The 115,343-nt window shown below is 34.3% G+C and carries 119 protein-coding genes and 6 pseudogenes (2 of these 125 running past the window's edge); 33 read left to right on the top strand and 92 right to left on the bottom strand.

Going from position 1 to position 115,343, the window contains the following annotated elements:
- The 3 genes from ACQKNI_RS16060 to exsG all read right to left on the bottom strand — a co-directional run.
- Positions 1 to 1,523, bottom strand: the 5' portion of a protein-coding gene (locus tag ACQKNI_RS16060; RefSeq protein WP_088230428.1) for an esterase/lipase family protein. Its footprint begins 82 nt before the window's first position; the window shows 1,523 of its 1,605 coding nt (coding positions 1-1,523); its start codon is at positions 1,521 to 1,523; its stop codon lies beyond the left edge, outside the window.
- A 223-nt stretch (positions 1,524 to 1,746) separates the two neighbouring features.
- Entirely contained in the window at positions 1,747 to 1,956 is a 210-nt protein-coding gene (locus ACQKNI_RS16055) for a hypothetical protein (RefSeq protein ID WP_140417336.1), read from the bottom strand.
- Positions 1,957 to 2,171: 215 nt separating this feature from the next.
- The gene (exsG, locus tag ACQKNI_RS16050; RefSeq protein WP_088230430.1) at positions 2,172 to 2,324 is read right to left on the bottom strand and encodes an exosporium protein ExsG; all 153 of its coding nucleotides are present in this window, start codon (positions 2,322 to 2,324) and stop codon (positions 2,172 to 2,174) included.
- A gap of 208 nt (positions 2,325 to 2,532) precedes the next feature.
- Here exsG and ACQKNI_RS16045 point away from each other — a divergent pair, with 208 nt between their 5' ends.
- The 7 genes from ACQKNI_RS16045 (at position 2,533) to ACQKNI_RS16015 (ending at position 9,879) form a co-directional block, all read left to right on the top strand.
- Positions 2,533 to 3,354 carry an excalibur calcium-binding domain-containing protein gene (locus ACQKNI_RS16045; RefSeq protein WP_144559794.1) on the top strand — a complete coding sequence of 274 codons (822 nt, stop codon included), beginning with the start codon at positions 2,533 to 2,535 and terminating at the stop codon, positions 3,352 to 3,354.
- 213 nt (positions 3,355 to 3,567) lie between these two features.
- Positions 3,568 to 4,275, top strand: a complete 708-nt coding sequence (gene ric / locus ACQKNI_RS16040) for an iron-sulfur cluster repair di-iron protein (RefSeq protein WP_098252307.1) — start codon at positions 3,568 to 3,570, stop codon at positions 4,273 to 4,275.
- Positions 4,276 to 4,483: 208 nt separating this feature from the next.
- Entirely contained in the window at positions 4,484 to 6,889 is a 2,406-nt protein-coding gene (gene nirB / locus ACQKNI_RS16035; RefSeq protein ID WP_098252306.1) for an NADPH-nitrite reductase large subunit, read from the top strand.
- Between the two features lie 15 nt (positions 6,890 to 6,904).
- Positions 6,905 to 7,222, top strand: coding sequence for a nitrite reductase small subunit NirD (nirD, locus tag ACQKNI_RS16030; protein ID WP_098252305.1), 318 nt, complete (start codon positions 6,905 to 6,907; stop codon positions 7,220 to 7,222).
- 59 nt (positions 7,223 to 7,281) lie between these two features.
- A complete protein-coding gene (locus ACQKNI_RS16025) occupies positions 7,282 to 8,706 on the top strand; it encodes a uroporphyrin-III C-methyltransferase (RefSeq protein ID WP_098252304.1) in 1,425 nt (474 codons plus the stop codon).
- The gene (locus ACQKNI_RS16020; protein ID WP_098356894.1) at positions 8,703 to 9,434 is read left to right on the top strand and encodes a sirohydrochlorin chelatase; all 732 of its coding nucleotides are present in this window, start codon (positions 8,703 to 8,705) and stop codon (positions 9,432 to 9,434) included. The genes ACQKNI_RS16025 and ACQKNI_RS16020 overlap by 4 nt, the downstream gene beginning before the upstream one ends.
- A complete protein-coding gene (locus ACQKNI_RS16015; protein WP_098252302.1) occupies positions 9,406 to 9,879 on the top strand; it encodes a precorrin-2 dehydrogenase in 474 nt (157 codons plus the stop codon). The genes ACQKNI_RS16020 and ACQKNI_RS16015 overlap by 29 nt, the downstream gene beginning before the upstream one ends.
- A gap of 191 nt (positions 9,880 to 10,070) precedes the next feature.
- Here ACQKNI_RS16015 and ACQKNI_RS16010 read toward each other — a convergent pair whose 3' ends face one another.
- The 8 genes from ACQKNI_RS16010 to moaA all read right to left on the bottom strand — a co-directional run bounded on the left by ACQKNI_RS16010 (position 10,071) and on the right by moaA (position 17,502).
- Positions 10,071 to 10,493, bottom strand: a complete 423-nt coding sequence (locus tag ACQKNI_RS16010; RefSeq protein WP_240522822.1) for an STAS/SEC14 domain-containing protein — start codon at positions 10,491 to 10,493, stop codon at positions 10,071 to 10,073.
- Positions 10,494 to 10,797: 304 nt separating this feature from the next.
- A complete protein-coding gene (locus ACQKNI_RS16005; protein ID WP_098252300.1) occupies positions 10,798 to 11,715 on the bottom strand; it encodes an AEC family transporter in 918 nt (305 codons plus the stop codon).
- Between the two features lie 416 nt (positions 11,716 to 12,131).
- Positions 12,132 to 13,301 (bottom strand): nitrate transporter NarK, encoded by a 1,170-nt coding sequence (gene narK, locus ACQKNI_RS16000; protein WP_098252299.1) that lies wholly within the window; start codon positions 13,299 to 13,301, stop codon positions 12,132 to 12,134.
- 80 nt (positions 13,302 to 13,381) lie between these two features.
- Entirely contained in the window at positions 13,382 to 13,615 is a 234-nt protein-coding gene (moaD, locus tag ACQKNI_RS15995) for a molybdopterin converting factor subunit 1 (RefSeq protein ID WP_098252298.1), read from the bottom strand.
- The gene (locus ACQKNI_RS15990; RefSeq protein WP_098252297.1) at positions 13,612 to 14,082 is read right to left on the bottom strand and encodes a molybdenum cofactor biosynthesis protein MoaE; all 471 of its coding nucleotides are present in this window, start codon (positions 14,080 to 14,082) and stop codon (positions 13,612 to 13,614) included. Before ACQKNI_RS15990 ends, moaD begins: the two co-directional genes overlap by 4 nt.
- Before the next feature lie 43 nt (positions 14,083 to 14,125).
- Positions 14,126 to 15,415 (bottom strand): molybdopterin molybdotransferase MoeA, encoded by a 1,290-nt coding sequence (locus ACQKNI_RS15985; protein WP_098252296.1) that lies wholly within the window; start codon positions 15,413 to 15,415, stop codon positions 14,126 to 14,128.
- Positions 15,416 to 15,457: 42 nt separating this feature from the next.
- Positions 15,458 to 16,471 carry a molybdopterin-synthase adenylyltransferase MoeB gene (locus ACQKNI_RS15980; protein WP_098252295.1) on the bottom strand — a complete coding sequence of 338 codons (1,014 nt, stop codon included), beginning with the start codon at positions 16,469 to 16,471 and terminating at the stop codon, positions 15,458 to 15,460.
- Positions 16,472 to 16,488: 17 nt separating this feature from the next.
- Positions 16,489 to 17,502 carry a GTP 3',8-cyclase MoaA gene (gene moaA, locus ACQKNI_RS15975; protein ID WP_098252294.1) on the bottom strand — a complete coding sequence of 338 codons (1,014 nt, stop codon included), beginning with the start codon at positions 17,500 to 17,502 and terminating at the stop codon, positions 16,489 to 16,491.
- A gap of 278 nt (positions 17,503 to 17,780) precedes the next feature.
- On the opposite strand from moaA, the gene ACQKNI_RS15970 reads away from it, so the two are divergent.
- A complete protein-coding gene (locus ACQKNI_RS15970) occupies positions 17,781 to 18,473 on the top strand; it encodes a Crp/Fnr family transcriptional regulator (RefSeq protein WP_098252311.1) in 693 nt (230 codons plus the stop codon).
- 93 nt (positions 18,474 to 18,566) lie between these two features.
- Here ACQKNI_RS15970 and narI read toward each other — a convergent pair whose 3' ends face one another.
- Genes narI through ACQKNI_RS15950 form a run of 4 tightly spaced genes read right to left on the bottom strand, consistent with a single transcriptional unit; the run spans position 18,567 to position 24,975 of the window.
- Entirely contained in the window at positions 18,567 to 19,256 is a 690-nt protein-coding gene (gene narI, locus ACQKNI_RS15965) for a respiratory nitrate reductase subunit gamma (RefSeq protein WP_098252293.1), read from the bottom strand.
- A gap of 17 nt (positions 19,257 to 19,273) precedes the next feature.
- Entirely contained in the window at positions 19,274 to 19,804 is a 531-nt protein-coding gene (narJ, locus tag ACQKNI_RS15960; protein ID WP_098252292.1) for a nitrate reductase molybdenum cofactor assembly chaperone, read from the bottom strand.
- Positions 19,805 to 19,823: 19 nt separating this feature from the next.
- Positions 19,824 to 21,299, bottom strand: a complete 1,476-nt coding sequence (narH, locus tag ACQKNI_RS15955; RefSeq protein WP_098252291.1) for a nitrate reductase subunit beta — start codon at positions 21,297 to 21,299, stop codon at positions 19,824 to 19,826.
- Positions 21,289 to 24,975 carry a nitrate reductase subunit alpha gene (locus ACQKNI_RS15950; protein ID WP_170952752.1) on the bottom strand — a complete coding sequence of 1,229 codons (3,687 nt, stop codon included), beginning with the start codon at positions 24,973 to 24,975 and terminating at the stop codon, positions 21,289 to 21,291. The genes narH and ACQKNI_RS15950 overlap by 11 nt, the downstream gene beginning before the upstream one ends.
- Before the next feature lie 479 nt (positions 24,976 to 25,454).
- On the opposite strand from ACQKNI_RS15950, the gene ACQKNI_RS15945 reads away from it, so the two are divergent.
- The 5 genes from ACQKNI_RS15945 (at position 25,455) to ACQKNI_RS15925 (ending at position 31,200) form a co-directional block, all read left to right on the top strand.
- Entirely contained in the window at positions 25,455 to 25,955 is a 501-nt protein-coding gene (locus ACQKNI_RS15945) for a hypothetical protein (RefSeq protein WP_098252289.1), read from the top strand.
- 116 nt (positions 25,956 to 26,071) lie between these two features.
- Positions 26,072 to 26,416, top strand: coding sequence for a hypothetical protein (locus ACQKNI_RS15940; RefSeq protein ID WP_098252288.1), 345 nt, complete (start codon positions 26,072 to 26,074; stop codon positions 26,414 to 26,416).
- A 382-nt stretch (positions 26,417 to 26,798) separates the two neighbouring features.
- Positions 26,799 to 27,761, top strand: a complete 963-nt coding sequence (locus ACQKNI_RS15935; RefSeq protein ID WP_098252287.1) for an AAA family ATPase — start codon at positions 26,799 to 26,801, stop codon at positions 27,759 to 27,761.
- A complete protein-coding gene (locus ACQKNI_RS15930; protein ID WP_098252286.1) occupies positions 27,761 to 28,975 on the top strand; it encodes a DUF58 domain-containing protein in 1,215 nt (404 codons plus the stop codon). The genes ACQKNI_RS15935 and ACQKNI_RS15930 overlap by 1 nt, the downstream gene beginning before the upstream one ends.
- Complete coding sequence (locus tag ACQKNI_RS15925) at positions 28,972 to 31,200, top strand: transglutaminase TgpA family protein (RefSeq protein WP_098252285.1); 2,229 nt, start codon at positions 28,972 to 28,974, stop codon at positions 31,198 to 31,200. The genes ACQKNI_RS15930 and ACQKNI_RS15925 overlap by 4 nt, the downstream gene beginning before the upstream one ends.
- Positions 31,201 to 31,283: 83 nt before the next feature.
- On the opposite strand, the gene bsaA is transcribed toward ACQKNI_RS15925, so the two are convergent.
- The 6 genes from bsaA to ACQKNI_RS15895 form a co-directional block, all read right to left on the bottom strand.
- Positions 31,284 to 31,766 carry a glutathione peroxidase gene (bsaA, locus tag ACQKNI_RS15920; RefSeq protein WP_088230439.1) on the bottom strand — a complete coding sequence of 161 codons (483 nt, stop codon included), beginning with the start codon at positions 31,764 to 31,766 and terminating at the stop codon, positions 31,284 to 31,286.
- A 626-nt stretch (positions 31,767 to 32,392) separates the two neighbouring features.
- Positions 32,393 to 34,219, bottom strand: coding sequence for an ATP-dependent helicase (locus tag ACQKNI_RS15915; protein ID WP_098356897.1), 1,827 nt, complete (start codon positions 34,217 to 34,219; stop codon positions 32,393 to 32,395).
- Complete coding sequence (locus ACQKNI_RS15910) at positions 34,200 to 35,978, bottom strand: ATP-dependent nuclease (protein ID WP_098356898.1); 1,779 nt, start codon at positions 35,976 to 35,978, stop codon at positions 34,200 to 34,202. The genes ACQKNI_RS15915 and ACQKNI_RS15910 overlap by 20 nt, the downstream gene beginning before the upstream one ends.
- Positions 35,979 to 36,457: 479 nt before the next feature.
- Positions 36,458 to 36,880, bottom strand: a complete 423-nt coding sequence (locus ACQKNI_RS15905) for a hypothetical protein (protein WP_176548495.1) — start codon at positions 36,878 to 36,880, stop codon at positions 36,458 to 36,460.
- Positions 36,881 to 37,202: 322 nt separating this feature from the next.
- Positions 37,203 to 38,678, bottom strand: coding sequence for a hypothetical protein (locus tag ACQKNI_RS15900; RefSeq protein ID WP_098356899.1), 1,476 nt, complete (start codon positions 38,676 to 38,678; stop codon positions 37,203 to 37,205).
- A gap of 61 nt (positions 38,679 to 38,739) precedes the next feature.
- Complete coding sequence (locus tag ACQKNI_RS15895) at positions 38,740 to 39,381, bottom strand: hypothetical protein (RefSeq protein ID WP_098356900.1); 642 nt, start codon at positions 39,379 to 39,381, stop codon at positions 38,740 to 38,742.
- Between the two features lie 499 nt (positions 39,382 to 39,880).
- Between ACQKNI_RS15895 and ACQKNI_RS15890 the strand changes: the two genes are divergently transcribed.
- The 3 genes from ACQKNI_RS15890 to ACQKNI_RS15880 all read left to right on the top strand — a co-directional run bounded on the left by ACQKNI_RS15890 (position 39,881) and on the right by ACQKNI_RS15880 (position 41,678).
- Positions 39,881 to 40,090: a DUF3925 domain-containing protein gene (locus ACQKNI_RS15890; protein WP_088230440.1), complete on the top strand. Its 210-nt coding sequence runs from the start codon at positions 39,881 to 39,883 to the stop codon at positions 40,088 to 40,090.
- A gap of 96 nt (positions 40,091 to 40,186) precedes the next feature.
- On the top strand, positions 40,187 to 41,158 hold the full coding sequence (locus tag ACQKNI_RS15885; RefSeq protein ID WP_427282492.1) for an MBL fold metallo-hydrolase: 972 nt from the start codon (positions 40,187 to 40,189) through the stop codon (positions 41,156 to 41,158).
- A gap of 85 nt (positions 41,159 to 41,243) precedes the next feature.
- On the top strand, positions 41,244 to 41,678 hold the full coding sequence (locus ACQKNI_RS15880; protein WP_141524733.1) for a hypothetical protein: 435 nt from the start codon (positions 41,244 to 41,246) through the stop codon (positions 41,676 to 41,678).
- A gap of 53 nt (positions 41,679 to 41,731) precedes the next feature.
- On the opposite strand, the gene ACQKNI_RS15875 is transcribed toward ACQKNI_RS15880, so the two are convergent.
- Both ACQKNI_RS15875 and ACQKNI_RS15870 read right to left on the bottom strand, forming a co-directional pair.
- The gene (locus ACQKNI_RS15875) at positions 41,732 to 42,412 is read right to left on the bottom strand and encodes a DUF3600 domain-containing protein (RefSeq protein WP_088230443.1); all 681 of its coding nucleotides are present in this window, start codon (positions 42,410 to 42,412) and stop codon (positions 41,732 to 41,734) included.
- Positions 42,409 to 42,987, bottom strand: a complete 579-nt coding sequence (locus tag ACQKNI_RS15870; protein WP_098252283.1) for a sigma-70 family RNA polymerase sigma factor — start codon at positions 42,985 to 42,987, stop codon at positions 42,409 to 42,411. Before ACQKNI_RS15870 ends, ACQKNI_RS15875 begins: the two co-directional genes overlap by 4 nt.
- Positions 42,988 to 43,195: 208 nt before the next feature.
- Between ACQKNI_RS15870 and ACQKNI_RS15865 the strand changes: the two genes are divergently transcribed.
- Positions 43,196 to 44,182: a quinone oxidoreductase family protein gene (locus ACQKNI_RS15865; protein ID WP_048656744.1), complete on the top strand. Its 987-nt coding sequence runs from the start codon at positions 43,196 to 43,198 to the stop codon at positions 44,180 to 44,182.
- A 29-nt stretch (positions 44,183 to 44,211) separates the two neighbouring features.
- Positions 44,212 to 44,850, top strand: a complete 639-nt coding sequence (locus ACQKNI_RS15860) for a zinc dependent phospholipase C family protein (RefSeq protein ID WP_048656743.1) — start codon at positions 44,212 to 44,214, stop codon at positions 44,848 to 44,850.
- Positions 44,851 to 44,895: 45 nt separating this feature from the next.
- On the opposite strand, the gene ACQKNI_RS15855 is transcribed toward ACQKNI_RS15860, so the two are convergent.
- From ACQKNI_RS15855 to ACQKNI_RS15830, 6 genes are all read right to left on the bottom strand, one after another.
- Complete coding sequence (locus tag ACQKNI_RS15855) at positions 44,896 to 45,279, bottom strand: VOC family protein (protein ID WP_000581467.1); 384 nt, start codon at positions 45,277 to 45,279, stop codon at positions 44,896 to 44,898.
- Positions 45,280 to 45,334: 55 nt separating this feature from the next.
- Entirely contained in the window at positions 45,335 to 46,144 is an 810-nt protein-coding gene (locus ACQKNI_RS15850; protein WP_071740306.1) for a sugar phosphate isomerase/epimerase family protein, read from the bottom strand.
- 217 nt (positions 46,145 to 46,361) lie between these two features.
- Positions 46,362 to 47,531 (bottom strand): DEAD/DEAH box helicase, encoded by a 1,170-nt coding sequence (locus ACQKNI_RS15845; RefSeq protein WP_098252282.1) that lies wholly within the window; start codon positions 47,529 to 47,531, stop codon positions 46,362 to 46,364.
- Between the two features lie 19 nt (positions 47,532 to 47,550).
- The gene (locus ACQKNI_RS15840; protein ID WP_141524732.1) at positions 47,551 to 48,078 is read right to left on the bottom strand and encodes a hypothetical protein; all 528 of its coding nucleotides are present in this window, start codon (positions 48,076 to 48,078) and stop codon (positions 47,551 to 47,553) included.
- A gap of 90 nt (positions 48,079 to 48,168) precedes the next feature.
- Positions 48,169 to 49,857, bottom strand: coding sequence for a formate--tetrahydrofolate ligase (locus ACQKNI_RS15835; RefSeq protein ID WP_088230624.1), 1,689 nt, complete (start codon positions 49,855 to 49,857; stop codon positions 48,169 to 48,171).
- 94 nt (positions 49,858 to 49,951) lie between these two features.
- Complete coding sequence (locus ACQKNI_RS15830) at positions 49,952 to 50,632, bottom strand: class I SAM-dependent methyltransferase (protein ID WP_098252280.1); 681 nt, start codon at positions 50,630 to 50,632, stop codon at positions 49,952 to 49,954.
- A gap of 204 nt (positions 50,633 to 50,836) precedes the next feature.
- Here ACQKNI_RS15830 and ACQKNI_RS15825 point away from each other — a divergent pair, with 204 nt between their 5' ends.
- Positions 50,837 to 51,175 (top strand): hypothetical protein, encoded by a 339-nt coding sequence (locus ACQKNI_RS15825; protein WP_001253194.1) that lies wholly within the window; start codon positions 50,837 to 50,839, stop codon positions 51,173 to 51,175.
- Positions 51,176 to 51,204: 29 nt separating this feature from the next.
- Here the strand turns inward: ACQKNI_RS15825 and ACQKNI_RS15820 are convergent, their stop codons facing one another.
- The 4 genes from ACQKNI_RS15820 to ytfJ all read right to left on the bottom strand — a co-directional run bounded on the left by ACQKNI_RS15820 (position 51,205) and on the right by ytfJ (position 53,221).
- On the bottom strand, positions 51,205 to 51,417 hold the full coding sequence (locus ACQKNI_RS15820) for a hypothetical protein (protein WP_000711202.1): 213 nt from the start codon (positions 51,415 to 51,417) through the stop codon (positions 51,205 to 51,207).
- Positions 51,418 to 51,486: 69 nt separating this feature from the next.
- Positions 51,487 to 51,807 (bottom strand): hypothetical protein, encoded by a 321-nt coding sequence (locus tag ACQKNI_RS15815; RefSeq protein WP_088230453.1) that lies wholly within the window; start codon positions 51,805 to 51,807, stop codon positions 51,487 to 51,489.
- A gap of 51 nt (positions 51,808 to 51,858) precedes the next feature.
- Positions 51,859 to 52,635 (bottom strand): oxalate:formate antiporter, encoded by a 777-nt coding sequence (locus tag ACQKNI_RS15810; protein ID WP_000014091.1) that lies wholly within the window; start codon positions 52,633 to 52,635, stop codon positions 51,859 to 51,861.
- 160 nt (positions 52,636 to 52,795) lie between these two features.
- Positions 52,796 to 53,221, bottom strand: a complete 426-nt coding sequence (gene ytfJ, locus ACQKNI_RS15805) for a GerW family sporulation protein (RefSeq protein WP_088230454.1) — start codon at positions 53,219 to 53,221, stop codon at positions 52,796 to 52,798.
- Positions 53,222 to 53,353: 132 nt separating this feature from the next.
- Between ytfJ and ACQKNI_RS15800 the strand changes: the two genes are divergently transcribed.
- Positions 53,354 to 54,139, top strand: coding sequence for a GNAT family N-acetyltransferase (locus ACQKNI_RS15800; RefSeq protein WP_088230455.1), 786 nt, complete (start codon positions 53,354 to 53,356; stop codon positions 54,137 to 54,139).
- A 288-nt stretch (positions 54,140 to 54,427) separates the two neighbouring features.
- On the opposite strand, the gene ACQKNI_RS15795 is transcribed toward ACQKNI_RS15800, so the two are convergent.
- The 26 genes and pseudogenes from ACQKNI_RS15795 to ACQKNI_RS15670 all read right to left on the bottom strand — a co-directional run bounded on the left by ACQKNI_RS15795 (position 54,428) and on the right by ACQKNI_RS15670 (position 76,559).
- Positions 54,428 to 55,222, bottom strand: coding sequence for a DUF3952 domain-containing protein (locus ACQKNI_RS15795; RefSeq protein WP_427282491.1), 795 nt, complete (start codon positions 55,220 to 55,222; stop codon positions 54,428 to 54,430).
- A gap of 176 nt (positions 55,223 to 55,398) precedes the next feature.
- Entirely contained in the window at positions 55,399 to 56,175 is a 777-nt protein-coding gene (locus tag ACQKNI_RS15790; RefSeq protein WP_098252278.1) for a hypothetical protein, read from the bottom strand.
- Between the two features lie 62 nt (positions 56,176 to 56,237).
- The gene (locus tag ACQKNI_RS15785) at positions 56,238 to 56,999 is read right to left on the bottom strand and encodes a hypothetical protein (RefSeq protein WP_098252277.1); all 762 of its coding nucleotides are present in this window, start codon (positions 56,997 to 56,999) and stop codon (positions 56,238 to 56,240) included.
- A 222-nt stretch (positions 57,000 to 57,221) separates the two neighbouring features.
- Positions 57,222 to 57,350 (bottom strand): annotated as a pseudogene (locus ACQKNI_RS15780) (DUF3952 domain-containing protein); the annotation flags it as partial.
- 182 nt (positions 57,351 to 57,532) lie between these two features.
- On the bottom strand, positions 57,533 to 58,171 hold the full coding sequence (locus ACQKNI_RS15775; RefSeq protein ID WP_071712836.1) for a hypothetical protein: 639 nt from the start codon (positions 58,169 to 58,171) through the stop codon (positions 57,533 to 57,535).
- Positions 58,172 to 58,183: 12 nt separating this feature from the next.
- Positions 58,184 to 58,444, bottom strand: a complete 261-nt coding sequence (locus ACQKNI_RS15770) for a hypothetical protein (protein WP_088230458.1) — start codon at positions 58,442 to 58,444, stop codon at positions 58,184 to 58,186.
- Positions 58,445 to 58,481: 37 nt separating this feature from the next.
- A pseudogene (locus ACQKNI_RS15765) lies at positions 58,482 to 58,634 on the bottom strand (lipase); the annotation flags it as partial.
- Positions 58,627 to 58,698: pseudogene (locus ACQKNI_RS15760) on the bottom strand (DUF3952 domain-containing protein); the annotation flags it as partial. The pseudogenes ACQKNI_RS15765 and ACQKNI_RS15760, both read right to left, overlap by 8 nt.
- Positions 58,699 to 58,719: 21 nt before the next feature.
- Complete coding sequence (locus ACQKNI_RS15755; RefSeq protein WP_088230459.1) at positions 58,720 to 58,965, bottom strand: hypothetical protein; 246 nt, start codon at positions 58,963 to 58,965, stop codon at positions 58,720 to 58,722.
- Between the two features lie 279 nt (positions 58,966 to 59,244).
- Complete coding sequence (locus ACQKNI_RS15750; RefSeq protein WP_088230460.1) at positions 59,245 to 59,691, bottom strand: DUF5085 family protein; 447 nt, start codon at positions 59,689 to 59,691, stop codon at positions 59,245 to 59,247.
- Entirely contained in the window at positions 59,688 to 60,149 is a 462-nt protein-coding gene (locus ACQKNI_RS15745) for a DUF5085 family protein (RefSeq protein WP_088230461.1), read from the bottom strand. Before ACQKNI_RS15745 ends, ACQKNI_RS15750 begins: the two co-directional genes overlap by 4 nt.
- Positions 60,150 to 60,284: 135 nt before the next feature.
- Entirely contained in the window at positions 60,285 to 61,058 is a 774-nt protein-coding gene (locus tag ACQKNI_RS15740) for a hypothetical protein (RefSeq protein WP_088230462.1), read from the bottom strand.
- Positions 61,059 to 61,079: 21 nt separating this feature from the next.
- Positions 61,080 to 62,588, bottom strand: a complete 1,509-nt coding sequence (locus ACQKNI_RS15735; RefSeq protein ID WP_098252275.1) for a T7SS effector LXG polymorphic toxin — start codon at positions 62,586 to 62,588, stop codon at positions 61,080 to 61,082.
- A 20-nt stretch (positions 62,589 to 62,608) separates the two neighbouring features.
- On the bottom strand, positions 62,609 to 62,905 hold the full coding sequence (locus tag ACQKNI_RS15730) for a TIGR04197 family type VII secretion effector (RefSeq protein ID WP_000503891.1): 297 nt from the start codon (positions 62,903 to 62,905) through the stop codon (positions 62,609 to 62,611).
- Between the two features lie 3 nt (positions 62,906 to 62,908).
- Positions 62,909 to 63,331, bottom strand: a complete 423-nt coding sequence (locus ACQKNI_RS15725) for a YwqH-like family protein (protein ID WP_088230464.1) — start codon at positions 63,329 to 63,331, stop codon at positions 62,909 to 62,911.
- A gap of 12 nt (positions 63,332 to 63,343) precedes the next feature.
- A complete protein-coding gene (essC, locus tag ACQKNI_RS15720) occupies positions 63,344 to 67,855 on the bottom strand; it encodes a type VII secretion protein EssC (protein WP_098252274.1) in 4,512 nt (1,503 codons plus the stop codon).
- A 43-nt stretch (positions 67,856 to 67,898) separates the two neighbouring features.
- Positions 67,899 to 69,098 carry a type VII secretion protein EssB gene (gene essB, locus ACQKNI_RS15715; protein WP_088230466.1) on the bottom strand — a complete coding sequence of 400 codons (1,200 nt, stop codon included), beginning with the start codon at positions 69,096 to 69,098 and terminating at the stop codon, positions 67,899 to 67,901.
- A gap of 77 nt (positions 69,099 to 69,175) precedes the next feature.
- On the bottom strand, positions 69,176 to 69,427 hold the full coding sequence (locus ACQKNI_RS15710; protein ID WP_001007572.1) for an EsaB/YukD family protein: 252 nt from the start codon (positions 69,425 to 69,427) through the stop codon (positions 69,176 to 69,178).
- A 4-nt stretch (positions 69,428 to 69,431) separates the two neighbouring features.
- A complete protein-coding gene (gene essA / locus ACQKNI_RS15705; protein WP_088230468.1) occupies positions 69,432 to 69,935 on the bottom strand; it encodes a type VII secretion protein EssA in 504 nt (167 codons plus the stop codon).
- On the bottom strand, positions 69,907 to 73,446 hold the full coding sequence (gene esaA, locus ACQKNI_RS15700; protein ID WP_427282490.1) for a type VII secretion protein EsaA: 3,540 nt from the start codon (positions 73,444 to 73,446) through the stop codon (positions 69,907 to 69,909). The genes essA and esaA overlap by 29 nt, the downstream gene beginning before the upstream one ends.
- A gap of 126 nt (positions 73,447 to 73,572) precedes the next feature.
- Positions 73,573 to 73,869: a WXG100 family type VII secretion target gene (locus ACQKNI_RS15695; RefSeq protein ID WP_000918601.1), complete on the bottom strand. Its 297-nt coding sequence runs from the start codon at positions 73,867 to 73,869 to the stop codon at positions 73,573 to 73,575.
- A 296-nt stretch (positions 73,870 to 74,165) separates the two neighbouring features.
- A complete protein-coding gene (locus ACQKNI_RS15690; protein ID WP_088230470.1) occupies positions 74,166 to 74,594 on the bottom strand; it encodes a GNAT family N-acetyltransferase in 429 nt (142 codons plus the stop codon).
- Positions 74,591 to 74,931: pseudogene (locus ACQKNI_RS15685) on the bottom strand (cupin). The gene ACQKNI_RS15690 and the pseudogene ACQKNI_RS15685 overlap by 4 nt, the downstream one beginning before the upstream one ends.
- 12 nt (positions 74,932 to 74,943) lie before the next feature.
- Positions 74,944 to 75,429 (bottom strand): GNAT family N-acetyltransferase, encoded by a 486-nt coding sequence (locus ACQKNI_RS15680; protein ID WP_098252270.1) that lies wholly within the window; start codon positions 75,427 to 75,429, stop codon positions 74,944 to 74,946.
- A complete protein-coding gene (locus tag ACQKNI_RS15675) occupies positions 75,426 to 75,986 on the bottom strand; it encodes a 2'-5' RNA ligase family protein (protein ID WP_098252269.1) in 561 nt (186 codons plus the stop codon). The genes ACQKNI_RS15680 and ACQKNI_RS15675 overlap by 4 nt, the downstream gene beginning before the upstream one ends.
- Positions 75,987 to 75,992: 6 nt before the next feature.
- On the bottom strand, positions 75,993 to 76,559 hold the full coding sequence (locus tag ACQKNI_RS15670) for a GNAT family N-acetyltransferase (protein WP_098252268.1): 567 nt from the start codon (positions 76,557 to 76,559) through the stop codon (positions 75,993 to 75,995).
- A gap of 136 nt (positions 76,560 to 76,695) precedes the next feature.
- On the opposite strand from ACQKNI_RS15670, the pseudogene ACQKNI_RS15665 reads away from it, so the two are divergent.
- Positions 76,696 to 77,322 (top strand): annotated as a pseudogene (locus ACQKNI_RS15665) (DUF1648 domain-containing protein).
- A 154-nt stretch (positions 77,323 to 77,476) separates the two neighbouring features.
- Here the strand turns inward: ACQKNI_RS15665 and ACQKNI_RS15660 are convergent.
- The gene (locus ACQKNI_RS15660) at positions 77,477 to 77,899 is read right to left on the bottom strand and encodes a GNAT family N-acetyltransferase (RefSeq protein WP_098252266.1); all 423 of its coding nucleotides are present in this window, start codon (positions 77,897 to 77,899) and stop codon (positions 77,477 to 77,479) included.
- Positions 77,900 to 78,029: 130 nt separating this feature from the next.
- Here ACQKNI_RS15660 and ACQKNI_RS15655 point away from each other — a divergent pair, with 130 nt between their 5' ends.
- Positions 78,030 to 79,430 (top strand): PLP-dependent aminotransferase family protein, encoded by a 1,401-nt coding sequence (locus ACQKNI_RS15655; protein ID WP_144559798.1) that lies wholly within the window; start codon positions 78,030 to 78,032, stop codon positions 79,428 to 79,430.
- A 77-nt stretch (positions 79,431 to 79,507) separates the two neighbouring features.
- Here the strand turns inward: ACQKNI_RS15655 and ACQKNI_RS15650 are convergent, their stop codons facing one another.
- On the bottom strand, positions 79,508 to 80,353 hold the full coding sequence (locus tag ACQKNI_RS15650) for a YitT family protein (protein ID WP_088230477.1): 846 nt from the start codon (positions 80,351 to 80,353) through the stop codon (positions 79,508 to 79,510).
- 228 nt (positions 80,354 to 80,581) lie between these two features.
- Between ACQKNI_RS15650 and ACQKNI_RS15645 the strand changes: the two are divergent.
- Together ACQKNI_RS15645 and ACQKNI_RS15640 are read left to right on the top strand one after the other, a co-directional pair.
- A pseudogene (locus tag ACQKNI_RS15645) lies at positions 80,582 to 80,704 on the top strand (nitrate reductase); the annotation flags it as partial.
- 47 nt (positions 80,705 to 80,751) lie between these two features.
- Positions 80,752 to 81,642: a GNAT family N-acetyltransferase gene (locus tag ACQKNI_RS15640; RefSeq protein WP_098252264.1), complete on the top strand. Its 891-nt coding sequence runs from the start codon at positions 80,752 to 80,754 to the stop codon at positions 81,640 to 81,642.
- A gap of 20 nt (positions 81,643 to 81,662) precedes the next feature.
- Here the strand turns inward: ACQKNI_RS15640 and alr are convergent, their stop codons facing one another.
- Entirely contained in the window at positions 81,663 to 82,838 is a 1,176-nt protein-coding gene (alr, locus tag ACQKNI_RS15635; RefSeq protein ID WP_088230479.1) for an alanine racemase, read from the bottom strand.
- Between the two features lie 171 nt (positions 82,839 to 83,009).
- Here alr and ACQKNI_RS15630 point away from each other — a divergent pair, with 171 nt between their 5' ends.
- Positions 83,010 to 83,471, top strand: coding sequence for a DinB family protein (locus ACQKNI_RS15630; protein ID WP_088230480.1), 462 nt, complete (start codon positions 83,010 to 83,012; stop codon positions 83,469 to 83,471).
- 7 nt (positions 83,472 to 83,478) lie between these two features.
- Here the strand turns inward: ACQKNI_RS15630 and ACQKNI_RS15625 are convergent, their stop codons facing one another.
- The 6 genes from ACQKNI_RS15625 to ACQKNI_RS15600 form a co-directional block, all read right to left on the bottom strand.
- Positions 83,479 to 84,255 carry a Cof-type HAD-IIB family hydrolase gene (locus ACQKNI_RS15625; RefSeq protein ID WP_088230481.1) on the bottom strand — a complete coding sequence of 259 codons (777 nt, stop codon included), beginning with the start codon at positions 84,253 to 84,255 and terminating at the stop codon, positions 83,479 to 83,481.
- Positions 84,256 to 84,261: 6 nt separating this feature from the next.
- Complete coding sequence (locus tag ACQKNI_RS15620) at positions 84,262 to 84,852, bottom strand: histidine phosphatase family protein (RefSeq protein WP_088230482.1); 591 nt, start codon at positions 84,850 to 84,852, stop codon at positions 84,262 to 84,264.
- 91 nt (positions 84,853 to 84,943) lie between these two features.
- A complete protein-coding gene (spoIIP, locus tag ACQKNI_RS15615; protein WP_098252263.1) occupies positions 84,944 to 86,098 on the bottom strand; it encodes a stage II sporulation protein P in 1,155 nt (384 codons plus the stop codon).
- A 119-nt stretch (positions 86,099 to 86,217) separates the two neighbouring features.
- Positions 86,218 to 86,538, bottom strand: coding sequence for a hypothetical protein (locus ACQKNI_RS15610; RefSeq protein ID WP_179884715.1), 321 nt, complete (start codon positions 86,536 to 86,538; stop codon positions 86,218 to 86,220).
- A gap of 920 nt (positions 86,539 to 87,458) precedes the next feature.
- Complete coding sequence (locus ACQKNI_RS15605; protein ID WP_098252262.1) at positions 87,459 to 88,427, bottom strand: SPFH domain-containing protein; 969 nt, start codon at positions 88,425 to 88,427, stop codon at positions 87,459 to 87,461.
- 2 nt (positions 88,428 to 88,429) lie between these two features.
- Positions 88,430 to 88,858: an NfeD family protein gene (locus ACQKNI_RS15600; protein ID WP_098252261.1), complete on the bottom strand. Its 429-nt coding sequence runs from the start codon at positions 88,856 to 88,858 to the stop codon at positions 88,430 to 88,432.
- 272 nt (positions 88,859 to 89,130) lie between these two features.
- On the opposite strand from ACQKNI_RS15600, the gene ACQKNI_RS15595 reads away from it, so the two are divergent.
- Positions 89,131 to 90,348, top strand: coding sequence for an MFS transporter (locus tag ACQKNI_RS15595; protein ID WP_098252260.1), 1,218 nt, complete (start codon positions 89,131 to 89,133; stop codon positions 90,346 to 90,348).
- A 49-nt stretch (positions 90,349 to 90,397) separates the two neighbouring features.
- Here the strand turns inward: ACQKNI_RS15595 and ACQKNI_RS15590 are convergent, their stop codons facing one another.
- The 5 genes from ACQKNI_RS15590 to spoIIP (ACQKNI_RS15570) form a co-directional block, all read right to left on the bottom strand.
- On the bottom strand, positions 90,398 to 91,873 hold the full coding sequence (locus ACQKNI_RS15590) for an amidase family protein (protein WP_427282489.1): 1,476 nt from the start codon (positions 91,871 to 91,873) through the stop codon (positions 90,398 to 90,400).
- 186 nt (positions 91,874 to 92,059) lie between these two features.
- Positions 92,060 to 92,506 carry an NUDIX hydrolase gene (locus tag ACQKNI_RS15585; protein WP_088230488.1) on the bottom strand — a complete coding sequence of 149 codons (447 nt, stop codon included), beginning with the start codon at positions 92,504 to 92,506 and terminating at the stop codon, positions 92,060 to 92,062.
- Between the two features lie 23 nt (positions 92,507 to 92,529).
- Positions 92,530 to 93,270 (bottom strand): M15 family metallopeptidase, encoded by a 741-nt coding sequence (locus tag ACQKNI_RS15580; protein ID WP_088230489.1) that lies wholly within the window; start codon positions 93,268 to 93,270, stop codon positions 92,530 to 92,532.
- Positions 93,271 to 93,281: 11 nt separating this feature from the next.
- Entirely contained in the window at positions 93,282 to 93,779 is a 498-nt protein-coding gene (locus ACQKNI_RS15575) for a GNAT family N-acetyltransferase (RefSeq protein WP_140417338.1), read from the bottom strand.
- Between the two features lie 222 nt (positions 93,780 to 94,001).
- A complete protein-coding gene (gene spoIIP, locus ACQKNI_RS15570) occupies positions 94,002 to 95,156 on the bottom strand; it encodes a stage II sporulation protein SpoIIP (RefSeq protein ID WP_088230491.1) in 1,155 nt (384 codons plus the stop codon).
- Positions 95,157 to 95,245: 89 nt separating this feature from the next.
- Between spoIIP (ACQKNI_RS15570) and ACQKNI_RS15565 the strand changes: the two genes are divergently transcribed.
- On the top strand, positions 95,246 to 95,542 hold the full coding sequence (locus tag ACQKNI_RS15565) for a hypothetical protein (protein ID WP_088230492.1): 297 nt from the start codon (positions 95,246 to 95,248) through the stop codon (positions 95,540 to 95,542).
- Positions 95,543 to 95,546: 4 nt separating this feature from the next.
- Positions 95,547 to 95,852 (top strand): permease, encoded by a 306-nt coding sequence (locus ACQKNI_RS15560; RefSeq protein ID WP_140417339.1) that lies wholly within the window; start codon positions 95,547 to 95,549, stop codon positions 95,850 to 95,852.
- On the opposite strand, the gene ACQKNI_RS15555 is transcribed toward ACQKNI_RS15560, so the two are convergent.
- The 4 genes from ACQKNI_RS15555 to cbpA all read right to left on the bottom strand — a co-directional run bounded on the left by ACQKNI_RS15555 (position 95,825) and on the right by cbpA (position 99,199).
- On the bottom strand, positions 95,825 to 96,352 hold the full coding sequence (locus ACQKNI_RS15555; RefSeq protein WP_088230494.1) for a DUF1572 domain-containing protein: 528 nt from the start codon (positions 96,350 to 96,352) through the stop codon (positions 95,825 to 95,827). The two genes, ACQKNI_RS15560 and ACQKNI_RS15555, sit on opposite strands and share 28 nt — an antisense overlap.
- A 17-nt stretch (positions 96,353 to 96,369) precedes the next feature.
- Positions 96,370 to 96,699 carry a chaperone CsaA gene (csaA, locus tag ACQKNI_RS15550; protein WP_088230495.1) on the bottom strand — a complete coding sequence of 110 codons (330 nt, stop codon included), beginning with the start codon at positions 96,697 to 96,699 and terminating at the stop codon, positions 96,370 to 96,372.
- A 66-nt stretch (positions 96,700 to 96,765) separates the two neighbouring features.
- Entirely contained in the window at positions 96,766 to 98,103 is a 1,338-nt protein-coding gene (gene brnQ4, locus ACQKNI_RS15545) for a branched-chain amino acid transport system II carrier protein BrnQ4 (RefSeq protein WP_098252310.1), read from the bottom strand.
- A 448-nt stretch (positions 98,104 to 98,551) separates the two neighbouring features.
- Positions 98,552 to 99,199, bottom strand: coding sequence for a cyclic di-AMP binding protein CbpA (gene cbpA / locus ACQKNI_RS15540; RefSeq protein ID WP_088230497.1), 648 nt, complete (start codon positions 99,197 to 99,199; stop codon positions 98,552 to 98,554).
- A gap of 256 nt (positions 99,200 to 99,455) precedes the next feature.
- Between cbpA and ACQKNI_RS15535 the strand changes: the two genes are divergently transcribed.
- From ACQKNI_RS15535 to ACQKNI_RS15525, 3 genes are all read left to right on the top strand, one after another.
- A complete protein-coding gene (locus ACQKNI_RS15535; RefSeq protein ID WP_088230498.1) occupies positions 99,456 to 100,325 on the top strand; it encodes a hypothetical protein in 870 nt (289 codons plus the stop codon).
- Between the two features lie 209 nt (positions 100,326 to 100,534).
- Positions 100,535 to 101,839 carry a hemolysin family protein gene (locus tag ACQKNI_RS15530; RefSeq protein WP_088230499.1) on the top strand — a complete coding sequence of 435 codons (1,305 nt, stop codon included), beginning with the start codon at positions 100,535 to 100,537 and terminating at the stop codon, positions 101,837 to 101,839.
- A 10-nt stretch (positions 101,840 to 101,849) separates the two neighbouring features.
- Positions 101,850 to 102,332, top strand: coding sequence for a DUF456 domain-containing protein (locus ACQKNI_RS15525; RefSeq protein WP_088230500.1), 483 nt, complete (start codon positions 101,850 to 101,852; stop codon positions 102,330 to 102,332).
- A 24-nt stretch (positions 102,333 to 102,356) separates the two neighbouring features.
- On the opposite strand, the gene ACQKNI_RS15520 is transcribed toward ACQKNI_RS15525, so the two are convergent.
- From ACQKNI_RS15520 to cls, 4 genes are all read right to left on the bottom strand, one after another.
- Positions 102,357 to 102,977, bottom strand: coding sequence for an NAD(P)-dependent oxidoreductase (locus ACQKNI_RS15520; protein WP_088230501.1), 621 nt, complete (start codon positions 102,975 to 102,977; stop codon positions 102,357 to 102,359).
- 102 nt (positions 102,978 to 103,079) lie between these two features.
- Entirely contained in the window at positions 103,080 to 103,223 is a 144-nt protein-coding gene (locus ACQKNI_RS15515) for a hypothetical protein (protein WP_088230502.1), read from the bottom strand.
- Positions 103,224 to 103,369: 146 nt separating this feature from the next.
- Positions 103,370 to 103,828: a spore coat protein gene (locus ACQKNI_RS15510; RefSeq protein WP_088230503.1), complete on the bottom strand. Its 459-nt coding sequence runs from the start codon at positions 103,826 to 103,828 to the stop codon at positions 103,370 to 103,372.
- 31 nt (positions 103,829 to 103,859) lie between these two features.
- On the bottom strand, positions 103,860 to 105,044 hold the full coding sequence (gene cls / locus ACQKNI_RS15505) for a cardiolipin synthase (protein WP_140417340.1): 1,185 nt from the start codon (positions 105,042 to 105,044) through the stop codon (positions 103,860 to 103,862).
- A 160-nt stretch (positions 105,045 to 105,204) separates the two neighbouring features.
- Here cls and ACQKNI_RS15500 point away from each other — a divergent pair, with 160 nt between their 5' ends.
- Positions 105,205 to 105,291: a YjcZ family sporulation protein gene (locus tag ACQKNI_RS15500; protein WP_000505094.1), complete on the top strand. Its 87-nt coding sequence runs from the start codon at positions 105,205 to 105,207 to the stop codon at positions 105,289 to 105,291.
- Between the two features lie 90 nt (positions 105,292 to 105,381).
- Here ACQKNI_RS15500 and ACQKNI_RS15495 read toward each other — a convergent pair whose 3' ends face one another.
- The 8 genes from ACQKNI_RS15495 to cotH form a co-directional block, all read right to left on the bottom strand.
- Positions 105,382 to 105,888, bottom strand: a complete 507-nt coding sequence (locus ACQKNI_RS15495) for an acyl-CoA thioesterase (protein WP_140417341.1) — start codon at positions 105,886 to 105,888, stop codon at positions 105,382 to 105,384.
- 108 nt (positions 105,889 to 105,996) lie between these two features.
- Positions 105,997 to 106,866, bottom strand: a complete 870-nt coding sequence (locus ACQKNI_RS15490; RefSeq protein ID WP_088230505.1) for a TIGR03943 family putative permease subunit — start codon at positions 106,864 to 106,866, stop codon at positions 105,997 to 105,999.
- A 3-nt stretch (positions 106,867 to 106,869) separates the two neighbouring features.
- A complete protein-coding gene (locus ACQKNI_RS15485; RefSeq protein WP_088230506.1) occupies positions 106,870 to 107,766 on the bottom strand; it encodes a permease in 897 nt (298 codons plus the stop codon).
- Between the two features lie 199 nt (positions 107,767 to 107,965).
- Entirely contained in the window at positions 107,966 to 108,907 is a 942-nt protein-coding gene (locus ACQKNI_RS15480; protein WP_088230507.1) for a magnesium transporter CorA family protein, read from the bottom strand.
- A gap of 184 nt (positions 108,908 to 109,091) precedes the next feature.
- On the bottom strand, positions 109,092 to 110,471 hold the full coding sequence (locus ACQKNI_RS15475; protein ID WP_088230508.1) for a putative polysaccharide biosynthesis protein: 1,380 nt from the start codon (positions 110,469 to 110,471) through the stop codon (positions 109,092 to 109,094).
- 96 nt (positions 110,472 to 110,567) lie between these two features.
- Entirely contained in the window at positions 110,568 to 111,170 is a 603-nt protein-coding gene (locus tag ACQKNI_RS15470) for a DedA family protein (RefSeq protein WP_088230509.1), read from the bottom strand.
- Positions 111,171 to 111,272: 102 nt separating this feature from the next.
- The gene (locus tag ACQKNI_RS15465) at positions 111,273 to 111,890 is read right to left on the bottom strand and encodes an NUDIX hydrolase N-terminal domain-containing protein (protein ID WP_088230510.1); all 618 of its coding nucleotides are present in this window, start codon (positions 111,888 to 111,890) and stop codon (positions 111,273 to 111,275) included.
- Between the two features lie 98 nt (positions 111,891 to 111,988).
- The gene (gene cotH / locus ACQKNI_RS15460) at positions 111,989 to 113,065 is read right to left on the bottom strand and encodes a spore coat protein CotH (RefSeq protein WP_088230511.1); all 1,077 of its coding nucleotides are present in this window, start codon (positions 113,063 to 113,065) and stop codon (positions 111,989 to 111,991) included.
- A gap of 181 nt (positions 113,066 to 113,246) precedes the next feature.
- Here cotH and exsB point away from each other — a divergent pair, with 181 nt between their 5' ends.
- The gene (gene exsB, locus ACQKNI_RS15455; protein ID WP_088230512.1) at positions 113,247 to 113,789 is read left to right on the top strand and encodes an exosporium protein ExsB; all 543 of its coding nucleotides are present in this window, start codon (positions 113,247 to 113,249) and stop codon (positions 113,787 to 113,789) included.
- A 41-nt stretch (positions 113,790 to 113,830) separates the two neighbouring features.
- Here exsB and ACQKNI_RS15450 read toward each other — a convergent pair whose 3' ends face one another.
- The 3 genes in view from ACQKNI_RS15450 to fosB are tightly spaced (at most 16 nt apart) and all read right to left on the bottom strand, a layout consistent with a single transcriptional unit that may run on beyond the window.
- Complete coding sequence (locus ACQKNI_RS15450; RefSeq protein ID WP_088230513.1) at positions 113,831 to 114,448, bottom strand: phosphoserine phosphatase 1; 618 nt, start codon at positions 114,446 to 114,448, stop codon at positions 113,831 to 113,833.
- A 16-nt stretch (positions 114,449 to 114,464) separates the two neighbouring features.
- Positions 114,465 to 115,007, bottom strand: coding sequence for a short-chain dehydrogenase (locus ACQKNI_RS15445; RefSeq protein ID WP_427282488.1), 543 nt, complete (start codon positions 115,005 to 115,007; stop codon positions 114,465 to 114,467).
- Between the two features lie 15 nt (positions 115,008 to 115,022).
- Positions 115,023 to 115,343, bottom strand: the 3' portion of a protein-coding gene (gene fosB / locus ACQKNI_RS15440; RefSeq protein ID WP_088230515.1) for a FosBx1 family fosfomycin resistance bacillithiol transferase. Its footprint extends 96 nt past the window's final position; 321 of the gene's 417 nt are visible here — the last part of the coding sequence; its start codon lies beyond the right edge, outside the window; it ends in the stop codon at positions 115,023 to 115,025.

The following is a 115,343-nucleotide window of genomic DNA, read 5'->3' as shown; positions in this document are numbered from 1 at the left end:
ACGTTATATACCCCTGGTTCCTTTATGTCTTTCAAAGCGCCTGTAAATGTATCTGTATTAACATTTTGTAATTCATTGCTTTCAGATACTAGCTTCCCTTCTTTATTTACGACTCTTACCGTTATTGAAAGATTACCTTTCATTTCAGGTGCTGTAGGAGATTTTTTAAGTTTATACTCTGATTTGTTTACTTTAACCTTTGATGGCATTTGAAGAACAAATGGCGCCCCATTCTTGTAATCGCTTACAATTAGGTAAGCATCTTTTGATTGCTTCGCCATCATTTTAACTTTCCATTCTCCTGCTTCCATTTTATCAAATTTAAATGTTCTAATTGTCGCCCCATTAAAGAAAGATTCACCTTCACCAGTAGTTATAACGCTATCTTTGTTTGTATATACTTTTCCTTTTGGAGACATCAGTTGTATTTCTACATGAGAAGAAGCAGTTAGTACAGAAACTATCCCTTCTGCCTTTTTATCAACCGCCACAGTTTGCTCTATCCACTGATTTTGCGGCAATTCCCCTCCTATAATATTTTGATTAGCAGTTGTGTTTAACTGTTCTACCTTCTCATCAGAACTATAATTCGGCGCTACTAAAGCTGGCACGCCTACATTTGCTGTACGTAAGTATGGTTCAATTCGTGAGAAAACAGCTGACCCTTTTCGTATATTGTCATGATCAAACTTTGAATCTGTAAATAAATGCGTTCCATATGGTAACTTAGCACTCCACTCATTCACTAATCCATCATTTGAACCGTACGATGACAAATACAAACCACCCATAGATAATGCAGAAAAGACGGGACCCCAGCTTGTACCAGTAGCTGTATAGTAACGGTTTAATTTAACTGCAGGATTATTATCTATTGTAGAACGAAATTTTGCCATTTCTCCTATTTGTAATGAGTACGTACCATCATCTTTTTGACCTAATATAGAAGCAAGCCAACCTGCCCACCAGCTATATGATAAATCTGCTAAATTCGATCCGTGATGCGGTGTAGCGAGTGTAATAACATTTCCAACAAATCGATTCGCTCCATATCCAACTAATGCAGCTTGTGTATCGATACCACCTTTACTATGCGCTACAATATTAACTTTTTTACCGAAATGATTATATATTTCTTCAAGTTTTTGCGCTAACAATTTTCCGTTGTCCCACTGACTAGCCGATCCTTTCCCCGCAGCATCATATAATTGTATAAATACGGTTTGATAACCTGCTTTCAAAGCATAATCATACATATCATTTATATCGTGATATACTGTCTTTCCATACCAACTATCCGCATTACCATTCCTTCCTTGGACAAAAAGGATTGGAGGCTTACTCTCATCATAATTAGTTGGCTTTTGACCTAAAAACCATTCTCCAGGTGTAAATACTTCTTGATCAGGAAATCCAGTTTTAAGCTCTTTTACTCCCTCCGCCTCTACTTTCGTACTAACAACCAATGGAGCCATAATAATAAATGCGAGAAATAGTATCATACACCTTTGCAAAATCCTCATTAACATTCCCCCTTTTTTGAAAGGAAGCACTAATTTTACTCTAGTTTATTTTTGTAGATAAAATAAATAGTAACTGTCCTTTCTTATGAAATGTTATTCTCTCATCATTTACTCATTCCTTTACTCAGTAAACGCATAAAAATTTTCTCAATACATTTCTCTACTATAAAAAGCTACGTATAAAAGGTCTCTTATTCATAACCCTTTATACGTAGCTTCTTTATTATAAATCAATGATATATTCATCATCATATTTATCGTATTGTAACCCTGCCCCTATTTGGGATTCCGTAACCTGATCTCTTAAAAACGGTGCATATTCCATTTTGCTAGTTGCAATTTCAATTCCATATTTTTTCGTTAAATGGGCTAATTCTATTAAAAACCACTCTCTTCGCAATACAACTGGAATATCAAATGTTCGTCTTTTCATATATAATAGCACCTCTTTTATTTTCATAACTTTAAAAAATTCACTCCATACATTTCTTAAGACTAGTGTTCATCAATTACAGCAAATGAAACATTATAGTATATGCATGTCCCTTTTAAACGTGCTATTACAAAAATAGTATCGTAGTTCACATAATATAATTATGTATAAGTAGAAAGAGGCTTGTCCTCCTCTTTCTACTATAGGGATTTAAATTAAGAACATCTTGGTACACCAAAAGCTAAAAATAATCCTGCAACTCCTGCTGTAATCGGTACTTTTAACGTAATAACATCGTCCACTTTCGTTACTAAAAAGTACGCATTACCTTCTTGTAATACACAATTTACTACCAATTGAAATTCCATTCAGCTCTCCTCCTTTCAATCGATATACTATAATTTATGAAACTTATTTCAAAAAGTAATAGTAATTATATCCATTTTTCTTAATATAAAAATTAATTGTTAATTATTCTGTTAAAAATATTAATTTTCTAAATTTATATAAAACGTGTAATATCCAATAAGTTCCTATATAATCAATAGTGAAAATCTTACAAATGGAGGTATAAAAATGGCTATTTTGAGTAATATTGGCGCAGCTTTATTTTTAATTGCTATCATTCTTTTAATCTTATGTATCATTTCATTCTTTAAGAAAAATGGAAAAGCAAAACAATATGGGCGTCCTACCGTTATTCTTTTTATGATTTCAATTGTATTAATAATTACTGGGGTAGAAACTTCTAATCACCCAATTGTTGAATTCTTTACTATATTAAGTTTTGTCTTATTTATTTTCTTCCTTGTTCTAGCACTTTTATCTGTAATTAAGAAAACCGGTGTAGCAAAAAAACAATTTATCATTACAGCAGTATTGTTTGTCATTTTTGTTGCGCTAACAAGTATTTCAACTCCTTCTTCTGAAAAAACAACAGCAACTAGCAAGAAAGTTGCCTCAAACAATGAAGAACAAAAAGATAACGAAAAGAAAAAAGAACTAGAAAAGAAAGAAGCGGACGAAAAAACTCGTAAGCAAGAAGATGAAAAACGCCAGGCTGATGAACTAGCTCGTAAACAACAAGAAGAACAAAAGCGTCTGGCTGATGAACAGGCTCGTAAACAGCAAGAAGAGCAAAAACGCCAAGCTGATGAACAGGCTCGTAAACAACAAGAGGAACAGAAACGCCAAGCTGATGAACTAGCTCGTAAACAACAAGAAGAACAGCAAAAAGCGCAGCAAGCCCAAGCGCAACCAGATGCAGGAAATACTAGTAATGTATCCTACGCAAATTGTGCCGCAGTTAGAGCTGCCGGGAAAGCTCCTTTATATAAAGGTCAACCAGGATATAGTCGTAAACTAGATAGAGAAGGCGATGGAGTCGCATGCGAATAATAATAAAAAAAGAAGCTTAATAGAAGCTTCTTTTTTTACTGTAACGTCTTATATTTAATATCTCTTCCCCTTTTTTCAGATGCGTCCTTAAATAAATTTCATATTATTATTCTCAAAAATGACACATATTAAGTGATTTATATCACCACACTCATTTTCGTATATTGCTATTCTTAGTTTAGTTATCACAATAAACTTTATGGAGGCATTCATATGGAACATACATTTACTGAAACTTCTATTGTCGGTGAGATTGTTACACAATTTCCGAAATCCAGTGATCTTTTTAAATCATATAGAATAGATTTTTGTTGTGGTGGTAATAAACCACTTATTGATGCAATTAATGAAAGAAATTTATCAGCTTCTGAAGTAATTTCAGAATTAAATACGCTTTATCATAAGACAAAACTATTAAACGAATCTGAAATTGATTGGAAAAATGCTTCTTATCGCGAATTGATTGATTATATAATTAATAAGCATCATCGCTATTTAAATGAAGAATTGCCACAGCTAAGTCCATATGTGACGAAAGTATTACGCGTTCACGGGGCAAGTCAGCCTCATTTAGCTCAAATTCATACGCTATTTCATGAACTTAAGATGGAACTAGAACAACATTTAATTAAAGAAGAAACGGAAGATTTCCCATTAATTTTAGAATTCGAACAAAATCCAACTGATGAAAACTATGCAAAGTTACGTAAAGTAGTAGATGAATTAGAAAATGAACATAATCACGCTGGAAATATTATAAAAGAACTTCGCAAAGTGACAAATGACTTTACTCCTCCAGAAGGAGCTTGTGGCACTTATCGCCTTGTTTACCAACGTCTTGAAGCGCTAGAGTCTGATTTATTTGAGCATATTCATTTAGAAAATAATATTTTATTTCCACGTGCCATTACGAGAGCATAAATTAAGTGCAGGACATGAGTTTACATACTTATGTCCTGCTTTTTCATTTTGCGAAAAATATCCACATCCCCCTCACACAAATCCGAATTTTAACAATTTGTGAATTATTATAAAGATGTGATAAATATCACATCTCCCCCTTTTTTGATTTTCTATAATAAAAATATAATCCTTTGTTCAATATTTCACATAAAAAGGGGAAACGAAAATGAAAAAACGTTTAGTTATGATCGGAAATGGTATGGCTGGCATACGTTGTATAGAAGAAATATTAAAACATGATAGTAATTTATATGAGATTACTATTTTTGGAGATGAACCGCATCCAAACTACAATCGCATTATGCTCTCTCATGTTTTACAAGGAAAAACAAATATGCAAGATATCATTATGAATGAATACAGTTGGTATGAGGAAAATGAGATAACCTTGTATACAGATGAAAGAGTTCAGAATATTAACCGAGAAGAAAAAATCATTATCACAGAAAAGAATCGTACTCTTACATATGACAAACTCATTGTCGCAACAGGTTCTAGCGCTTTTATTTTACCTGTTGAAGGTTCCACTCTTTCTGGTGTAACAGGATTTCGAACTATTGAAGATACACAGTTTATGATTGATACCGCTAAAGAAAAGAAAAAGGCCGTTGTCATTGGTGGTGGGTTACTTGGTTTAGAAGCCGCAAGAGGCCTTATTGACTTAGGAATGGACGTACATGTTGTTCATTTAATGCCTAGCTTAATGGAGCAACAACTAGATACGAAAGCAGCTTCTCTTCTGCGTGAAGATTTAGAAACACAAGGCATGAAGTTTCTAATGGAAAAGAAAACTGTAAAAATTCTTGGTACAGAACATGTTGAGGGCATTCAATTTGAAGATGGTGAAGTTGTAGATTGTGATTTAATCGTAATGGCTGTCGGAATACGCCCAAATACTCAAATAGCAAGAGATGCTGGTTTACTTGTCAATCGCGGCATTGTAGTCAATGACTATATGCTAACAAATGATGAATCCATTTATGCAGTTGGTGAATGTGCAGAACATGATGGTATCGCATATGGACTTGTTGCCCCTCTCTATGAACAAGGCACAATATTAGCGAAACATATAACGAATTTACAAACGAATGGATACACGGGCAGTATCGTTGGTACGCAATTAAAAGTCGCTGGTTGTGATTTATTCTCTGCTGGCCAAATTTATGAAGATGATCAAACGAAAGCAATATCAATCTTTGATGAATGTAAACGTTCCTATAAAAAAGTATTAATTCGTGACAATAAAGTCGTTGGTATCGTTTTATACGGGGATACTGCTGATGGTACACGACTCTTTAGCATGTTAAAGAAAGAAGAAGATATACAAGAATATACAACCGCTTCCCTTCTTCACAAAGCTGGTGAAGAAAGTGAACTTGACGTTGCTACAATGAGTGCGGATGACACGATTTGTGGATGTAATGGTGTTACGAAAGGTACAATCGTTCATGCCATTTTAGAGCAAGAATTAACTACTTTTGAAGAGGTAAAAGGATGCACGAAAGCCGCAGGATCTTGTGGTAAATGTCGTCCGCTTGTGGAACAAGTTTTATCTCATACACTCGGAGATGCCTTTGATGCTTCTGCGCAGTCTGCTGGTATGTGCGGATGTACAAGTTTATCACGAGATGAAGTCGTAACGGCCATTCACGAGAAAGGTTTAAAATCTCCAAAAGAAGTACGAAATGTTCTTGGTTTTGTACATGAAGATGGCTGTTCGAAATGTCGTCCTGCTTTGAACTACTATTTACGTATGGCGATTCCAGAAGAATATGAAGATGATAAAGCATCCCGTTTCGTTAATGAAAGAATGAATGGTAACATCCAGCACGATGGTACATTCTCTGTTATTCCACGTATGTACGGAGGCGTTACAACAGCAGATGATTTAATGAAAATTGCTGAAGTTGCGAAAAAGTACGATGTGCCTCTTGTGAAAATTACAGGTGCGAGCCGAATCGGCTTATATGGTGTTAAGAAACAAGATTTACCTAACGTATGGGCTGACTTAAATATGACTTCGGGATATGCGTATTCAAAATCGCTTCGTAATGTAAAATCATGTGTTGGTTCTCGCTTCTGCCGTTTCGGTACGAAAGATTCATTAGGACTTGGTATGTTACTTGAACAATCATTAGAAATGGTAGATACACCTCATAAAATGAAGATGGGTGTAACGGGCTGTCCGCGTAACTGTGCGGAAGTACTGACGAAAGATTTTGGCGTTGTTTGTGTCGAAAATGGATACCAACTTTATATTGGCGGAAATGGTGGTACAGAGGTACGTGAAGCTGATTTTGTAATGATTGTCCCTACTGAAGATGATGTCCTTCGCATCGCTACAGCTTACATGCAATATTATCGTGAAACTGGTATTTACGGAGAGCGTACTGCCTACTGGACAGAACGTTTAGGCTTCGATCACATAAAAGAAATACTACAAGATGCAAGTATGGTTACCACGCTAAATGCACGCTTCCAAACAGCCCGTAGCACTTATACCGAAGCATGGGGACAAGCATTAGAAACGAAGTCATTAAAAGCGATGTATGAAGTAGAAACTGTGAAATAAGGAGCTGTGATTTATATGATACAAACGAAAGAAAAAATAAAAGTTATGTGTGCAGAAGATCTTCCTGTTCAAATCGGTAAAGAGGTACAAATGAAAGGTATGTCTATCGCCCTATTCCGCCTTTCAAATGGCGATATTCGAGCTGTAGAAAATCGTTGTCCTCATAAAAACGGACCATTAGCCGAAGGAATTGTATCTGGTGAATTCGTCTTTTGTCCACTACATGATTGGAAAATTTCATTACTAACAGGTGAAGTTCAAAAACCTGATGACGGCTGTATTCAAACATATGAAATAGAAGTTATTGATGGTGACATTTATATATACATGTAATTTACAAAAGGAAGCCTCCCCCTGGCTTCCTTTTAAATAAAAATAGATGAGGTGCGATTATGAACGGATATGTATATTTAGTTGGTGCAGGACCAGGTGATGAAGGGCTTATTACAAAGAAAGCGATAGATTGTTTAAAGCGTGCAGATATCGTTTTATATGACCGTTTATTAAACCCTTTCTTTCTTAGTTATACAAAAGAAACATGTGAACTTATTTACTGCGGAAAAATGCCAAAGAATCATATTATGCGACAAGAAATGATTAACGCCCACCTTCTTCAATTTGCGAAAGAAGGAAAAATCGTTGTTCGATTAAAGGGCGGAGATCCATCTATTTTTGGCCGTGTTGGTGAAGAAGCAGAAACTTTAGCAACAGCGAATGTTCCATATGAAATCGTACCAGGTATTACATCTAGCATCGCCGCTAGTAGCTATGCAGGTATCCCCCTCACCCACCGTAACTACAGTAATAGCGTCACTTTACTAACTGGGCATGCAAAAGGTCCTTTAGCCGATCATGGAAAATATAATTCGTCCCATAATAGCGACACAATCGCCTACTACATGGGTATAAAAAACTTACCTACAATTTGCGAAAACTTACTACAAGCAGGAAAGAAAGAAGATACGCCAGTAGCAGTCATTGAATGGGGTACAACTGGTAAACAGCGCGTTGCCACTGGAACACTTGCAACCATTGTTCCTATCGTGAAAAACGAAAATATTTCTAATCCATCAATGACAATTGTTGGTGATGTCGTTTCCTTACGTAATCAAATCGCTTGGAAAGAACGTAAACCATTACATGGTAAAAAAGTTTTATTTGCATCCGCAACAAATAAAACAAGTTTAATGAAGCAAAAATTACAAGAATCCGGTGCAGAAATATATCAAATTCCAACTTTTAAAAAGGAAGAATACACATTAACACCTGAACAAATCAATGAAATTTTTAACGTTAATCGGCTTGTATTTTGTTCAGCTGAAAGTGTAGAAATCTTAATGCGATCATGCAGTAAATATCATAAAGATATTCGTACTTTACAGGCAGAACTGCAGCACATGAACGGTAACACTCAAGAAAAACTGATGCAATATGGACTATTAAGTCAACAAGCAACATTCTCTTCCGATACAACTGTTTATTTAGGTCGAAACATTAACCGCATTGCTTTTATTCAAGAAAAAATTGGTGCAGGATCCTACACGATGACTCATGAGTATACAATTGATCATCGCTTCGATGAAATTCATTCTCGTATGCTTTCTGAATTTTCATGGGATAGCATCGTATTTGAAGGACGTGCCTCAATTGATGCATTTTTATCAGAAATAAAACGACTTGGTTTTATCAATATTTTTACTCTCCCATTCTCGTATACCGACGTTTCAACTTTGCAATATGCAAATAAAGTCGGACTTCATAACGTAGATCATTCATTACAAGAAATTATTATGAAGAAAGACATGGTGAGACAATGAAAGGAATTATATATGTTGGACACGGGAGCCGGATCCAAGAAGGTAACAAACAATTCATTCACTTTATTCAATCTATGATGAAGGAACGTAACGAAAGAATTCAAAAAATAGCTTTTCTGGAACTAACAACACCTACTATTTCAGATGCAGTTACAGAAACAATACTAGAGGGCGCAACCGAAATAATGATTGTACCTGTTTTATTATTTGCAGCAGCTCACTATAAACGTGATATACCTTTTGAGATAGAGAAAATGCAAAAGAAATATCCACATATCACATTTTCAATTGTACCACCTTTTAGTACACATCCACATATGGTGGAACTTGTAGTGAAAAGAATACGTGAAGCTATGCCAATGCAAGAGAGTAGTATTTTACTCGTAGGACGAGGCAGTAGTGATCCACAGCCAATACATGAATTAAAACAAATCGGAGCAGCTGTCGAACGAAAACTTGGTATGTCAGTAAGTTGTTCCTTTTTAACGAAAGGAACGCCCTCTTTTACTACTGAACTCAAGACTATAACATCGACTGCTTCTCATGTATACGTCATGCCGTACCTTCTCTTTACCGGATTGTTACTTCAAAAAATTAAGTCGCATACAAAAAAATATGATCACGTTACGACTTGTAACTGCCTTCAGTTTGATACATATATGAAATTAACATTATTAGAGCGAATGGAGGAATGTGTGTATGTATATCATGTACCCTCTTATGTTTAATCTACATAATAAAGTGGTCGTTATCATTGGTGGAGGTAAAATCGCATATCGAAAAGCGTCTGGATTAAAAGATACAGGTGCTTTTATCACCGTTATTAGCCCAGAAATTTGCGGGGAAATGAAGGAACTTCCTTATATTAATTGGAAACAAAAAACTTTTTCTCATGATGATATTAAAGATGCTCACCTTATTTATGCAGCTACAAATCAACATGATGTAAATATGATGGTCAAACAGGCCTCCCATGATTTTCAATGGGTTAACGTTGTAAGTGATGGTACAGAATCATCGTTTCACACACCTGGTGTCATACGCAATGGTGAATATGTTGTAACGATTTCAACTTCAGGTAAGGATCCATCGTTTACGAAGCGTATGAAAAAGGAATTAACATCTATACTTCCTAAACTTATAAAAAAGCTTTCTCGTACTCACAAATTGTAATCTATCACTTAGCTAAAATAGTAATTACCTTTGGACAAACGTTTTTTAGAAACGTTTGTCCTTTTTATTTTGATATTGTTTTTTAAAGTTTCACAAGCAAATTACGAAGAAAATGAATGGTGCTGGCAACTTGTAAACTAATGAATTGTATGACAAATACAATATTACGAGCAACTGGTTCAATTCAGTTTTTACATTTGATATTCATCCAACCAAATTAACGCTTGTTCATAATCATCAAAAAATTTTACAGATTCTTTCGTATTAGATTGCTGTAAATAATTCAGTATCTCTCCTTTTTCAAGAAGAAATGCAATTGCCTTACTATGATTCAAAATAGTTTCATTGAAGAACTTCTCTTTCCATACTTTTTGAACAGAAAAATGATTTGGCGTGTATCCTTTTCTATCCACCAACAATTTGTATTTCCGCCCTTCGGAAATGAATTGCTGACAAACCTGCTCGAAACCATTAAACCATTCATACACATCCTCTGTTTTAATCTGGCCAATTAGATGGGTAACAATCAAATCTCCCGAAACTGTTGTGCTAATATTCTGTTCACTCAAATTAGAATCATCCCCCTTAATTACAATTATGAGGAAAAACCGCATAAAATCAATAAAGATAAAATTCTTACTTGACACTTTCACCCATTGCTATCATCCTAAGCTCATGTAACTTTACATGACAAGCGAGATTGTGTCTTTTTTCGCAAGTATATATGTAAATGCTTTAAAGATTTGCATACGAAATAACCCCTAATGAGTTTCCTTTTTTTGAATTAAGCCGCTTGATTATCAGACATTGTACAATTGTAAACGACACCCAATATATCAAAAACCGCTTTCTTCTCATATCGATGGGATTTCCGTCCATCATTTACCGCCTCAAATCTATTCATTTTTGCTCGTATATTCAAAACAAAATATATGAAAAATAAATAACGACAGTTACTGTAATAATGCTAAAAAGTGTTGAAAATAAAACGATTTGTGCATGTAATTCAGGCTCTATTTGATATTCCATAGCAATGGTCGATGTATTTCTTGAAGTAGGAAAAGAACTTGCAATAAATAATGATTGTGCAACAATACCATCGATGTTTAGTAGGTAGATCATGGCAAGTGCTAATAATGGTCCCATCAGTAACCTTCCAATTAAAGCCCATGTTATGACTCGATGGAAAAAATTAAGCTTAATGTTGGATAATTGTGCCCCTAACAATATGAGTGCTATTGCAACAAAACCATTCGCAAGCTGATTAAGAGGTAGCAAGATAGAATTAGGTAATTGAATTGTAAAAGATTGAAAGAGAACCCCTAATACGAGCGCATGAAATACAGGCAGTCTTAGAAATGATTGAATAATACCTCCGATTGTTTTTGTTGTTGATAGTAAGTTATATATCCCATATGAATAAGTTAAAAGATTCTGGAAAATAACAATAAAAATCTGAATGGAAACCCCCACTGGATTATGACTGAAAATCAATTGACTTACTGGTAACCCATAATTACCGGAATTCATTAACGAAATGCTATTTTTTAGGGCTGCACTTTCTCCTTTTTCTAACTTTAATATTTTTGAAATGAAATGACTTACTATGATCAGACTCAGACTATAAAGCATTAAATAGTACATTATCTGGAGCAACAAACCCGTTTCTATACGAATATCATATATATTCACAAATACAGCCGCTGGCATCAAGCAATAATTAATAAGTGTAGATAGCTGCTTTAAGTTAAATTGGAACTTTCTTTGTAAGATTGCACCAATTAGCATCAATAGTAATATTGGTAATATTACGTCTAATATAATAAAAACAAACATGTAAAACCTCATTCCAAATATATTATAGTTTCATTAAACCCTTTACTAAAATGGATGCAACTTTGGACAATTCTATTGCATCAATCTGATAATCTTCTACAACAAAGTTAGGCGGAAACACTCCTTAGTTATCAATAATTAGAAAATTAAAATCGATAATACGAAAATGTACATCTAATATTCTCATATCCCTCCCTTTTCTTTAACATAGCAAATATGACTCTTAAAGAAAATTATAGATTATTTATACAAATTCATAATTTTATCTTATCGACCTAAACTGTATTCTTTCGTTTAAGTGTACTATTTCACAATATCCATTAGCCTTACTAAAGAATTTGGTCATAAAAGAATGTGTTGAAGCCTATTACTAAAAGAACCATCCCAGAATACTTTGGGATGGTTCTTTTTCCTTATTAATGATTCTTTAACATCACTAACAGTTTCTCTTGGCTATACATCCACACAGTAATGATTAAACAAGCAAGTGCGACTTCTGATAATGCCATAAATCCAATTGCATAATGACCTGTTAGTTGGAATAGTAATGTTAAAATTAGCGGCGGGAAGAATCCTCCTAGTCCGCCTAAAGCTGAAACGAGTCCATTTACAATACCAGCTTGTTCTGAGAAATACATTGGAACGAGTTTGAAGATTGTACCATTTCCAATTCCTGCACAAAATGCGACTAGTAGACAACCAAATGTATACACGTTCATGCTAGGCATAAATGATAATATAATACCTGAAAGTGTTAATCCGATAAATACGAAGATTAATATTTTAAATGGATTAAACTTATCACCGAGCCAACCACCAATCGGACGCATAATTGTTGCGAGTACGATGAACCCGGCTGTCCGCATACCTGCATCTACTTTCTCTAATCCGAAGTGAGATACTAAAAAGTTTGGTAAGTATACTGTAAATGCGACAAATGATCCGAATGTTAAAAAGTAAAAGATACATAAAAACCAAAGCTTTTCATTTTTATATACACCTTTTATTTGTTCCATTAATGGTGTGTTCACCTTTTTCTCCTTACGATCGCCTAATAAAAAGTTCATAAGTGCAAACGCTGCAAGTAAAACTAAATAACACTGTACTGTCGTTCTCCAGCCAACTGATGTCGCAATTACAGGTGCTAAAAATGAAGTAATTGCTGTCCCCGCATTACCAACACCGTAAATACCATTTACAAAACCATGACTCTCTTTCGGAAAGTATTTCGGTAAAGAAGTTACCCCTACTGAGAATACCGCCCCACCGATTCCGACGAATAAACCACCAATAATTAAATCCATCATTGAATCGGCAACACTAATATAAAAGACAGGAAATAATAATAGAATAAAACTAATAAAGAATAATTTTCTTGCTCCGAAACGATTTGTCCAATAACCAATCGGAATGCGAAGAACAGAACCTAATATAACCGGTACTGCTGTTACCATAGAAATTTGTCCCGCAGTTAATGGGATATCCACTTTAATATAGGGCATTAATGATGATAAAATAACCCACACCATAAAACCGATAACTAGATTAGAAGTTTGTAAACTTAATTGAAAATTAGGACTTTTCATCCTGTTCCCTCCTATGTATGCATAGTTATATTCATTCCCTCCATCCTAATCACGTCCTTACATGATTAGGATGAAAAGAATCAACCACCACTTACTGGCGGAATCATTGCTACAATATCACCAGTTTGAATGATTTCATCCTCATTTGCATACTCTTCATTTATAGCGACCATTATCTCTCTTGAAATCGCTACGTTGTATTTCTTAATAAGAATTTCCTTTAGTTCAGCAACTGTAATATTTTCACAATCTATATGTAATGCTGGCTTACTTGCTTCTTCTTGTAAATGTGCAAATAATAGTACTTCAATCATATTCTCATCCCCTTTCCAGGCTCACCATTTGCATATGCTATTTTCTCTAACTGATCACCTATCCATGACTCACCATCTTCCCAAAATTCTTTCTTCCAAATCGGAACAACTTGTTTTATGCGTTCCATAATATACTCATTCGCTTCATAAGCTGCTTTCCGGTGTGGTGTAGAAACAGCGACAACAACAGCAAAATCAGAAATTTGTAATGTACCAATGCGATGTGTAATGGCGACATATGTCCCAGGCCACTTCTCTTCTACTTCGGTGCCAATTTTCTCAAGCTGTTTTTCTGCCATTGTTTTATATGCTACATACTCTAAATATAGTGTACGACGTCCTTTCGTAAATTCTCTTACAGTGCCAATGAAAGTAGTAACAGCACCACACTCACGACGAATTACTTTGTTTGTAACTTCTTCAATTGAAATAGGTGTATCAATTACTTCATAATACGTTTGTGTCATTTTGCACCTCTTATCTTTGTATAAGTTAGCAATCTATTTTCTATTATTTATATGATCGAAGCGGTTCATCCCACGGCCACTCACTTCCGGCGTTTGATTCTAATAACAGTACCGAAACAGTGATTCCTGCTTCAAACCCTCTCGTTCCTCCTGGCAAGACGATAAATGCATTTGCTTCTGCAAGTGAAGAAATTGCGCTAGATTTATCTAGACCAACTGGTATAACTTGTAATTGTCCATCTACAATTTCTACTCTCCCTCTTACAAAACGAGTAAACGGATTTGCTTTCGGAAAGTCTTGCTGTAAAATTGCTTCTGCACGATAAATATGTGGATCTTTCCTATGCAAATATATTTGAATGACTGGCCGAACATATAATTCACAACCTACATAACAAGCAGAAGGATTACCAGATAGACCAAATAATAGTTTTCCCTCTAACTCAGCTACAGTTGTCACACTTCCTGGTCGCATCGCAATTTTATTGAAAAGTACATTAGCTTGTAATCTCTCATAAATAGCAGGTAAATAGTCATAGTCTCCTACTGAAACGCCACCAGTTGTAATTAATATATCAACTTCTTTTATCGCTTTTTTTACAGTGTTATAACACGTCTCAAAATCGTCAGCGAATTGTCCGTAATATTGTACAACTCCTCCGGCTCGTTCAATTTGAGCAGCAATCATATAGGAGTTACTATTTCGAATTTTCCCTGGCTTTAAATGTTCATGTACCTCAAGCAGTTCACTTCCTGTCGTCACAATTCCAATAATCGGCTGTTTTACAACATGTACGGAACTATAACCAAACGTAGCAAGAAGTGCTGCAACTCCAGGATTAATGACAGTCCCTTTTTTCACAAGGGTGGTATTTCGTTTTACATCTTCTCCTTTAAAAGAAATGTTATCCCCGGAAGCAAAAGAGCGTTTTAATTTCATAAAAGTCTTTTCGTTTTCTTCAAATCCTTCCGTTAGTTCTAACATAACAACTGCATTACACCCTGCTGGAATTGCCGCACCTGTCATAATACGGACAGTTTGAAATGGTTTCACTTCTTCTGTAAAAACAAAACCTGCTCCGATTTCACCAATCACTTCAAACCGAATTGGGTTACGGCTACTCGCTTCTTTTGTATCTTCTGCTCGAATCGCAAATCCATCGTACGGAGAGCGATCAAAATGCGGGACATCATGATCTGCAACAACATCTTCTCCAAGGATTCTTCCGTAACTGTCTATAAGAGAAACTTTTTCCGTTTCACCCTGATGAGCATATTCCATTACACGTGCAACTGCTTCTGCCACTGGAATTGGTATACGTTTTTCTATCATTCTTTTTCACCTCGTTTTAATAAGGAGCAACTCTCTTTCTGTTCATCCTATATATTTTGCGTATAATCGTTTTGCTATTTTCACATCATTTGTCCCATGAATAAATGCCCTACCATCTGTAAATAAAACGAAACGATATTCATCAATTAGAAATGATAGTAAGTACGGCGTTTTTTGAACATGTACACTTTTTTGTAATCGTTTTTGAATTTCGTTTAAATTTAGAACTCCCTTTATTCCTGGACGGATTTGAACAGTATTCCGCCCGCATAACACTTCAGTTTTCATCTGCGCTTCAAATTTTAGACTTGGATATGTTCGTGATTTCCCACAAGATGGACATGTACTTTTTTTCTGTCTATTTACTTTTAATGAGAGATATTGATTGTTCCAAATATCAAATGATAACATTGTCCCTCTTAGCGACTGATAGTCATCCACCAATATTTTCATCGCCTCTGTTACTTGATGAGCAACAACCATCTGTACAGCTGGCTGAATAATTCCTGCTGTATCGCATGTTGCACCGTTCGTAGGATGATCCATTAGGCAGCGAAAACACGGTGTTTTCCCCGGAATAATTGTATACGTTACACCGTAACTTCCAATGCAACCACCGTATATCCAAGGTATATTTTCTTTTTGTGAAATGTCATTTATAAGTAGGCGCGTATCAAAGTTGTCAGTCGCATCTAATATGAGATCCACTTCTTTTGTTAACTCTTCCATTTCTTGCATTGTAACATCCTCTACAACAGGTACAATTTCTACTTCAGAATTTATCTTTCTTAAATGTTCTGCCGCTGCAATTGCTTTCGGTCTGCACTGCTTTGCATCTTCTTCTGTATATAACTGTTGCCGCTGTAAATTACTCCATTCGACGTAGTCACGATCGGCAATTATCAATTTCCCAATTCCCATCCTAACGAGCGCTTCTGCATTCGCAGCTCCTAGTGCACCCGCACCGATTAGTAGAACATGCTTTTCTCTTATTTTTCTTTGTCCCATTTCACCAATTTCAGAAAACAATATTTGCCTTGAATATCGATCTTGCATAGGGAGTCCTCCTTTCACTATCCTCCAATGTATGACATTTCAACTTTTGGACGCTTATTTGTACTTTCCGCCGTTCTTTCATCTGAATAACGATCTGTTCTATATCGCCATGTATGTTGTAAAATTTTTAATAGTGATGCGTCAGAAATATTTTCTCGAAGAAGCGTACGCAAATCCGCTCCTTTCGTTCCAAATAAGCACGTAAAAAATTTACCGTCTGCCGAAATACGAGCTCTCGTACATGAAGAACAAAATGACTCAGAAACAGAAGTAATAAATCCAACTTCTGCATTACTTCCTACATATCGATACACTTTCGCAACTTCTCCAAAGTAACGAGGCTTAACAGGCTCAATCGGATATACACGATTAATTTTCTCTATTAATTGTTCTTTCGTAATAACTTGTTCAAAATTCCATCCATTCGTACTGCCCACATCCATAAACTCGATAAAACGGAGCTGAATTTTTTGTTCTTTAAAATAACGAGCCATATGAAGTATTTGACTATCATTCATCCCTTTTTTTACGACCATATTTACTTTTACTTCTAATCCAGCAGCCTTTGCTGCTTCTATTCCTTTCAATACAGGTTTTGTACTTACGTTTCGTCCATTAATTTTTTGGAAGACATGATCCTCTATCGCATCTAAACTAATATTTACACGTTTTAATCCCGCTTCTTTTAATAGCTTAGCTTGTTTTGCTAAATGAATACCGTTTGTTGTGAGTCCAATATCCGTTAAACCGTCTAGCTTCGCAAGCCTTGCAATTAACTTCGGTAAATTTTTACGCAGCAAAGGTTCACCACCAGTAAGCCTAATTTTCCCCACTCCCATACTTATGAATAATCTCGCCAATCTTTCTATTTCATCGAACGTTAATAAACACTCTTCCTGTAAAAAAGCGTAATCAGTTCCGAACACTTCAGCAGGCATACAGTATGTGCACCTAAAATTACAACGGTCAATAACTGAAATACGTAAATCTTGAAGTGGCCGTTCTAACGAATCTCTCATCTTCTCGTGCATCTATATCCCTTCTTTTCTACTCAAATCCTTAGTAAGTTTTCAGTTTTGTTATTTGCCTTCATTATAAAAAAGTAGCTACATATTCAATGTGACTTTTCTCACATTACTTTCCCCATTCAAAAATTTTTCACAAATCCGTTCGAATTTTGTTCACATCTCCAGCCCTACTCCGTACGGTCATTGAAATTTCACTTTTTTCCAAAAATATCTCTTGCATTTTCATCATACTTACATTCAAAATAGGAGATATATTGCTTATTAGAAGAAAGGTGATTGCTGTGGCAAACAGTATGACATTATCTCAAGACTTAAAGGAATTACTTGCATCTGTTGAATATAAAATGCAGATTAAAAAAGGAAGTTTTATTTTTCAAGAAGGTATGGAAGCAAAAGAACTCTATATCATCCACTCAGGGAAAGTACAAATTAGTAAACTAAGTGCTGATGGGCAGGAATTAACACTCCGTATTTGTTCGGCATACGACATTATTGGCGAACTAACATTGTTCACGGACAATGCGAAGTATTTATTAAACTCAAAATGCCTTGAAGATGTTGAAGTAGGAGTAATAAAGCGTGAAACCTTAGAAAAAGCATTACTCCAAAAGCCCGCGCTTGTATTTGAATTTATGAAATGGATTAGTGAACATTTAAGAAGAATGCAAACGAAGTTCCGAGATTTAGTATTACACGGCAAAAAAGGTGCCCTGTATTCTACTCTCATTCGAATGACAAATAGTTATGGTGTACTAAAGGAAAATGGGATTCTCATCGATTTACCGTTAACGAATCAAGAACTTGCTAATTTTTGTGCAACTTCACGCGAAAGTGTAAATCGAATGTTAAATGAATTAAAAAAGCAAGGTACAATTTCTATTCATAAAGGAAAAATCACAATCCATGATTTACAATTTTTAAAATGTGAAATTGCTTGTGAAGATTGCTCTGCTTCTGTTTGTAGTATTGATTAGCATTTTATTTAAGTACTTATACCTATAAGGAAAGCCGAGATGTCCAATTAGATCTCGGCTTTTCTTATAAATTACTAAACATGTATAGCAAAACTATTTTTTCAATTCATTTGGAATACGTCTTCTGTAAATTACATAACTACGACTTAAGTATTTAATTGGGGCACTAAATACATGTACCAGTCTTGTAAATGGCCATACTGCGAAAAGCCCCAACCCTGCGAGAATATGAATTTTAAACCAAACTGGTACTTCCGTCATATATTCAACTTTTGGTTGGAAAATAAAGAGACTTCGGAACCAAGGGCCAATCGTTGTACGATAATCAAATCCTTTTGAGTCGATGTTTAAAAATGTTGAGGAAAGTCCTGCCAGCATAACGATAAGTAATAAAATAAGCGCAATATAATCTCCCTTTGTACTCGTTGCAATAATACGTTTTACTGTTACGCGGCGGTATGTTAATATAATTAAACCAACGATAGAAGCAACACCTGCCGGAAGTCCGAAACTAATTGCTACAATATGATACATATGCTCTGTAATACCTATTGAACGGTACACGGACTCTGGAATTAAAATCCCCATAACATGACCACCAATGACGAACATGATCCCAAAGTGGAATAATAGACTTCCGATTCGGAGCATTTTCTTCTCTAATAGTTCACTAGATTTTGATGTCCATCCAAATTGATCATAGTTGTATCTGAAAATATGTCCACCGATAAAAATTGCAAAAATGATATAGGGAAACAACACCCATAGAAATTGATCCATCATTTTGACAACTCTCCTTTCTAATTTGTCTGTACACCCCATGTATCGATAGCGAGGAGAACCGCTGCAAGAATTGGTTCATACATACTATTTGCGTCTTTTAATTGAACGTGTAATGCTTGTATATTTTCCTTGTATTTACTCATAATTGGTTCACTATCTTGCTCATTTGCATTTGCAAAAAACTCGAGTAATAGTGGTAAATAATCTGGTAGTTCTTTATCCGTTACTTCAAAACCAGATGTTTTATAATGCTGTTTTAACTCTAGTAATTCAATACCTCTTTCTCTTTGTTCACCGGTGTTCATATACGTTAAATACATATTAGTCTTTTTACCAAAATCAAATGTATATACGTAACTATCAATAAGTTGATCGTTCGTTTTATCTAGCGCTTGTTTTATAAATGCTGTAAGTGAAGTTTTAACTTCTTCCTGTTCAATCGCTTCAATCTCTTCTTGTAATTCTGTTACAGCTTCTCTCCACCCTAGTTCAGGGTAGGAGAGAAGAAAAGAAGAACAAGAAAAAGCAGTTTGTAAACTTTCTTTCATAATTTTCTGCCCCCTTTATTTAAGAAATCGTCATACAAGAGCCTGGACCACCTGTGAAGGAAAGGCCACAGCTTCCTTGTTCGTTATATAAATCTGCAACTTGTTCGCGGTGAGACGTCGGGATAACGAAGCGATCTTTATATTTTGCGATAGCAAGAAGACGATACATATCTTCTACATCCTGTTTCGTTAAACCAATTTCTTTTAATACTGCTTCATTTGGTTCTTTATTAATTTGCAGTGCTCTCATATGTGTTCGCATGACAGCCATTTTTTTCAATGTAAGACGAATGTGTGATTCATCTCCTGCAGTGAGTAAATTCGCTAAATATTGAATTGGAATACGCATATTATCGATAGCAGGGAAAATCTCTTCCGCTTGCCAGTTACTACCTTTCCCCTCCACCATGTTCATAATTGGGCTAAGCGGCGGGATATACCAAACCATTGGCATTGTACGATACTCTGGATGAAGAGGCAGAGCAATTTTCCAATCGATAATCATTTTATAGATTGGTGATTGTTGTGCCGCTTTAATCCATTCTTCAGGAATGCCTTGTTTTTTCGCTTCAGCCGCTACTTCTGGATCATTTGGATCTAGGAAAACAGTAAGCTGAGATTCATATAAATCTTTTTCATCTTCAGCAGAAGCTGCTTCTTTTACTTTGTCAGCGTCATATAGCATTACCCCAATATATCTGATACGTCCTACACATGTTTCTGAACAAATTGTTGGCATACCAGCTTCAATACGTGGGAAACACATTGTGCATTTTTCAGCTTTATTCGTTTGCCAGTTAAAATACACTTTTTTATATGGACAAGAAGATACGCAGAATCTCCATGCACGACATGCATTTTGATCTACAAGAACAATCCCATCTTCTTCACGTTTATACATCGCACCAGATGGACAAGAAGATACACAAGATGGATTCATACAATGTTCGCATATGCGTGGTAAATACATCATAAAGACATTTTCAAAATCCGTTTTAATTTCTTCTTCCATTTTCTTTACATTCGGATCTTGTAATCCTGTTATATGTCCACCAGCTAAATCATCTTCCCAGTTTGGACCCCATTCAATTTTGTCGATAAATTCGCCTGTAATTGCTGATTTCGGACGAGCAACTGGCTGATGCTTACGCTGCGGACTATTTGTTAACGTTTCATAATCATAGTTCCAAGGTTCAAAGTAATCATCAATTGTTGGTTGATCTGGATTGTGGAAAATATTCATAAGACGCTTCATTTTCGAACCGGATTTCAGCTGAATTTCACCATTTTTCAATTCCCAGCCGCCTTTATATTTCTCCTGATCTTCCCATTGCTTCGGATAACCGATACCAGGTTTCGTTTCTACGTTATTGAAGTACATATATTCAGCACCTGGACGATTTGTCCAGGTGTTTTTGCATGTTACGCTACAAGTATGGCAGCCGATGCATTTATCTAGGTTCATTACCATTCCGACTTGCGCTTTAATCTTCAAGCCAATCTACCTCCTTCAGTTTGCGAATTACAACGTTTAAGTCGCGCTGGTTCCCAGTTGGACCATAATAGTTAAATCCATAACTTAATTGACCATACCCACCAATCATATGTGTCGGTTTCACGTGAATTCGAGTTGGACTATTATGCGTTCCCCCGCGGTTACTTGTTAATTTCGTACCAGGTACGTTAATGTGACGATCTTGCGCATGGTGCATAAATGCCATTCCTCTCGGTATACGGTGCGTTACAACAGCACGTGCTACAACAACACCGTTACGGTTAAAGCACTCGATCCAATCATTATCTGCAACGCCAGCTTCTGCAGCGTCCTCTTTATTCATCCAAACAGTTGGACCACCTCTAAACAGCGTTAACATCGGTAATGAATCGAAATACATACTATGAATCGACCACTTATTATGCGGTGTTAAATAGTTTAGTGTAATCTCTTTCCCTTCTACTTCGGGCCGTGATTTACGGAACGGTTTATGTTGCAGAATTGGTTTAAATGTTGCCATCGTTTCACCAAATTCTTTCATCATGTCATGATCTAAGTAGAAAGATTGTCGACCAGTTATCGTTCTCCAAGGGATAAGACGTTCAACATTTGTTGTAAATGGTGAGTAACGGCGTCCACCTTTTTCAGAACCCGTAAAAGCAGGAGAAGTAATTACCGTTTTCGGCTGTGCGGTAATTTGTTCAAATGTGAAGCATTCTTCTTCACGTTCTTCTGCTAAATCACGTAGTTTTAAATCTGTTTGTTTTTCAAGTGCTTCCCATGCTTTTACAGCCATATGACCGTTAGTTGTAGAAGAAAGTGTTAATACCGCCTCAGCAGCATTAATTGCTTCTTTTATATCTGGGCACCCTTTCGCAATAGAATCCGTTCGTACAACTCCTAATCGACTCTTTAATTGCTCATATTCTTTTTCTGCAGACCAAGAAATCCCTTTCGTACCAATCGGTTGCTTTCCGGTATTTGGTCCTAGCGCAGTCATTTTGTCATAAATCGTTTTATAATCCCTTTCGACAACATGAATTTGTGGCATCGTTTTACCTGGGATTGGTTCACACTCGCCTTTGCTCCAATCTTTAATCTTGCCAAGTGGTTGTGCTAATTCTTGCGGTGTATCGTGAAGAAGTGGTGTTGCAACGACTTCTTTCATTGGCTCAAGATCGATTTTCTTCGCTAAATCTGACACAGCCTTAGAAAGAGCGGTGAAAATATCCCAGTCAGAGCGTGCTTCCCACGGTGAACCGATTGCTGGATTAAATGGATGCACAAATGGATGCATATCTGTACTACTTAAATCGTGCTTTTCATACCAAGTTGAAGCAGGTAAGACGATATCAGAATAAAGCGCTGTTCCAGCCATACGGAAATCTAAATTAATGAGTAAATCTAACTTCCCTTCTGGTGCTTCTTCATGCCACTTAATTTCTTCTGGTCGTAATGAATCACTATCATCATTCATTAATCCGTTTGTTGTACCTAATAAATATTTTAAAAAATATTCGTGACCTTTACCGGAACTTGAAATTAAATTTGCACGCCATACGAATAAGTTGCGTGGGAAGTTGTTTTTATTATCAGGATCTTCAATCGCAAATTTCAGTTCTTTTTCTTTTAATTTTTGTGCAACGTATTTTCCGATTTCTTCTTGCGTTGTTGCACCAGAAGCAACAGCCTCTTTATATAATTCAATTCCATTTTTCTCGAATGTTGGATATGAAGGCAACCAGCCAAGTCGTGCCGCCAATACATTGTAATCACCGTGATGTTGATAACGAGAGTTGCCCTCAATCGGTGATGCTAAATGCCCGACAGGTGTATCTTCATAGCGCCATTGATCTGTTACGAAATAGAAGAAAGATGTACCGTTTTGTAATTTTGGTGGCCCTTGCCAATCTTTTGCCATCGCGATTGTTTGCCAGCCTTCTGCTGGTCGTAATTTTTCTTGACCAACATAATGTGCCCAACCGCCGCCGTTTACACCTTGTGCTCCAACGAGAAGTACAAGATTTAATACTGCGCGATAAATCGTATCAGAGTTAAACCAGTGGTTAATACCGGCTCCGACAATAATCATCGAACGACCATTTGTATCAACAGCATTTTGTGCGAACTCACGAGCAATTTGAATAATAAGCTCTCGCTTCACTCCCGTCATTTTCTCTTGCCAGGCAGGTGTAAACGGTACGTCATCATTGAAATCTTTCGGTTCTTGTCCCCCGAGCCCTCGGTTCACGCCGTAATTTGCTAATGTTAAGTCGTATACAGTTGTAACGAACACTTCGCCTTCTTCTGTCATAACTTTTTTCACTGGAATTGTACGTTCTAATATTGTATTTCCATCATCAGAGAAATACGGAATTTGTACTGTTCCAACAGCATCTTCCATTCCAAGTAAAGAAAGACGTGGATCAATCTTTTCACCTGTTTGTTCATCTTCTAAACGTAAGTTCCATTTCTTTTCGTTATCCCAACGTGATCCCATTGTGCCGTGAGGTGTTGCAAAATCATTCGTGTTCTCGTTCCAAAGAACAGGCTTCCATTCTCCTAACTTCGTTTCGCGTCCGATATCAGAAGCATTTAAAAATCGATCCGCAACGAATTGATCTCCTTTTTGTTTCAATGTGACGAAGAAAGGAAAATCAGTATATTGCTTCGCATACTTTGTGAAATATTCCACTTGATTATCTACGTAAAATTCTTGTAAGATTACGTGCCCCATTGCCATCGCAAGTGCACCATCTGTACCTTGTTTCACACTAATCCATTCATCCGCAAACTTTGTAGATTCAGCGAAGTCAGGACTGACAGAAACGACTTTCGTTCCTTTATATCGAACCTCTGCTAAAAAGTGAGCATCTGGCGTTCTCGTCATCGGTACATTTGAACCCCACGTCATAATGTAACCAGAGTTATACCAATCACTACTTTCTGGTACATCTGTTTGATCGCCCCAAATTTGCGGCGAAGCTGGTGGTAAATCTGCGTACCAATCATAAAAACTAAGCATCGGTCCACCCATAAGTTGCATAAAGCGACTACCAGCTGCATGACTTAACATCGACATAGCTGGAATTGGTGAAAAACCAACATTTCGGTCTGGACCGTATTTCATTACTGTATAAAGTAATGAAGCAGAAACGAGTTGTAATACTTCATCCCAATTCGCACGAATGAATCCCCCTTTACCACGCGCCTGCTTATACTTACGTGCTTTTTCAGGGTTTTCCACAATGCTTTTCCAAGCATCTAATGGTGACTCATTATTTTGTAGTTCCTCTTGCCACATATTCCAAAGAACACCACGTACATACGGATATTTCACACGAAGCGGACTATAAATGTACCATGAAAAACTCGCTCCACGTGGACATCCTCGTGGTTCAAAATCAGGCATATCCGGACCTGTAGTCGGATAGTTCAGCTCCTGCCCTTCCCAAGTTACAATTCCATCTTTCACATATATATTCCAGCTACATGAACCAGTACAGTTCACACCATGTGTAGAACGAATTACTTTATCATGCTGCCAACGCTTTCTGTACACATTCTCCCATTCACGATCTTCATACGTTTCTTGTGTATGGTTATCGTTATAACGATCTATTGGTGAAAAATATTTTAAACGTCTCATTAGTGCTGAAGGTTTCTTCTTCATCATGTTCACTCCTTTAATACGTCTCTCTTTCATACCCTTACTATAAGAGAGGCTGTAAAATACAGATGTGACATTTCGCACAGTTCAAGAGATTGTCAAAAATTCTTGAGAAAATATGAAAATGTGAAAATCAAATCATTGTGGGGGTTCACATCCTTCACTGACTGTTAAATTCCTTCTTCTCTTCTACCAAAGTTTAAGATGAAATACAGATAACGATGAGCACGCAAAATATTTCTTATATAATAGAGGTATTAATTTAGAATTAGTTGTATTTGATATACCTAATTCGTTAAATGTATTTAAAAATGAAAATGCAATACTTTAAATCAAACTCACTAAACCAAGGGGAACTGTCCTGAGTATAGTTGAACCAAAAAACGCCAGTAAATTCTTATGAGTTGCCAGCACCTTGGATCGAATGAAGAGAAGAATACGCCAAGAATGGCAAGATTATAAGATAATATTAAAAGGAGGCTATTATGATATTAGAACCGCTTTATGCAGAAAACATTATAGTAGGTATCATATATACAAATGAGTTTAGATGGTATGTAACAGATAAAGAACTATGGTTTTTAGATTATGATAAATTAGATCATGCATATAAAAATTTAGGTGTAAGCATTGAAGATAATGAGGAAACGGAAGAAAGAAATGGAATACAAGTATTAAATAATGAAAATGTAGAAGTATTTTTACTAAGGATTAATCAATATAAAACAACTAAAGAGGAATTAAATTATTTACTACTTGAAAATATTAAAAGGAAAAATGCAGGAGAAGATCTATTAGATTTTAGTCCAGTCTTATTAATTAACTTTGATAATAAAATACTATATTCAATGTTTCCAGAACCGGCATCATACGAAAACTATGTACCAAAAGATTGGATTGGTACATATGAAGATTTCACTGAATTCATACCTACATCAAATAAATATTGGATAGATAAGTTTAATAATAATCTACTTTTACTATAATTCAAGTAGGACAAGAGTGATGATAATATAAGAACTTCTTACCTTAATAGAGCTTATGAGATTAATGGAGAAGTAAATAGAGTCCCTAAAGCCAGAAATAAAGGAGTAAAATAGTCATGAAATATCCATATAGTTTTGAAGTACTTAACAGTAGAGATTTAGTTATGAGACTTCCTCAAGAAATTAAACTTGTTGAAACTTTTTTAGGAATTGAAGTTTCAGCCTTTGGAGATTGGATTTTAGAAGAAATACATAGTGTTTTAAACGGAGAAAAAAATTATGTAGTAGTAAATGGCAATATTTGCGGTTTAGAAATTCGGAACGATTCAACTACTGTGTTAGACAATTTAGCCGAAGATGGTAAAGGAGAATATTGTGAGATTGAAACAATGGAATTGGTAGAATTAATTCATATTTGGTTAGATAAACGAAAAGAATATAAGAAAGATAAAGGATTTTAAATAGCTGGTCTCTTAATGAAGTCGACTTTATTTATTACTCATATAAATTTTAATCACAAGGCGTATGATATATGTTTCCAACTTTACGCGTAGGGTTCCCTACGCTATTTATTTTGCTCATCGAAGTCACTCCTTCCTTCCCCTCCTCTATGTTTTACCGACAATACTAGTCTATATCAAAACATATTTCACATAAAACTAGAAATCATTATTTACTGTATTGCCCTTAGTTATGGAAACAATTATACTAGATGTAATCGGAGTAAATAATCTGAATATTCTCAGAATTTAAGATAGGAGTTTGACTACTCGTAAATAGAAGGATGCATTCTATTTTCCACTAAATAGATTAGAAAATGATAATAAAATTAGGAGGATTACGATGCCCCAGTTTGACTCATTACATCCCACTGTAGAAAAAATAATCAACAATATTGAAAAATTAATGGTCGGAAAAAGAAAAGAAACGATTTTAGCTTTGACTGCGCTCTTAGCTGAAGGTCATGTACTATTAGAAGATGTTCCTGGTGTCGGGAAAACGATGCTAGTACGTGCTCTTTCTAAATCAATTGATGCTGATTACAAGCGAATTCAATTCACACCTGATTTACTACCGTCAGATGTAACAGGTGTTTCTATTTATAATCCAAAAGAGCTCCAATTTGAGTTCAAGCCTGGACCAATTATGGGGAATTTTGTACTTGCTGATGAAATTAATCGTACATCTCCAAAGACACAATCCGCCTTACTTGAAAGTATGGAAGAAGGCAATATCACAATAGATGGTACTACAAGACCGCTACCAAAACCGTTCTTTGTAATGGCTACACAAAATCCGGTCGAATATGAGGGAACATACCCTTTACCAGAAGCTCAGCTTGATCGTTTCTTGTTGAAGCTAAAAATGGGATACCCTACACCAGAAGAAGAATTTGAAATTTTAAACCGGATGGAAAAAACAAGTCCACTCTCCCATTTACAAGCTATTACTACAATTGAAGAATTACTTTATTTACAACAAAGCGTACGGGAAGTAAGCATGGACAAAGGGATCAAACATTACATTGTAAAGCTTGTTAATCAGACTCGTTCTTATAGTTCTATACAGCTAGGTGCAAGTCCACGCGGTTCAATTGCTTTAATGAAAGCTTCACAGGCTTATGCATTCATCCATGGCAGAAATTATGTTATTCCAGACGATGTTAAATTTTTAGCTCCTTACGTTTTAGCTCACAGACTCATTCTAAAAATGGAAGCAAAATTTGAAGGAATAACAGGAGAACAAGTTATTGCAAAAATCGTTGCACGAACTGCCGTGCCGAATCAAAGGACGATGAACCCCTGATGAAAAGGCTACTACGAGTACTCTATCACGTTACCAAGTTATTACTAATCCCTTTATTCCTAGTCTTAACATTTGTGTACGCCATGCTTCAAGGAGGGTTTGTAAGTTGGTTTTTGTTTTACAGTACGATTCCTATTGGTCTTTACTCACTGCTACTCCCCTTCTACGCTTTACGGGACGCTGAAGTAAAACGAATAACAAACAAAAACGAGTATGTAGCAGGAGAACCATTTTTAAGCACGATTACAATAAAAAGAAAATTTCCTTTTCCCATACTTTATTTAGTTATAGAAGATGAACTGCCTTCACAATTTACAAGTTGTAGACAAACAAAGACGAATAAGGTAATACTCTTTCCAGGATTGAAACGAAACATTTCGTTTCAGTATGTTATTGATACAATCCCTAGAGGAGAACACACTTTTTCAAGCGTACGTGTCAAAACTGGCGATCTATTCGGTATGATAGAGAAAGAAGTAACTTTTTCAGTTCCAGATATATTTTTAGTCTATCCCCAGTATATAGATATAACGTATCGACAATTGGAAAATCATTTCGAACAAGGAACCCTTTCAGCAAATATAAATTTAGCAAAAGACTCTACAATCTCTGTCGGTGTCAGAGAATATAAACCTGGTGACCGCTTTTCATGGATTGATTGGAAAGCAACTGCACGAACAAACAATATTATGACGAAAGAGTTTGAACAACAGCGCAGCCATAATATCATGATATTCATGGACAGAACTGAGTCCCCCCTATTCGAATCAGTCGTAACGTTTACTGCCTCTATTGTGAGGGCTGCTTTGAAGCAAAATTCACCAGCGTCATTCGTGTCTGTCGGAAAAGAACGAACTATTTTCCCTTTAGACAATGGAGATGCTCAGTTGCAACAAATCTTTTGTCATTTAGCGAAAGTACAAGCAGACAGTGTATTCCCGCTCTCTCAAAGTGTAGAAATAGAATTAAGAAAAATTTATGAACCAGTAACGATTATACTCGTGACAAGCGATCTTTCTCCCGATATTCAAAAGGCGGCTGATTGTGCCGCTACAAAAAATAGAAAATTAATGGTGTTTGTCGTGAAAGAAAAAGCGAACCAACTCTCACATCGAGAACTAAGTATACTAGAAACTCTACAAAAACGAAAAATATTTGTAAAAGCGGTTTATGAAAACCGGTATACAAACGTGTTTTTTGAGGTGAGCAAATGATAACATTACAAACAAAATACCAATGGGATATGAACAGATTCTTCATGCATGTATGTGTATTTCTTCTTTTACTAGAATGGCTAAGACCCCTTATAGGTATTACAAACGTAGGCAGATTAGATGTTTTTGTACTATTTATAGGACTTTGCTTCGCTCTCTCTTTTTTTCAAACAAGGTGGCAGATCCCAATAAAAATCATCACGATTTTATTCATCATTCATTCCTTATATTATAAAAAAGCTTTTATAAATCCATCTTGGCTATCAACATTTTTTTCTGATATGTCTCGAAATTCCTCCCTGTTTTTTCAGGGGAATTTACTAGATATTTCACCAGTTTTTCCAACAGTTTTATTTTTTCTATCATTTTGGTTTTTGAGTTCTTTCACCTCTTTTTGGATGATTCATAAAAAACGTGGGTTGTTATTTCTTGTATTAACTATTATTTATATCGTAACTTTTCATAACTTACATTTATACAATGCAAACTACGCTATCATTCGTACTGTTGTCATCGGCTTTTTTATGCTTAGTCTTCTTCAAATAGAACGAATAAAAGAGATGGAACACTTACAAAATTATGCTAGAGAAATCTCAAAATTACTTAAACCTCTTACACTATTTATTGTATTGTCAGCAACCATCGCATACTTTGCTCCAAAATTTGGTCCTCAATGGCCAAACCCAATGGATTTTTTAAAATTCAACACATCCGAAACAAGTAAAGAAAAAGAAGTTTCTACAGTTGGGTATGGTTTAGATGACTCGCAATTAGGTGGTCCCTTTAAGGCAGATAATACAATTGTTTTTACAGCACAAACGCAAAATAAACAATATTGGAGAGTAGAAACGAAAGATTTTTATACAGGAAAAGGCTGGGAAATTTCTGAAAATCCGAAGAGGGTTTCTTTTAAAAATAAAAACGACGTCGTGAGCTGGTACGAACAAAATACAAAAACAGAGACAACCGAAGCAACAATCACCATGCAAAAAAGTGCCCCTCACCTTACCTATCCAGCAGGATTAGTATCAGTTGAGGCTTCTTCTGATGTATCATACAACGTTGACCCATTTTCAGAAAAAATCTATACGATGCACGGAGACTCTTCTACTACTTTAAGTTCGTATAAAGTAACATATGAGATCCCGGAGTTTCCCATAGAAAACTTGAAAGCTGTAAAAACGAATGAAGGTCATGAAACAAGTTCTTATTTCATGACAAAGTACACACAACTTCCCGAATCGTTACCACAGCGAGTAAAAGACTTGGCTGCCAATCTTACAAATGATAAAGACAACCGGTATGATAAAGTATTAGCTATTGAAAAGTATTTTACAGACAACTCTTTTGTATATGAAACAACGAATGTCTTATTTCCTGCCAAAAACCAAGATTATGTAGATCAATTTCTTTTCGATACGAAAAGCGGCTACTGTAATAATTTTTCGACGTCTATGATTGTACTACTTCGTTCTGCCGGGATTCCCGCCCGCTGGGTAAAAGGATTTACAGAAGGAACTCCCGAGAATACAAGTGCTAGTGCTGAAGGTGAGAATGTTTATAAAATTGCGAACAATAACGCACATTCTTGGGTCGAAGTATATTTCCCGGGATACGGATGGATTCCATTCGAACCAACAAAAGGATTTACCAATCCCTATAATTTCACAAATAATACTCCTGCGCCTACTTTACAAACTAGCGAAGAAACTAATTCTCAAAACGCGCAAATGCAAGAGCGGAACAATGAAGCAAAGCTCAAAAATTTAATAGAAGATACTGAAGAAACCTCTACTAAAAAGATTACACATTCTAAAAATAGGTTTTCTTGGTGGTACGTCTTCCTCTCTACGATACCGATTAGTCTCATGGGATACATTCTCTTCATTACTAGAATGAAATGGATTACTTTTTTTATTATTCATTTCTATAAATACCGAAAAGATGATACTGTTTATCCAAAAGCTTACGGTGCTCTTTTAAAACAGTTTGCGAGAATCGGCATACCACGGGGTGAAAGTCAAACATTCCGAGAATACGCTCTCCACATCGATATACTTTACAACTCGGCCGATATGCAACAACTTACTTTCAGTTATGAGAACGCTATGTATCAAAAGGGCCAGGCCGCAGCCGAATGGAAGAAATCCGTACACTTATGGGAAGTGCTTATGAAAAAAGCAGCTTCTCCGCCTAAATCAAATGACTCCCATTCAGTGATTTAACCTTGCTAATATGAGTTGAAAGAAAACGCCTCAAAGAACTGCATTGTTCTTTGAGGCGTTTTTTAATAAAGTGAAACTCCTAGTTATTCTCCAAGTACCTTTTCAATCTCAACCTCTAAATCCACTGGCTTCGTCTGCGGTGCAAAACGCCCTACTACTTTCCCGTCTTTTCCAATTAAAAACTTCGTAAAGTTCCATTTTACTGCTTTCATACCGAGTAAACCTGGTGCTTGTTCTGTCATGTATGTATACAGAGGATGAGCCTTGTCACCTTTTACATCAATCTTAGCAAACATCGGGAAGTTTACACCGTAGTTTAACTCACAAAAACTAGTAATATCTGCTTCTGTACCTGGTTCTTGTCCTCCGAATTGATTACAAGGGAAACCGAGTATTTCTAATCCTTGGTCTTTATATTTATCATATACTTCTTGTAATCCTTTATATTGCGGTGTAAAACCACACTTGCTAGCTACATTTACAATAAGAAGTGCTTTTCCTTCGTAATCTTTTAACGATTTTTCTTCACCTGTAATTGTTTTAGCTGAAAAATCATAAATTGTCATTGTTCCTGCCCCTCTCTACACTATCATTCTATGTTTATACTATACTACATTCGTGAATATACGGCTCTTATTACGTATTTACACGCTAAAACGATAGCGTTTACATTTTTCATTAAATATAAAGAAACTGGGAATAAAGTATTTTACTGACATCTTGATTTATCAGGCTTTTTCTGTTTAATAAAAATTTGATAATATACTCTTATATATGTTTGATGATCAGAATGTGGTCAAAAGCTATTTTCTCACATAAAAAAGACCCTTTCCACCGAAGTGAAATGAGCCTTGAAACATAGATATACTAACGTTTTGAGAAATACGATTACAGTTTTTAAGCATAGCCAATCCATCTAGAGCCTGTTATATACACATTATTTAAATTTAAAAATGGATGTATTGGTCTGAAATAGGATAAAAATTGATATCATTTGAACCAACTTGAACCAAAATAATAGATGTTAGTTGAATACATTTTGCTATTACTTATGGAAGAGCCGACATAGAAGTGAGGAACGGAACTTTCAGCATCGTATCGATAAGTCATTAGTTGCTGAACCATTCTCTTTTAATTTTTTTAATGACGAATTGTAATATTAAGCGCAACGCCAAAAAGCAAGGTATTCTATTTACAAATTATTATCTACAAACTTTTTAAGTTCTAAGACAAATTTAGATGGCCCATAATTTTGATACCTGTCATAGTAATCATGATACCATCCTGAACATAATAAATGAATTTCATCTTTTGCTCTAGTTAGACCTACGTAAAATAATCTCCTCGACTCATTTATCTTATCTTCACGAGCATTCAACCAAGGTATCCTTCCATGCTCCAAACCAAACATAATGACATACTTAAACTCTAATCCCTTAGAACTATGCAATGTATATAAATTTAAATGACTTTCAGATCCTACTTGGCGAGATAAAGAGGATACTTTAAAGTCTTTTAGTTGTCCATCTTTTGCCGATTCAATTAATTTATCATATTCTTTTACTATATCTGGCTCTCCAGTAAAACAATCTGATAATTCAGAAACAACACTTTTATTAAATTCATCAAGCCAATCACTTAGTTTAAGTTCAACATCTCTGCTTCGAAATAAAAAATTAAATAGATTTAATTTCTTACTTTCTAGTTTTGCTTCTGACATATTTGAATTTTTAAAAAACGAACTGAAAGTACGCTCAATTTCAGAAAATTGGGGACTTCCCTTTAACCATCCTCCAGAACACCACATTGCACAGTTTTCTATCCACACAGTTAGCTGATTTTTATTGTAAGGAGCATTTCCATCCACTCGAATATATTGTAGACCTTCTTTTGCTACTTTCTCAGCAATTCGATCTCCATCATTTTTATCAATGTACAATACTCCAATATCCCCAAGCGTACTGGAAGGATCTAAAGTAAGAATTTTAGGGATTATTTCTTTGCAAATATAATCACATTGCGCATCTATACCATCCCTAATACCATAAAACTTAATACTTCCTTCTTCATCTCTGTTTGAAACAAAATCTCTTTCTTCTAATAACGAAGCAATTGATGCCTTAACAATATTCCCCTTTGATCTGTAATTCTTTTTTAGTCTAATTTTTAATACACCTGATTGTCGAGCAAGGTCATTTAATAAACTAGGTTGAGCTCCTGTAAACCCATATATTGATTGATCAGGATCCCCAACTGCTAGAAGACGAGTGTCATTTTCTATACAGAGAACCCTTATTATTCTATCCAATGATGCACCTAAATCTTGATACTCATCAACTGCAATAACAGGAAACTTAGCTTGAAGTAACCCTTGAATCCATTGATTCTCCTCAATCATCCACAACCCATGCAAAACCATATCATCATAATCAATTAACCCTTGATGTCTTAATGAGTTTTCGTAATTAAGAATCCATTCTGCTATATCGCTGTCGTTAGTTTTCCATTCGGATGATTTCCTATCTATAAACGTTCTTCTATAAACATTAAACGCTGTTGACCAGCTTGAAGTATATCGTTCATTCTGTCCAATAGTTAAGTTGAATGTTCGAAGCATTGTTTCCCTTACTTCCCTTGAAGTAGCAACTTTAATTTCTTTTGGTAAATTAGCGTTCACTAAATGTTTGTATGGTCTAATCACATGATTTAAACAAAAAGAATGTACAGTATCAATAAAAATTGTAGATGATTCAATGATTCCTAAATTGTATAGCTTCTCTTTTAGTTCTCTTGCACATTCTTTATTGTAAGTTAAGCAAGCAACTCCTTGAGGTGCTTCTATATCTTCATTCAAGATTCTTGCTAACTTTAATGTAAGAATTTTAGACTTTCCACTACCTGGACCCGCAAGAACGACACAATTCCCTGTAGAATCATAAACTTTTAGTTGTGCTTCATTATTTGATAAATCTTTAGAAGCTTCTCTATAAAGTAGCTTGTCAAACTTTAGCGATGACATAATCTAAGGCTCCCTTCACATACTCAGGAACAACTGATAAATTTGTAAGATTAGTCGATAATCTCTGAGCAAATCTTCCTTTACCAATACTTTCTATGTCGGAAAGATATCTTTTTTCATCTCCTTTAATACTACTTGCTAACTTCCAGTCTTGTGCTCTACTGATTGCCTTACTATTTGTTGTCAATTCAGTTAAAGTTTCTGTAATTTCATCAGGCATTGTATCAAATAGATCCACCTCTAAAGTATGGCTATTTGTAAAAATACCAAATTCTTTTCCATAGGTAATTAGACCTTCAGTTCCTACCTCGCCATACTCATATCCTTCATCTATAAAATTCAATAATTTTATTAAGCGATTATGAATTTGAGGTAACTTATCTCCTGGATCATAGTCGGTAAGAATTGCAAAAGGAATATCTAATCCTCCACTTCCCAGAAGCTTGATATATGGAAGAAAATTAGTGCCAGATACCGAGCATACAGTGATTCCATGTTTATCAAGATCAATTCCGTGCAATTCTGACAGTGAAGGTAACAGAAATTCTTCAGCGTCTCCTTCAACTAATATTACCCCTTTAGAAAAAAGAATTTCCCCTCTTGTGACATTAATGTAGCGCTCCAAATCTTTCACATCTTTATCATCTAAAGAAACTTTTGCGGTAGAGACTATTTTTGTAGATTTATCTTCTCCATGCGTTTCTTTTAATAAAACGATAGATTTTAATGGAGCAACACTTACAATATGCGGTGAATGAGTTGTTAAAATATTAGAAACACTATGGATTTTATGTTGCTCTTGAGAACCCTCAACTATTATCTTATCGTGATTCAACAAATATTTGTAAAGTAATCTTTGTAAATGAGGATGTAGATGTGCCTCTGGTTCTTCAATAGCTAAAAAAGTATGAGCTCGTTCATTTTCATCTACATATTGCTCTAGAGAGAGAAGCTTCAGCACTAAATAAAGCAAATTGGAAGATCCTAAGCTGGCCTCATTAATTCCTCTATTTCCATCATCAATAAACATCTTTATTGCACGGTAAAGTTTTGAAGCATCAGCAGGAGAAAAACCTAGGCTGGTTTCTATCGAATGTCTATCTCCTACAATATTTTCTAATTGAGTATTTATTCTTTCAGTTAATGATCCAATTTCGTCTAATTCTTTCAAAGAATCTGTTGAACGAGTAATTTCCTCAGCAACGTTCTCTAGTTCTTGCTTATCTGTCGTTTCGATTGCTCTTTCAATTAAAGGCCTTAAAGGAGATTTCCTCCAATTTGATAAATCACTCTCGGTGTCTCTTAACCCCGATAACACCTCAAGCGGTAACCATTTCCTTTGTTCATAACTAAAAATATTTTCTGTTTCTGTTCCATAAACTTTAAAATTATAAATTTTATTTCCGTTTTCATCTACAGGAAAAAATCTATACGTTAAGCCTACAGTTAATGGTGAAGCTTTCACTAAAAAATCAGAAAGGACAGATTTTAATTTATCATCTTGTTCAAACGCAGTGAGTTCAATATCTATTCTTATTTCTTCGTCATTTAATGGTCGAGTTAGACCATCCCAAAAGTCTGAAAGCTGTAATAAACGGCTTGATTCAGATAAAGTTGGATCTAAAACCAGTCTTAGCGCATGCATGAAGTTAGACTTTCCAACTTTATTTTCCCCAACAATAACCATTTGTTTTTCTAATTCTACTTCTGTTTCTTTAAAATTTCTAAAATTTCTTATTTTCACTTTGCTGATATACATAATCCTGGCTCCTCCTACACATTTTTCCAATGTAAAAACTTTCTTTATATTTAGTATATCGAGCATGAAATAATATATCTAGTGAATATATTATTGAGATATCTGTAAGGAAAAGCTGTAAAATCGAATTATCCACTTCTTATCCCTGTTCAAAGGCAATAAAAAAGATCTACAGCGACTAATAAACACATTAATCACAGTAGACTAGTGTTAGTAAATTACTATTAATTTTTGAATTAGTAAGTAAAATCCCCTATTAAAATTAGGATTTTAACAATTTTTATCTTCATATTTGTCATCTTATAAAATTCATTTTTCCCTTTAATTACTCTTTGTTTTCTAGTTTCAATTAATCAGAAAACTCTTTTAGATTCTCAGATAAAAATATTGACATAACAAATAATGAAAAAACATTTTCACCAAATAGTTCTATACTTTCAGGGAGCTTCTTAAAGGTTAAATAATCATAATCATTAAAATTAGTTACTAATTTTGAATCTAAAAGTTTTTTTCACAACCTTATCATTAAGTAATTGTATAAGGTATGGTTTTATAGAAGTCACAATGATGGCCCTTATTTTTTTTAACTGCTTTTCAGATGGCTCTCCTCTCATATTAAACATTTTTAAAATAAAATTATAATCATCATCTCCATTAAATTTATTGTACTTATTAGGTGTGAATGCTCCTTGATCAAAAATATATTTTAATATTTTTCTTGAGAAGTATTCAGAATTTAATGTGATAAATTCATTTGCTTTAATAGCATGAAATAATTTAAACAATTTTTCATTAACTAATGTAAGTTCATTTAAATCTTCTCGATCAAATTTCTTAATACAAGAACTTCCAATAGGAAACAGTTTGTTTTGATTATTAATATTCTTAAATGTTTGATACAATCATTCACATAATTATTTATACAACTTTTTTAATGTTATAAAATTTAGAACTACACATACATCTTGTTAACTTCGCCCCCTTACATCCTCTAGTTTAGGCGGTTCTGGTTATGGGTCTGTCTTCGAAGATTCATCTGGATTTTTATTTTTGAGAATTATACATAGGAAATTTAAAGAAATCATTTCCGTAAAAATGTCTCTATATCACCGTTGTTTTCTACCCACTGTTCTATGAAAATTGATAGGATTTGAACCGATTTGCCCCATTAACAAGATGCTAGTTGAATACAAATAGTTTTGACGTTTTTTTGACCGCTAAATATTAGGCTAAAATGACTTTTTGAGCTAGATCATTTAAAAAACTCTCTTGAGGTCTTTTGGTTCTTTCAAATAATTCTTCTTTCATTTTAGACAAAATAGAAATAAAATCTTTGTCCTGCATTGGTAGTATTAAGTTCTTGTTATCTCTGTAATAGTCAGCACATCTCTGAAAAAGTACTTCCTCGTTACTACAAGTACGGAATACCATAAAACCTACTTTCCCTCGATTTGGAGAAAATCTTCCGTTTAATTGATCCAATTCGGGATTAGCAACATCTTTCGTGTAATTTTTACATTCAACAAAAATGTATGCTGAAGGAATATTCTTAACCGTTTGTAAATTAAAGAAGAACCCTTCTTCTGCAGCATTGTTATAAGATAGGTCTATTCTCTTTCTTCCTTGGTTTATTTCTTTTTCCTTTACAGGATTTGTTAGACTTGGATAAAATAAAAAATTCATACAAGCAATAATGTGATCATGAAATTTGTTTGCCTCAGCTGTCCCTGGATTGATTTCAGAAAAATCCGCAATCAGTCTATCAATAATATCTAAGTAAAATTCATCACTATAATTCTCAAGTATTTCTTCGTTAGACAATGATGACAATTTTCTTTTTGCAGATGCCTTAAATGACTCAAAGAAAGCCGGATGCCGCTTAGTAAACTTTCTCAAATAATCTTTACTATAAGCATTATACTTTTTGGCAACTTCCTCTTTAACTACAGAAGTTTTGATTTTTCCACTTTTTAATTTTCTTCTTTTAACTAAACTGGTATTTCTTCGTAACTCTTCACTTACGAGAAAATTTAATACAAAGTGACGTGCATACTGCTCCGACTCATAATAGTAACCCCTTTTTCTGCACACAATAGACTTAGGTACCAGAAGTATGGGGGTATCATTTATTACTAGCATTTCTTCATAGCTTGCCGTCCATTCCAAATTTTCTGGATCCCAGTACTCCCTTGTTGCGATCCCTTTCTCTAACTTTATACCATATAGCTTACACTGGGTTTTAGTATATTCAATTAGATGTTTTCGGATTACATTTGTACATAAATCAGATATTTTATCATGTGAAATATTATCCACAAATATTTTAATTTCTTTAACACTGGAAATTAAACCATCTTCAAGCGCGTTACTATCCAAAATGTACTGAAATAGTTCTGAAGCATCATCGTCCCCTATACTTTTTCCTTTTACACCTATTTTCGATAACCCTAGGCATGTTTCATATGGCTCCGTAAATCTAAAATTCCTTCGAGCCTCCTCTATATCTCCATTTTTGAATTGCGCTAAAGTATATTGAAAGAAGTTTTCGAGAGTAGCATTTGCCTGTTGAGACCACCTATCTTCTCTAATAGATAGAAAATATGGATCTAGAAAAAGTGGCATATCATTTTCATAATCAATATCTACAAAATCTAATTCATTTTGTTTTCTATTCAGATTAAAGTATTCACTTATCTTCATCTATTACACTCCTAAACTGATAAAATAACATGTTCTAAAAAATTAATATACGAGGATAAAGCTACAGACCATTTATTAAATTTCTTATGTCCGGAGCATCTTTCCTTTTATCTTCAGTTGTCCATGCAACCGTACTGTTTGTTTCCTTTAAACGTTCTATAAAGTCCTCAATTATCTCTACCTCACTGTCCGTATAAAGATAAAGTTTTCGCAAAGTTTTATCTTGTGGTGTGCCGATTGATAAATGCTTTGTTCCAATAAGTATGATTTTATCATTCTCATCAATACCTAATTCACTAATTACACCTTTGTTAGCCCTTATCGTTGTTATTTTCTCTTCCTTAGGTATTGTATTAGGGATTTTATCGTTAAGTTGCTCAAGAAATGATTTGAAATCAAAAGTGGTACCATTCTTTTGTAGACCGAGTTCAGTAATGATATCCTCTTTTTCTTTCTCTTTTATCCAAACTTCAAAATTCCCCTTTAAATGATTTCCATATGTTTTAAGTTTGATAATTTTGTTAATGCGTCTCAAATGTATGTAAAGTTCATCTCTTCTGGCTGAATCCTCTTCAGAAAGAAACATCATAAAAACAAATCTGCCCTTATTAATATTAATCTCAAAAGCGGTCATTTTATCATCTGAATATAGTCCTTCCAAATATACTCCTAGAAGATTAGTAAAATTGAATTTAGTTGCCATTCTAATTATTCACTCCCATAATTTTTTAACCTGTTGTAATTCTATTTGTTCCATCATGGATAAATCCTCTTCAATACCTTTTAACATAATTTTACACCAAACGGCAAGTTAAGTCCAAATTATTCCAGTCTGACTATTTGCGTCGAGGAGATAACTTTTCAACCTATATATAAAGGCAGAGTGAATATATCCCTCTTGCCTCTACTCCTTTAAATGCTTTATCGACTTCTTCTAATCCTTTTCCTGATAACCAATTAATTACGGCATTAAAGTAAATTGAAGATATTGAGAGATTAGCTACCACTCCTCGTTTTTCTTCAACCTTCTATAGTAAGTTTCCTAACATTTCTGGGAAATCTATTATCAATTACTAATCAGTTTGAATTGATGCAAATTCCAGCAAACTACTAGACTTTTATGATGGAAAGTTTTACAATTAAATTGTGAACAAAATGTGACAGTTGATATTCCATTATAAAAGAAAAGGATGGTGTTCGTTATGAAAACTGCACAACATGAAACGATTTCAAATCGAGAGTTTTATTTCGTACTATATATGATGTTATTGTATGTTACTGGTTGGGTAATCGATGTGAATGGTTTATTCTTAAGCTCCTACTTTAATTTAGCAGGAGAGATTATGCTTCCATTAGTTGGCGGGCTTGTTGGACTGTTCGTAATGTCTATCAATAAAGAACAAACGAAATAACAACATTAGAAAAAAGGCAGAAGACGAGGTTCGTTTTCTGCCTTTTTTCTTTTTTAGCGTATAATAGAAACATGCAGTATATAAGGAGTGGTAAATATGAAAAAAGTAGAGCAATTATCTTCTCACCTATATCTTATTGATGATTTCGATTTACAACATAATGAACGAACTGGTACGTACGTTTTATTAGTTGATGATATTACTTTAATTGAAACTTGTGCAGCCCCTTCTCTTCCGTATATTTTAGACGGCTTACAACAATTACATATTGATTTAAACGATGTAAAAAACATTATCGTTACACATGTTCATTTAGATCACGCAGGGGCAGCTGGTTTAATGATGGAAAAGTGCCCAAATGCTACTTTATATGTGCATTCTCGTGGTGCTCGTCATATGATTGATCCAACAAAACTCATTTTAGGTGCAAAAGCTGTGTACAAAGAAGATTTCGATAAACTTTTCGATCCAATTCTTCCTATAGAAGAAGAACGTGTTCATATTGTACAAAATGGTGATACGTTAAAAATTGCAGAAGACCGCACCCTTACGTTTTATGATACGCCAGGACATGCGAAACACCATATTAGCATTCATGATTCATTAACAAACGGTATTTTCACTGGCGATACAATTGGAATTTACTATAGAGAGCTCGCAGACCTTGGTGTAGAGTTATATCTACCGTCAACGTCCCCTTCACAATTTCAGCCAGATGCAATGATTGCTTCTAAAAATCACATTCAAAGTATGAATGTAAACACTATTTATTTCGGCCATTACGGCGCTTCATCCAATGTTACAGAAGTATATAACCAGCTGGAACATTGGTTACCTATTTTCGTTCATACTGGTAAAGAGGTCTTTGAACAGTATAATGACTTCGATGAAGCGACTAAGGCTTTACAAACTGTATTAATGGATAACATCACTTCTCACCTTACAAAATTAAACGTCCCATCCAATCATTCCGTTTATAACATTTTACATCTAGATATAGAAATTAGCGCGATGGGCATTATTGATTATTTCACGAAACAAGAAAACGCAAACTCCACTATTAAATAACAGTAAAAGAAGAGACATACAACCGTAGTTATTGTATATCTCTTCTTTTTTTGAATATATTTTTAGTAAAGGATGGTGGAATGCAATGCAAAAAGTGATGCTATACCTCTGCTTTACATTATTTATCGTCTTACTATTATTTGTCGGGGTGAAAATTCAATTTTATTTAGATACAGATGCGCAAGTAAACTTTAACATTTACCCAAGGCTATTCTACTATACACTCTTTCCTCTTGTAGTCGGCATTTTATTACGTTTCCTTCAATCTATTAATCGCGAAACGAGTAAACAAAGCTGGAGCTTTCAACCGGATAAATTTATTGCGATTACAGTTCCTACAATTTTAATTTCCTTTTCTCCAGCACTACTCTTTTCACCAGTTGGCAAATACCTACCTTATTTAACTAATATTATTCTTGTGAATACAACTTTTGTTACGATAATTAGTTTAATAGCTGGTTATTCACTTTTAGATTGTTTTATACAAAAAGATTCTGCAACTATGAAAAAATATGATTAAATATTCTTGTTTCAATAGAGAAAGCTCAAAGCTAAAGCTATGAGCTTTCCTACTTATCGTACTTTTTCGTCTACATACTCCATAAACTGCTCCGCTTTAATAAATCTTTCTTTGTATTCCTCAGGTACTTCGTCTACTGTTATCCCACCACTTGATTTCGTTTTTACTAATACGGTTTGATATGACATTAATGCTTCCATATATTGTTCATATTCTTCAGGAGTTAATACTTCTTTACTAGATTTATGGCCATTTAATTTATCAAAATATGGCTGAAGCTCCATCTCTATTTTTTTCATTTCTTCTTTTTTAGCTGATGTTAATTGATCGTAATCAATATTACCGTTCGAATCTCCGTACTCAAGCTTAGCATTTGTTAATTTTTTTAGATGTTTGGTAAACTCTTCATATTCCTTTGCACCCATTTCATCTTTCGCTTCTGATAACTTCGCATTAAAACGCATATACGCTTCTAATGTCATCGCTCCAGCATGTTTTTTTAGGTTTTCAAAAGATCCGTATATACCATCTGCCATAATAGATTGATAAGCAAAACCGGTCGTAGGGATTAAAAATGCTGCTGCAAGCACTCCTGCGATAAGACGTTTCTTCACCTTACTTCCCCCGCGCTTCATTTTTATTTGAACGATTACTTTTTCTTTTAACTCCGGCGGGGCTACAATCCCCTTCGCTTCTTCTTGTATAGATTCTCTAACTCTACAATCTAAACTCATTTCACATTCCCTACCTCTCCTAAAAAGATTTCTTCTACTTGCTCTTTTTGACGTAGTTTCTTTAATGCCGCATGAATTCTAGACTTCACTGTACCGATTGGAATATGTAATATTTGTGCTACTTCTTCTTGTGAATAATCGTGTAAGTATCTTAAAATAATAACTTGTTTCAATTTATACGGTAATTTATGAATGAGTTCGATTAGTTTTTGGTTTGATATTTTACTTACAACATCGTTAGAAAAATCAATTTGCACTGGCTTTCTTTGCTCTTCTGCTTTTTTTACAATTCGTAGTCGCATCCACCTCTTTCTTCTATAAGAATGAATTTGTTTAATCGCAAGTCCAATTAACCAAGGGCGAAATGGCTTCTCGCTATCATACTTACGAAGCGATTCGTATAGCTGTATGTATATTTCTTGAACGACATCATCTACATCCGTTTTATCATCTATTAAGAAATGCGCTGTTTTATATACTTCTTGAATCGTTTTATCATACAATTCGCTATACGCTTCTTTATTGCCTGATAAAGTTAATTGAATTAAATGTGCGTAATCTATTTCACCCTTCATATTCCAGCCCTCCTTTGTCTTACACTATATATTGGCAGGTAATTCATATTTCGTTCGATTTTTCCGAAAAAGTTTTTTATATAAATTAATATAATGATCCACTGAGTTCATAAGCTTCACTTATAACCACACATAACTATTATATAATTTTCCAATTTCTGATAAAGATTTAAAATAATTTATATAGTCAAATTTAGGAGGACATATAATGAAAGCTATCGTTGTAACGTCGTTCGGTGGTCCTGAAGTGATGAAATATACAGATTTTGATATACCGGCTATTTCAGAAGATCAAGTTTTAATTCGCGTAGTTGCTACTAGTGTAAATTTCGCTGATATTAAATCACGTTATGGCAAAAAAGGAAATAAAGCACTACCTTTTATTCCAGGTATAGATGCCACTGGTATTGTAGAACGTGTCGGTTCTCATGTGAAAAATATTCACCCTGGACAACGTGTCATTGCTTTTCCTCAAAATGGATCTTACGCAGAATACGTTGTTGCAAATGAAAATCTTACTTTCGTTTTACCCCATGAAGTCGACTTTCAAACTGCAGCCGCTTGTCCGATCGTATCTTTTACAAGCTATAGTTTACTCGCAAATGTTGCAAGGATTCAAAAAGGTGAATCTGTACTCATTCATGCGGCTGCTGGCGGAATTGGCACTACTGCTATTCAACTTGCTAAACTATTAGAGGCTGGAACAGTTATAGGCACTGTCGGAAGTGAAGCAAAAAAAGAAATTGCTTTAGATGCTGGAGCTGATTATGTTATTTGTCATCAAGATGAAGATTTTGTAGAGAAAGTCAATGAACTGACAAATGGTGAAGGGGTTGATGTAATTTTAGACTCTATTTCTGGAACGGTTTCTGAAAGAAGTTTAAACTGCCTTGCTTATTACGGTCGCCTCGTTCATTTCGGTAATGCTAGCGGTGAAATTGGTAACTTTCAAACGAAAGATTTACATGCAAGTTGCCGTTCTATACTCGGTTTTAGCTTTGGAACCACACGAAAAAAGCGTCCTGAACTGCTCCAAGAAACTGCAAATGAAGTTTTCCGTTATTTGCGTGACGGACGTTTACAAATTAAGGCTACGAAATCTTTTCCACTTCAAAATGCAGGGAAAGCACATGAATGGGTCGAAAGTAGAAAAAGTACAGGGAAAGTAATACTAACTGTTCAGTCCTCTTCCTGAAATGAATACTGGAAACAGAGGTGGCATTCATGGGATCACGAATTATGCATGTTATTATCGCTAACGGTATTGCTGAGAAACTATCAATTCACGATAAGACTTCTTTCTTACTTGGAGCTGTAGCCCCTGATGCTGTTCATTCAAAAAAAGAAAAAGGAACCTCACATTTTTATGACGGTACAACGAAGAACTATACGAGAAGAATAGATTATGATTCATTTTTTCATAAATATGAATCACATATAGGTTCCCCATTTATTTTAGGCTACTATACCCACCTCATTGCCGATGATAATTGGCTAAGTGGATTTTTTCTACCTTGGCTAAAAAATAGAATAGAGAATGACGAAACTATCGCACCCCTGTACTATAACGATTTTAAATTGTTAAATGCAAAGTTGCTTCATCATTACGATCAAGAACAACAGCTTTTCTCTCTTCTCAATCAAGAGGCTCACATTGTGGATATTGAGGAGGTTTCTAAAGAAAACGTTTTAGAATTTCGAAAGTATCTTTTTGAAGATATGTTATATCCAAAGCAACATTTGCATGAAGACTTACAAGTATTTACGTTTGACCAAATTGTTGGCTATATTGAGACAGCTATTGAAAAAGGAGTATTTTTTATTAAACAACTCTCTAATGAAAAATCCACTTCAAAAATTTAATCCCCCTCAAATATATTTGAGGGGGATTTTCACATAGCAATATTATTATTGGTTCTTCTCCATAACCGCAAAATAATTCCCTTCGCTATCAGCAAAGTTAAACACTTTACCAGAAGGCATAGTTACCATTTCTCCAACAGTAACATTTTTATTTGTTAAATCTGTATATAGTTGATCAAGATTTTCTGAGAAGAACATTAAAGACGGTGTACCAAGATTCAATTCTGGGCTCATTTTCGAAATAACTTCTTTATTATGTAATATAATGCTCGTTTCCGCACCGCTTTTCGGAGCGATTTCAATCCATCTCATTCCTTGCTTATTATCTTCCTCTGCAACTACATGAAACCCTACCTTCTCCGTCCAAAAATTTACTGCCTCATCTTGATTATTTACATATAACATAATTTGTCCTACTTTATGGATCATTACATTTCCCCCTAATGGTTTTTATATTCTATGTAGCTTTCTACAAATACTATCGTTATTCCTTTTGAGTTGGTATGTACTTCTTTGCAAAATTTATCGACTGACTCATCCCATCCAGTTCATCAAAATAATCATTTCTTTCAATCATGTTATATCCGTCGAATCCAATTTTATCTAATACTTTGAAGAATATATCGAAATCTACTTCACCATTCCCTGCTGCGACTTCTATATACTTAGTTGAACGATCACTTTTCACTTCTTTACAATCTTTAATATGAGTTTGTACTATATAATCTTTTAATAGTAATAAACCTTCTCCCGGATTTTCATTTACATCACTTATTAAATTTGCTGGGTCAAAGTTAACAGCTAGTCCTTTCGAGTTTGCAGTTTCTAAAAATCGTTTTAATACTATTGCTTTTTCAGATCCCGTCTCAATGGCGAAGAATCCTCCAAATCTGAACGCTAAGTCCCCTATTTCATTACAAACACGTAGCATTTTATCATAGTACTCACTATTTTCATCATCAGGGATTTTCCCAATATGGGCTGTTACTACGTTAGCTCCTAACCCTAACCCTTTATCAGTAATATATTTAAAACTCTCTATTACACATTCAGCTTCAGTTCCTATTATTCCATTTTCTCCGAAGCTAATTGCTAATGACGGGACTTGAATCTCATTAAAAGATAAGTTTTCTTTTAAAGTGTTCCATTGTACCTTTGAAATGTTAGCTAAGTTGAAAGTCGGATTCATAGCATATAATTGAATATATTCTAAATCCCATTCCCTTGCTTTTTGTATTCCTTCGTTTACTTCAATATATTTTGTATTCAAAAACATTCCTAATTTCCTATCCATATGTGTACCTTCTTTTTATTATTTCGTGTCAGTTTAATATTCGACTTTTTTATATTATTTCCTCGTATAAACCAAATAAATAAACTACCCTTTTTTCGATACTCCCAGTAGAAGCATATATATGATAGGCACATTAAAAACACTAATACAATTCCCATTATCACTTGTTTACAAACAAAAAAGACGTAACTACAAATAGTTACGCCTTCTCCATCATTTATCTAGGCTTTTTCTTCCCAGTAAATGCTGGTTTCTTTTTCTTTGGTGCTTTCGGTTTCGTTTCTACAAATGATCCTTTGAACATTTCTTGCTTCGTAAATACGATGCCTAGTTTTTTCGCAAATTGCAGTAATTTGCGCTCTTCTTGTGGTGTTACAAGAGATACGACAGTTCCTTCTTTACCCATACGTCCAGTACGTCCTGAGCGGTGAATGTATTGGTCTACTGTGTCTGGTAATTCTAAGTGAATTACATGTGTTAAATCGTCAATATCGATTCCACGTGCTGCAATATCAGTAGCAAGTAGGATTTCTAATTTCCCTCCGCGGAATGCACGCATCGTTGCTTCACGCTCTTGTTTACTTGCTTCTGCATGAAGGGCTGCTGCTTTCATTTTGCGGAATTTCAATTTCTGAGTAATTTCATCTAAACGGAATGGATCGTTTAAGAAAGCAACTGCTTTTACATCACCCATATGCACAATTCTTCTTACATAATCATTTTTTTCGCGTCGCTCACAAATGATATATGTGTGCTCAACTAAGCTTTTTGACTCTTCACGTGTTACACGTGTTAATTGTGGTTCCACTGCTAAATCACGTGCTGCATCTTCTGCTGCTTTTGTCATTGTCGCTGAGAAGAATACTAATTGACGGTCGCGCATCGTTGATTTAATTACATCTTGTACAGCACCCATCATTTTTTGTTTTACAATTTGATCGAACTCATCAAATACAATTGTTTTCACTTCATGCATTTTTAGTTTTTTCATACGAATTAATTCTAAAATACGTCCTGGTGAACCGACAATTACTCTTGGGTGTTTCTTTAATTTTTCAACTTGGCGCTTAATATCTGCACCACCAATTAAAGATGCCCCTGAAATTTCAGTTCCTGCTGTAAACTTTTGAACCTCTTCATGAATTTGCATTACAAGTTCACGTGTTGGCGCTAAAACAACAACTTGTGGCTGTTTTACTTCAGGATTAATTTTATGTAAAAGGGGTAATAAGTACGCCAATGTTTTTCCTGTTCCAGTTGGAGATTCAGCTATAACGTCTTGTCCTTCTAAAATAGTTGGAATCGCTTGTTTTTGAATTTCAGTTAATTCTTTAAAACCAGCCTTCTCCCAAGCTTGTTGTAAAAATGGTTGCATATCTTTTATCATTTGTTTTTCTCCTTTATCTCTATTTTTGAAGAAAATGTTGTATTGTTCGCACCGTTTCTATCATGTGTGAAATAACAGCTATTAAATCATCAACATGGTCTTCTGTAATCGCTTTTTGAAATAGAACCTCTACCTTATTATGATATGAAATCGCTTGCTTATTATATTCGTATGAAAGTTTCTGCATAATCATTCTTTCTTTTCCCCATATAGAATGCATGAAAGTTTCAATTTCTTCGCACACTACCTCTGGCTTTTCTATCGGGAATGAAAATGCTAACTTCATTTCACAACCTGGTGTAAACTGTGGTACTTCTAATATTTCACCAGACAAGTTCTTTGCATCCACAGATAGTGAAAATGTAGCTTCTACTAACGGTTCGAATGGTTCTGTTAATTGAAATGAAATATGATATATACGACTTAATGAAGCAAGGTCCATCATATCCTTTCGATCTGTTACAAGAATGTCTCCGTGTAAATCAAAATCATAAACAGCACCTTCTACGATTACTTTTAAATTGTCAAAAGCAGTTGGATCAAACATAATTTCCTCCAAAAAACAGGCGCCTTTCGATGGAAAGGCGCCACTTGATGTATATATAGTTTACAGATAAACGAGATGAATTACAACCTTTTAGAATAAACCTACTGCTTTTCCATCTTCATTTACATCCATTTGTAGTGCTGCTGGTTGTTTTGGAAGACCTGGCATTGTTAACATTGTTCCTGTTAACGCAACGATAAACCCTGCACCGATAGATGGTTTTAGTTCACGAATTGTTACGATGAAGTCAGATGGACGCCCTAATTTCGCTGCATCGTCAGAAAGAGAGTATTGTGTTTTCGCCATACAAACTGGTAGGTTGCTCCAACCTTCTCCTTCATATTGAGCCAATTGCTTACGTGCTTTCGGAGCAAATTCAATATCTTTTGCGCCGTATACTTTTTGAGCAATTGTACGAATTTTTTCTTCTAATGGCAATTCTAATTCATAAAGTGGTGCGTAGTTGTTTTCACCTTTTTCGATTTCTTTTAATACTTTCTCAGCAAGGTCAACTCCGCCTTGGCCACCTTTCTCCCAAACTTCTGTTAAGGATACTGCATAGCCACGCTCATTACACCACTCTTGTAAGTAAGCAACTTCTGCATCTGTATCTGTAATGAATTTATTAATGGCAATTACGAAAGGCACACCGAAGCTTTGAATTGTTTCAACATGCTTCTGTAAATTTTCCATACCTTTTGCTAATGCATCTACATTTTCTTCTTTTAATTGATCTTTTGCTACGCCGCCATGCATTTTAAGCGCACGAATAGTCGCAACAATAACAACTGCTTCTGGTTTAATGCCAGCTGCACGAGCTTTAATATCTAAAAACTTCTCTGCACCTAAATCTGCGCCGAATCCAGCTTCTGTAATAACATAATCACCTAATTTTGCTGCCATTGTAGTAGCGATAACACTGTTACAACCGTGAGCGATATTCGCAAATGGTCCGCCATGAATGATAGCTGGTGTATTTTCTAACGTTTGTACTAAGTTCGGTTTTAATGCGTCTTTTAATAATAATGTTAACGCACCTTCTACACCTAAATCTTTAACCGTTACAGGTTGATTTGCAAAGTTATAAGCAACTACGATGCGAGATAGACGTGCTTTTAAATCTTGAATATCTGTTGCAAGGCAGAATACGGCCATAATTTCAGATGCTACTGTAATATCAAAACCGTCTTCACGTGGTACACCTTGAACTGGTCCACCAAGACCAATTACTACGTTACGAAGGGCACGATCATTTAAGTCAACACAGCGTTTCCAAACGATTTTACGCGTATCAATTCCAAGTGTGTTTCCTTGTTGGATATGATTATCAATAAACGCCGCTAACGCGTTATTGGCAGTTGTAATCGCATGAATATCTCCAGTAAAGTGAAGGTTAATATCTTCCATTGGTACGACTTGTGAAAAACCGCCACCTGCTGCTCCGCCCTTTAGTCCCATCGTTGGTCCAAGAGATGGTTCGCGAAGTGCAATTACTGTTTTCTTACCAATTTTATTAAAAGCTTGACCTAAACCAACTGTTACTGTTGATTTACCTTCTCCAGCTGGAGTTGGGTTAATTGCTGTTACTAAAACAACTTTACCGTCTTTCTCATCTTGTAAGCGCTTAAAAATATCAAGAGATAACTTACCTTTATAATGCCCGTATGGCTCTAATTCATCTTCTAAAATATTTAAATCAGCTGCAATTTCTTGAATTTTTTTCATACTTGCTTCTTGTGCGATTTCAATATCAGATTTAACTGTTGTAGTAGTTGTCATATACCCTAGTCCCCCTTTAATTGGTTCTGATGATATTGTATCAGTTTTTTGTATTTTCTGCACTTATTTACCTCCTAAAAATTCTTTCTTTTCTTTATACGTTTTTTAACATAAATACCCATAAGAATGTTAATGATTGTTGTAACTCTGTAGGTAGTTGATCTAACATCTTCTCATTTACTCCGCGCTTATACACACCGATGCCATCTACAACTTCAAAACCTTGTTCTTTCGCTAATTGTTCAAATTCCCAAGGCATCATCGTATTACAAACAACGTCTTTGCCGTATAAACGAGGATAACTGTTCTCTCGAGGCTTTGCTGTCGGTCCTAAAATCGCAATACATGCATAACCCTCTTTCTTTAAAACACGCTTTATTTCATTCAATGCTAGTAATGGATTCTCGGTCCATTCTAATGAGTTAATCGCCATAATCGCTTCAAATTGTTCATTTTCAAAAGGTAAGGAAGAAAGATCCCCTTTCACAAAAGATAAATTTGGGCCTTCTCCGCGTTCTTTACCTTTTTGAATCATTACTTCCGATAAATCTACTCCGACTGCCTTATAACCCGAGCCACTTAATTTATATGTACCATATCCATCACCACAACCAACATCGAGTACTTGAGCTTCTTTTTCCACGTACTGCTCAAAAAATGGAATAATTGTACTTCTGCTACCACTGTCCCACATTTCTTGACTATTTTGATTCCAAAACTCTGCGCTACTATCCCATTTCTTCTCCGCTGATTCGTGCCAATTAAATTTTGTCATACATTCCCCTACCTTCACGTATTATCATTCATTTCATTCTACATCATTTTCCAAAATTCCTGTTTATCTTCATAGGGAGCTGTACAAGCTAAAGTTAGAATCTTTATTCTCCAATTTTTGCTTTACTTGGGTTTAACTCATACTCATGTTCTTCTCCTGATGACAGATACTATAGGTACACCCAATTGAAAGAGAGGGATGTACATGCGAAGAAAGAGAAATCATCATTTTAAAAGTGGTGAAAAACACGAAGAGTATGCAGCTGAAATATCACCAGCTGGCATTCCAATTAGACATAAGCGGAAAGAAATTGCAAATGAAATAGAAGGTACAAATACCGGTGCAATGGTTGGCTATGTCGCTTTATTTCTTTCGTTATTCTCCATCGCTTTTTATCCTGTTACACTCGGTTCGCTTGCGATTTTAATTGGCTTATTAGCTGTCAATTTCGGAGCGAGAACACTCGGGTATACAGCAATTGGTTTTGGTAGTTTTTCTGTTTTATTTACTTTACTTTATCCGCTTGCTTTATCAGCGTTTTAAAAAAACACACCAAGTTATACTTGGTGTGTTCATTCATGATACAACATAATATGACCGCATCCACAACAATGCTTCGCTGTAATTTCTTGAAAGACTGGATAATTTTCTTCATCCCGATGCTCAATAAACACTTTTTCAAATCGATACATGTTAGGTGCATATGCCCAATCTTGTTTCGTACGTGCATATAACGTTGAAGAGAAAAACTCTTCTCCACCACAAACAATACATTCTTTTTTCATCGATATCCCTCCTATGCTTGTCTTACTCCATCTATATGAACATAAGCATAAAAAAAAGACCTTCTATTACTAGAAAGTCTTCTCTGAAACAAAAAGAAATGTACCAAACATTCCTACCCCGCTATATTCTTTCGTAACACCAGCTTCTGTTTTAAATGTTTGCTTTACAGTCATAAAGAAAACACCATTTCGTGTATCAATACCTTCAAACTGTAGTTTCTCTTTTTTTCCATCTACATTTTGCGTGCATTCAAAGCTACTCTCATCACATTTCAATGTATACTTATCTTCTAGATACAATTTGAAATCGGATTCTTTCGGACAAGTAATAAGTAATATTGCCACGAGAATAATACTTACAATACCCACAATTGTATAATATTTCTGCATTTGATCTCCTTTCAAATGACAAGAAAACTTGACTTCATGCGCCAAGTTTTCTTAGTCCACAACCCATTGCCACTCTTGTTCTTTCTTATCAAAAATGAGCCAACCTGTCTCTGTTGCTTCTTCTTTCAATTCATCAATATTATCTAGCACCTCATCCGTACTTTCATACGAACCAACTACATATACCGGAATTTCAAGACCTCTTCTTGACTCAATTTTCCCTGCCAGATCAATATAAAGACCATCTTCCATTAATGGAAGAAGCCCCATGATCACTTCTTTCGAAATTGCTGGGAAAATTTTTGATTTTTGGAAGAAAGAAAAACGTTTCTTACCGAAAGCACCGAGTTTATAAGGAATGACTTTACTTAACATTCCTACAAAATCAGCAATTCTACGATAGTACACTTTGTTGTACCACCCGTCATCATGTGAAAAATAAACAAATCTATTTTTCAATAGCGGAAAGAATGTTCTAGCAAGTGGTTCTTTTTTGTGAGCCAAATATAAAAGCTCTGCAATTTCTTTTGGCTCTAATTCATCTAAATCGCTTGCATCATCAAAATCTACCCAACAAAATTCATCAAATTCATCAATCTCTGCTTGAATTAACTTATGTATATTTTCTTCCTCAACATATTCAAATAAAGTATGATAATGAAAATCTGTCCATTCAAAGTTATGCTTCAAAAGCAATACTTGATGAAGCGGTGAAGGGATGTTACTTGCAAACTCTTTAAACGTAATTCCTGATGTAATAAAACAATGACCCCGACGATTACCATTAATATATATCATATTCTTTACTTGGTCAGATCCTCCAGACAAAGCACCTAGCCACCTTCGTTTTGTATGTTTCAATTCTATAGCATATTTTAACATGAAAAATTTTAGAAACATAGAAAAAACTTCAAAAACTATTTACAATTTCATGTGTTTTATTACATAGTGATTACAAGAAAAAACACCTGCTCATAAGCAGGTGTTTTTAAAGGATATCATCTGGGTTTTGAGGATGATGATTTCCCTCTTTCTTATCATCTTTTTGGAACATCGATTGAATTTTATCAATTGTTTGTGGAGCTAATTCAATCATTTTTTCTGCTAAATGTGTCGCATTTTGTAAATGAAGAATATTTACTCCATCTTTATTCACCACAAGAAATGCTACCGGTGTAATTGAAACACCACCCGCGCTCCCGCCGCCAAATGCAGGGTTACCATTCGCTCTTTGCCCATCATTCGTCTGGAAATCAGAACCTCCTGCTCCAAACCCGAACGCTACTTTAGAAACCGTTAACACTACACCACCGTCAGCCGTTTGAACAGGCTCTCCAACAATCGTATTAACATCGACCATTTCCTTCAAATTTTCCATTGCTGCTTTCATTAACCCTTGAATTGGATGATCCACCGTTCATAACCTCCTTTGTCATATCTTTCCTAGTTTTTCCGAAAGTTTGTGAACTAAACATAAAATTTTATATTGATTTCAAAAAACTTAAGTTGTAATATTTAGAAAAATAAAAAAAGAGGTCGATTCTTTATGATGAGAAAATTAACAAAGAAAGATCATGAACAAGTATTCGCTTACTTAAAAGAAGAAGCAGCCCTTAACTTGTTTATTATTGGGGATATTGAAGCTTTCGGTTATGATACAGACTTTCAAGAATTATGGGGCGTATTTAAAGAGAATGGAACATTAAAATCGATTTTACTTCGCTTCCATGATGCATTTATACCGTATAGCAAAGAAGAGTTTGTAGTAACTGACTATGAGCCATTTCTTTCCGCATATAAGCCGCTGAAACTCTCTGGCAAGTCAACTATTGTTGAACGATTTGAAACCGTTTCAAGTATACAGCTAGGTACGAAAAATGAAATGTATTTTTGTGAATGTCTAAATGGCAACAGCTTACCTGACACGCCTATCCATGAAACGATTAAACTTGCGTCACTAGATGATGTAGAGCGAATTATGCAATTAAGAAGTAGCATCGATGAATTCCCGACTGCTAATGAATCAGAAAAAATTTTAAGGCAAGCTATTGAAACAAATACAGGACGTACATATTATATTGAAAAAGACGGTGCAATCATCGCATCCGCCTCTACTTCCGCGGAAAATTCATTATCCGCTATGGTTGTGGGCGTATGTACACAACCGAACTACCGCGGAAATGGATATGCTTCACTCCTATTACAAAAAATGATTCAAGACTTTACGAAAGAAAGCCGAACACTTTGTTTATTTTATAACAATCCAGCTGCTGGACGAATTTATAAACGTCTAGGGTTTCAAGACATCGGGATGTGGACGATGTATCGATAATAAGAGGTACACTATAAGCGGAAATAATTGTAACTTAGCAATACAAGCAGATTATACAAAAACTTCGCACCGTTATTATGAAGATGGAGAAACTACTTGCGGAGCAATACTCTAACTAAAACATGTTATGTATTCAAGCTAAATTTAGACAGATTAATGGCCCCAATTGTTGCATTTACTCCAGCAATTGGGGCTACATATTTATACTCAAATTCTTTCCACTACAAATCGAAACATTTTTCACACTTATGTCGCTATTATCTTTACGTGCAAATGCCCTTCTTAATATTACTGCTTCTTATTATACTGTGCTTTAAAATCAATATATTCCTGTCTCGCATCTTGGTTATTATCCTGTTTCCTATTAAAATAAGTTATAATTTGGAACATATTTTCTACTAATTTTCCATCCTCATTCTTTTTCTTATAATCTATATCAATACTTAATTGTAATATCTGTTTTGGATTTTTTGCAGAGTCAAAAGTAAATGAAATTGTTGATCCATCATATTCATCATAGTTAATTTTTAACTTATGATTAATAATACTTTGGAATTCGGATTCAGTTAGTCGATATCCCACTGAATTAGGCTGATCAAACTTTTTTATATCATCCCCGGGCTTCATCTTTAGTTTCCCTATACCTTTTAAACGATCTACAATTAAGTTCACGTATGAAACATCTAGATTTGAATCCGGACTTTTCACCTGTCCATTTTCATACTTAACATGAGTACTATAAATAGTCTCTTTTTTATAATTTTCATTTGTCCTTTTCTCCTTTTCTTTTTCTATATCAGTCGCAACTGTTTGTATAGTCTCTCCATATAAACTTTTATCTTTTGTATTATATGCACCTTCCGTAGTTTGACGAATTGTTTTACTGTGTTCTCCATCTTCCTTTTGTTCAAATGTACTATATATAGCTCTTTGTTCCACAAAAGCATACCCATCATCACTCGAAGACATAACCTTTTTCATGTCACCTTCATCCAATGCCTTAATAAATGGCTCATACTCTACCTTTTCTTCAAAAAAACTACATGCTTGTAGTAGGCTGATTGTTATTATGATAGTAATCATTTTAGAAACCTTTTTTGTGTTCATTTCATCATCACACTACACTCTCTACATTTTCGATCAGATAATCTTCTAATCACTTTAATCACCTTACATAAGTGAATTTTCTTTTAGTAATTCAAATACTTTCCTATAAATTATTACTTTTTCACCACCAAAACTTACAATATGCACTTTCTTTATGCCTTACGTTTCGATTTACCTTTTTTATTTTTCTTTCGATATCTTGGAGTCTCCATTTTATGTTGCTCCCACGAAATGTTAAATGACGGAAATTTAAACCTGCAATATGCTAATAGCTGAAATTCAGCTGCACCGATTGCTATCGTATACATTAAAAAGGTCCCTACTACATACATAAATAAATCATCAAACCCATAATCGTTATGAAAATATATTAAAATAAGAATAGTTACTGCGTATAGTGTAGCCCACTTCATCATCTTTCCTTTTGTTTTACTAAAGAAAGAAGCAGACCTCTCATCCATACTAAACGCACCTTCACTCGCTTGTTTAAACGTATCAATTGTTGTCAAAACATGAAAAATTACTGCTCCTAAAAGCAATAAACCCGCATATAGTATTGTAATCCAATCAATTGAATTATTAGCCATTTTAGTAACAGTCAAAGCAATAGGAGCTATTGTTGCCAATTGGAATGAACATAATAATACGACAAGGGTTTGTAGTTTTTGAAATTTAAATTGAGCTATCGGAAATGAATAAATAACGAAAAGAATTATTTGTATAATATATAAGAATACTTCTAACTTAACAATTCCTATATTAAAGAGAAGCAAGCAGTAATCCCACCCAGCTGATAAAACAATAGAAAATATTGTTATTGAACTAAATAGTATTCCTCCAAACATAAACCCTGTAGCACCTTGAGGGTCTAAACGATTTCTACATGTCATCCGAAATGCTTCTAAATCTTCTTCTTTTATATCCCACACCCTCGCTCTTCACCTTCTATACGTTTCAATTATTTTTCGAACACTAAAATTCTATTAATATATTATTTATTTTTCGTTTTGAATTTCTTATTTTGTTTTCGAATTCTTCCACACTTTCTCTCATTCTCTTCCCACGTCATATTAAATGACTTGAATTTGAATCTACAGTACACTAAGAGTTGGAATTCTGCCGCTCCAATTGCAACCGCATACATTAAAACAGTTCCTACTCCATACATAACTAAAAAATCAATCGAATAATCATTTTGAAAATACATTAATATAAGAATTATTAGTGTATATATTGAAGCACCCTTTATCATAGTTCTTTTTGTTTTATTAAAAAACGAAGTGGATCTTTCATCACTACTAAACGCACCTTCACTTGCTTGTTTAAATGTATCTAGCGTTGCTACAATATGGATAATAACTGCTCCTACAAATAATAGCCCGGTATACATCCTACCAGTTGAATTATCAACCATTTCAGAAACAATCGAAACTACAAATAATATCGTTCCAAGTTGAAACGCATATAGTAATACGATTAGCGTTTGTAACTTTTGAAATTTAAAACATGCTTTCGGAAATAGATATATAATTAAAAATATAATTTGAATACTAAATAACACAATTTCAGTTTTAACAATAGTTCTATCAAAAAAATTGTTGTAGTAATTCAAATCCCCTACAAAAATAATAAACATAAATATCGAAATATAAAATATTGTTCCTAGCATAAATCCCGTCGCACCTTCAGGACTTAACCGTCTTCTGCATGTCATCCGAAATGCTTCTAAATCTTCTTCTTTTATGTTCCACATTCAGTTTTTCACCTTCTATACAGTTTAAATAATTTTCATTCACTAAAATCCCATTACATTCCTAACTTTTTAAATACATTCATCTTTGTGTAACTAAATTTAGATAATCTTTTCTGTATATCATCACTACATTAATTACCGTACATAATCAGAATGCTTTTGATAGTTCAAATAGCCTTCTTTCTCCTCAAAAGCTCTAAATATTCTTCTCTCTTTCACTTAAGCATATCCCTCATCACTTGCAGGCATAATCGTATTCATCTCCCCTTCATACAATACCTTTTCTAATTCCTCATACTCTATTTTCATTTCCCCGAAACTGCACTCACTTAGTAAAAACGTTACTGTCATCACAATTGTATCGAGATAATAAAGCTCTTTAATTTTATCTTCAGAAAGGTGATAACCTCCCATCAATAATATGTTAGGAGGTTATTAAAGTTATTTGAAATTTGTTTTTTATTTTAATGGATTCGATTTTTGCAAATAATAATGTTGTTTAATTCGAGAAGCGAATATTAAAAACATACTGCTTAATAACTCGTGATTAAGTCTTCACCCTCATATCTAGGGTCCTTCTCAACTTTACCATCTTTTGTTTTGATGACTTTTAGTCTACCTAACCACTCTGCTCCGTTATATGTCTCTTCACTTACCCATACATTATGCTTTTTACCGTCTACCTCAACTACTAATGTGGGGTGTGTAAACATGAATTCCTTCTCTACATGCCTACCTACAATTTCTGCATTTAATGATGTTCCTTCTTCAACTAGTTTACTATTCTGATACCCCTCAATAATAGGTAATCCAATAAATACAAAGAATATCAGTCCAAATACGATTACTTTCTTCTTTGTACTCCATTTATTCTTTTCTTTCAATTCTTTCTGCCTTGCTTCTCTTTCCTCTCGTTCATCCAAACTCTCATTTAAAGCGTCTTCCCATTCCTTGATTTCTGCTTCGATTTCTGCTTCGACTCTTGCTAGTTTTTCTAGTTGTTCATCGGTTGCTACCATCTCATATGAGTTATCTCCAACCACACGAATTTCAGCACCATTTCCTTTTACTTTTTGCAAGTCTTTTTCTGTACAATTAAACTCTCGAATGATTTCCCCTTGTGTGTTTACCAGTCTAACGTAAATGCTTTTTTTCTCCTTCTTCTTAAACATCTGAACTCCCCCTTATTTGTTTCCCATCATAGATAACCCTATTGTAATTAAGATAAAGAAAACGATAATAAGGAAAGTCTTCCCTTTGCTTACTTGTGTTGTAGAACCTTCCAAGACAGCCCATATAAAAATTGGGAAAAGAAGAATACCTAGGAGAATATCAACTAACTTGTTGCTACTCTTCTTTAGTGGTTTTTCTTCTACTATCGGTTTTTTCTTAACAGATTCTTTTCTTATTTGTTTCGGTTTCTTTTTCTTACGTCTATGATTCACCCAACATACTCCTTTTAGAATAACTTTTTCATAACTATAAAAATACCGAAATATCCCCAATTTCCATTTTATAAACCTGTCCAGGTATTATAAAATCTGCGGCTTTAATGGCGCCATACAAAGGATCATATTCATTTATAAGACTGCGGCAATTTTTCATATTGGTCCCGTATCCGTACTTAACCACATCCACTTAATAAACTTGATACTATTGACAGAACTATCATCATCTTAGCTTTTTTCTTTAACTTCATACTGATACCTCGTTGGTTCCTCTAGGCATTTTTACTTTTCTTAAAAAACACCAAATATGCAAATAATGACGAGATTAAGAGAAATATACCCGCTCCTATCCCCTCATATATTTTAAAATAAACAGCAGCGATTATTACAAATATGGACATTATTATTATTAGAATCATTGTATATTTCATTATAAATTCTAACGCTTTATAGATAGATACTATTGTCCTTTCAAAAAAACTTTTCTCTGTTTCCAAAACATTTCGATCCTTATTCAAATTAACAACCTCCTCTTTTTACAAATTAACTTTTGAATAAATTTACCCCTTCAAAATAGCAACAAAGTGAACTATAGAACGTAACTACTACCAATACAGAATGATTCAACTGAAAATCACATGTCGAAATATTAAGTTAATTATATGTAGATTTGAGAACGAAAAACCTCCTCATTCTAACGAGAAGAGAAGGTTTTATTTATGTTATTTCCCCAAATCCTATTCAAAACTATTTCTTTTATGATATTTCCATATTTTAAAAATCACAAGCTTAAAATATTATTCTTCATTAAATACAGCAATCTTCACTTCAACATACTGTAAAGACTCATCACCGCTAAACACATGATAAATTGGCGAGGCTAAATTCAGATTATTATCCTCCATATACTGAAGCATTTCACCATATACCTGCTCTGTTAATTTTTCATAATCTCCCGTATATCGTTTCATGAGCATCTCATCAACATAATAATAGCTCCTAAATTGAAGTGTTTCTGATGTTAGAATTTTATCTTCATTTACTGGCATGAATAATTCAACATACATATTTTCATCAGATGGTATATTTTTCAAAGCATAAAACATCGGACCTTTTACTGTTAAATTCGCTGTTGCAATTTCTGACATAAAATGTTCAATTGCTTCTTCCATATCTTTGTAATGAAAATAGTATTCTTTCGAAACAACATTTGTATACGCAATACTTTGTCCTTCTATTATCATTTTATTGTTTCACCTACTTCTATAATAGGAGCATAAATATCTAGCCACATGTCACCGTATACATCTAAACATACGTGATAAAAACCGTTTTCTAATTTAATATGATGCTGTTCTGCAAACTCATGTATTAAATTATAAGCCTCTTCAATATCACCATCTTCATCAGTAAATCGAACACTTAATGCCTCTTCAATAATTAATCCATCAACATACTCATATGCAGAATTCTCTCCTAATTTAACACGTTCATTTACTGGAACAGAATATGTATATTCGCCGTACTCTGGTTCATTTTCCAATGGCTGATATTTAAAAAGAACGGGACCTACAGCATATATTCCACTATGAACAACTTGATTTCTCAGTGCGATAGCAGGTAATAACCAATCTTCTTTTTTTACAATTTGAGTAATACTAATTAAATTTAAAAGTGATAATGCTTTATATTGAATTTTCATAATACCTACTCCTTTTACTATACTTTCTCTTGGCTATATTTTTTATGTTTCTTCAAATGTCACTTACGCTCTCCTTCATATTCCTTCCACATTATAGTAAATGACGAACATTTAAATCTACTATACTCATTTTCTTTACGCCTTACGTTTTGATTTACCTTTTTTATTTTTCTTTTGATATCTTGGAGTCTCTCTTTTATGTTGTTCCCATGATATGTTAAATGAAGGAAACTTAAATCTACAATAAGCCAATAATTGAAATTCTGCTGCACCAATGGCCACTGCATACATAACAACATTACATATAACATAACCAAACATTGTGTTTAATGAGTAATTATTATTTATATAAATCAAAACAAGAAGACTTAACACATAAATTACAGCACCTCGTATAACATGTCCCTTTGTTTTACTAAAGAACGAAGCTGATTTGTCCCCACTACTAAATGCACCTTCGCTTGCTTGTTTAAATGTATCAACTGTTGTCACAATATGAACAATTATTCCACCTAATACTAATAGACCTACATAAATACGTGTATGGAGATCAATTGAATGCTCAATCATTCCAGAAAGAACAAATAACGTGCATCCGATAGTTCCAAGTTGAAATGCATATAATAATATAACGAGCGTTTGTAATTTTTGAAATTTAAAACGCGCTTTAGGGAATAAATATAGAATTAAAAACATTACTTGCAAACCATATAACACTAATTCAACCCTAACAATTACTTTATCAAACACAGTGGTATAATAATCTATTCCCCCCAAAAAAATAATAATCATGAACAATGAAGTATAAAATATTGTTCCGAGCATAAATCCAGTGACACCTTCAGGATTTAAACGACTTCTACATGTCATTCTAAATTTCTCTAAATCCTCTTCTTTTATATTCCACATTACTTATATACACCTTTCTAATCACCAAAATATAGATTTTATTTTTTCCCCGATTTTAAATTTCCCATCTATCTTTTCAGTTACATTTTTAACTCCTTTTTTAGTAATATCAATTAGATTGTCTCCCCCAAGCTTTTCAAATTTATAATTCATCGCCCAGGTAGCAAATACTGCAGTACCAGCTCCAACCACAGTACCAAGCGGCGGAAGGAAAAACGATCCTGCTACAGCACCAGCTGCCATCGCTCCAGCATTTGCTCCAATATCTACAGCTGAATCTGTTGCTACATCAACTACATCTTTTAACTGCCAACCACCTTCTTTAGCATCAACAACATTACCTCCAACTGTAACAACCGCTCCAAAAATACCTGCTCCTTTCAAGAATCCGCCTGCTTTACCCAGGCCTTTAAACGCTTCTTTCCATTTCATAGGATTAATATCCTTTAAGCCGTCTGCCCAAGCAGCTTTAAATGAACTCAGTCCTCTTTTCCCAATTGCGGTAGGCAATCCTTTATTTGTCCTATCATTGTGGAAATCATGATAAGCTTGAAACTCTGGTAATTTATAAATATTTTTTTTTGCCTTTTTTATTTGTTCCTTTGTTGTTTTCAAACCCTCGAATTTAAATTCCAATTTATTCTGTAAATATTTGAATAACACGTCATCTTTATTATCCATTTTAAGTATTCTTTCTACTAAAACCATATCTTCTTTCTTAGAAGTCGATAATGTAAATGCCCCTTTACCTTTTCGGCCTTTAGGATCAAAAAGGACTTCAAAACCCAATTTTTTTGTAACGTAATGCATGCGTATGTAGGCATTTAAAGTAGCCTTAGCTCCCTTATTCCCAATATCAAACTTAGTCATGGCATCTGCCAATCCCTTAATGATATTTCCAATTGATGTATCAGCTAATAGCTTCCCTATTGAAGCGATAGACAAATTCCCATTATTCACTTTTATTTGTTTCATTCCCTCATCTATTTTACGCATTAATTCATCAAACTCTTGCAGGTCACTTTGCTTACTGTTATAAGTCTCTAATTTTTCTAATGTATCACTGATTTCTTTTTGGCTTTTTACAGCGCCTTCAGTGATGCTTGATGATGATGGATATTGAATTGCGACGATGTCACTAATCGTACCTACTGTTTTTTTCGCCGCTTCATTAGAGTGGCTAAATCCCTCACTATATCCATTAACTTTTTTCTTTACACCATCCAAATAACTTCCATGGATTTTTGCATCTGCATCGCTGTCAACCTCACTGTTAAACTCCTCTACTGCTTTTTGAAATTGACTTTTTAATACTTCGGCTGTAGCTGTAAATCCAGTGATAATAGTTCCATGAACTGTCGATAAATACTCCTTAATATCCGCAGCAGCTTTCCCTTGGAAAGAGTTAATTTGTGTAAAGTCCTCTATTTTTTGCTGCAATGTTTCCAAATGTTGATTTAACTCTTCAGCATTTGAATTAAAGCGATCTTGAAGCTCTTTTACTTCTTGTAACTCTATGATTTTGCTCATATTTTCTCCCCCCTCTCCCTTTACATAGCACGGTGCGCTGAACTGTCTTTCAAATCTTTTCCAAGCTTTTCATCTTGCTGAACCATTTCTTGTCCTGTTTGCTGAATTCTACTAATATCTTTTTGTAGTATTTGTTCATATTGCTGCACTTTTTTTGATAACTTTTCAATCGCTTCACAATATTTTTTCAGTTTACTTAAATTCGTACGATGTAACTGCATACCATTAAATTTAGTCTTACCTAAATCACTAGCACCACTTTTCAATTCACTTACTTTCGCATCAAATACCCCTTTATTTAATTTAATTTCCCCCATTTATCATTTCCCCGCCTTCTGTACTTCTACTTGAATACTAGCGTCAACCATTGAAACACTTCTACTTAAAGAAAGAATACTAGACTCACATGTAGCGATTTCTCTTTCAAGCCGCCGTATGGCTTGATCGATGTCTTCTTGAACTCTCCCTAGTTCTCCAATAAACTTCCCTAAATTCGAAACGACTTGTTGTTCATACGTTTCTTTAAAAGTAGTTGCTCTTTGCCCTTTCCAACTACTCTCGTTTATTTCTAAAGACTTAAACTGCTCTTGATTTTGTTTAATTGCTTCAAGATTATTTATAAATTTCCCCTTAGCAGTTATTAGCCTTCTTAGTTTCATTTGTAATTCAGCCAATTGCCCTTGTTGATGACCTATACTACTTAACAAACCAGATTTTTGACTATTTAATTCCTCTATCCCCATGCAAATCACCCCTTAAATAGTTGGCACTTTAATTCTAGTAGCAAAACGATTTTCAACAAAATACCCTTCAAATGGATTTAATTTTGTACTACTTAAATCTTTATTAGATACATCAAAGACCATTTGGCCTGATGATTTTCTAAGTAAAATAACATGAGATTGCGTTTTTATTGTTTTTGAAACTAAATCGTATCGACTGTCAATTGAATCAACATCACAGCCAATTACGAAGTGGATACCCATAAATGCACCATTTGTTATTAATTCCGCTAAACTATATATATCGCTATCTTCTAAATTACTTAAAATATCATTTACATCTGCAATTACGATTACAATCGGCTTAAATTTCTTAATAAATTCGGCTGGGTTCACTGTTTCACTTGATGCTTCCTGCTCCTCTTTAAACGCCGCTTCTCTTGATTTATAAGCATTTGTAACTTGTTTGATCGTTTTCTCAATCCCTGTTTTTTCAGCTACATATAAAGCAGCGCTCTCTCTATAGTTCGAGAAATTACGTGTTCTTGTATCGATTAAGCCTAAGTCAAAGTGTCCACTTTCAGCTAACTGTTGAAGGAATTGATGAACTACATTTTCAACTTCATCTTTCTTGATTCCCCCTACAACAATATTAGACGCTTCCGTTAAATCTAATTCAAGAGGTGTAACGCTTTCTGTTTCTACACCAAATGTTAGTTTGCCTGCTTCAATAATTTTTCTTGTTTCTGGCCATGCAATAAATTCTTTGTATTCCAGAACTTCAGGCACCATAGGAATTGCTTTCGGTCTTTCTCCATCCCAGAAGGAATCCATCTCTTTTCCTTCAGCTTGTATATTTTCAATTCGAGTAAGTACGTCTTCTCCACTGGTCGGTAAAGCTGTTTGGAAAATTGTTGGTTCGTCAATTTTAACTAAACCACGTCCTGCTAATTCTTCAATTTTCAAGTCCGTTCTTCCTACAATAGCTCTAGATTCTGCCTCATCTATCATATATAGAGCAATTTGTAGTTTAATATTTGTATTTACTTGTACTCTCAACGCATTTTGACGTGTAGCCGTAAGCATTAAATGAATTCCTACCGCTGCCCCTTCACGTACGATTTGTGCAACAATGCGTTCAAAGTCTTCGACAAATCCAGCTTCTCTAACAGAATCATAGTTATCTAACGTAATTAATACTGTTGGTAATACTTCTTTACTAGCTCTCTCATACATTTCAAGACTCGCAACGCCATATTTACTTAGCAATTGCTTTCTATCTTTTAATAGATCTTCTATGCGGCGAAGAAATTTCTCGCATTTTTCAACTTGGTCTAGTGTAATGATGTCTGCCACATGCGGTAAAGATTTTAATGGCATTAAACCGTTTGTTCCGAAGTCTAATAAATACACATGTAAATGCTCCGGACTATGCTGACGAGCTACATCCATAATGACTGATTGTAAGAATGTTGATTTTCCGTAACCTGGACTTGAGAATACTGCTACGTGTCCGTCTTTACTAATATCTAATGTTAATGGTGTTTGTGATTGTAATTCAGGCTGATCTAGTAGACCAACTGTTGCTTGTAATGGTTTCTTTTCTTTCGTCCATGCTTCTTTGAATTGAATAGCGTGTAAGTCTTGTAAATATACGCTCTCTGGAAGTGGTGGTAACCATGGTCTAGCTAGCGCTTCAATTTCATTTACTTCTGCGTAATCGTGAATGTAGTCAATGACAGCATCCAGTTCAGATGGTACGCTTATTACTTCTTTACTACTACCAAGTCCACTTAAGTCTTCACTTAATATTTCATATTGTCCTAGATCATTTATTGCATAGATTGTTGCGTCTAAATGTTCTTTATCCTCTTTATTTTCTACATAGTCTGCCCCGCTCCAAGCTGATTGGAATAGTTCATAAATTTCATTATTCCCAACTTGTAAGTAAGCACGTCCTGGTAATGTAATTTCAGCAGCATCTGGTGTTTTTAAAATTTCATTACTATCTGACGTATTTTGAACTTTCAATGCTAGTTTAAATTTCGAGTTACTCCAAATTTGATCATCTACAACACCGCTCGGTTTTTGTGTAGCTAATATTAAATGAATTCCGAGCGAACGACCGATACGCGCTGTTGAAACTAGCTCTTTCATAAATTCTGGTTGTTCTGACTTCAGTTCCGCGAATTCATCACTAATTAAAAATAAATGTGGCATCGGTTCACTTACTAAGCCTTCTTTATACAGTTTTTGATACTGATTAATATGGTTTACATCATTTTCACCAAATAATCGTTGTCTTTTTTGTAATTCAGCTTTAATTGATGCGAGCGCTCTCATGCTTTGTGCTCCATCTAAGTTCGTAATTGTTCCTAATAAATGCGGTAAGTTTTTGAATAAATTCGCCATACCGCCGCCTTTATAGTCAATTAGTAGAAATGCGACTTCGTAAGGATGGAAATTAACTGCTAGAGATAAAATATACGATTGTATAATTTCTGACTTACCTGAACCGGTTGTACCTGCTATTAATCCGTGAGGTCCGTGAGCTTTTTCGTGTAAGTTTAAGTTTACGATATCCTCTTTCCCACGTAGTCCAAGTGGTACAGCTAAAGATTTATGTGCCGCATTTTTCTGCCAGCGACTTGTGATATTCAGTTCTTTTACTTTTTCAACACCGTACATTTCTAAAAATGTTACGCTTTCTGGAATACTATTTTTTAAGTTTTGCAAATGATTTAACGGCGCTAATGCTCGTGAAACATCTTCTAAATTGAAATCTTTCGGTACGTGATTTAATTTAAATTGACGATTAACAAGCTCGCCTTGTTCCAAGATGATATTCCCATGTTTTGCATCTCTTATATCTATTACCGTTTTCACGTGTTCCGGTAAACTTTGCATAACATCTTGTACAAATACAAGTGATACACCTAATTGACTCGGATCATCATTAAAGAATTCCATCACAACATGGTCTAGTATTAGTTTTTCATCTGTAATGAGAACGACATAGTGCGGTGCAAAGTACATTTTTTCATTAGTTGAACTTTTTTCATCTAGTTTTAGTTTTCGTTCTTTCAATATTTGATACAAACTATTTAACACTTGATCACGGCTACGATCATGATATACAAATCCACGTACATTTATATCGCGAACACTTCCATGAGGTAACCAGCGCATCCAGTCCCACTTCTCCTTTTCTTCTTCCGGAAAAATAGTAATAAACTGCAAGTCATAATAACTATGGAATAACGCGGTTTGTACAACTAATAATTGTAATTGTTCTAACACTAAAGAGCGTTGTCCAATATAGCCAACTGGCCCATTTATCAAATCTGTTACAACAGGTACTTCTTCCAAAGTAAGATAACGCTGTCTTAGTTCACGTGCTATATCAATTAACTCATCTTTCGTTTGACTAAATTCTTCTTCATTAAATTGGATTTCAAAACTCGTATTAGCTTGTCCTGTCCCAACGCTAAATGTTAAGAAATCATGATGTAGCATTGTTTTTTCATATATACGTGGATTTACTTGCACAGCCATATTACGTATTACTTCAACATTCGGATTATGATAATGCAATGCATGACGCTGCTTTTCACTTTCTGCATGTAAATCTTTCGTTTTTTGTTTTATATACTCTCTATAACTTTTATCACGTTCCACAATGTCGATTTTATATTGCTTTAAATTTTTTATATAAGATGTGACAGAAACAATGATCGTTACTAATGTCATCGCAATCGAAGCAATAATAAACATTCCGTATTTCATAAAAATAGCAAGTAATACTGTTACGACAATCATGACAAGAGAAGGTGCAATGATTCTCGCCAAATGCTCCGTCGGTTTTGACGGCATACTTGAAGGTTTTGCAATTGTCATTTTCTCTTCTGGTTCACGGTAAATAATACGTGGTGAACGATGATAATCCGGATAACCACTTTGATAATTCGTTTCTGATTCTACTAAAATAGGTAATGTAGATTTCACGTTACCTTCTGAAGCGAGTACTTGAATATCTTCACTACAAATCTCCACTAAAACACCATCAAAATATAATTGGTCTCCCGCTTCTAACATAACGCTATCTTGTAGCTTCGTATAATTATGAAATACATCCCCGTCATATACATTCACTTTAAAAGAATCATACAACGTTTCACGAGATAGCATTAAATCTACACTAGTCCCGCTAATAGAAATATCATCATAGCTGTTTTGGCTCATTGTAAGAGAATGTTTCGTTCCGATATCAAACACTTTCGTTGTGCCAATAATAGATATAAAGATTTTCAAGCTCACATCTTTAGTTTTTCCAATCTCAAATTCCTTATTGAATTCGATCAATTGATTTTGTACCATCCAAGCGTTTACTTCATTATTCCACTTTAATTCTATTTCTTGTTCTAAACTAGGATTCGTAATATCATTTGTCCATTCTTTTCCAATCGACACTATTGATTGCTCATTTGGATGTAATGTGCACTTATATATTTTGTCTCCATAAGTCAATACTAATAGTTGCTCCATGCGTGTTCACTGCTCCTTTTCAACTGTCTCATCAAGTGCTTGCTTACTCTTTTGTCTCCGTGCTCGACGAGTCTTTATCGTTTGATGATTTGCCATATTTCTTTTGATATTCATCTAATTGTTGTTCATATGTTTTTAACTTTTGATCACGCTCTTCTCCTGATAGATCCGGATTATTTTTCAGCGATTCAATTTGTTTAACAAGGCCGTACATAATAAGTTGCGGATCATCAAGTGTCTTAGCTAAATCTAATGATTTATCAAAATTACCTTTTCCGTTATACATCCAATACAGCAAATATTTTTCATCACTTTTCAAACTAATATTTTTCATAATCATTTTTTTTTGATCTTCACCTAGTTTTTCAACTGTAATGTATGCAAATGCTAACTCATATTTAGATGCAATCGGTAATGATTCAAATTCCTCTTCATTTAATTGTGTAATTACTTTGTCATAATCAGTTGCTATGAAACTCGCATTTGCTTCTAATAATTTATTTTGATAAGGAAATTTTATAAAAGTGAAATATATTAAAGGAGCAGCTAAAATAACTGTCGCCGCTATGAAGGAAAAAGCTAAGTATTTAAACGATTTATAGCTTTTTTTAGGTACTAACTGCATATTTTTTTCTGTTTTTGTTTGTTCCTTCTCAAAGCTGTCATCAAGAAACTGCAGTAATGCATCTAAGTTTTCCATTTGAGCAACTGTTTGTTCAAATGTTGTTTCTTTTGCATCTTTTAGTAACCCAGCATATAAATCATCAAAATTGTGCTTTTCGGAGAATAAAGCAATAATTAGACACTTATATTGCGTTAAAAATTGCTCTTCTAACAACGGGGTTGGTGGAACAATATCTCGAATTCCTCTATGTATAATACTTGGCATTAAATTCGCATTAAAAACTAAATTGTCTGGATGTAAAAAAAACGTGATTCGTTTATTTAAATATTTACGAAACTGTGCAACATTTCGAAGCAGTCTTAATTTCTCATTTCTTCCAAAACGGCTAAGATCGTTCCACTTATTTAATTTTTTATCTACTTGAAATAGAAACGTAAACATATCATCCGTTTCTTCTATCGTTAATGGTACAAACTCAGATGACGCGCCCGTAATTATATCGAATTGACGGAAATCTTTTATACGTGTTTGAGATTTTGTCATCTCCAATTTCCAAATTTCTTTTTCTATTTGAAATTGATAGTTCATTGCATCAATTTGAATTGTTTTTTCCGTCATGTTTATCCTCTTCCCCTTTTCTTTATAACCCGTAATAACTTAACTTTTTTCAAATAACTAAAAGTAAAAAATATTCTTTATAGAACTTGTAATATATCTCCATCTGTTATTTGGTGATCAATTAAACGATCATTATCTGTTAAAACAATCGATTTATTTTTTACTTTCATTACAAAATGTGAACCTTCATGATTATCAATCTTTAGCGTATCTAATAAATTTTTTAATAAATATTTTATAGATTGATGATTCGGAATACGCAAGTCATATGTATTTCCATTCCACTTACTAAAATCTACTGTTACGTTAATATGCGTTTGTATCGCCATTACTTTACCTCCAACTTTTTCGAAGAACCGTATAAATACCGATGCAAATAAGTACAACGCTGCCTCCTAACAACAATATTATTGTTGTACTGATTGGCTTTTCATTCATTGTTTGATTACTCGCTACTTCATCAGCGCTTTTTCTCACAACATATTCACTACTAAACAAACTATTTTTCGTATCTTTCATACGATTTATTTCTTTTTGTTTTGTAAAAAGAGAATCTCGCAAAGATTCCATCTCTTTTTGTTCTTTCTTTTTCTTTTGCTGAATTTCTTCTTCTATTTCTTCGTTAAATAACTCAATCGATGCTTTATCTAATTCTGTTTCCTTATGTTCCTGTTTATTTTTTTCTTGGTCTTTATCTTCAAAGCGGTCCACTTTAAACTCAATTTTTCCATCATCACCAAGATAACTGTCAGCCGCGCCCCTTATCGGTAGCGCGACAAACAGTAAAAGGAAACAGATAAATGACAACTTAACCACTATGCTCCATTGTTTGATCATTTACTTCTTTTTCCTCCCATTTCTTATGCCATACAAATAGATTACTAACTAATCCTATAATGGCAATTACAAACAATACGATAAAAATAACTTTTCCAGTATCTTTACCGCTAATAAAATCATTTAGAAAACCTTCTATATATTGAAGCGGTGAAAATTGACGTATTTTTCCAACACCGGAAAGTTGATCTACTTTACTTCCAACTGCTTCAGTTAAAAATAGATACATACTTAAAAATACTAATAAGATAAACATCCCTACCATTTTCATTTGTCGCAGTAAGTATGTTGAAACTAATACAAACGCCATCATAATGATTGTGATAAACGCAATCCACAGTAAACTTTGATCCTGACCGAATTTTAAAAGACGCCCTGAAATGCTTCCTATGATTATCCCTTCTACAATCGAAATTCCGAATGCTACTACTGTAGTTGGTACATTCATATCAATTAAAGAAAATTTCTCTTCAAAATGATCTGATTGCGTTCGTTTCTTTTCTTGATTCGCAATTGCGTATGCTGTAAATAACGCAACAATAAAACAAGTTAACACGATTAAGTATGGTGTAAAAGCATTACCAGCTACAATTACCCCATCATTTTGTTTCTGAACTGGACTAGATAAAAACTCATATAGCATCTCATTTTGACGATCTCCAATACGACTATTCGCCAAAATCTTCGTAAAGTTTTTTGAGAATTCTTTATCATCTTCCATTTTCTTCGTAAAATCATTTAATAAAGAATCTGCTTTCGAAACAATTGTCGTTCCACTGTCTTGAATGTCTTTTGCTTGTCCATTAATTTGGTCAAATGTTTTATACACTTCATCTGACGTCGCTAAACTATGCTTCGAACTTTCCACTAATGACTGCGTTTGCATCGTTAAAGATTTAATACCAGAATCTAACGATAGTACAGCTGTTTGTTCACCAGCATTATTAGTCGTTAATACTTGTTGCTCTTCTACTAGCTTTAAACTACTCTCACGCCATGTTGCTAAACCTTTTAAATATTCTCCTAAATTTTGATTCATACTAGCTGCTTGCTGCGTCGTTTCATTTAATTTCTCCGCTAGCAGCATTGAATTTTGATCTGCACTAGTAATGAGTTGTTGGTAAGAGTCTATTTTTTGCTTTAAACCCATCATATCTTGCTTTACTTCACTAGTAATACTAGCTGAAACAAGGCTTGAAATTAAATCATTTACATTTTGTTTGTTTAACATATAGTACAGAGACTGCTCTGTTGCAATCGCATCTAAACTTCCCTCTTCAAGCTTAGGACTTACATCATTCGTTCTTAAATCAATTCCATAATACATTTGGTACAGACTCATTAAACCTTGATAACTTTGGACGGTCTCCACTGCTTCTTTAATTAATACATTAGATGTATTATCTGTTAGCTTCTCAGTTTTCTGATGTACAATATGATTATTTGTACGTTCAATTACTGTTGAGCCACCATCTTGGTTTTGGTTTCCACCGTTTCCATTATCTGTTCCCGTTCCGCCTCCTGGGTTTCCTCCGTTTCCGTTATCTGTCCCCGTTCCGCCTCCTGGGTTTCCTCCGTTTCCGTTATCTGTCCCCGTTCCGCCTTCTGGGTTTCCTCCGTTTCCGTTATCTGTCCCCGTTCCGCCTTCTGGGTTTCCTCCGTTTCCGTTATCTGTCCCCGTTCCGCCTTCTGGGTTTCCACCAGTGTCATTATTACTCTGTTCTGTTTTTTGAATGATAGGTTTTTTAGCAGTGTGTACTAGCGGCATTGTTCCATACTGCGTTTTATTAACTACATTTTCCACCTTGCTATTTTCTTTTTTTGTTCCTTCATTCTCTTTATTTGGTTCTTCTTTTTTAGGTTCTTCTTTTTTAGGTTCTTCTGTTCCAGAACCAGTTTCTTTTTCATTTTCCCCATCCAGTTTCCATTCCCACGTTACTGGAGAGAAAACATCTATTTTGACGCTTGGATCTATTAACTTCACATGAAGGCTAATTTTTAAATCTCCTTCATTACGCGCAGGTATTGCAACTGCTCCGTTTTGCAGAAATTCACTTGTACGGTCCACATCATCAATTAATAGTGCATCTGTACTTCCATATAGCTCAAAGCCGCTAGGAATACTTATATTCATAGTTTGCGAAGAATCCATTTTACTTACTTTCGCTGTATCACTGAATGTAATTCCATCTTTAAACAAACTTTCTTTTACTTCTTTAATTGAATTTCCTAAAGATATTTTATTTACAGGGTCATAATAAAAATTATTTTCTTTATTATATTTACTTGTAAATTGAATTACGTTGTTCAGTTGTAATTTCGTTACATCAGGTAAATCACTTTGAACGATTTCTTCCATGTTTAAACTAGGCAACTTTGTAATTAAATTTTCAATTTGTTGCTTGATTCGAATATCCGGTTGTTTCATTAATGAATTTATAACTACTTCGTGTTGTCCATCGTTTGAAATAGATTTTTGTAATCGTTTAAGGATTGTCGCTTGAATGTCGCTCTCTAACTTCCCTGCCAGTTCTGTATCATATTCTGACACTTGTTTTTTTACATCTGTTAAATATTTTTGAATCGCTGAAGCATCAGCTAAAATATTAGGATCTTTCTCTGAAAGCGTAAATTGATTTGCGATAATTTTATTGGCAGATTCCAGTGCGCTTAGCTGCTTTAAAACATCGCCTGTATTCATATCGCTCATATATTGATTAAATTGATTTGTAAAACTATTCGCTAACAGATTATTGTCAGTTTGCATTTTTTGAAAGTTATTAAATCCTTCTAAATACGTATTATTAGATTTATTCCCTTCATCTAAAGCTTGACCAAACCCTTTTAAAACATCCTGGAATCCTTTAAAGCTATTAACAGAAATACTAGTGTAATCTTGTACCGTTTTAAATTGGTTTGTGTAATTTGCCAACGGGCTATGTACATCTTTTTTATACATAGTCGTTTGAGTGGTCCCTTTTTCAATAATTTTACCTATATTATCTTGTGCACCTTGCAATTTACCGATAATACTTGCAAAATAAACGTCGATGATTTGCTTATTAAAATCTTCTAAAATAGCAGAAGCTGTATTTTCCGCCTCGGCTTTCAAATCTTTATTCCCAGTTGCATTTACTTTGTAATTTAACGTTAATTTCTCTGGAAGTTCTGAATCAATCGCAACGGCCTTTCTAGAAAAATCGTTAGGTATTACAATCATCATATTGTAATTATTATTTTTTAAACCACTTTCTGCTACCCCGCGACTAACTACGTACCATTCTTGTTTCGTATTTTTATTTACATTTTTAACAAATTGATCTCCAAACGCTATTTTATTACCTTCAAATACAGTACCTTGATCTTCATTCACCAACGCAACTGTCATTTTTGGTGTAGTATTCTCATTTGCTTTCTTAACATTTTGATTTAACGCTAAATAGGAGACTCCTGTTGAGAGTACAAGAGCTAAAATAATAAACAACAAGATGCTCCACTTGAACTTTTTCACTACCTATCACTCCTGCGACTGCAAGTCTATTAAGTTAAAGACTTCGTATCTTACTCTAGTTTTAAAGTAATTTAGCCATACAACGTATGGTTGCATGGCTAAATTATATAGTTCTTTTTATCTGTCTTATTGTAGACCGAAATTACGAGAAAGATCTTCGTCATGTCTAGCAACAGCTTCTGCAGTTTTATTAAGCTGCATATTAATTTCTTGTAATAGCTGTGCGAAGTTTTGTACTTTTGGTTTTAATTGATTGAATTGTTGATCAAAACCTTCGAAAGCACGACCTTCCCATTCTCCTCTTAATTCATTTTGTAAGTTTTGTAACTGACGTAAAATGTCCTCAATTTGATTTGCCCCTTGTCCATATCGAGTCGCTTTCGATTTAAGCTCCTCTGGTGACATACGAATTTGTCCTGCCATTATTAAATCCCCCTTAAAATTTAAAAATAGTAAAATTAACCCAAAATCAATTCTACAAATTGATTATATCAATAAATTAAAAAATTCTAAACAAAAAAATGATATTTTTCCAAAATTTCTCTTTTACTATAATAACAATATATTATATAATATTAATTTGTGTATTTTTTAATCACACGCTATACATTTATTTTCTGAAAAGCAATAAAACCTTCCATCAAACAATATGATAAAAGGTTATTAAAGTTGTTTAAAATATTTTTTTATTTTTCTCTTCTCCCACTCGCAATATTTTTTCACTTCAAACTCATAATCACTTGCCTTTCAACAAATCCAAAATCTTTATACATTTCTTTTGCAAAATTTTCAGCATATACATTCAAACGAATTTCTGAATACTTCTCCTTCAATTCCTTAATACCAGCTTCCATCAACTCTCGTGATAATCCTCTCCCGCGATATTCTGGAAAAACGTACAGTTCATATATAAACCCAAGTTTTTCACGAGAAAAATAGTCTACATTTTCCCCTATTAATATCCAACCTAGTACTTTATTTTCTTCTTTAATGACTAAATAATATGCTCCTTTTTCTAAAATCGGCTTTGTAATTTCAAGGGCTTTCTCTATACTTAGCTGACAATTCCCTCTCGTCCCTTCAAAAATTGACTGAGCTGCATATTTTAATATTTCATTGGTACCTTCTTGATTTGCCTTAACTATCACTTTTCACAACTCCCCTTGAATAATAGGCATAAGTATCATTTGTTCAAGATTCTCCGCTTCCATAACAATTGCCGTTAATCCATGTTCTGTACTTGTCTCATGAAGCTCTCCCCGCTCCCAAAACACAGCTTGTCCCGCATACATACCCTTCTCCATCCACAATAAGAAGCAGTTGTGATACAACCGCTTCATGATACCCGATAATTCCATTTGCTTGTAAATGCATAGCACCGATATGCATATTCCCTTGATAGTTTACTATTTTCGACATTATGAAATTAGACTGAAATACCGTTAAGTGTTTTCCTACTTTTTCACTAAAATTAAATATCTTCATTTCTAGTCCTCCTTATATGTATAAGACCATCCTTACCGTCTGCATTAAATGCCCCTCGAAGTCTTCTTCAAATTGCTCCAATTCCGCAAAACCTTTCGCTTCATAAAAACGCTTTCCTTTTTCATTTGCTGCTTCTACATGTATGTATAGTTTCCGAATCCCTTTTAATACCGTCAGCCCTTTTTGTAATAAATTACTACCTATTCCTTTTCCCTGCTGATCTGGCAATAAATAAATCGCCCCTAATTCCGCTTCGTTTTGTAGTCTAACAGGTGAGAAATTTGCAAAGCCAATCACTTTCCCCTCTTCTTCTGCAACAAATAAATGTGTATTTTTAAGACGGTATTTCATTTTTTCATCAGAATATGCCTCGTCTAAAAAACGATCTTGAATATCTCTCGGAATAATACCTTCGTACGTATCATGCCAAGCTATTTTCGCTACTGATTGTACAGCATGAATATCTTCTTGCTTCATTTCTCTAATTACATATGTCATCTCGATGTCTCCATTCTCTTTAAATTATATTCTGCTAATATACTAGAAGAAATGGCAGAACCATTTTCATAATTTACCTTAATTAATTTTAATTTCTCAATTGAAGCTGTTGCAAAATCAAATTTTTCATATACATATTCCATTACACTTAAAAACTGATTTGCATTTAACCTATTTGCAATCGTGCAATGCGGAATCCATTTTCCTGGTACGTAATACGAATTTAGATTATCATGAAACGTCTTGAAATAATCATGATAAGAATGATGAAATCTTAACATTTCATCGGTAGTAGTCGGCGCTAGAAAAATTGTTCCATTAGTAGGAAAAGTTCCGATAGAAGGAAAGTCTACTGTAGCCAAATTTTCTTGAGTAGCTACAAACTCCTTTAATTTTTCAATATATACAGTAACATCTAACTCATTATAATCGGCAAGTGTAATATGTGGTTCTACTCCAGCTAGTTGATTTGTTCCAATTATATTTGTTAATTCATTTTGCAATGCTCTAATTTTATTAGTAAATACATCATCAAATGTAGCAATCGTAGCGTACATACTTCCTCACCCCTTCTTTACACACAGCGCTTCCCATTCTTCACGAATCATTCCCATTCGAATAGAATCATAGTACGTTCCATTATAATATCGGCAGTTTCGCATTCTACCTTCTAATCTCATTCCTATTTTCTCTGCTACTTTCATCATTCGTTCATTACCAGACCAAGTCGTAAGCCCTACTCTACCAATCTCCATCTTTTCAAATAGTAAATCTCGATATAATATTAATGCTTCTGTACCATAACCACCATTCCAGTATGCTGGATTATAAATAACAATTCCCATCTCTAACCAACGCGTCGATTTATGCTCCCAATAAAATCCGACTGTTCCAATAATTTGGCCGTTATGTTCTATAATTAAATTTGAAAGCGGTTCTTCTTGTAAACGAACCTGCATCTTCTCTTTATAAGACGGATATTCTTGCATTGAAAACGGAAAATACGGGGCATCCCATTTTTTCCATTCTGGATTTTCTTCTTTAAATACGATATTCCATAATGTTTTTATATCTGATTCTTCTATTGTACGAATAGTAACTTTCTTCCCATTTAATTTAACGTTTTGCATAATTACCTCCTACATCCCTCTTCATTTCATATACAATTATAATATTTTTTCAGAAAAATCAAAACAAATATCATTGATTATATTGTATAATTTTGTTATAAGATACCAATTATTCATTTAGAAAGCTGGTGATTCAGTGAATAATCGATTTAATATTGCTTTATTTCTCACTATTATTACGACAAATATTGTTCTCTATTTCTTCTTACCATCAAGTATTGTTACAAAATAGGACTTCAATGGAACGCCTACATCAACAATGGATAAAAGCACTTTTGTGATCGTAAATATAATTATATGTTCCTTCGTATTCTTTCTATTTTTAGCTTTATCTAAAGCTGCAAGTAACCAGAAATTTCTCCTTTGGACTCGTAATACAATGTTACTATTCTTATTTTTTGTTGATATTGTCATTGCACTTATTGCACTTGGCTTCTCACTTCCTCTTGATCATTTAATATTTTTAGCATTAGGTTTATTATTTATATTAATAGGCTATTTCAGTTCCAAAATTGAAACGACTAAGTCAACAGTTTCATTAGAATGGAATGATAAGCACCTAAAAAAAAGAGCTTCAAATATTTGTAGTATTTCAATGATGATTGCAGGTGTTTTTTTAGCGATACTTCCGTTTATCGTTTCTGCTCCGTATAGAGGTTATGGCATACTAGCGATTATTTTAGGAATGACGATTATCATTTTACCGAGTACAATTTATTTACTTATTAAAGACAGCAAGCAATCTACTCTTTTAAAAAAGTAATTAAAAAAATAGGAGGTTACATCCCTCCTATTTCAGCTTAATGTTTTCTTTTTCTATCTCAACTAAAATCCCTTTCTCTATCCAGCCTTCTACTCCACCTCTTTTAACTAAATCATATCCTGAACAGCTTCCATCAATTAGAACCTATCCTCCTTTATAAATTTTTATAGAAAGAATAACTCACTTTATCATATCCTTCCCTTTCATAAAAACGGTGGGCGTCCAATCTAGGAAACGCTGATGTAAGAGCGATAGACTCACATCCGTATTCCTTTCCCCAGTTCTCTATATACGAAAGCAATACATTCCCATATCCTTTTGAACGATGTGCTTCCGCCGTTACTAAATCATATACAAATACATGTTTTTTGTTATAAAAATTCGTACAAATCGTTACACCAGCAAGGCTAACAACTTCTCCAATTTCATCGTATAAAGAGAATAATTTATAATTCTCTTCCTTCATTTTTCGAAATAAAAAGCTTGCTTCCTCTTTTGAAAGCTTCGTTCGTAATTGCTGTAAAACAGGTAATACTTCATCTAATTGTTCTTCTGTTACTACTTCTTTAACGTTCATTATAACTCTCCCCTAACTATTTATATAATTTTCTAAATGTTATATCATTAGTATAGAAAATAACTGCCTTCATCTTAAGTGACAGATTAATTCTTTTTTATAAGGCCAGTTTATAAAGGAGGGGGGAATAATGGACATTACTATCCCATTGAAATTAAAAAGCAAAATACCAATTTACTTACAAATTTACGAATATATGAAACGAGAAATCGCTCAAGGATCACTACCTGCCGGTACACGTCTTCCTTCTCACAGAAATTTAGCAGTACAACTTAACGTCAGTCGTATTACTGTTGAATCCGCTTATCAACAATTACTAGCTGAGGGTTATGTAGAAAGTAAACTGAAGCGTGGTATTTTTGTAGCGAACGTCGATATTGACGTTATTCCAAACAAAAAATTAGACGTGACAAAGGAAACGAGCAATTTCATAGACGAACAATTTGAATATGATTGTAGCCAAGGACTTATTGATCAAACCGCTTTTCCAATTACACACTGGAAAAGAGCATTACAAGAAGCGATACTAAAGTACGAAAATGCTTTATTTGCTAAAGAAGACCCACAAGGCGAGTTTGTTCTTCGAGATCATATTTCAACATATTTATATCATGCGCGCGGCGTACATGCCTCACCTGATCAAATTGTGATTGGCGCTGGGACTCAGCCACTTCTTTGGCTACTACTCCAACTACTTGGTCCCACAAAAGAATACGGGATTGAAAACCCTGGATTTCACCGTGTACATGCAATTGTTAAAAGTTGCAATCGTAAAATTCATCCCATTCCATTAGATGAAAAAGGAATTCATATTTCTAGCTTATACAATACAAAATCTAATGTCGCATACGTTACGCCATCACACCAATTTCCACTTGGGATGATTATGCCTTTATCCAGAAGATTGGAATTGTTAAAATGGGCCAATGATTGCAACGGATACATTATTGAAGATGATTATGACGGGGAGTTTCGCTACGCAGGTAAACCGATTCCTTCTTTACAAAGTCTTGATTCAAATGAACGTGTTATTTATATGGGGACTTTCTCAAAATCTTTTTTACCTTCTTTACGAATGGGATATGTTGTTTTACCACCACATCTTTTAAAAACATATCAGAATTTGCACGGTATTTTCAAACAAACAGTCTCTACTATGCAACAACTTGCTTTTGCTAACTTTATACAAAGTGGCGGTTGGCAGCGTCATATTAATCGAAGTCGTACGTTATACAAAAGAAAACATCACACGTTAGTAAAATCCATAAAAAAAGAAATGGAAACTAACGTTCAAATTCTCGGCGAACAATCAGGGCTTCATATTATTCTACACGTCCATAACAGTATGAATGAAGAAGAACTTATTGAATCTGCTAAGAAACAAAGTGTTAAATTATATCCACTTTCTCCATATGATTTTGTAACTGATTTACGCAAGGAATCATATATTTTAATCGGTTTTGGTAGTATTCCGGAAAATAAAATTGAAACGATAGTTACGTTATTGAAGAGCGCTTGGTTCCCTAGTTAAACTAGGAATACATTAACAATTCAACAAAATAAAAAGAAGGCTGTTCCAAAATAGCTTTTTGGACAACCTTCTTCTAGTTATTCACCTGACCGTGAAGCCCTTCCCGGACGCTTAACACCCGTTGTTTCTGTTGAATAGGAAGCTTCAATTATAGCAGTTGGATCTACAGAGAGAACGAGATCTTTCATTTTTGGATAAATGAAACGGTTTGTAATACAATAAATAATTCTCTTATGCTCTCCTAAAAAACCACCTTCTCCATGTAGATACGTAACGGATAATTGTAATTCTTTCATTAATAGATCGCCTATTTCTTTATTCTTACCAGAAATAATCATGACGCTCTTACCTTGATTAATACCATCTAATATGAAATCAATCATCTTCGTAACAATATAGAAAATTGCTAATGAAAACATCGCTTGTTCGATTGAAAATAAAATCGCTACAAATATGAAAATAACCGCATTTACAGCAAGTAAAAATGTACTAATCGGTACTTTAAAATGCTTGTTCATCCAAACTGCTAACATTTCTGATCCGTCAATTGCTCCGCCCATTTTTACAACGATCCCAACTCCAACTCCAAATAGAACTCCTCCATAAAGTACAATTAATAATTCCGAAGTCGTAATTGCTGGAAATGGTTTTAAATAAATCAATCCGAGTGTTGTAACAACATTTGCATAAGATGTACGAATAAAGAACTTCTTTCCCATTACCTTTGCAGTAAATAATAAAATTGGAATATTAATTCCTAAGAACACACCATAAAGCGGCAATCCAGCAACTTTATTCGCCATAATCGCAATAGCTGTTACTCCGCCATCTACTAATCCATTAGGTGCTAAAATAAGTTCTAATGAACCCGCTACAATAATGGAGCCAATTGTTAATAATACGTATTCAAATACTTTTCTCATTCATTACCCCCAAAACTTATATATTTTCTTAGTATTATCATAACTAATTTTTTTCGCAAATACAAAGAAATTGCTTTATATACACATATTTTTCACCTTTTTGGTAATTATTATGTAGAATCTCAAACTCTAATACAATATATACAGAAATATTAACTATCCTAATTTTCACTTCTTAATTACATTGTGTTATATAATCAATTTATAGAATTTACAGAAAAATGAACTCATGCTTTTAAACAAAGCTATGAGACTATTATGCCCATTCCTCATCTTGCAGAATGTAGACAGCCTTATCGATATTTGTATCGGTTATTATCCGTTCAAGGTAATGTAAAATTAGAAAAGTAGTTATGTCATTTATCCTATTTTTAATAACGATTGCGAGGGATTATGAAATGAGTATTAAAAAAAAGAAATCTATAACAACAAACGAAATGCAACAAATGAAAGATTTAGCTTATATTTGTGGGCAACACGACCAAATTGATTATTCGTCAGATTTACATGAAAACTTTTTAACTACTCGTAATAAAGAAGAAATAAATGATTTTTTATTTTATGATGATACTCAATTAATCGGTGCACTAAGTATGTATGACTTTGAAAGACCGACAAAACTAGAGCTAATAGGATTCGTTCATCCGAACTATAGAAAACAACAAATAGGCACTACTCTTTTACAAACCGCAATGAAAGAAATACAGAACAGAGAGGTAGATGAAGCCCTTCTTATTATTAATGGCGACTCCACTTCAGGAAAATCATTTGCAGATTACTTAAAATTACCTTATCTATATAGCGAGTATAGTATGAAGTTCAAATCAAAAAAAACACAAAACAAACTGGAGAATACTATACAACTTACCCTTGCACCTACAGCATCACTTCCTGATCTTATCGATGTCTCTAGTAAAGCTTTCGGCGACTCTGTAGAAAATACAGCTATATGGTTACAAAAAATGTTGCATTCCTCTTCTCATCAAGTATACAGTGCTCTTATCAATGACAACGTAATAGGAACAATTACAGTTACTCACCAAGAGCATTTTACTACATTATCAGGATTCGCTGTGCACCCTTTTCATCAAGGACGCGGTTACGGGAAAGATATCCTCACTAATATAGTTCATCGCCTCATTTCTGAAGGTGTTGCAACGATTATACTAGATGTTGAAACAAAAAATAATAATGCTTTGAAGCTTTATACACATTGTGGCTTTGAAATTATAATGAAGCATAATTACTATAACTTGTTACATAGCCCACTTTTCATTTACGACAAATAAAAAAACTGAATCGATATGATTCAGTTTTTTCTTAATATATTTACAACCGCAGTCGTTTCTTCATTTTCTTTATAAACACGTGGAATTCTTCTATCTAACATACACGTAACTTCATAGTTAATTGTACCTAACATATCTGCTATTTCTTCTACTGCAACCTCTTCTTCACCTTGTTTACCGTAAAATACAACTTCGTCTCCTACTTGTACTGGCATTGCTTTCGTAACATCAAGCATAAGCTGGTCCATACAAACACGGCCAATAACAGGTACTCGAACTCCATTGATTAATGCCTGTCCTTTATTAGACAACTGGCGATTATAGCCATCAGCATAACCAATCGGTACAGTTGCAATCCATTCTTCACCAGTTGTTACATACGTATTCCCATAACTTACACCGCGATCCTTCTTTGCATGTTTAATATGAGCTACTTTTGATTTTAACGACAACGCAGGCTGTAAAGAAACTACTGAATGATCCACCTCTTTTGAAGGATACATTCCATAAATTCCAATACCTACACGAACCATATTTTGAAATGTATTGCTAAGTTCCATTGATCCTGCACTATTTGAACTATGAATATATGGGATATGAATTCCTAATTCTTTTGCTATATTAACAGCTTTTTCAAATAAACTTGTTTGCATATTCGTATATGATTTATCAATTTCATCTGCCGTAGAGTAATGTGTAAACATACCTACTACCTCTACATACTCCATACGGTTTAATTCTTCTAAAAATGGTTTAACCTCTTCTTCTTGTAAACCGATACGACTCATTCCTGTATCAATTTTCACTTGAATGCGTGCTTTCTTTTGAAGACGGTTTGCGATTTCATTTATACCTTGTAAATCTTCTATTCTATAGACAGTCATCATAACGTCATATTGAATTGCCTCTTCCGTAGCTGCTACTGATGTATAGCCTAAAATTAAAATCGGCACGTTAATTCCAGCTTCTCTTAACTCTATCGCTTCATCTACAAATGCAACTGCAAGCTGGTTTATTCCTGCTTCAATAGCAGCTTTCGCAACTTCAATCGCCCCGTGGCCATACCCATTCGCTTTTACAGCAGCCATCATTGCAATATTTTCATCATTCACTCGTTTTTTAAATTCTTTTACATTATGTTTTACTGCATTTAAGTCAACTTCAACAATTGTATCTCTTCCATAGTTCAAACTCATTGGTCTAACTCCTAACTCAATAATTGCATTCCATTCTATTTCACGTTTCACATGACCTTTTACAATATAATACTTTTCAATATGCTAGTCAAACTACTAGAATTTTCGGAATTTTTAGTATGATATAATACCCTTAAGAAACTATTATATACGGAGATGAGGAGAATTACAATGTTTGTTCAATCTACATTACATCAACTTAAGGTTGCTGTTGATACTTCTATTCAAATGCTGAATCAATATACTGAAAGTGATTTGAAAATAAAGCCGATTGAATCAAAGCGGTCATTATTTGAAATGTGCACACATCTCGCACTTATTTGCCATGCAGATTTACTCATTTTAAATGGTATTACAGAAAAAGAGTTACATACCTTTTATATAGAACATACCCCTAAAACAATTGCTCATATACAGCAAACAATGCTCCAAGGATATGAGTTACTTTCTAAAACTTTTTTATCCTATTCGGATGAAGAATTAGCGGAAGTTAAGACTGCTTATTGGGGTATTTCTTATTCTCGATTCGAATGGTTGCTTGAAATTGTTGCACACTTTTATCATCATCGTGGACAGATTCATATTTTATTATGCGAGCACGTGAAAGATCTTAACATACCTTTATTTCAATAAAGGTATGTTAGACGACATGAAACTTCTCTAAGGCAAATAAAATGCCACCTTCACTTGATTTCTTCGTAACGTAATCCGCTTTTTTCTTTAACTCTTCATTGCCATTCTTCATCGCGATCCCTAATCCTACATACTGCAACATCTCGATATCATTTCCACCGTCACCAAAAGCAATTGCTTCTGATTTACAAATGTTTAAATGATCCAATACCTTTTGAATAGCAGTTAGTTTTGATACTTTATTATCTTCCAATACATTCATAACGTAACCATGAAAACGTTCAAACGTAAGCATTGGATATCTTTCAAGAAATTTTTGAGCTTCAATTTCATCCCCATACAGACATAAACAATAGACCTCTTCTGACAAATCCCTGCTTTTTTCAGGATACTTTGCTAAATTTAACGTCTCGTTAAGCGCTTGAATTACACGTTCATTATCCGAGGCTATTCCGTTCATTGCAAATTCTTCTGTAAAGTAAGAAACACTATGACCATGTAATTCAGCGAAATTTGAAATATCATGAACAATTTCACTTGAAAGTACCGATTTATGTATTACTTCATCCTCACACTTTATATGTGCACCATTTGCAGAAATAAACGTATTTATGCCCAGCTCTTTAAATTGTGAGCATAAGCTATATGGTCTCCCTGTTGTAACAACTACATGAATCCCTTTATCTATTAACCTTCTTATCGCTTCTTTTGTACTTTCGTGCATACTTCTATCAATCTCACTTAAAAGCGTACCGTCAACATCGAAAAATACAACTTTGTACATAAGTCTCTACATCCCGTCTAAATGATTCGTATCATTAATGAAATGTACCGTTTTTTGTTCATCCTCAATTTCAATTAAACTTATCCCCGTATCTCCCATTTTAAAATAATAGTCCATTGAAATTGGCATTTGGAAAAATGCACGTAATAGACTATTTATTACGCCACCGTGTGCAACGATTGCTATCCGATCATATGTATTCTCTGTCACGATTTTAGAAAAGATTCCTTCTATTCTCATTCGAAATTCGATAAATGATTCTCCATTTTCAAAACGGTCATGTAGAAACTTTGGTTCAGGATATTTCTTTGCTTCTTCAAAAGACAACCCAGCTTGTACTCCATTATTAAACTCCATTAATTCCTCTTCTAATTGAATTGGACATTCGATTGCCGCAGCTAATGTTTCAGCAGTTTCGCGAGCACGCTTTAATGTACTAGCCCAAATGAAATCTGGCGGAAAATCCTTTTTCACTTTCTGTACAAGTCTTTTCACTTGCTGCCTTCCCTTGTCTGTTAACTCAAAGTCAGCTCGTCCTTCATGCACATGTAAAATGTCAGCTTCTGATTCTCCGTGGCGTATTAGTAGTATTTGCATTTGTTCCCACTCCCTGATTCAATATTCGCAAAATTACATTATATCATAATTTTAACTTTCTATAACAAAAAAAGAAACGGTCTCCCGTTCCTCATCCATTTACCTTCTCCGCATCATTCCAATAATACTTACTAAACGCTTCCGTTAACACATCAATCGTGTTATATAATTCATCTAACGTATTATCCACACCACCAACCTCAATTAACATTGCCTTTTTAGATAAATCCTGGTTATAAACGCCATTTCCATCTTTTTTATACTTCGGAAAAATCCCTCTACTTAATCCGTAATAGTTTTCATCTAAATAACTATTGATTGCTCTTGCAATTTTTTCATTTTCAGCACGTCCTTCATTTTCCATTCCAATGATAAAATATAATCTTGCATACGATTTCCCGTTAATTACTTTTGTAGTTACTTTCTTGCGCTGATCGTCACGGTGTATATCAATCGGAAACGCAATTTTATTATTTTGTGCTAATGCCTCTTTTACATATTCATGAGATGCTTTATATGATTGCGGCCATTTCCATTTTTTACTCGCTAATAAATTCCCCATATTCGTTGTATCATGAGTTACTGGAATACCTTGTCCTTCCAGTTGTTCCTTCATCCGTTTCCCTAGTAAGGACACGTTTACATCTGGACTCGATGGATCGGTAGCCCCTGGTAATAACGGATAAAAGGATTCCCAGCTATGTGTATGGTAAATATATACTGCACTTTCCCCTTTTTTCGCTCCGTTCTTTTTCTGTACCGGATTATTCTTTTCCGCTTCTGTAACTTTGTCTTTTGCTACTTCTCGATCTTTCGTTACTTCTTCTATTGGTACACTAGATTCATTGGGGATATTCGTAAAGTTTGTCCCTTCCCCAGCTACGATAATGTTAGAATAATATTTTGACATACCAGGTACTTCTTTACCGACAAATGTTCTTAAATCTTTAATTTTCAAATCTGTCGCAATAGAGAACATTAAATTCCCAACTGACTCCCGTTTATTCTGCTTAAAATAATCAAATCCATAATAGCGATTCTCACTTTCTATCATTTGAACAAAACCTTGCATAGATACTTTTCCAAACCATTGATTCGCATAATTTGATTTCATTGTATGTAAAAGAGACGTTAAAATCGACGCTATAATAATTACTGCTAGTGCATATAAAAAAAGTAACGAAATTAGTTTTTTTCCATGTATACGAGTTGCATACTTTTTCACTATATCACCTTCTTTATACATGAATATGTACAAGCCTTTCGTAATATACGCACTAAAAGAGAAATGACAAGTTTTTATAGCACTTTCGTCTGCATCGTCACTGACATAAATAACGCATGACAAAACTAAGAAATTCATTGCTATATTATGTATCTATATAAATAAAACACCATCACAAGATGGTGTTTTGCCTTATCTATCGCATCTACAATATCGATCCGGTTGACCGCAGCTATTACAACATTCACATGGATATGAATCACACCTTCGACAACAGCGGCAATTTGCCTCTCCACATTCATTACAGCATTCACATGGATAACTGTCACATCGACGGCAACAGCGACAATTCGCCTCTCCACATTCATTACAACATTCACATGGATAACTGTCACATCGACGGCAACAGCGACAATTCGCCTCTCCACATTCATTACAGCATTCGCACGGATAACTATCACATCGACGACAACAACGACATGGATACTGGTCACAAGTTCCGCAGCATTTACAATGGCTTTCAGGCTCATTACAACCGTTACAGCGAACTTCATACTTATCATCTTCATAGTCTCTGTCTCGTTGACTACGTCCTAGAATATCATCAGCTTCATCGACCTTATGTCTATAACCGCTATGCCTTCTGTAAAAGTATGCATCATCCTCTGCTTGTTTCTTTCGATATTCCTCTTCTGACATCCCGCTCTGTTTTTTTGAACTTGCATGAGAAAATCTAGAATTATTTCGGTCGTATTGCACTTCATCATCATATCCATAAAACCCCTCATGTCTTGCATTAGCAACTCTTGTTTTAGGTTCCCTAATTCGTCGGCCATTGTTAAAACCTCTACCATTATTTCTTTCACCATCTAATTCTTCAGAGCTCGCTGAATCAAACAATATTCCTGCTGCTATTAATACAACAAAGAAAGCAAAAGCAGCATAAAAAATCGAATTAGATAGAGCAACAAAGAATAAGATAACAGTACCTAAAAAGAACAACACACTTTTTACATTTCTATTTACAATTGTAGAAAGCACAATAATTAAACCACAAACCAATACTACAGTTGTAGCACTTGGAAGGTCAAAAAAATACCAAATACACGCTACAATTGTTGCTAATATTACTAACATAAAATCCCCCCTGTTTTCCCCTCTTAAAAATCATATGAAATACATTACAAAAAAATATATAATTTTGTTTTTCATTAAAACCGTGCAACTTAATTAAAGTGCGATAGAAACAATTCGCTCCTAATTGCATCTCTATTCATTAAGAAATACCTGGAACAAGAATCTGCTAACTTAAAGAGATTTCTATTTGTTATCCTACTCAAAAATAAAAAGAGAAATGGCATCCCATTTCTCTTCCACACTCTTATTGTTCTTTGTCTGTATTATTCAAAGGGAAATTCTTCGCTTGTTTTTCTTTAAAGATTTCTCCAATCGCCCCAAGAGTACCAAGTGTTTCAATTGCATTAGACGGAATAAATACTTTATTAGCTGGCCCTTTTGCAACTTCAGCTAATGATTCAAATGATTTGTATGCAAGTATACGTTCATCTAAATTTGCTTCTCGAAGTAATTCAATTCGGTTCTGTTCTGCTTTTGCAATTTCCTCAATCGCTCTTGCTTCCCCTTGCGCTTCTAACTCTTTTGCTTCTTTTAAACCTTCAGCTTCTCGAATACGTGCTTCTTTATCCCCTTCAGCCATTAAAATTTTACTTTGCTTTTCCCCTTCAGCACGAAGGACTTTATCTTGTTTCGCTGCCTCAGCTTCTAAAATAATCGCACGTTTATTACGTTCTGCTTTCATTTGTTTTTCCATTGATGCTTGCACGTCTTTTGGCGGATTGATATCGACAACTTCAACACGCTCAATGCGTACGCCCCATTTTTCTGTTGCTTCATCAAGCGCTAAACGAATTTCTGTTGAAATTTTTTCACGACCAGATAACGTTTCATCAAGTTCCATTTTACCAATAATTTGACGCATCGTTGCAGAAGTAATATTACGAACACCATATTCATAGTTAGAAATACCATATGTTGCAAGTTCTGGTTCAACAATTTGATAGAAAATAATTGTATCAATTTCTACTTGTACATTATCTTTCGTAATTACCTTTTGTGGTGGTACATTCGTTTGTTGAATACGTAAGTCATGATATACACGAACGCGATCTACAACTGGGATTAAAATATTTAATCCTGGGTGCATAATACGTTGAAACTTACCAAATCTTTCAACAACCCCAACTTTTTGCTGAGGAATAATTTTAATTGTTAATGCGATAAATGTAACTACAATTAGTGCGAATATAATCGTTAACGTTAATGCTACCATATTTATTCACTCTCCTTTTTCACTTGTAATATAGTACTATGCCTCTTTATAACAACAACTTTTTCTCCAGCCTCAATTGGAGCATCTGCAATAGCTGTCCAAGTATCTCCATCCACTTTCACAATACCATTCACTTCACTTGTAATCGCTTGCATAACGATTCCCTTTCTACCGACAAGCATATCTACTGTATCAGTAAAACCTTTTGCTTCTCGAAAGTTTTTTGAAATTCTTTTCGTAAAGAACGTCAATGTTAAACTTACAATCGCACCAGCAACAACTTGTAAAAATAGCGCATCAGGAGCAAACAAAGCAATAAGACCTCCGACAACAGCTCCAATTCCAAGCCACAACATGTAAAACGTAATCGATAACATTTCTGCTATAAATAAAATACCAGCTATTATAAACCAAATTACCCAACCAGCCATATGCAACCCTCACTTTCTTGCTCATTTTTTATATGTATATGAAGAAACGAATGGTTTATCCGCCCTTTCTCATACATGGGCGTTTGCTACAAGCTATTGTACATATTCGCTGTTACAATAAGTATCAATAAAATGCTATATTAATATATTCTTCATTATACATGAAAATACCTTTCAAAAAATGACAAAAAAATAAATTCTTTCAAAAATCAAATCTCTAAATTATAATAATTTTAACTGTTGTATTATTTTTTAAGAAGGGATGATTCTGATTGCAAAATCGTTCACTGGCTTACTATCTAGGATCGAAAATATGCATTACTCTCGCTGACATCGTATACGTAATGATTATTACAACTCATATTTATATATCAACTAAATCAGCTACTATTACTGCTCTTTTCCCATTATTACAAGTTATCACTAATCTAATTGCTAACATATCTGCACCACTTATCATGAATCGTTTTCCTTCTTTTTCGTTGCTATATATTTTGCAATGGATGAAAACAGCTCTTTTACTGTTATTAACCGTTTTATTTCCCGTCCTTTCCACAAATGTTTTAGCCCTATTAACTTTCATTTTTTTCATTTCATTATGTAGTGGTTGGAGTGCTCCATTATTATACGGCATCCTTCCACGTCTGACGCCACAAGGAAAATTGGTAAAAGTAAATAGTATCTTTTCCTTTTCAACACAAATTACACAAGCAGCCGCTTATTCATTTACAAGTATTGTAGTTCTTCTCATTGGCGTGACTTCTACACTCATGATTAATAATATTTTGATGATTTTCGGATGTATTGCATTGTATTTTTCATTACGTCCCATACATACTGAACGAGTAACAGAGCCTTCCCCTTCAAATAGTACTGCTTTATTAGAAGGCTGGAAACTACTATTTCAACACCCCTCTTTGCGCACAGTTACACTAATGGACTTAATTGAAACTTTCGCAGGAACAATATGGATTGGTGCTATTACGATGGCATATGTAACGACGATTCTTCATAAAGGGGCAGAATGGTGGGGGTATATTAATACAAGTTATTATGTCGGCACGTTAATTGGCGGGATATTAGCATGGAAAATGAGTACATACATTCAAAATAATTTAATACGCTCCATGGCGATAGGTTCTCTTATGTTTAGTATTCTTACATTTTTATATGGTATGACAAGCAGCGGGTTTATTGCGCTATTCCTATGTATTCTAATGGGACCATGTTACCAAATTAGAGATATTTCTCAAACGACTGTTTTACAATCTAGTGTCGCTCCTTCTCTATTATCAAAAATGTATACAGCTCACGGTGCTCTTCTCTCGACAGCTTCTGGCCTTTCTATGCTTAGCGTTGGAATTATTACCGATATTTTCGGTGTTCGTACTATTTATATCATCGCTTCTTTTCTTATTTTATGTTCTGCTTGTTTATCTTTTAGCTTATTAAAATATGATAAGACAGATCAGAAAGATATTTCAATGTAATCAATAAAGTAAAAAGGACAGGAACTCCTGTCCTTTTTGTATATTCTATTTATGACAAACCCGGAATTTTTCTATGTTCTGTCGCTTGTTCAAAAGCATATGCTAGTTTAATCAAGGTCCCCTCAGAAAAAGCAGTGCTTGCAAGCGTAATTCCAAACGGTCTCCCGTTATCCATATATCCCGCTGGTATTGCTATAGACGGATAACCCGCTTTCGCACATATAGTGGAGCCGATATAGGAAGGGAATAGTATCGCATCGAGATTATATTTTTTCAGTACAAAGTCAATACCTTGGTTTTGTGAAAAATATATATCTTCTAATCTCGCATTTAAATATTCTGGATTTCTTAACGTATTAGAAAAATCTTTTCTTCTCTCTAACTTAGTCTGTCCATATTTCAGAGCTCTTTCTGCTATATTTTCATTAAACTCCATTAACTCCGAAATAGAATGCACTGGTATAGTTGAAGGTAATTTCGAAAGATAGTTATCTAAACTATGCTTTAATTCATAGAGCGATACACCCCAGCTCCATTCTCTATGAAAAGACGGAATATTAATATCCTCTACTACCGTCGCACCCTTACTACGTAATACTTCAATTGTTTCCTTAAACAATTTCTCATCATACTCACCAGATTCATAATAATCTTTTGGGGCGTTGTTATATACACCAATCTTTGTTCCATTTAAACCGTTAACATCCAGATACTTTGTATAATCATGTTCTGCTATACCTTCACTTTTATGAGTAGCTACATCTTTCTCATCTACCCCAGTTAACCCTCCTAGTAAAATAGCAGCATCCGTTACTGTTCTAGCAAATGGACCGGCTGTATCTTGCGAGTACGTAAACGGAATAATGCCTCTACGACTAATTAAACCGACAGTCGGTTTAATACCGACTACAGAGTTTTGAACAGCTGGACTCAAAATAGAACCATCCGTTTCTGTTCCAACCGATACTACTGTAAAGTTAGCAGCAACTGCTATGGCAGATCCTGTACTAGAGCCGCCAACAAACATATCATCCTCACCTGTACCGTAAGGGTTTATTGTTTGTCCACCTCTTGCACTATATCCAGCCCACATTTCAAATGACATTGCATTCGCTAATTCTGTCATATTTGTTTTCCCAATTATCACTGCTCCTGCTTCTCGCAGTTTCGTAACGAGAAATGCATCTTCACTACTTATATGTTGTTCTAGAGCGATCGTGCCTGCACTTGTATGCATGGAGTCACTCGTTTCAATATTGTCTTTAAGTAAAACAGGTATACCATGCATTGAACCTCTTATACCTTTTGTCTTTCTTTCATGATCTAGCGCTTCCGCAATAAAGATAGCGTCTGGATTAATTTCTAAAATTGAATTGATTTTCGGTCCGTCTTGATCATACTTTGCGATTCTATGAAGATAATACATGACTAGTTCTTTTGAAGTTAACTTTCCATCTTCCATCGTTGCTTGTATATCATGAATTGTTAATTCTTTTCGTAATAGTGCATTGAACTGCATCTCCATTTTCATTCTCCTTTTATAAAACCTTTTATTGATAACATGTCCCCATTACTTTTTCATTTTCTCCGCTCCTCGCATATACAACTTCAATCCCTTTAATAGAATTCAACTCACTAATGTACAAACCTTTTATTTCCTGAAAAATAAAAATAGTCCGAAACGAATAAATCTACGTTTCAGACTATTTTATTACTGTGCGTATACTTCATCTAACAAATGTACAAACTCACCTTGTTTCCCAGCTAATTCAGGGCATTTGGCAATATCAATCCATTCGTAGCAAAATACTAAACCTTCATCTTCCTCACCGGCACTTACAATATGTTCCCAACCATCTTTTACATCTGTTAGTAATGTTACGTGGAAGAAATGGCGTTTTTGATATTCCTTTTTTTCTTTCACATGTATGATGTAATCAGCTAGAAACCTTTCTATGCATAAATGACGTAATCCAGATTCTTCTTGTACTTCACGTAAAAGTGCTGCTTCTAACGTTTCTCCTTCATCAACTGTTCCCCCTGGTACTTGTATACCAGCTTCAGGTATATCACGATGTTTAAAAATAAGCAGTTGCATAACTCCTTCTTTTTCTCTTGTCACATATGCGTGTACTTTTTTCTTATATAACACCGTCATAATCCTTCTCTCCCCTCAATTGTTCACTGCGTTACTTCTTCAAGTGTCAGTTGATTTTCATATAAATATGTAGCTTGTGGGTTCCCCACATACCTTACATGCCATGGTTCATATCGATAGCCAGTAAGCGATTCTTTCTCTTTTGTATATCGAATGACAAAACCAAATTTATGGGCATTTTCGGAAAGCCACTGCCCTTCTTTCGTTTCACCAAAAATTGTCTCTAACTGAAACTTAGCCGATTGAGATGTAATATCCATAGCTAGTCCTGTTTGATGTTCACTCGTTCCAGGAACTGCACTCGACATTGCTGTTTTTGCTTCCCCATCTTGTTTTTTATACATCGTATTTAACGCTTTTTGTCGATCAAAAGATCTAAATCCAGAGACTGCAAAAAGGAAAATATGCTCCTTATCCGCTTGCTGAAACATTTCCTCAAGCGCACTGGCTGCCTCTTCCCTCATTTTTTTCTTTTCTTGATCACCTTCACTTGAGTAGCGTACTTTCGGAATAACTAAATCTGGCGGTCTATACCCATCTGGTAAACGCCTACTTTTATTTACAAGCACAAGCATTGAATTCGGATTACTAATTACCGCAATATCACCATCCATATTCGCAATCGTTTCTTTCGCTTTCGGAAATATGTTATTTACATTTACCTCACGCGCCTGCTTATCCTTATACATTTTATAATTGATTCCTGCTACTCCAACAATGAGTATCGCCGCTACGATACCAAGTAGTACCCATCTTTTTTTCATATAACGACCTCTTATTTTAATAATTTGGCCATTTCATACTCATCGATGTCCTTTCCATCGATAATAAGAGCAGCTCTTTTGACACCTTCTTTCTCAAATCCAGCTTTTTTATATAGTGCCTGAGCTCTTGTATTGTGGGCCATTACCGTTAATTCTAAACGCCATACATCATGTAATCTTGCCCACTTCTCGACCTCTTTAAACAATCTAGTCCCAATACCTCGCCCGCTATACTCTTGCAATATACCAATTACAATGGCTGCAACATGTCTCTTTCTTTGAATATTATTTCCATCCACTAAAATAAACCCTACTATTCTCTCGTCTTCAATGGCTACAAATATTGTTGCATATTCATTTTCTACAAATCGATGTATCATTTGTTCTTGTTGCTCAGTTGTAGCTGTTCTTTCTCCTGGTTCGTATAGCATAAATTTCGTTTCTTCATCTAATTGCTTACTCAATTGCAAAAATGATGCTGCATCTTCTACCTTGATTTCCCTAATCACTTCAATCACCCTACCAATCTCATAATAAAAAGTTTTCCTTGTAAAAAGATTTTCTCTACTTTCCTGAAAATCCCTCTGCAAATCTCCCAGTATAATTTGACAAATTTCGATATTACTATAACGACGACAAATTATGTCTATTCTGTGACGTCTCATCCATACAAAAAAACGCAAGTATTACACTCACGTTTTTCAGACTTTCCCACTAATTTAAGTTTTACTTTATCCATTCACTTTTTCCGCCTGCCAAAAATACTCTCCAAATGCTTTAGCAAGTGCATCAATTGATCGATTTAATTCTTCCTCTGTATTGTCTACTCCGCCAACTTCTATTAATATCGCTTGCCCTGATAAATCTTGATTATAGACACCATTTCCTGTTTGGAATCCTTTTTGAATAACACCACGACTCACTCCTGGATATTTCTTATTAATTTCTTCATGAAGAGCTGTTGCTAATTGCAAGTTCTTTTCATAATTTTTATTACCTTTTCCAATCACGAATGCGAGTTTAGCGTATGATTTATCTCCAATTGTTTTTGTTGTTACATTTTTCCGAGCACTATCACGGTGTAAATCGAAGAAGTATTGCAATTCTTTATTGCCGGTCATTGCTTCTTGCACAATTTCCCGTGACAATTTGTAAGAACTATTACTATTTAACCCTTTACTAATCAACTTTTGACCGACATCAGTCTTGTCGTTTATAGATCCGATCCCTTCGCTTTCTAACTGTTCACGAAATCGATCGCCAACTATTGAAATATTGGTTACGGAACTTGTCGCTTTATTTGGATTTGGATCATTTGCTAAATTTAATAACGGCAAATAAGATTCCCAGCTATGCGAATGATATATAAATGCAACTTGTCGTTTCCCTGTCGTTTGAGACGGTTGTTTTTTCTCTTTGTTCGCATCAGGCTTTGGAGCTTGTCCACCTTCCCCAGTCCGTTCTTTTACTACTTCTTCAAGGGGAACGCTCGACTCTATCGGTAAGTTAGAATAATTTGTCCCTTCACCGGCAATAACAATTTCTGTATCATACTTACCAAACCCTGGTAGCTCTTTCCCAACAAAACTGCGTACATCGTTAAAACGAATATTCGTAGCCATAGAAAAAAGAAACGAAGAAATTGAAAAATCTTGATTCAAATTTCGATACTCCTGTGTAAAATAATGATTCTCTTTCCCAAGAACATACATGTAACCATTCATCGATAACTCATTTAACCAATTATATAAATACGTTGACTTTGTCTCTTTCATAGAGGTTACCATCATACTAATAAGAAAAAAAGTCGCTAGTACTGTCGCAATAATAAATAAAACTAGTTTACGTACACTTGTGAATTTCACATAAAAAAAGCCTCGATTCATACTATCACCCTCTCTATTTCAAGTTATGTACAAGCTCTAGAGAATAGACCGTATAAATTTCGGCTATATTGTTAATGAGGTGAAATGAATTGAAGCTCTTAATCGGAATATTACCAATCGTTCTATCGTATATTTTTTATTTACTTGCTAAACACCCTACAATCCGTATTGCACTACATATTTGTGCGTACTTGGCACTGTATGTACTCGGTACAATTCTTTCTATTAATATATATGACGTTCTAATACAAAACCTTGTTTTCATGACAAGTATTCATGCAATTTTACTAAATCCATTTTTTCTTATATCAGGAGCGTATATAGGTATATACACTTTATACCTACTCTTGTCTTACATTATTACAAATATTAAAAATGGAGCGTAATGAAATGCGACCACCGTTTATCTGTCATACATGCAAAAAAAGAATTGTGCGAAAGAAAGATATTATTACTACTACACGGTACTTCCAATTTTATTTATTTCACAACAGTTGTTTTAAACAGCAACAACTGTATGCTTCATATTTTATCCCTATAAATACACTTTTTAATTTCTTTCTTATCATATACGGACTTATTGTTGGGAGCATTCTTATGATTACAACGCCATCTATCATTTGGCTTATTGTTTTACTCCCTATCTCATATCGGTTTCTTTCATATTATTATGTTGAACGTTTTTTCTCTACATAACTTGTAGACTCGCCTTTAGGAATACTTAAACACTCCCACTCATTTTCTTTTAACATTTTACCGATGTAAATCATTTGTCCAATATGTAAAGCATAATGAGAAACTTGCCTTTCAATTGCTTGCATGACAGTATGTGCTTCACCACGAATATATACCGTCTTTAATAGGTGTTCCGGCGTTATAACATTCATCGTTTTAAAAACATATTCCCATCCTTCTTGCCACGCTGCAAGGGCTTCTTCTTTTGAATGATAGCCGCCCTCAAATTCAGCATCTCGATTACGATCTGTTTTTTCACCATCAGATATTAAAAAATCCGTCCATCTCGAACGCATATTACCATGTAAATGTTTAATAATAATCGCAATGCTATTTGATTCTACATGTGAAGACCAATGAATTTGTTCATAGGTTAATTGAGAAAGTACCCGTTCCCCTTGCTTCTTTGTTGCTTTAAAATTCGAAATGGCACATTGTAAATATTCTTGTCCGATATCCATATTTTCCCGCCTTTACACTAACTAATTTTTGTTCCATTTGGTAATTCCATACTAGGCTGAAGTAATACAACATCACCTGCTTCAGGAACTCCGCCCAATACAAGCACTTCTGATTTAAATCCCGCTACACGCTTCGGCGGAAAATTTACAATTGCAACGATTTGTTGACCAACTAAATCTTCCGGATTGTATCTCTTCGTAATTTGAGCACTTGACTGCTTTATTCCAAGTCCTCCAAAGTCAATCTCTAGTTTAATTGCTGGGACTCTTGCTTCGTTAAATTCCTCTGCATGTATCACAGTTCCAATTCGTAAATCTAAATTTAAAAAATCTTCAAAATTAGCCATTGTAACATCCCTCCCAATTATTACTTAGACAAAATACAAAAATCCCCTTCAAAAAAAGAAAGGCGCCTAAGCACCTTTCTTTTGCATTTCACTTGATTCATTCGATTTATAGAAGAAGAAACCGAGCACCCCGCCAATACACGCTGGGATTAACCACCCTATGCCTTCTTTATATAAAGGTAACATTTGTAATACATTTGAAATTGCATCCATTTTGATATTTGCACTTTCTAAACCATTAAATATGCTAACGGACAAGGCACCTAGTATTGCCCCAATATAAATTGTATTACGCTTTCCTATCCACTTATGGAAATACGAAAGAACGATTAATACAATTGCAACTGGATAAATGATCATTAACACTGGTAAAGTTACTGTGATTAATTGTGTTAATCCTAGATTCGATACAATTAAACTAAATCCACATACTAACGTTACAATCGTTTTATGTGAAAATTTCGGGAATAAGTTTGAAAAGAACCCTGCACACGCAGATGTTAATCCAACAGAAGTTGTTAAACATGCAAGTGTAATTACAAGTGCTAATAAAATCTTACCGCTCGTTCCATATAACTCATTTACAACATTCGTTAAAATAAGCCCACCGTTTTCTGAGACACCAAGTGATGTACTTGTTGAACCAAGATAAGCTAGTGATAAATAGATTAACGTTAAACCGAGTACAGCAATAATACCTGATACGACAGTTATTTTCGCAATTTGACTACTCTCTTTTATCCCTTTCGAACGGATAACTTGCACAACGACAATTCCAAATACGAGAGCACTAATTGCATCCATCGTTAAATACCCTTGAATAAATCCACCAAAGAAGGCATTTTCATTGTATGCAGCTAGCGGCGCAGCTGGTTCTCCAATCGGATCAATTATCGCCTTTCCAACAATAACAGCAACAATGAATACTAATAATGGTGTAAGAAACTTTCCAAACCAATCCACTAATTTAGATGGATTTAATGATAAATACCACGTAATTCCAAAGAAAACTACAGTGTAAAGAAACAGCATGTACCACTCTGAAACCATTGCCTCTGATAAAAACGGCTTCATACCCATTTCAAACGAAACGGCTCCAGTTCGCGGAATCGCGAAGAATGGTCCAATTGCTAAATAACTAACCAATGGGAAAATAAACGCGAATATAGGGTGAACTCTAGAAGATAGCGCTTTCAAGTCCCCCTCTACAAACGCGACAGCTGTTACAGCTAATAGGGGTAATCCGACTCCCGTTACAAGGAATCCTATTGTAGCAATCCAAACATTCTCTCCTGCTTGTTGCCCTAAAACTGGCGGGAAAATTAAATTTCCTGCTCCTAAAAATAATGCAAACAACATTAAACCAATTGCTACCGTATCACCTGGCCTTAAACGTCCCTTCATACTTTTCATTTGCATAGCACTTTTTCATTGTTTATCTCTATTTTTACAATATGCTATGCATCCTCCTCTCTGCTCAAGATGATAATAGATGCCCCTTACAAAGCAGTGTCTTTCTCCATAATTTCTCCATTCCCCTTATTATTACTCTAATTATTAATACAATTGTTGATTTTTGATTTTTTTGAATATTTAAGTCATTAGAGTATTATTGCGTGGAGTTTAGTTGTCAGACCTCTTTGTTTTTATCACAAATATAGTAACATATTTAGTTGAAAAATAAAAACATATTTTCAAATTGATTTTTTTGAAAATCAAAATTGTCTACTTTTTCACTCTTTCACACAAATTTGATTCAGTCACTACACTATTTTAAATTTATTATTTTAAAATAACTCTATATAGAAATCATAGCAAAAGCCATCCAACATAATTAGATGGCTTTTGTAAGTTACTCTATCGTTTCAACTTCACGTGGATTATTCATCTCTTCTACATACACAACCCTAAATCCGTGATCTTCTAAATCTTTCAATAACGGTTCTAATTCACCATCGTTAAACTCTTCTCCTAATGTAAACATAATTCTACGAACTAATAATGCATCATTATCAAAAGTCATTAAACTTTGGATGCCAGTATATTTTTTTAACACTGTCGATAACTTTTGGATCGCTCCATTATAATCTTGCGTTCCAATCATAACAGAGTATTTACTAGAATGAACGCCCCATGCATCCTCTAATAACTCAAAAACTTTCTTATGGGTTAAAATTCCTAGGAACACTCCTTTTTCGTCAATGACTGATAAATAAGGTAGTTTTTTAATTGTAAAAAAGACTTTAAAGAAAGAAGAATCTTCTCTCACATATCCATCTTTATCGTTCAATAATTGTAATACACTTTCTTCTAGTGATCCTTTATATTCTAAAATATCTACTTTATATATATTCCCTAAAAATTTTCCTTTTTTTTCATCTAAAACTGGTACACAACGATAGCCAGTTTTATTTAAATGCTCTAGCGCTTCCCCTATTGTAATTGAACTTGAGCAAAATAAAACTTCCCTTTTCAGCACATAATTCCCTTTAATCCTCATAAATAGCCTCCTTATGTTAAAATACTTTCTGTGCCATAACTATATTATATTTTCAGAAAAAAATAAATAATTTATTTTATTTTTCTGAAAATTATTCTTTTTCTTGTCATAATTTATTCATGAATCCTTCACTTGCATATTTTTCACTATCAACCTTCTCTCTGAACAACTCAATGAAAAATATATTGTAACTTCATTCAAAAAACGCTAAAATAAGAATAAGAATTTTCTGAATTTTCTAAGAGTAGGTGGTTATATGTCATTATTACGCTCACATATATGCAAATTTTTATTTGGTGTTATTGTTATTTTTGTCATAAGTCCTATTCCAGCTCTTTTTATTACACACAATTACTCTTATCAAAATGGCTTTATTAGCATTTTTCAAAACTTCGCTCACCTTTCTTCTATATCAATTCCAAAGATTGATTGGATGCATGAATCTATCTTTTTCTCAGCAAATCAAATGATACATACTTCGAATCATTCAACACCGTTATTCCCTTACATATGGGAACTATATTTTTTATCAATTGTTCGTTTTACCTTCACTCTTGCAATCGGATTTTTCATAAGTTTAGGTATTGGCCAATTATTTTTTAAAGTACCTAACGCGTTTAAAAAGTTTACTACTATATTGAACTGGATACCTTACTCTTTTTGCACTGTAGTATTACAGTGTTCAGTCTTATTACTACTTTTATACGTCGCACAATTTATAAGCCTTCCTTACTACTCATCTTTTATCATCGTATGTAGTACTTCTATGATTATCGTTATGCAAGCAATAAAAAAATGGATTCCTTTCTTAAATAACACAAATGAATATGACATAAAAACCTCTTCTTTTCTTGTAGATACATTGTTTTTGGCGCTTACTTCGAATCATAAATCTATTTTAGGTTCCATTATTCTTTCATTCATTTTTATGGAATGTGTTTTTCACGCAAGCGGACTATTGCAATTTATCGTTCAATTTGGCGGAAATGCACCCATCATTGTTACAATTGGCTTATTACTACTCTATATCCCATATAGCATACTTTCTTTCCTTCAAACACTTTGGACGACCAACTACTTCAAACAACAATCTTATGCTTTAACGAGAAGTATTTCAAAACCGTAATTTGAAATGACCCTCTATAATCTCCAAGTAGGGGGTTATTCCTTTTGTATAGCGGACAAAATAACAACAAATTCAAAAACTACTACAGAAACATACCAATATTTACCCTTTTTTCTTTGACTATTCTTTTCATTTAGTTTTATTATAAAAGTATAACATAATTGCAGGAGGTGACATCTTTATTCCAAACTTTGGAATGGAGAACACACTTGGACATATTAAACATTTTTCTCATCTTTGTACTTATTCTTATTTCTGGCTTTTTCGTTGCATCAGAATTCGCTGTTGTAAAAGTGCGAAAAAGTCGAATTGATCAGCTTGCAAACGAAGGAAATAAGCAAGCATTGGCTGCAAGGAGCGTTGTATCTAATTTAGACGTGTATTTATCTGCTTGTCAGCTCGGTATTACAATTACATCTTTAGGACTTGGTTGGCTTGGTGAACCGACTGTGGAGCACCTACTGCGACCATTATTCGAAAAAATTAATATTACTGGAACAGTGGCTAACACTTTATCCTTTATTATCGCTTTTAGTGTTATTACATTTTTCCATGTTGTATTAGGAGAATTAGTTCCAAAGTCTTTTGCCATCCAAAAGGCAGAAACCATTGCTTTAAAATTTGCTAAACCACTCATTTGGTTTGATAAAATTATGTATCCGTTCATATGGTTATTAAATAGTACAGCGATATTTTTCACAAAGTTATTCGGTTTAGAACCTGCTAAAGAAAATGAACTTGCCCATTCTGAAGAGGAATTACGACTCATTTTAGGTGAGAGTTTTAAAAGCGGTGAAATAAACCAAACCGAATATAAATATGTAAATAATATTTTTGAATTTGATGACCGCGTTGCGAAAGAAATCATGGTCCCTCGTACTGAAATGATTTGTTTATCTACTGAAAATACGTTAGAGGAAAACATGGATATCGTCGCAACTGAAAAATATACACGTTATCCTATTATTGAAAAAGATAAAGATGATATTATTGGGATGATTAATACGAAAGAAGTATTTCATGATCAAACGAAAGGTATTTATAAACCACTTGAATCTTATATACATCCCGTATTAACTGTATTTGAAACGGTTCCCATTCGCAAAACATTAGTCCATCTTCAAAAGAATCGTGTTCAGATGGCCATCGTTATGGATGAATATGGTGGTACTGCTGGACTTTTAACGATGGAAGATATTCTTGAAGAAATCATTGGGGAAATTCAAGATGAATTTGATGCGGATGAATCACCTATGATTGAAAAGCGTACGCCTAAGCTTACTGTTTTAGATGGAAAAGTACTTATTTCTGAAGTAAATGATATGTTTGGACTGCATATTGATGATAGCGATTTAGATACGATTGGAGGCTGGCTCCTCTCTCAAGCGGTAGATTTAAATATTGAAGCTGGTTATTCCATTGAATATGACGGTTTTCAATTTAAAGCATTAGAACTTGATGGGCATCAAGTTAAAAAAATTGCTGTACATAAATTAGATACGAAAAAGGAGTAGGAGTTATAAAGTGACTGTATTATTAACAATTTGTATCATTGCCTGTTTCATCGTTTCATTTCTCGCCTTTATTTATCCTATTATCCCAGGCATTCTAGCTGTATGGGCTGGATATTTGATTTACCATTTTGGTATAAATGGCGGAGAACTAACGATTTCTTTTTGGATTATTCAAGCGATTTTCACACTATTTATTTTCGTTGCTGATTTTATTGCAAATGGATATTTTCTAAAAAAATATGGAAGTTCAAAGTGGGGCGAACGTGTTGGTATGGTTTCGATCATTGTCGGATCATTCTTCTTCCCACCATTTGGTTTAATTATAATACCGTTCTTATCGGTTTTTATAACAGAGCTAATGCATAAAAAGGCGCCAAAAGACGCCTTTCTAGTAGGAGTTGCTACTGTCGTTGGATTTTTAAGCAGTACCGTAGCCAAAGCCATTCTACAAATCATTATGATTATCATCTTCGTATGTTATATCATCTTCTAACCATCCCACTTTTGGGATGGTTTTTTAATAAGAAATACCTACTCGACTATTCTCGTATATGTTTTTATTACACAAACCCCATGTAAAATGCGCTGTATCACCAACTGTAATTTTCGTGCCACCTTCTGGTAATATATCTTTTTCAGTCCGATATACTCCTGTCACCTCACCATCTATTAAATGGGTCGGACAAACGACAGTCCAACATAAAATACTATTACTAAGTTCCTTATATGCAGCTAGGTGATCTTCTGCTGCTGTAGTCGTTTTCCGCTTTGATTCATTTGATTGGAAACGATATATACTTGGATTTGTTCTTGCTTGTAAAATACCAGCTGTTCCTATTGTAATGATTTTCTTGACGCCTTCTTCTTCCATATGCTTTATAATATTTGGCATACTCTTCGCTAATGTCCCATTTCCATCAGTTCCAAGAGCGCTAATTACTATATCACATCCTTTTATCACTTTCTTTATATCATTTTCGTTTAATACGTTTCCTTCTATAATTTGTAATCTTTCATGCTTTATTTCCACTTTATCCACATCACGAACTAATGCAGTTACTTCTGCTGCATCCTTTAACGCTAATTTTATTACATTTGAACCTACTCGACCTGTTGCTCCCAATATACATACTTTCATTTGTTTCCCCCTCCCTTTCATTCTCTCTCTATTTTTCAATACTCTCACTCAATATACAACAAAAAAGCTTCCTCATATATAAGAGGAAGCTCTATTATTCCTTTATTTCTTTTCTTTATCCTTTTTGTCCTCTTGTTGTGTTGTTGTATCGTCTTCTTTCTTCTTGTCCTCATCTTTACTACAACCTACCATTAATAAAGAACTTGCAAGTGCCATAGCAGTTAATGATTTAACCCATTTGTTCATTTGCGTTTCCTCCCTTTGATAGAATATGTACAATCCCATATTACTCTCTATTTTTAAAGGAGAGATTGACAAATAGTAAATATACGGTAAATATTTGTAAATTTTCTAATACCATAAAAAAACTAAGGCCCTGTCACCTTAGTTTCTTATGCAAATTTTTCATTTTCATATACATGGTTAATTTTATATTCCTTCTTCATAACATATTGCCACACACTATAAGCATAGCGGTTCATTTTCAGGAAACAATTTTCCAAAAATGAGCGGAATTCTGGATTTGCAACTTCAACTGCTACTTGTGCTACCTTTAATGCTAATCGTTTCAAATGAGAAATATAACAAATTGCAATATGAATATCTCCCGTATATTTATTGTCTATTTCCTTTTCTATTTCGGGTAAATGAAACGACATTGGTTCACAAGTTATCCGCTGTACATTCTCCCCTTCTTGAAAATTCACTTGTTCATTATATGCTTGTAACATATACGGTAAATGGTGTTGCAATAAATCCTTTAATTCTTCATCACGGACCCTTCCAGTATACTCCCCTACCTTATAAATTAGCATATAACTATATCTCATTAATTCTTTCATACAGTCCATTTAAACTCCTCCCTTCCCTTTTATTCATATGCTATAAATATGATGCGATTACATTCGCTATTCTTGCTAGAAACCAATCCCAGCTACTTATTTTTTCAAAATCTTCTTCAGAGAATCGTTTTGATTTATGAAAGTCTTCCTTTAATCGACTCCATACGTCAGCAACAACTGTTTTATCATATATGACACAGTTAGATTCACAATTTAAATAAAAACTTCTATTATCAAAATTCGCAGTCCCAATATCGACTATTTCTCCATCAATGATTGTTACTTTCCCGTGAAAAAAACCATTCCGATATTGATAAATCTCAGCTCCAGCATGTAACATGTCTTTCAAATATGGATAGGCAGCTTGTTTTAACAATACGGCATCACTTTTAAACGGAACGAGAATTTTTACATTAACACCACGATGTAATGCATCTTTTAACTCTTTCATCATTTCTTTACTTGGTACAAAATATGGCGTGGCGATAATTAAGGACCGTTTCGCTTTTTTTAATAGTGCACCATACTCTTGCCACAATCCTTTTCCATTTGAAAATATATATTGATATTTCACTTCCCCTGACGCAGGTAACTCTTGATGTATAGGGAACTTGTCTCCCGTATCTTCCTGCCAATCTGCTGCAAATTTCCGTTCCATATCAGTAGCACCATTTCCTTCGATACGCACATGATAGTCACGCCACGGACCAAATTTCGGATTTTGTCCAAGGTACTCCTTTCCGATATTAAAACCACCAACGTAGGATACTTTTCCATCTATCGTAACAATACGTCTATGATTTCGTTGGTGCAACGAATAGAATATATTTTTCAGTTTAGGCTTTTTACTAAATGTAAACTGGACACCACTACTTTTTAATTGACTAATTATCTTTTTCTTCAGCTTATATCCACCTATTCGATCGACTGACAATTTCACCTCTACTCCACTAGATGCTTTTCTCTCGAGTAACTGCAAAAACTCTTGGCTTATTTCATCCTTACTTACAATATAAAAATGGATGTATACATACTTTTCTGCATCGTTTATATCCTTAAATAAGTTCTTATATAACGCTTCACCGTTCGTATATAGTTGAAATTCACCTAATCGAGCTTGTCCTAATTCATATTCACTAGCCATTTCTTTCCCCATTTCCACATCGATGTTCATCCAAATGAATACACCTATTAAAAAAAGGACTACAACGAAAAAGTACTTCATGGATAATTTCCTTTCTCCACTTACTGTTATTCCTATATCTTCCCTTTTTTAATACATTATCATTCAAGAAAATATGTCATTGCATGATATATGTCCATATCAAACAACAGCTCATTTGCATACTGTATGTTGTATCTTAAAATAAAAGGAGGAAATAACAATGGGCTTCGCACATGGTAATGGATTCGCGCTATTAGTCGTATTATTTATCCTCTTAATCATCGTCGGTGCTGCTTGCTTCTGCTAAGTAGTTATTGTCATATGATATGTGGATGAAAAAACTATAAAAGAGGACACCTATTTTTAGGTGTCCTCTTTTCATTTTAAAATTTTCTCGTCAAAAAGTTAGAAGTGTGGCTACTTTCTTACTTTCTGCTTTTCGTATATGACGTTGTTCTGCACGTAATACAGCAATGCGATGCAATTCCTTCTCTTCTTCCGTCTCAGGGATCACACCTGGTACAGGTACTGGATTATTATCTTTACTAAGTGCAACAAAAGTAACAAATGAAGTTGCGGCAATACGCTTCTCGCCTGAAATTAAATTTTCAGCTACTACCTTCACGAATACTTCCATTGAAGTTCTTCCCGTCCAAATAACGAAAGATTCATAACTTACACAATCTGAAGAACGAACAGGATGTAAGAAATCGACCCAATCCATAGATGCTGTGACGCATTCTTTTCTTGCATGTCTCGTTGCTGAAATGGAAGCAACCATATCCATCTCCGCTAATATCTTTCCACCAAATAGCGTATTATGATCATTTAAATCTGTTGGAAATACTCGGCTCGTTTTAAACACTCTTGATTCATTAGCTGTTTTTCCCTTAACTCCTGTCACTGTTTTCACCCCTTTAATTATTTATCCATAAATACTGCGTCATGTGAACTACACGTTTAATATTAGCAATCTTTAGAACTTTTAGTCCATAAAAAAGAACCGATTTTATTAATCGGCTCCTCTAAATACGTATTGTTCTTTCGGCTGCTCAACTTTATTCCATTTCGTTACTTCTAAAACAGGAATATTCGCATGGAATGGTTGATAAAATTCAGTTGATATTTCTCCTTCAACTTGAATCCAATCATCATTTTTCCATTCTACCCCTTCTGGCTTTTTCACTAACATACCATATACACCAGAATCCGCTACACAGTGTATAATACCGAAACGGAATATAAAGTATTGTTCTTTCTTAGAAGAATCATCGCGGAAAACAAACCCTTTAAAAGATAATTTTTTCCCTGTAAACTCGCCAGGATAATTATAAATTGTCTCCATACCTTTTAAGAAATCTTCATCATTTAATGCAATATTATCTTTCGTAACAAACTCTTTCTTCCCTTTTTCCATTACACCACGATAGCCTTCTTTTCCGTAATAAATACTTGTATCAGGTCTTAAAAATTGCCTTGTCATAAATGGATCTTTACTTTCTGCCTGTGCTACTGGAAAATGAAAGCCCTTCGCTTTAACAATATCCGAATCTAATGTCGCAATCGGGAAAAATAATCCTGAAATAATTGGGAAACAGAACAAAGTGTAAGAAAACGTTCGTTTCCACCATGTATTTTCATCTTTTGAATGATCATGCCCACAATGGCTATGATCACATCCACAATTGTGCTGTTCTTTCTCCTTTTGATGCTCTTTCTGAAAAACGATAATAATTTGTACAATCGTTAAAAATCCTAAAATAATAGCCGCTGTTTTTGATAAATAAGCATACTTCATATTAATATACTTCGTAATATTACCAGAAATATGAAGCTGTGCAATTAATATTGTAAAACCTAATAATATATATGCTCGAAACATAACCTACCACCCCATCGCATAAATGAGTAGTGAGCTTGCATAAACAACAAGTGTAACTGTAACAGTAACGACAATTACAAATTTCGTTTTAAATGTCGCAAGCATCATAAACATATTTTTAATATCCACCATCGGCCCATAAACGAGGAACGCGACAAGTGATGCCGTTGAAAATGTACTTTGGAATGACGAAGCAATAAATGCATCCGCTTCTGAACAAAGTGATAAAATGAAAGCAAGTCCCATCATAACAGCTGATGAAGAAAACGGTCCTTGTCCAATAGCAAGAAGTGTTGAAGTTTGTACGAACGTTTGAACTGCAGCAGCAATTAACGCACCTAACACTAAATATTTTCCCATTGAGAAGAACTCCTCAACAGCGTGTGTACATACATCCCACATTTTTTTACGTAATGGACGCTTATGGTTCACTTCTGGGAAGTAATCATCTCTTAATTGATGTTCTTTAAACATGAATGACAATATAATACCTACGACAATTGCTACAATAATCGCTACAATAGAACGATACCATACCATGTGCATACTACTTCCAAAGGCAACATATGTTGCAAATAATACAACTGGATTAATAATCGGTCCAGTTAACATAAATGCAATCCCGGCGTAGGGTGGAACGCCTTTTCCAATTAATCGCCTTACAATCGGAACAATTCCACATTCACAGCCTGGAAACATCATGCCTAAAAAAGTAGCTAATAAAACAGACAGAAATCGGTTCTTCGGCATCCATTTTGCCACCATATCTTCTGTCACAAACATTTGAATGAATCCTGAAATAAATACACCAATTAGCACAAATGGAAGTGCCTCGATTAATATTGAGATAAAGATTGTATTCATTTGCAGGAATGCTTTCGGTAATTGAAACAACTCCATGATGTATTTCCCCCAACTTTTCGTTAACAATATGTAATTTTAACCTTATTTTATTATTTGAACAAGACTTATATGGAATTCATAACCATAATACACATTACATTTTACAATTTATATTCTATTTCAAAACTGAGATTTTATAACAAAGAAAGCTGCTCTAGCATAGTTTTATGACTTTGCTAGAGCAGCTTTCTTATCTTTAAAAGTAACGTTTCTTCCAAAAAACAAATGCTAATGTGAGAGATAGTGTTACACATATTATGAGTACAATGACAAAACCATGGGCTTCACCTTCAAATGGAACCTTTACATTCATTCCGAAGAAACTAGAAACCATCGTTGGTAATGATAAAATGATTGTAATAGACGTTAACAGTTTCATAACACTATTTAAATTATTTGATATAACGGAGCTAAAAGTATTCATCATTCCACTTAAAATGTGACTATATATTTCCGCCATTTCAATGGCCTGCTTATTTTCAATTAATACATCTTCTAATAAATCTTGATCGTCTTCATACATTTTTAAAAATGTACTGTTACGCATTAATTTTTGAATTACAATTTTATTTGCTTTTAATGACGTTGTAAAGTAAACTAAACTTTTTTCAAGGCCTAACAATGTGAAAATCTCTTTATTTTTCATCGATTTATTTAATTGGTGCTCTAAATCAATTGTTTTTCGATTAATTTGCTTTAAGTATCTTAAATAATAAGTAGAAATTGTATATAAGAGCTGAAGTGCAAAGCGTGTCTTTTTAAACGTATAAAATTCTTTAATACGTTGGTTAATAAAACGTTCAAAAATTGGATTTTCTTCTAAGCAAATTGTAACAAAACAATCTGGCATTACAATCATACCTATTGGAATCGTGTCATAAATCGAATTTCCTTCTTCATCATGTCTAACTGTCGGAATATCCACGATAATTAAAGTATTACTGTCTTCCTTTTCAATACGAGAGCGTTCTTCATCATCCAAAGGGTCTTTAATGAAATCTAAGTCTACATTTAAAGTTTGTACTAGATATTGAATTTCTTCTTCCGTTGGATGAAGTACATTAATCCAGCAACCCTTTTGCATTTCCTCAATCTCTTGTAGTTTTCCGTTTCGGTCTGTTAAATACATATTTAACATACTATCACCCCGATTCTTTTTACATGTGGGAATCTACCTCACTTAAACAACAGTTTTTGAACCACCATGTTCAGCATATGAAACATACGTTTAAATTTCAATAGAAAAATTATTTTGAAAACGTTTTTATAAAAAAAAATTTATAAACATAGAAAAAGACAGAGTGTTCTCTGCCTTAAAAAGCTTATGTTGCCTTTATAACATATTTAGAAAGCATCCACAAGTTAAAGCCAACTGAAATCGTATAGCCAGCGTATGTTGAAATGATAAAACTTACATAATCAAAATATGGAAGCAGCACAATATTTAAAACTATCTTCACAATAAGTCCAATACCTAATCCTAGCACTGTTTTCTGTTGTTGATTGATTCCTTGTAACATAGCAGCCGTTACTGTAAAGAGAGAAAATAGTATACAAGCAGGAGCATAATACTGCAGAATAATTCTCCCCATCTCCGGATCATTTCCTGCACCAAATAAAAGAGTATATACTGGCTTTGCTAACACCATCATCCCAATTGCCGCTGGTACCGTAATCCCTACTACTAATACATTCGTCCTCGTGAAATGTTTGTACAACAACTTGGCATTCCCCACTGTATAAGCTTTCGTCATCTCTGGTACGAGAGACATACTAAAAGCAGTCGCAACAGAAACTGGAATGAGCACAACCATTTGAACTAAGCCGATAATCGCATTAATTTTTTCTGCTTCTCCTTGCATATATCCGATTTGTATGAGTAGTTTATTAATTGTAAATGTATCAATCGTCTGATACAGCGGAATCGCTAAACCAACTACAACAAACGGTATTGAATATGTAAAGAGCTCCTTATACAACGAGAAAAAAGATTTCGTTGTTTGCGGTATACTTGCCATCTCTTTTTTCTTTAAGTGCCTTCTTCTTTTTATATAATACGCACTTAATACACTTAACCCGCCTATAGCCCCCATAAATGCACCAAACGTGGAAATACCAACTGCTAATGAAACAGAAGCTTTTAACACATATAAAACGACAAAGCTTCCTATCAAAATGGTTAAAACTCGAAAAAATTGCTCTACAACTACACTGAGCGCAGAAGGTCCCATCGATTGAAATCCTTGAAAGAATCCCCTTAATAAGCTCATTACTGGTACAAGTATTAATGCAAAACTTACAATTTGAATGTTATGAGTTACAGCCGTTACACTATTCCCTGTTTGATCATTTCCATCAATCACAAGTTCAGCTAAATGTGGAGCTAACAAATAAAGTGTAAAACATGAGATAACTCCCATTAAAAGCATAAAAACAATACCACTCTTTAACACTCTTTTAACCGTATGATAGTCATTCAGTTGATCGTATTTTGATACCATCTTTGAAACAGCGAGTGGTAATCCCATCGTTGCAATACTAAGCATAATAGTATAAGGACGATATGCATATGTGTATAACACATACCCACTCGTACCGACCATAGCTGTAAATGGTATAACATATATAAACCCTAACATTTTAGATATCATCGTTGCCATCGTTAAAAATATCGTTCCACGTATAAACGGCGATCCTTTCATCACATTCCCCCGCTACGTCTTATTATTACACATTATGGACAACTCTCTTTTTTTAGAACCGAAACAATAAAAAAAGCCAATGAAAGATCATTGACTTTAATGAGTTGTTTTTTTCTTTTTCAAAAGCTTTAAACCGAAGTAAAGAGCAATAAAGAAAACCGCACCTATAATTATGTAATGTGTGTAATCAGATGCATACTCTTTAATATGTCTCCAATTTCCACCAAGCTTTTCTCCTAAGTATATAAAAAGAATTGACCATGGAATAATCGCTACTACTGTATACAGTGTAAAGAGTTTTAACGGCATCTTAGCTAATCCAGCTGGAATAGAAATCGCATGGCGTACAACCGGAATGAAACGTGCAGAAAATATTACTCCCGCTCCGTAACGTTTAAACCAATTTTCTGCTATGTCTAAATGACGTTTATTAATAAGCAAATATTTCCCATATTTCTCTACAACCGGACGTCCTCCGTAGTACCCGAGCCAATATAAAAAGATTTGAGCTAAAGTACCGCCGATGGTTCCAGCAATTACTGCACCAACAAAGCTAATTTTACCATTTGCTACTAAAAAACCAGCATAAGAAAGTACAATTTCACTTGGGATAACCTCAACCATTAAAGCTAGAGCTACTCCAAAGTAACCTAAACTTGCAAAAAATTGCAATAACTGATCTATTATGTTTGCTAACATGTTCTTTTCTATCTCCTTTTTCTTCACATATCATCCCATTATCACATAAAGGTTGCAATCTGCCAATATCTTCATTACAACAATATGATATGTATCGCAACACTAATCTATTAGTTTTTCTTTCTGTGGGTCTTTCATGTAGGCAAACATTTCTTTAATTTGCTCTTCAGTATTTCTAGCAATTGATAAATTCGGTATTTCATCCTCACCAAAAAACTCTATTTCTTCTGTTTCAATGCTAGTCTTCTTTTCTCCTCCTACAATCTCACATCCAATGAAAATCTTATATACATGCGTTGCTGATGGGGATGGATGATGTTTTTCTTTATCAAATATAGCTAACAGCTTAAAATAATCTACTTTATAACCTGTCTCTTCGAAAACCTCTTTCGCTGCAACTTCTGTTGGCGTATAACCGACATCGGCCCATCCACCTGGTAATGCCCATTTTCCATCACTTTTTTCTTTCACAAATAGTAGTTTTTCATTTTGGAAAATAACCGCTCTTATATCAACTTTAGGTGTTTGATAGCCTGTCTCACTTGCAAATAATTTCTCAACAACTTCCCAATCTGTTTTTGTGTAATGTGACATTATAGAAGTTGAAATATCTCTTAATTGTTGGAAACGCTCTATATCATACACATCCTTAGAATACGTTAACCCAGCCTGTGCTATAGATTGTATTTGCTTTACCCAATCAATCCATTTAATCGTCATCTCTACACAACTCCATTCTTTATCAACGATTTCACTTTTTATTGATACCTCTTTATTATACAAAAAAAGAGATTGATAATGTTTCAATCTCTTCAAAATTAATCCAATTCATGTAAGTGGTCTTGTATATACTTTCTTCTTTTATTTATATATTCATAAATCATATTAGCCTCTTGGTCAAATGTTTCGATTTTTCCCTTCATATATGGATCTTGTAGTAAATATGGACGAATCGATTCACACATTTCTTCTACTTTCGGCCTCATAAAAGAAATTGTAAATTGCTCTTCTAATATTTCTTTTAAAATATTTCGATATTGTTTTCGAATTACAGGTATATCTAACAATCTTGCACTTAACGTGTTGTATCCTTGAATTCTAATATACTCATGATTAAGCGGTCTCCCTTGTACATCGCGTCCCCAAGTCGCATCATAATCCCACGGTATGACTTCAAATAAATTTGTTTCATCGTTATGATATAGTGCATAGTTATGAACAAAACCATCAAAGTTTTGTGTAAAAATAACTCCAGCTAACCACCGTAAATATTTGTCTACATGTAGAAACTTCCCAATTTCTTTTTCATAAGCTTCCCTCGTCAATGTATTCGCTTGAAATACAAATTCACTCAATTGTTCTTCACTATTTTCATTTGAATATTTAAATTCATAACCTGCAAAAAGCTCTGTCTTAACATCTTTATCCCTCTCACTCATTAAAGAAAAATTCGCATCATCATCTATCGCATAATAAATAGAACCACTCGGTAATCCTCTATTTTTTAAAAAGTTTTCATCAACTGATTCTAACTGTAAATATACGCCTTGAATTTGACCATTAATTTTTATAAATACATGTTGTGACTTTGGTGAAAGTACACCAATATCATGAAAAAAATCTAAAGATAATTTATTTCGTATGAGAGACGGATCCATAAACTCAGAATTTAAATGAAACTCCTTCGCACCTTGAAATTTTTTCGGCTTATAAAACATAACATGATAAGACTTTTTCTCAAATTCACGAATATGAGCACCCCGATATACGATATCAATATCATACTTCTTTTTTCTATAAGTTAATTTTGCCGGCACTGGACTATCTGACCAAATGTCTTTTTTCAATTCCACTAAGTACATTGGATGAATAAACAAATCATAGGAAGGTAACATATTCTCTCATCCCTTCTCAGTTCTCTTCATTCAATGTATGCACCTCGTCTTGTCCATACATCCGCTATTATCTATTTATATAAAATTGCACTCTTGTCCTGTTCAGAAAGATGCCCACATACATATCCTGTTAAGGAAAAAGAATACCTTTTCAATTAAATACATGATAAGGAGGATTTCTATGAAACGTGATATTAGAAAAGCTGTTGAAGAAATCAAAAGTGCAGGGATGGAGGATTTCTTACATCAAGATCCAAGTACTTTTGAGTGCGATGATGATTGCTCTTCAAAAATAGAATGTAGCGAAGATTGTAAATGCCCAAGAACAAGATGTACTCGCGTGAAACATTGTACATTTGTTACAAAATGTACTCATGTTAAAAAATGGACATTCGTTACGAAATGTACTCGAGTACGCGTTCAAAAATGGACATTCGTTACGAAAGTGACACGTAGAAAAGAATGCGTGTTAGTTACAAAAGTTACGCGCAGAAAACATTGTACATTCGTTACAAAATGTGTGCGCTTTGAAAAGAAATTTTATTGGACAAAACGATGTTACTGTAAAAAGTGCGAATTCTTCCCTCATGGACACGGTGGCTCTTGTGATGATTCGTGCGATGATGGAAAGAAATGGCATGATTGCAAAGACGATGGACATAAGTTCCCATCTTGCAAAAACAAGAAATTCGATCACTTCTGGTATAAAAAACGTAATTGCTAGTTTTTTATACCCACAAAAAAAAGGCCGTTTTGCGGCCTTTTTTACTTTTCTTGAAAATGACTTATATCTGCAAATTGTTTTACTTCACCACAATCGTCATCAAACTCAATTACACTAAGACTAGCGCTGTGCATGAATGGATCATCCCATACATTTGCAATTTCAATACCCGCAAAATGTCCTACAAGTAGTTTTGCCGCTGCCGCATGAGAAACAATTAATATACTTTCTCCTTTATGCTTTTCTAATAGAAGCTGTATCCCTTCAATAACTCTTTTATAAACAGACCCAAAATTTTCTCCTGATGTTGACTGAAAAAGATGTGGCTCATTCCAAAATAAATTTACTTCTTCTGGGTATTGTTTTTCTATATCCGCGATTGTCTGTCCTTCCCATATACCCATGTTAATTTCATAGAAATGCTCATCCGCGATTATCGGTATATCACGTTCACCCTTTATTAACTCTGCAGTATGAAGGGTTCTTTCACTCGGACTACTATAGATCGCATGGATTGATAAATCTTTCATTCGATCCCCCAATTGTTTCGCTTGTAACATACCATTTTCAGTTAACGCTGAATTTTGTCGTCCTTGCATGCGCTTCGCTACATTCCATTCTGTTTCACCATGCCTTGTTACATATACCGTTGTTTTCATTCCCAATTCCCCCCTACTAGTTTGGCCGCAATTCCCACGGTTCCACTCTTCCTACAATCCATTCCGTACACTTACTTTCAATACCTTTTATAACCCCTTCAGCTATTTCTTCATGAGTAAGCCATCTTCCGTATGTATCTTCTAATATAAAACCTAATATTATTCTATGATAGTTACATCGCGTACCTCCTATTTTTTGTTTGGTCATGCGCGACGCTTTACTACCTAAAATATGAAAAACACTGTATGTTTTAGACCATAAGTCTAATTCCCCACAAATGAGTGATAACGCATCCTTCGCACTTGAGTGTATCCATGCAACAACTAACGTTATTGGGCCATTCCTCTCCATTGTGCTTTTAATAGCTAGCTTTACATCGTCATCATTATGATAATCTAACGATAAGCATGTGATACTTTCTGGTGTAGCACTCTCCCGCTTAACATTTTCTAATTTCACTTTATCTCTTCCAATAATAGAAACATGAAACCCTTGCTCACAAAACCACACAGAAACTCTCTTTAGCATTCCTGTTCCACCAATTACTAGCGCATGCAAATGTTCTCTCCCTCCTTAGTAAAATGTCATATGAGATTTCTCATCCCTATAATAATTTAGGCGGTCCTGTAACGTCCCTGAATGAAACTCAAACTTATGACCATCAGGATCAACAAAATATAGAGATTCACAATCTCTTACATCTCGTTCTCTTCCTTGTAAAACAGGAATATTATTTTCTTCTAACCGCCGCAGTAAACTTGCTAAGTCTTCTTGTTCAACAGAAAATGCAATGTGCGTATAAGATTGATGGATTTCATTTCTCGGAATATGTGTCTCTTCATTAAGTGCTATCCATACTCCACATATGTTAAAATAAGCTAGTTTTCTCCCTTT

The organism is Bacillus sp. NPDC094064 (genome assembly GCF_050279585.1).
Taxonomy (GTDB): domain Bacteria; phylum Bacillota; class Bacilli; order Bacillales; family Bacillaceae_G; genus Bacillus_A.
Note: the sequence above shows the minus strand (reverse complement) of the source record. Positions and strands in the feature narration are given on the sequence as shown.

Excerpts from the sequence above, each read along its gene's own strand:
- ACQKNI_RS15990 (WP_098252297.1), bottom strand. The coding sequence starts at position 14,082 with ATGACACAAACGTATTATGAAGTAATTGATACACCTATTTCAATTGAA.
- ACQKNI_RS15625 (WP_088230481.1), bottom strand. The coding sequence starts at position 84,255 with ATGTACAAAGTTGTATTTTTCGATGTTGACGGTACGCTTTTAAGTGAG.
- ACQKNI_RS15470 (WP_088230509.1), bottom strand. The coding sequence starts at position 111,170 with ATGTTAGCAAACATAATAGATCAGTTATTGCAATTTTTTGCAAGTTTA.
- narK (WP_098252299.1), bottom strand. The coding sequence starts at position 13,301 with ATGAAAAGTCCTAATTTTCAATTAAGTTTACAAACTTCTAATCTAGTT.
- ACQKNI_RS15795 (WP_427282491.1), bottom strand. The coding sequence starts at position 55,222 with ATGATTACTATCATAATAACAATCAGCCTACTACAAGCATGTAGTTTT.
- ACQKNI_RS15915 (WP_098356897.1), bottom strand. The coding sequence starts at position 34,219 with ATGTCATCGCTAAAGTTTGACAAGCTACTTTATAGAGAAGCTTCTAAA.
- ACQKNI_RS15450 (WP_088230513.1), bottom strand. The coding sequence starts at position 114,448 with ATGAAAACAACGGTATATGTAACAAGGCATGGTGAAACAGAATGGAAT.
- ACQKNI_RS15485 (WP_088230506.1), bottom strand. The coding sequence starts at position 107,766 with ATGGAGTTGTTTCAATTACCGAAAGCATTCCTGCAAATGAATACAATC.
- ACQKNI_RS15585 (WP_088230488.1), bottom strand. The coding sequence starts at position 92,506 with ATGACGGTGTTATATAAGAAAAAAGTACACGCATATGTGACAAGAGAA.
- ACQKNI_RS15580 (WP_088230489.1), bottom strand. The coding sequence starts at position 93,270 with ATGAAAAAAAGATGGGTACTACTTGGTATCGTAGCGGCGATACTCATT.
- ACQKNI_RS15985 (WP_098252296.1), bottom strand. The coding sequence starts at position 15,415 with ATGATAGAAAAACGTATACCAATTCCAGTGGCAGAAGCAGTTGCACGT.
- ACQKNI_RS15935 (WP_098252287.1), top strand. The coding sequence starts at position 26,799 with ATGCCCCAGTTTGACTCATTACATCCCACTGTAGAAAAAATAATCAAC.
- ACQKNI_RS15750 (WP_088230460.1), bottom strand. The coding sequence starts at position 59,691 with ATGATAATAGAAGGACAAAGTATTGCGTATACAAATGTTGTTTCGAAA.
- ACQKNI_RS15870 (WP_098252283.1), bottom strand. The coding sequence starts at position 42,987 with ATGAAGGGTGAAATAGATTACGCACATTTAATTCAATTAACTTTATCA.
- ACQKNI_RS15730 (WP_000503891.1), bottom strand. The coding sequence starts at position 62,905 with ATGGGGGAAATTAAATTAAATAAAGGGGTATTTGATGCGAAAGTAAGT.
- ACQKNI_RS15930 (WP_098252286.1), top strand. The coding sequence starts at position 27,761 with ATGAAAAGGCTACTACGAGTACTCTATCACGTTACCAAGTTATTACTA.
- ACQKNI_RS15650 (WP_088230477.1), bottom strand. The coding sequence starts at position 80,353 with ATGAGAAAAGTATTTGAATACGTATTATTAACAATTGGCTCCATTATT.
- ACQKNI_RS15885 (WP_427282492.1), top strand. The coding sequence starts at position 40,187 with ATGAAAAAAGTAGAGCAATTATCTTCTCACCTATATCTTATTGATGAT.
- ACQKNI_RS15855 (WP_000581467.1), bottom strand. The coding sequence starts at position 45,279 with ATGATCCATAAAGTAGGACAAATTATGTTATATGTAAATAATCAAGAT.
- ACQKNI_RS16020 (WP_098356894.1), top strand. The coding sequence starts at position 8,703 with ATGAAAGGAATTATATATGTTGGACACGGGAGCCGGATCCAAGAAGGT.
- ACQKNI_RS15520 (WP_088230501.1), bottom strand. The coding sequence starts at position 102,977 with ATGAAAGTATGTATATTGGGAGCAACAGGTCGAGTAGGTTCAAATGTA.
- ACQKNI_RS15875 (WP_088230443.1), bottom strand. The coding sequence starts at position 42,412 with ATGAGTTTAGATTGTAGAGTTAGAGAATCTATACAAGAAGAAGCGAAG.
- ACQKNI_RS15605 (WP_098252262.1), bottom strand. The coding sequence starts at position 88,427 with ATGGTAGCATTAACGTTAACGATTATATTCGCACTAATTGTAGTTACA.
- ACQKNI_RS15710 (WP_001007572.1), bottom strand. The coding sequence starts at position 69,427 with ATGGCGATACAAACGCATATTAACGTAACAGTAGATTTTAGTAAGTGG.
- ACQKNI_RS15895 (WP_098356900.1), bottom strand. The coding sequence starts at position 39,381 with ATGGCAACTAAATTCAATTTTACTAATCTTCTAGGAGTATATTTGGAA.
- ACQKNI_RS15640 (WP_098252264.1), top strand. The coding sequence starts at position 80,752 with ATGAGTATTAAAAAAAAGAAATCTATAACAACAAACGAAATGCAACAA.
- ACQKNI_RS16010 (WP_240522822.1), bottom strand. The coding sequence starts at position 10,493 with ATGCGGTTTTTCCTCATAATTGTAATTAAGGGGGATGATTCTAATTTG.
- ACQKNI_RS15830 (WP_098252280.1), bottom strand. The coding sequence starts at position 50,632 with ATGACAAAATTTAATTGGCACGAATCAGCGGAGAAGAAATGGGATAGT.
- alr (WP_088230479.1), bottom strand. The coding sequence starts at position 82,838 with ATGAGTTTGAACTATGGAAGAGATACAATTGTTGAAGTTGACTTAAAT.
- ACQKNI_RS15590 (WP_427282489.1), bottom strand. The coding sequence starts at position 91,873 with ATGGAGATGCAGTTCAATGCACTATTACGAAAAGAATTAACAATTCAT.
- ACQKNI_RS15800 (WP_088230455.1), top strand. The coding sequence starts at position 53,354 with ATGATGAGAAAATTAACAAAGAAAGATCATGAACAAGTATTCGCTTAC.
- ACQKNI_RS15815 (WP_088230453.1), bottom strand. The coding sequence starts at position 51,807 with ATGCAGAAATATTATACAATTGTGGGTATTGTAAGTATTATTCTCGTG.
- ric (WP_098252307.1), top strand. The coding sequence starts at position 3,568 with ATGGAACATACATTTACTGAAACTTCTATTGTCGGTGAGATTGTTACA.
- ACQKNI_RS15860 (WP_048656743.1), top strand. The coding sequence starts at position 44,212 with ATGGGATCACGAATTATGCATGTTATTATCGCTAACGGTATTGCTGAG.
- bsaA (WP_088230439.1), bottom strand. The coding sequence starts at position 31,766 with ATGACAATTTATGATTTTTCAGCTAAAACAATTACAGGTGAAGAAAAA.
- ACQKNI_RS15825 (WP_001253194.1), top strand. The coding sequence starts at position 50,837 with ATGCGAAGAAAGAGAAATCATCATTTTAAAAGTGGTGAAAAACACGAA.
- ACQKNI_RS15945 (WP_098252289.1), top strand. The coding sequence starts at position 25,455 with ATGATATTAGAACCGCTTTATGCAGAAAACATTATAGTAGGTATCATA.
- ACQKNI_RS15500 (WP_000505094.1), top strand. The coding sequence starts at position 105,205 with ATGGGCTTCGCACATGGTAATGGATTCGCGCTATTAGTCGTATTATTT.
- moaA (WP_098252294.1), bottom strand. The coding sequence starts at position 17,502 with ATGCACGAGAAGATGAGAGATTCGTTAGAACGGCCACTTCAAGATTTA.
- ACQKNI_RS15660 (WP_098252266.1), bottom strand. The coding sequence starts at position 77,899 with ATGAACGTTAAAGAAGTAGTAACAGAAGAACAATTAGATGAAGTATTA.
- ACQKNI_RS15865 (WP_048656744.1), top strand. The coding sequence starts at position 43,196 with ATGAAAGCTATCGTTGTAACGTCGTTCGGTGGTCCTGAAGTGATGAAA.
- ACQKNI_RS15555 (WP_088230494.1), bottom strand. The coding sequence starts at position 96,352 with ATGGATATCGGACAAGAATATTTACAATGTGCCATTTCGAATTTTAAA.
- ACQKNI_RS16045 (WP_144559794.1), top strand. The coding sequence starts at position 2,533 with ATGGCTATTTTGAGTAATATTGGCGCAGCTTTATTTTTAATTGCTATC.
- moaD (WP_098252298.1), bottom strand. The coding sequence starts at position 13,615 with ATGATTGAAGTACTATTATTTGCACATTTACAAGAAGAAGCAAGTAAG.
- essB (WP_088230466.1), bottom strand. The coding sequence starts at position 69,098 with ATGACGGAAAAAACAATTCAAATTGATGCAATGAACTATCAATTTCAA.
- ACQKNI_RS15940 (WP_098252288.1), top strand. The coding sequence starts at position 26,072 with ATGAAATATCCATATAGTTTTGAAGTACTTAACAGTAGAGATTTAGTT.
- essA (WP_088230468.1), bottom strand. The coding sequence starts at position 69,935 with ATGATCAAACAATGGAGCATAGTGGTTAAGTTGTCATTTATCTGTTTC.
- ACQKNI_RS15725 (WP_088230464.1), bottom strand. The coding sequence starts at position 63,331 with ATGGGGATAGAGGAATTAAATAGTCAAAAATCTGGTTTGTTAAGTAGT.
- narJ (WP_098252292.1), bottom strand. The coding sequence starts at position 19,804 with ATGAAAGAAAGTTTACAAACTGCTTTTTCTTGTTCTTCTTTTCTTCTC.
- cbpA (WP_088230497.1), bottom strand. The coding sequence starts at position 99,199 with ATGAGGATTAAAGGGAATTATGTGCTGAAAAGGGAAGTTTTATTTTGC.
- ACQKNI_RS15535 (WP_088230498.1), top strand. The coding sequence starts at position 99,456 with ATGTCATTATTACGCTCACATATATGCAAATTTTTATTTGGTGTTATT.
- ACQKNI_RS15655 (WP_144559798.1), top strand. The coding sequence starts at position 78,030 with ATGGACATTACTATCCCATTGAAATTAAAAAGCAAAATACCAATTTAC.
- ACQKNI_RS15900 (WP_098356899.1), bottom strand. The coding sequence starts at position 38,678 with ATGAAGATAAGTGAATACTTTAATCTGAATAGAAAACAAAATGAATTA.
- essC (WP_098252274.1), bottom strand. The coding sequence starts at position 67,855 with ATGGAGCAACTATTAGTATTGACTTATGGAGACAAAATATATAAGTGC.
- ACQKNI_RS15840 (WP_141524732.1), bottom strand. The coding sequence starts at position 48,078 with ATGTTTGATCCAACTGCTTTTGACAATTTAAAAGTAATCGTAGAAGGT.
- ACQKNI_RS15475 (WP_088230508.1), bottom strand. The coding sequence starts at position 110,471 with ATGAAAGGATCGCCGTTTATACGTGGAACGATATTTTTAACGATGGCA.
- ACQKNI_RS15745 (WP_088230461.1), bottom strand. The coding sequence starts at position 60,149 with ATGAAAATTCAATATAAAGCATTATCACTTTTAAATTTAATTAGTATT.
- csaA (WP_088230495.1), bottom strand. The coding sequence starts at position 96,699 with ATGGCTAATTTTGAAGATTTTTTAAATTTAGATTTACGAATTGGAACT.
- ACQKNI_RS15620 (WP_088230482.1), bottom strand. The coding sequence starts at position 84,852 with ATGCAAATACTACTAATACGCCACGGAGAATCAGAAGCTGACATTTTA.
- ACQKNI_RS16015 (WP_098252302.1), top strand. The coding sequence starts at position 9,406 with ATGTATATCATGTACCCTCTTATGTTTAATCTACATAATAAAGTGGTC.
- ACQKNI_RS15680 (WP_098252270.1), bottom strand. The coding sequence starts at position 75,429 with ATGACATATGTAATTAGAGAAATGAAGCAAGAAGATATTCATGCTGTA.
- ACQKNI_RS15670 (WP_098252268.1), bottom strand. The coding sequence starts at position 76,559 with ATGCAAAACGTTAAATTAAATGGGAAGAAAGTTACTATTCGTACAATA.
- nirD (WP_098252305.1), top strand. The coding sequence starts at position 6,905 with ATGATACAAACGAAAGAAAAAATAAAAGTTATGTGTGCAGAAGATCTT.
- ACQKNI_RS15490 (WP_088230505.1), bottom strand. The coding sequence starts at position 106,866 with ATGTTTCGAGCATATATATTATTAGGTTTTACAATATTAATTGCACAG.
- ACQKNI_RS15775 (WP_071712836.1), bottom strand. The coding sequence starts at position 58,171 with ATGTTTAAGAAGAAGGAGAAAAAAAGCATTTACGTTAGACTGGTAAAC.
- ACQKNI_RS15880 (WP_141524733.1), top strand. The coding sequence starts at position 41,244 with ATGCAAAAAGTGATGCTATACCTCTGCTTTACATTATTTATCGTCTTA.
- ACQKNI_RS16055 (WP_140417336.1), bottom strand. The coding sequence starts at position 1,956 with ATGAAAAGACGAACATTTGATATTCCAGTTGTATTGCGAAGAGAGTGG.
- ACQKNI_RS15510 (WP_088230503.1), bottom strand. The coding sequence starts at position 103,828 with ATGGACTGTATGAAAGAATTAATGAGATATAGTTATATGCTAATTTAT.
- spoIIP (WP_088230491.1), bottom strand. The coding sequence starts at position 95,156 with ATGAATCGAGGCTTTTTTTATGTGAAATTCACAAGTGTACGTAAACTA.
- spoIIP (WP_098252263.1), bottom strand. The coding sequence starts at position 86,098 with ATGTATAAAGAAGGTGATATAGTGAAAAAGTATGCAACTCGTATACAT.
- ACQKNI_RS15600 (WP_098252261.1), bottom strand. The coding sequence starts at position 88,858 with ATGGCTGGTTGGGTAATTTGGTTTATAATAGCTGGTATTTTATTTATA.
- ACQKNI_RS15735 (WP_098252275.1), bottom strand. The coding sequence starts at position 62,588 with ATGAGCAAAATCATAGAGTTACAAGAAGTAAAAGAGCTTCAAGATCGC.
- ACQKNI_RS15785 (WP_098252277.1), bottom strand. The coding sequence starts at position 56,999 with ATGTGGAACATAAAAGAAGAAGATTTAGAAGCATTTCGGATGACATGC.
- ACQKNI_RS15740 (WP_088230462.1), bottom strand. The coding sequence starts at position 61,058 with ATGTGGAATATAAAAGAAGAGGATTTAGAGAAATTTAGAATGACATGT.
- ACQKNI_RS15515 (WP_088230502.1), bottom strand. The coding sequence starts at position 103,223 with ATGAACAAATGGGTTAAATCATTAACTGCTATGGCACTTGCAAGTTCT.
- ACQKNI_RS15675 (WP_098252269.1), bottom strand. The coding sequence starts at position 75,986 with ATGTACGCTACGATTGCTACATTTGATGATGTATTTACTAATAAAATT.
- exsG (WP_088230430.1), bottom strand. The coding sequence starts at position 2,324 with ATGGAATTTCAATTGGTAGTAAATTGTGTATTACAAGAAGGTAATGCG.
- ACQKNI_RS15630 (WP_088230480.1), top strand. The coding sequence starts at position 83,010 with ATGTTTGTTCAATCTACATTACATCAACTTAAGGTTGCTGTTGATACT.
- nirB (WP_098252306.1), top strand. The coding sequence starts at position 4,484 with ATGAAAAAACGTTTAGTTATGATCGGAAATGGTATGGCTGGCATACGT.
- ACQKNI_RS15950 (WP_170952752.1), bottom strand. The coding sequence starts at position 24,975 with ATGATGAAGAAGAAACCTTCAGCACTAATGAGACGTTTAAAATATTTT.
- ACQKNI_RS15850 (WP_071740306.1), bottom strand. The coding sequence starts at position 46,144 with ATGGATAGGAAATTAGGAATGTTTTTGAATACAAAATATATTGAAGTA.
- ACQKNI_RS16025 (WP_098252304.1), top strand. The coding sequence starts at position 7,282 with ATGAACGGATATGTATATTTAGTTGGTGCAGGACCAGGTGATGAAGGG.
- ACQKNI_RS15560 (WP_140417339.1), top strand. The coding sequence starts at position 95,547 with ATGCGACCACCGTTTATCTGTCATACATGCAAAAAAAGAATTGTGCGA.
- ACQKNI_RS15480 (WP_088230507.1), bottom strand. The coding sequence starts at position 108,907 with ATGTTAAATATGTATTTAACAGACCGAAACGGAAAACTACAAGAGATT.
- ACQKNI_RS16005 (WP_098252300.1), bottom strand. The coding sequence starts at position 11,715 with ATGTTTGTTTTTATTATATTAGACGTAATATTACCAATATTACTATTG.
- exsB (WP_088230512.1), top strand. The coding sequence starts at position 113,247 with ATGAAACGTGATATTAGAAAAGCTGTTGAAGAAATCAAAAGTGCAGGG.
- ACQKNI_RS15890 (WP_088230440.1), top strand. The coding sequence starts at position 39,881 with ATGAAAACTGCACAACATGAAACGATTTCAAATCGAGAGTTTTATTTC.
- ACQKNI_RS15845 (WP_098252282.1), bottom strand. The coding sequence starts at position 47,531 with ATGATAAAAGATATGCAACCATTTTTACAACAAGCTTGGGAGAAGGCT.
- ACQKNI_RS15465 (WP_088230510.1), bottom strand. The coding sequence starts at position 111,890 with ATGACGATTAAATGGATTGATTGGGTAAAGCAAATACAATCTATAGCA.
- ACQKNI_RS15910 (WP_098356898.1), bottom strand. The coding sequence starts at position 35,978 with ATGTATATCAGCAAAGTGAAAATAAGAAATTTTAGAAATTTTAAAGAA.
- narI (WP_098252293.1), bottom strand. The coding sequence starts at position 19,256 with ATGATGGATCAATTTCTATGGGTGTTGTTTCCCTATATCATTTTTGCA.
- ACQKNI_RS15695 (WP_000918601.1), bottom strand. The coding sequence starts at position 73,869 with ATGGCAGGACAAATTCGTATGTCACCAGAGGAGCTTAAATCGAAAGCG.
- cls (WP_140417340.1), bottom strand. The coding sequence starts at position 105,044 with ATGAAGTACTTTTTCGTTGTAGTCCTTTTTTTAATAGGTGTATTCATT.
- ACQKNI_RS15835 (WP_088230624.1), bottom strand. The coding sequence starts at position 49,857 with ATGACAACTACTACAACAGTTAAATCTGATATTGAAATCGCACAAGAA.
- ACQKNI_RS15980 (WP_098252295.1), bottom strand. The coding sequence starts at position 16,471 with ATGCAAGATCGATATTCAAGGCAAATATTGTTTTCTGAAATTGGTGAA.
- ACQKNI_RS15820 (WP_000711202.1), bottom strand. The coding sequence starts at position 51,417 with ATGAAAAAAGAATGTATTGTTTGTGGTGGAGAAGAGTTTTTCTCTTCA.
- ACQKNI_RS15925 (WP_098252285.1), top strand. The coding sequence starts at position 28,972 with ATGATAACATTACAAACAAAATACCAATGGGATATGAACAGATTCTTC.
- brnQ4 (WP_098252310.1), bottom strand. The coding sequence starts at position 98,103 with ATGAAGGGACGTTTAAGGCCAGGTGATACGGTAGCAATTGGTTTAATG.
- cotH (WP_088230511.1), bottom strand. The coding sequence starts at position 113,065 with ATGTTACCTTCCTATGATTTGTTTATTCATCCAATGTACTTAGTGGAA.